Below are 111,205 nucleotides of genomic sequence, written 5' to 3'. Positions count from 1 at the left end.
CCGTTGACCTCGGCGATGACCCGTTCCCAGAAGACCACCGGCTTGGTGTGGGGGTTGTCGACCCGGAAGATCCGCACCCCGTGGTCCATCCAGTGGCGCAGCACGCGCACCGTCTCGGCGACCAGGCCGTCCATGTCGGCGTCGAAGGCGACGGGGTAGATGTCCTGGTACTTCTTCGGCGGGTTCTCGGCGTGGGCGATGGACCCGTCGGGCCGGTGGTGGAACCACTCCGGGTGCTTGTCCACCCAAGGATGGTCGGGGGAGCACTGGAGGGCGAAGTCCAGCGCGATCTCCAGGCCCAGCTCCCCGGCGCGGGCCACGAAGAAGTCGAAGTCCTCCAGGGTGCCCAGGGCGGGGTGGACGGCGTCGTGGCCGCCCTCGGGCGAGCCGATCGCCCACGGCACCCCGACGTCGTCGGGACCGGCGGTCAGGGTGTTGTTCGGGCCCTTGCGGAACGTCGTGCCGATCGGGTGGATGGGCGGCAGGTAGACCACGTCGAAACCCATGGCCGCGATCGCCTCCAGGCGCCGCGCCGCGGTACGGAACGTACCGTGCGGCTGCTCCGCGGTCCCCTCCGACCGGGGGAAGAACTCGTACCACGCGCCGTACAGCGCCCGTTCCCGCTCCACCAGCAGCGGCATCGCCTCCGAGGCCGTCACCAGCTCCCGCAGCGGAAACCGCTCCAACAGGGCCTCCACCTCCGGCGACAACGCCGGCTTCAGACGGTGGTGGACGGAGCGGGTGTCGTCGCCGAGGGCGCGCGCGGCCGCCAGCACCAGGTCCCGCTCGGGGCCCTTGGGGACGCCGCCCGCCGCCCGCTCGTACAGCTCGGCGCCCTGCTCCAGCACCAGGCCGGTGTCGATGCCGGCCGGCACCTTGACGGACGCGGTCCGCCGCCAGGTCGCCAGCGGATGGCTCCAGGCCTCCACGCGGAAGGTCCAGCGGCCGGTGGCGTCCGGCGTGATGTCCGCGCCCCAGCGGTCGCTGCCCGGCGACAGCTCCCGCATCGGTGTCCACGGGCCCCTGCGGCCGCTCGGATCGCGCAGGACCACGTTCGCGCCCACGGCGTCGTGCCCCTCGCGGAACACGGTGGCCGTCACCTGGAAGGTCTCCCCGGTCACCGCTTTCGCCGGGCGCCTGCCGCAGTCCACGGCCGGCCGGACGTCACGTACCGGTACACGGCCGATGGCCGGGGTCCTGCGCATGTATCTCACCTCCGCCGTGCGCGAAGCCGGGCACCCGGCCCGGCTTCGCGATCCGAAGTCGGGCCGGCCCGTGCCGGTCCCGAGAGGAACGCCTTGTACGGTGCCAGGTCAGGTGCTTGGCGCCGGGGAACGCCGCTCCGGTGGCGTCGCTCGTCTGGCCGTCCGGCGCGGCTGCGGCCGACCGCCCTGCTCGCGCAGGTAGGTGACCGGGTTGGTGCGCAGATAGCGTTCCGCTGCGTCCGCGGCCTCGCGGGCGCAGCGTTTGCCCATCAGCACGCACAGCGTGTAACCCGAGTCCTCGAAGGCGACCCGGACCGTGCGGTCGTACGGCGAGGCGAGCATCACGCGCTCCCACGCCCGGTACCGCCGCAACTGCCGGGCCACTTCGGCCTTGGCCGGTAGCAGCATGGCCCTGTTCACCTTCCACGCTCTCGACCGGGCGCGTTCCCGACGGTCGGGTGGTGTCCGCGCGGGGGGAGGCGCGGCACCGTTACGGCGATCGAGGCTTTCACTCATGGTGCACGCACCACGACGCAGCGTCTTGTTGGGTCTTCAACCATTACGGGTGCCGGGTGTTCGTGTTGCACGGATGGCGTAGCGGCCGCACCGTAGAGATGACTCAGAAGCGATGAACGCTCACGCTTTGTGTCCGGGATCCCTCCCGGACGGGGTAAGGGGAGCGAGAGCTTCGCCGGTGAGGAGCAAGCGACGATGAAGACCGCAGTGCCCTGCTACTACCACCTCGACGTGGAAGTCAGCCCGGAACGGGTGGGACAGGTCAGCCGCATCCTGGCCGCCCACCTCCGCCACTGGGACCTCGACAACCTCGTGGACCCCGTCTGCCGCGGCGCGGAACTGCTGCTGCGAGCGATCGACGCGCACGCCACGGACAAGCACACCTCCATCGAGATGTGGTGGAACCGTCAGCACCTCATCACGGCCTTCGGCGGCGACGACCCCGATCTGCGCCCCGACCAGGACCTGCGGGCCTGCCTGGCCGACATCGCCGCCATGAGCGACGGCTGGGGCTGCTGCGCCGCCGAGACCGGAGCCAAGATCATCTGGTTCTCGCAGCGGGCCCGCGCCGGCCAGCGCGTCCCGCTGGTGCCCACCGCCCCCGCACCCACCCTGCGCACCGGCCTGAAGGTGCCGCGCGCCCCGCGCGTGGCCGCGCTCGCCGCGTCCGCCGGGGACCCCGTTCTGGAGGGCAGCCGGTGACCGCCCGCAAGTCCCGCGAAGGGGTGCCCGTGTGGAGCGGGCACCCCTACCCGCTGGGCGCCTCGTTCGACGGACAGGGCACCAACTTCGCCCTCTTCAGCGAGGTCGCCGAGCACGTCGAGCTGGTCCTCGTCGACGACGGCGGCGGCACGACCACCGTCCCGATGCACGAGGTCGACGGCTTCGTCTGGCACGCCTACCTGCCCGGCGTCGCCCCCGGCCGGCGCTACGGCTACCGGGTGCGCGGCCCCTGGCAGCCGGCGCTCGGCAACCGGTGCAACCCGGCGAAGCTGCTGCTCGACCCGTACGCCCGCGCCGTCGACGGCCAGATCGACAACCACCCCTCCCTGTACGAGCGCGCCCCGGACGGCCCCGACCCGGCCGACAGCGCCGGCCACTCCATGCTGGGCGTGGTCACGGACCCGTTCTTCGACTGGGGCGACGACCGCCCGCCCAGGACGCCGTACGCGGACTCGGTGATCTACGAGGCCCACGTCCGCGGTCTCACCGCCACCCACCCGGACGTCCCCGAACGGCTGCGCGGCACCTACGCCGGGCTCGCGCACCCCGCGGTGACCGAGCACCTGACCGCGCTCGGCGTCACCGCGGTGGAACTGATGCCGGTGCACCAGTTCGTGCAGGACGGCGTCCTCCAGGACCGCGGCCTGGCCAACTACTGGGGCTACAACACGATCGGCTTCTTCGCCCCGCACAACGCCTACGCGGCGTTCGGCAGCCGCGGCCAGCAGGTCAACGAGTTCAAGACCATGGTCAAGGCGCTGCACGCGGCCGGCCTGGAGGTCATCCTCGACGTGGTCTACAACCACACCGCCGAGGGCAACGAGAGAGGCCCCACGCTGTCCTTCCGGGGCATCGACAACGCCTCCTACTACCGTCTGGTCGACGGTGACTGGGCGCACTACTACGACACCACCGGCACCGGCAACAGCCTGCTGATGCGGCATCCGCACGTGCTCCAACTGATCATGGACTCGCTGCGGTACTGGGTCACCGAGATGCACGTCGACGGCTTCCGCTTCGACCTCGCGGCCACCCTGGCCCGGCAGTTCCACGAGGTGGACCGGCTCTCGGCGTTCTTCGACCTGATCCAGCAGGACCCGGTGATCAGCCGCGTCAAGCTCATCGCCGAGCCCTGGGACGTCGGCGAGGGCGGCTACCAGGTGGGCAACTTCCCGCCGCTGTGGTCGGAGTGGAACGGCAAGTACCGTGACGCCGTACGGGACTTCTGGCGGGCCGAGCCCGGCGCGCTCGGCGAGTTCGCCTCCCGGCTCACCGGCTCCTCCGACCTCTACCAGCACAGCCGCCGCCGGCCCCGCGCCAGCGTCAACTTCGTCACCGCGCACGACGGGTTCACGCTGCGCGACCTCGTGTCGTACAACGACAAGCACAACGAGGACAACGGCGAGGACAACCGGGACGGCGAGAGCCACAACCGGTCCTGGAACTGCGGGGCGGAGGGCGACACCGACGACCCTGCCGTGCTGGAACTGCGCGCCCGTCAGCAGCGCAATCTGCTGGCCACGCTGCTGCTCTCGCAGGGCATCCCGATGCTCTGCCACGGCGACGAACTCGGCCGCACCCAGCGCGGCAACAACAACGCCTACTGCCAGGACAACGAGATCTCCTGGGTGGACTGGGACCTCACCGACGAGCAGCGCGCCCTCGCCGACTTCACCCGGCACCTGATCGCCCTGCGCGCCGGGCATCCGGTGCTGCGCCGCCGCCGCTTCTTCCGCGGCGAGACGGCGACCAACGCCGAGCAGCCGCTGCCCGACCTGATGTGGCTGCGGCCCGACGCCCGGGAGATGACGGACCGGGACTGGCAGCGCGACGACGCGCACTCGGTCGGTGTGTTCCTCAACGGGGACGCCATCGCCGAACGCGACGCCTACGGGCGCCGGATGACCGACGACTCCTTCCTGCTGCTCGTCAACGGCTACTGGGAGCCGGTCGACTTCCGGCTCCCCGACGACTCCTTCGGCGAGCGCTGGACCACCCTGGTCGACACCGCCGACCCCGAGGGCGTCCCCGACGAACGCGAGCGCAAGGCCGGCACGAGGCTCCGCGTGGAGTCCCGCAGCCTGGTCCTGCTGTCCCGCCCGTCGCGCGCCGACGGCTGACCGGCCGGCGACGCGACCGACCCCGGGGCCCCCGCGGGCCCCGGGGTCGGTCGCGAGGTGCGAGCGGCCGTCGCCGGCGCGGTCAGTGGCCCCGCCTGGAGGTCACCGTGAACTGCGCGCCGTCCGCGTCGCGCAGGATCGCCTCGTCCTCGTCCTCGCGCAGCACGCTGCCGCCGTGCTTCTCCGCCGCGCGGGCACAGCCGGCCACGTCGGTCACCGCGAAGTGGATCTGCCAGTGGGGCCGCACCGAGGGGTCCGGGGCGGCCCCCACCGCGCCCGAGTCGATGCGCGCCACCACGTCGCCGCGGCTGCGCAGCAGCACCTCGCCGCCCGCGTACTCGACCTCGCAGCAGCCCGGCAGCCCGGACGCCCAGTCCAGGATCTCCCCGTAGAAGATCGCGGCGTCGAAGGCGTCCCGGGTGTGCAGCCGCACGAAGGCCGGCGCGGCCTGCCGCCACGCCTCCCAGTTGGAGACCAGTTCCCCCTGCCAGATGCCGAAGGTGGCCCCGTCCCGGTCGGCGAGCAGCGCGGCCCGGCCGGGCGGGAAGGACAGCGGCCCGACCGCCGCCGTGCCGCCGCGCTCCCGGGCCCGGGAGACGGCCACGTCCGCGTCCGGCACGGCGAAGTACGGCGTCCAGGCGACGGCCATCTGCCACATGGAGGCCACGGCGGCGATCCCGGCCACCGGCACGCCGTTCGCCAGGGCGATGCGGAAGTGTTCGCCCAGATCGGCGCCGCGCCAGCGCCAGCCCAGCACCGCCGTGTAGAAGTCCTGGGTGGCCTGGACATCGCGGCTGGTCAGGCTCACCCAGCACGGGGCGCCGAAGACGGAGTGCGTGGAGACGACGTCGTCCCTGCGCGGCCCGCCGGCGGGGGTGTCGTGGTTCATGGCAGTCGCGTCCTGCTCTCGGGGCCGGGCGGCCACCGGTCTCGATCCAGTGTCCGGCCGGGAGGGGGTCGGGCGCACGCCGAGTACCCCGGGTGGCAGGGGTCCAGGCCTCTGCGCAGGATGGAGGCATGGAGGAGAGCGAGCCGGACCGTGTCGCCGCGCTTCAGGCGGAGGTCGACCAGCTGAAGGAGGCGATGGTCTCGCACGCCGTCGTCGACCAGGCGATCGGAATGGTGGTCGCCCTCGGCCGGATCACGCCGGACCAGGGCTGGCAGGTGCTGAAGGACGTCTCCCAGCACACCAACATCAAGCTGCGCAACATCGCGGAGATGATCCTCGTCTGGGGGCGCCGGGGCGACCTGCCCCCGTACGTCCGCGCCGAGCTGGAGGACGCCCTGGACCGGTACGGCCCCATCCGGGTGCCGGGCTCCGAGGAGGCGTAGGGCGTAACGTCAGCGCGCCCGGCTCTCGGCGAGGAGTTCCTCGCGCAGCCGGTCGAAGCAGCCGCTGAGCAGCCGCGAGACGTGCATCTGCGAGATGCCGAGCTGCTGGGCGATGCGGCTCTGGGTCATACCGCCGAAGAACCGCAGGTAGAGGATGGTGCGCTCGCGCTCGGGCAGGGCCGCCAGGCACGGCTTGACCGCGGCGCGGTCCACGACCAGGTCGAACCCCGGGTCGGGCGCGCCCAGGGAGTCACCGAGGGCGTACCCGTCGGTGCCGGCCACCTCCGCGTCCAGGGACAGTGCGGAGAAGCACTCCAGCGCCTCCATGCCCGTACGCACCTCGTCCTCGCTGAGCCGCGTGTGCGCGGCGATCTCCGCGACGGTCGGCGCCCGGCCGGACGTGGTCTGCGCCAGCTCCTTGATCGCCGAGCGGACCCGGTTGCGCAGGTCCTGCACCCGGCGGGGCACGTGCAGGGTCCACATGTGGTCGCGGAAGTGCCGCTTGATCTCCCCGGTGATGGTGGGGACGGCGTACGCCTCGAAGGCGCGGCCCCGCGATGGGTCGTAGTGGTCCACCGCCTTGACCAGTCCCAGCGCGGCCACCTGGTAGAGGTCCTCCAGGGCCTCCCCACGGCCGCGGAACCGGACGGCGATCCGCTCGGCCATGGGCAGCCACAGCCGGACCAGCTCGTCCCGGAGCACCTGGCGCTCGGGACCGTCGGGCAGCCCCGCCAGCCGTTCGAAGGACCTGCCCGTGTCCGGGGCGTCGTCATGGGGGTGGGGCTTCGTGCTGCCAGTGACACGCATGGCGCGCACCTCTTTCGGCAGGTGCTGGATGGACAGACACCGTGGGAGGTGCGCTCGGACCGGAAGACGCCGGGGCGTCCGGCGGCGCCGGCTCCCACGGACGTGCCTCCTGTCCGAAGCACTGTTGTCCGCTTTCCCGTTCTCTCGCATCTCAAAACAAATGCATACATATCGACTAATTCGCCACAATATCCTTGACCGGCGTCCGCGGCTCGCCGGGCTCGTCCCGCGGACGCCGCGCGGGCCCGCCGGTCACCTTCGCGGACGTGATGTGCGGCACGCACGTCCGCCGGGCCGCGGGCGCCGCGGACGGATTGTTCCTGGGCAGCGCTTGATCACCGATCAGCCGGGGTTAAGCCCCTGGCCACGGCGCATTCCGCTCATTTGACAGTGCGCTGAGCGCACAGATAGACAGCAGCTCTCGAGGGTCGAGAGGGGCACCGTGTACGAGCCGAACGTGGTCGGGGACTGGCAGGAGTACGAGGAGCATGCCGGTCTGCGGGTCCGCGTCCATCGCCTGGAGGCGGCGGAGCCGCCGCGCGGGCGGGACGACGCGGCCGCCGGGCTGACGTACTTCAGCGTCCGGGTCACCGTCGAGAACCGCGGCGCGCGCCACTACGGCATCCATCTGGAGGACGGGCAGATCGACGTCCGGGTCGGCCCGGACGGCGAGGGCGCCTTCATCGACTGGCGCAACTCCCAGTTCATCGAGGGCTTCGACGTCTATCCGCTGCGCCGGGCCACCGCCGTGGTCTTCGCCGCCGCGCCCGAGGCCGCCCTCACCCACGTGGACGTGCAGGTGCAGCTCCGGGTGGAGGAGGAGTGGAGCGAGCGCCGGCTGTGGGCCGGCGGGATCGGGGTCGTGGAGGGGGCCACGGCGGCCGCGCCCGCCGGTACCGGCCCGTGCGGCCTGGCCCACCAGGTGAGCGCCTTCCTCAAGGACCAGGCGGACCCGGGCACCGCCTGACGCGGGCGGCCGGCCCGTCCGGGCTCAGTGCGGGATGCCGTCGATGATCTCCCGCGCGCCCTGCCGGAGCAGCGCCACCGCGACCGAGGTGCCGAGCGTCGCCGGATCGAGCCGGCCGGCCCACTCGTGGGCGTTCAGCCGGGTCTTGCCGTCCGGGGTGAACACACAGGCCCGCAGGGAGAGTTCCCCGCCGTGGTCCACCCGCGCGTACCCGGCGATCGGGCTGTTGCAGTGGCCCTGGAGCACATGCAGGAACATCCGCTCGGCCGTCGCCTCCCGGTGGGTGGCCGGGTCGCCGAGCCCGCTGACCGCGTCGATCAGCTCCGTGTCGTCCTCCCGGCACTGGAGGGCGAGGATGCCCGCGCCGATCGGCGGCATCATCGTCTCCGGCGCCAGCACCTCACTGATCACGTCGGTCCGGCCGATGCGCTCCAGCCCGGACACCGCCAGCAGCAGCGCGTCCGCCTCGCCGGCGGCGAGCTTCTCCAGCCGGCGGTTGGCGTTGCCCCGGAACGGCACGCATTCCAGCCGGGGATGGGCCGCGGCGAGCTGGGCGACCCGGCGCACCGAGGAGGTGCCGATCCGGGTGCCGGCCGGCAGTTCGTCCAGGGTCAGCCCGCCGGGGTGCACCAGCGCGTCGCGGATGTCGTCCCGGGCCAGGAACGCGGCGAACACCGTTCCGGCGGGCAGCGGCCGGTCGGCGGGCACGTCCTTCACGCAGTGCACCGCGAGGTCCGCCTCCCCGGCCAGCAGGGCGGCGTCCACCTCCTTGGTGAACGCGCCCTTGCCCTCGACCTCGAAGAGATCACCCAGCCACTTGTCCCCGGTCGTGCGCACCGGGACCACGACGGTGCGCACACCCGGGTGCAGCACGGCCAGCTCGGCGCGGACCCGTTCCACCTGGGCCAGGGCCATGGGCGAGTCGCGGGACACGATACGGATGAGTTCCGGCACAGACATGGGGACACGATAGACCGCTGTGACGGCGGCCGGGGCGCCGGGCGGTTCAGGCGCCGGGGTCGAACGGGATGCCGGACGGCTTCGCCGACGCCAGGTGGGAGGCGAAGGCGCCGTCCTTCAGACCGAAGTGGGCACTGCCGAAGTCGTACGCGCTCAACTCCTCGCGCAGCCCCGCCGGATAGCCGTTCCAGCCGACCAGCGGCGGATACTGCCAGGTGTGCCGGTCGTTCTCCGGCGGCTCGTCGTTGGTGTTGGCGAGCCGGAAGCAGTGCGTGCCGATGCCGTCCTTGTGATAGACGACCTTCGGGTGCGTGCCCTCGAAACGGACCTCGGAGGCCGGGTGCACGGTGAACGAGCCGTGGTTGGACGTCGACACGTACTGCACCTGCCCGTCCCGCACCCACACCGCGACGTGCTCCCAGTCGTTGCGGTGCCCGCCGATGCCGCTGCCGGGGAGCGCCTGATCCTTCTCGAAGTACAGGCCGTAGAGATAGGCGCACCAGCCGTTGTTGCACGTGGAGCGGGAGTAGCTGTTGGTGTTCGCGAGGTCGGAGGCGTCGTGGCAGCTGCCGTTGAGGGCGCCGGTCGGCTTCAGCCCCGGGTTGACCGTGCCGTCGGCGCCTATCGCGGGCGTCGGGTAGCAGCCGTCCGTGTCGTAGTCGAAGGCGGGCTGGTACGCCAGTTCGGCCGGCTCGGCGTTCCGCGGCAGCGCCGGGGGCGGGGCGGCGAAGGCGACGGCGGGGGAGGCGACGACCAGGGCGGCGACGCCGGCCAGCACGGCGAACCACCTGCCGCGCCGGAGACGCGGGACGAGCGGGACCACAGCATCCTCCAACGACGTGTGTACGTGCGGGAGTTCAGCATCCCGGCCGCTCGCCCCGCTGCCAAGAGGGCACAGCTGTCACACACGTGACATCCCGTCGGGTCCCGTCACCGGGCGAAGCCCTCCGGCAGGTCCGCCGCGGACTGATCGGGGGTGAGGTCCGGGCGCAGCCGCAGCCAGGACGGCTGGCGCAGCATCCCGTTCCGGGTCCGCGTGCTGTAGCTGACCTCGCCCACCAGCCGGGGCAGCACCCAGCGGGCGTCGGCGACGCGGGGCACCGGGTCGAACGGGCACCGCTCGCTCGCCGCGTCCCGCAGCAGCTGAGCGAGGTCGGCCCGCTCCGCCTCGCTCCAGCCGGTGCCGACCCCGCCGACGTACCGCAGCCGGCCCCCCGCGCGCTGGCCGGCCAGCACGGCCCCGGGCAGCCCGGCCAGCCGCCCCCGGCCGGGCAGCCAGCCGCCGACGATCACGTCCTCGGCGCGCATGTTGCGGATCTTGATCCAGGCGCGGGAGCGGATCCCGGGTTCGTACACCGAGTCGAGCCGCTTGCACACCACGCCCTCCAGGCCGTGCTCCCGGGTGGCCCGCAGTGCCTCGGCGCCGTGCCCGGTCACGGCGCCCGGCGTCGACCAGTGCGGTCCCGCCAGCCCCAGCTCCTCCAGCCGTGCCCGCCGGCGGACGTACGGCAGCCGCACCAGCGGCTCGGTCAGGTACGGCACGTCGAACAGCACCAGGTGCACCGGCACCTGGGCGGCCCGGCGCGCCGCCCGCGCGGGCGCGTGGGCGAGGCCCATCCGGCTCTGGAGCAGCTGGAAGTCGGCCCGGCCCCGCGCGTCCAGCGCCAGCACCTCGCCGTCCAGCACGGCGGGCGTGGTGCCCAGGGCGGCGCCGAGCGGCCGGAGTTCGGGGTAGGCCCCGGTGATGTCCTCCCCGGAGCGGGCGCGCAGCAGTACGGTGCCGTCGCCGGGCAGGTAGACCATGACCCGCTGGCCGTCCTGCTTGGTCTCGTACGCCCACCGCTCGTCCTGGGCGGCGGAGGGCAGGCCGCCGGGGGTGGCGAGCATCGGCGGGATGAGCGGCAGCGTCACGGCGGTCACGGCAGAAGGTCTCGACCGGCCCCGGCGCCCTCACGCGCCTTTCACCCCCGGTTCCCCTGAACGGTCCGCCGCGGGCAGCCAGCCGGGCCGGGCGCCCGCGGCGGACCGGGAGCCACCCTGTCAGCCGGGATGCGGCGGCCTGACCCAGTCCAGGGAGCGCTCGACGGCCCGCCGCCAGTTCTCGTACTCCCACTCGCGGCGCCCGGGGTCCATGGCGGGCAGCCACTGGGCGGCGCGGTGCCAGTTGCGGCGCAGCACCTCCAGGTCGGACCAGTAGCCGGCGGCGAGCCCGGCCGCGTAGGCGGCGCCGAGGGAGACCGTCTCGGCGACCATCGGCCGCACCACCGGCACGTCCAGCACGTCCGCGACGAACTGCATGAGCAGGTTGTCCGCGGTCATGCCGCCGTCCACCTTCAGCTCCCGCAGCGGCAGGTCGGAGTCGGCGTTCATGGCGTCGACGACCTCCCGCGTCTGCCAGCCCGTCGCCTCCAGCACGGCGCGCGCCAGGTGCCCCTTGGTGATGTACGAGGTGAGCCCGACGACGACCCCGCGCGCGTCGCTGCGCCAGCGGGGCGCGAACAGACCCGAGAAGGCCGGCACGATGTAGCAGCCGCCGTTGTCCTCGACCGTCCGCGCCAGGGTCTCGATCTCCGGCGCACTGCTGATCAGGCCCAGCCGGTCACGGAACCACTGCACGAGCGCGCCGGTGACGGCTATCGACCCCTCCAGCGCGTATGCCGGCGGCTGCGACCCGACCCGGTAGGCGACCGTGGTGAGCAGGCCGTGCCGGGAGCGCACCGGGTCGGGGCCGGTGTTGAGCAGCAGGAAGCCGCCCGTGCCGTAGGTGCACTTCGCCTCGCCCGGGGAGAAGCAGGTCTGGCCGAACAGGGCGGCCTGCTGGTCGCCGAGGGCCGCGGTGATCCGCACACCCGGCAGCACCGCGCCGGCCTCGCCGTACGTCTCGGCCGACGACCTGATCTCGGGCAGCATCGGGCGGGGCACCCCGAAGCAGTCCAGCAGCTCCTCGTCCCAGTCGAGGGTGCGGATGTTCATCAGCATCGTGCGGCTGGCGTTGGTGGGGTCCGTGAGGTGCAGGCCGCCTCCGGCACCCCCGGTGAGGTTCCAGATCAGCCAGCTCTCCATCGTCCCGAACAGCACCTCGCCGTCCCTGGCGCGCCGCTCCACGTCCTTGACGTGGTCGAACAGCCACCTGATCCGCAGCGCCGAGAAGTACGTCGAGGGCGGCACGCCGCAGCGGTCCAGGAAGAAGGCCTCCCCGGGGTGTTTCCTCAGCTCCTCGACGAGCGGCCCCGTACGGGTGTCCTGCCAGACCAGGGCCCGGCCCACCGGGGCACCGGTCCGCCGGTCCCAGAGCACGGTCGTCTCCCGCTGGTTGGCCAGGCCCATGGCGGTGACCTGGTCCGGTTCGACACCGGCGCCGGACAGGGCCTCGGGCACGACGCGGCGCAGGTTCTGCCAGATCTCGACCGCGTCGTGCTCCACCCAGCCCGGCCGGGGGAAGTGCTGCTGGTGCTCCCGCTGCGCGACCGAGACCAGCCGACCCCGCTGGTCGAACAGGATGCACCGGGTCGAGTTCGTGCCCTGGTCGACCGACATCACATACCGTTCAGCCATGATCGGGTCTGCCTTCCGACGGATCGTGGGGCGGCGGTCGTGCGCTACCAGCGGGCGGCTCCCAGGTCCCGGGAGATCGCCCGCGCGGCCTCGCGGATCAGGGTGACCAGGGCCGGCCGGGGGTGCCCCTGGCCGTCGCAGAGCCGCTCGACCGGCCCGGAGATCCCGACGGCGCCGACGACCAGTCCGCCGTGTCCCCGGATCGGTGCGGCGAGCCCGGCCTCGCCCATGCTCATCTCCTGCACCTCGGCGGCCCACCCGGCCTCCCTGACGGCGGCCAGCGCCCGGCCCAGCCGCTCGGGGTCCACCAGGGTGTGCCGGGTGTAGGCCTCCAGGCCCGGTTCCCGACACGGCTCGACGGCCGCGGCCCCGTAGGCCAGCAGTACCTTGCCCAGCGAGGAGGCGTGCAGGGGCAGCAGCGAGCCCACGTCCAGCGTCTGGAAGGTGTCGTCCGGCCGGAACACGTGGTGGACGACGAGGACCCTGCCCTCCAGGGGCGTGCCCAGGCGCACCGCCTCACCGCTGCGGGCGGCCAGGGCGTCGGTCCAGTTCAGGGACCGCGAACGCAGCTCGTTGACGTCCAGGTAGCTGGTGCCCAGGTGCAGCAGGGCGGCCCCCAGCTGGTACTTCCCGGTCGCGGCGTCCTGCTCCACGAAGTCCACGTGCTGGAGGGTGCGCAGGATGCCGTGCGCGGTGCCCTTCGCCAGGCCGAGCGAGGCCGCCACCTCGCCGAGTCCGAGTCGGCGGGGCCCACCGGCGAGCAGGCGCAGTATCGCCGCCGCCCGTTCGATCGACTGGACTGGGCCGGCCATGAGCCGAGCCTATTACCGCCGCGCGCGCTTCGCCGCACGGGCGGCGGGACGCCGTGAACCCCCGGCTGTTCGGTAATGCCGACCGCCGTTCATTGACGCGCCCGATTCGTCTCCATAGCGTGCCTTGATGCACGGAACGCGCCGACGGGACGGCGCCGGGCCGGCAGCGACACCACCGGGAGAGAACATGGCGGCACAGCTCAACACGCTGCTTCGGGCAGCCTGCGAACACGTGTGTCCGCTGCCGCCCGTCGCCGGCGCCGTCTCGGCGGTACGCCGGCGGGTGGCGGCGGTCCTCGACGAATGGAGCGTCTGCCCGGACATCGTCGAGGACTCGCTGCTCGTCGTCTCCGAGCTCGCCACCAACGCGGTCGTCCACGCCCGGCCCCCGGCCCACCTGCGGCTGTCCTGGCTGTGGGGCGACGCCGGCCGCACCCTGCGGGTCGAGGTCACCGACGCCGGGCCCGCGCTGCCCCCCGGCTGCTCCCTCGCCGGTACCGACCCGGACGAGCACGGCCGCGGCGAGACGATCGTCCACGCCCTGGCGACCCGGCACGGCATACGGGTCCACCCGACCGGAGTGACGACCCGCTGGGCGGAGCTCGCCGTCGCCTGAGGGGGCCCTCGGTCTCCCGCCGGCCGCTCGCCGGACCCCCCTGACCGGAAGAGCCGGACAGCCGTCGCGCCGCCCCGGACCGGCCGACCCGGGTCCGCGGCCGTCGTGACACCGCTCGCGACCGGATCTCAGGCACCTTCCTCGGCCAGCGCCTTGATGCCGCTCAGGGTGGCTTCCATCCCGGCGCGCAGCTCCTTCAGCCGATAGGCGATGATCTCCTCCTCCCGGTCCGGCCAGCGTTCGAGAGCCAGCGTGACTCCGCTGCGGCCCGGCCCGATGAGCACCGACTGCCGCAGCCGGGTGCCCGTCCCCTCGGCCTCGAGTTCGTAGCGCCAGGACGCCATGGACCGCGCCGGATCCAGCGTCGGTTCTCCGTACCGGCCGTCGACGTCCGTGACGGCCCAGGCGAACACGTGCTGCTCGTCCAGCTCGACCACCCGGGAGACGGTCCGCCACTCGCCGAGCCGCTCGTGACGGTTGTGTCCCTCGAAGCACGCGCCCACGGCAGGCCGGTCCGCGCCGTCGAGCCACTCGACACGCCTCAGCTCCAGGCTGAGCCCGGCAGGCAGCCGGATGTCGGTCACCAATTCCCAGACCCGCGGTACGGCCGCCTCGACGTGAACCTCGCAGTGCACGCCCGGACCATCGGCGAATCGCATGTCGTTCCCCCCAAGAAGTCGGATTCCCCGATCATCCACGACCTTGATCCACGCCCGCAACGGCCCGGGATCCGGTGCTATGCCGGGACTGCGGGGACCGGCTCGTCCGTGGGGCGCTTGCGGAGCAGGAGCAGGGCGGCGTCGTCGTGCAGCCGTCCGCCCACGTGCGCGAGCAGCTCGTCGTGGAGCGCGGTGAGCGTGCGCGCCGGCTCCTCGGACACGTGCCGGGCCACGCCTTCGGCGAGCGGGTAGAAGGCCCGGCTGTGATCGCGGGCCTCGGTGACGCCGTCGGTGTAGAGCAGCAGCTGGTCCCCCGCCGACAGGGGGAGCCGCTGGAGTCCGGGAGTCTGGCCCGAGAGGGCCCGCAGCCCGAGGGGCGGAGCCGGTGGCGCCGGCTCCACCGCCCGGACCTCGCCGGAGGCGGATATCAGCAGCGGCGGCGCGTGGCCGCAGTTGACGATCTCCAGGTGCCCCGCACGGGGACAGCCGGCGACCACCGCGGTGACGAAGTCGTCCGGGCCGAGGTTGCGTGCCAGGCTCCGCTCGATCCGGCCGACGACGTCGAGCAGGTCGGGCTCGTCCTGGGCGGCCTCGCGGAACACCCCGAGCACCAGCGCGGCGGTCCCCACGGCGGGCAGGCCCTTGCCGCGCACGTCGCCGACGATCAGCCGGACGCCGTACGGGGTGGGCAGCAGGGCGTACAGGTCGCCGCCGATCCGCGCCTCCGCCGCCGCGGCGCTGTAGCGGACGGCCACCTGGAACGGGCCGACGGTCTCCGGGACGGGCTGGAGCAGCGCCTGCTGGGCGGCCTCGGCGACGGAGCGGACGGCCGCGAGGACCCGTTCGCGCCGGCCCCGTGACGCGCTGGCCAGGCCGCTCGCCGCGGTGACGGCCAGCAGGGCGCAGGGCACGGCCGCCAGCTCACGCGCGGGCGCCCCGTGTCCGGCGCCCAGCGCGGTGCCCGTCGCCGCGGCGAGGAGACCGGCGCAGAGCACGCCGCGCGGCCCGTTGGTGGTGGCCGCCAGCGCGGGTGCGGCCGCCAGCAGCGGCAGCCAGATCATGCCCGCCCCGCCCGCGAGGTCGACGAGCACGACGACGGCGACGACCAGCACGGGCAGGGCCGGCGTCCCCGCGGCCAGCTGTCCGCCGGCCCGCCGGCGGACGGCTCTCCACGTGTCGGCCGCACGGTGCGTGGGCATGCGTGCGGGCGCGTGACCGCCGCCGTGGTGTCGGGCCTGGCTCATGTCGCGTCCGCAGTCCTCGCCGGTAGGGGGTGCACACCCGGAGTGTCCGTTTCATCCAGGAAACGGGCCGTGCGGGGGGTGCCACAAGGAGCGGCTTTTCAGATAGTGAGCGACAGGCTCCGGGTCACCCGCAGCGCCAGCGGGACCAGACGGGCCCGGACCTCCTGGAGCTGGGGCCGCCGTTCCACCGGGAGGGAGACACCGACGGAGCCGAGCGTGTCCCCGCGGCGGACGGGCACGGCGACGCACACGGTGCCCAGCGCGTACTCCTCCAGGTCCGTGACGGCCGGCGCCAGGGGCGGCGACTCGATCCTGCGCAGCAGCTCCGGGAGGCTGGTGATCGTCCGTGGCGTGAGGTCGGCCAGGTGGTGGCGGGACAGGTACTCCCGGCGGCCCTCCTCGTCCAGCTCGCGGAGCACCGACTTGCCCAGCGCGGTGGCGTGTCCGGCGTCCTCGAACCCCACCCACAGGTCCACCCGGGGCGTACGGGGGCCGTCGACGATCTCGGCGACCCTGATCTCGCCCTCCTCGTAGAGGGTGAGGTAGACGGCGCCGGCCAGTTCGTCCCGCAGGGCGGTCAGCGCCGGGCGTACCCGGCTGAGCAGCGTCTGGGCGTTGCCGGCCGCGTGCAGGGTGCCCAGCCTGTCGCCCAGGACGAAGCCGCCGTCGCCCAGTTTCCGTACGTAGCCGTCGTGGACCAGGGTGCGCAGCAGGTGGTAGGCGGTGCCCAGGGGCAGTGCCGTCTCGCGTGCCAGCTGTTTGGCCGGCGCGCCGTTCTCGTGCGCGCTCACCGCCTCCAGCAGGCGGAGCGCGCGCTGCACGGACGTGATGAGGGTGGGGCCGTCCTGCTGAGCGCCCATGGCTCCAGGTTGCGCCGGGTGACCGGCGCGGGCAAGGCCGGGCCGTCCGCCGTCCGGTCGGGCGCGTCCGGTTCCGGCGCGTCCGCTTGCGCGCCACGGAGCCTACCGTCCAGTAATATCCGGCGGCAGGCCACCAGAGGAGGAACCGTGTCCCGGTCCGAACGCTCGCCCCTGCTGCTCGCCGGTCTCCTGGCCGCGGCCGGGGTCGCCCACTTCGCCGCTCCACGCCGGTTCGACGCGACGATCCCCCGGCTGCTGCCGGGCTCGCCCCGGGCCTGGACCTACGGCAGCGGCGCCGTGGAACTGGCCCTGGCGGCCGGTGTCGCGGCACCCCGCACGCGCGCCGTGGCGGCCGGGACGGCGGCGGCCTTCTTCGTCGGCGTGTTCCCGGCCAACGTCCGGATGGCCGTCGACTGGCGCGACCGGCCCGCACCCCAGCGGACCGCCGCCCTCGCCCGACTGCCGCTCCAGGCGCCCCTGGTGCTGTGGGCGCGCCGGGTGGCCCGTGGCGCGGCGGAGGCGACCGGCCGGCCAGGGAAGGGCCGGCGGTGACCCGGCGCGCCCCGGAGGCCGGGGACCGGGTCGAGGACTTCGCCCTGCCCGACGAGACCGGGACCGTCCGCCGGCTCGGCGACCTGCTGGCCGACGGACCGGTCGTCCTGTTCTTCTATCCCGCCGCCCTCACCCCCGGCTGCACCGCCGAGGCCTGCCATTTCCGTGACCTGGCCGCCGAGTTCGCCGCCGTCGGCGCGCGTCCCGTCGGGATCAGCGGGGACGGGGTGGACCGGCAGCGCGAGTTCACCGGGCGGCACGGCCTCGGCATGCCGCTGCTCTCCGACGCCGACGGGGCGGTGCGTGAGCTGTTCGGTGTCCGGCGCGGCTTCTCCCTGGCCCCGACCCGGCGCGTCACCTTCGTCATCGACGTGGACCGCACCGTCCTCGACGTCGTCCGCAGCGAACTGCGCATGAACACCCACGCCGACCGGGCCCTGGCCGCCCTGCGCGCCCGCAAGGGCTGAACGGGCTCCCGGACGGCGAGGGCGTCGGGCCCAACGGCCGCCTCCCGGCCCCGGAGGCCCCTTCCGGAAAGGGCGGGCATCCGGGGCCGGCGTGAACGTAAGCTCGGCGCCGGCCGGTCGGGGCCAGGAGGCCGCCGATCCGGCACCGGACCGCCGCCCCGCCCGAGGGAGACCATGAGCACCGCCGCCGACGCACCGACGCTCTCCCGCCCGCCATGGCGGACCGCGCCCTTCCGCCGGTTCGCGTCGGCGCAGCTCGTCTCCGCGACCGGTACCGCGATGGCTCCGCTGGCCCTGGCGTACTCCGTCATCGAGCAGGGAGGCGGGGCGGGCTCCCTCGGGGTGGTGCTCGCCACGAACACCGTCCCGACGATCGTCTTCCTCCTCGCGGGCGGCCTCTTCGCCGACCGCCTCTCCCGCAGCCGCATCCTGTTCCTCGGCAACCTGCTCGCGGCGGCCGCCCAAGGGGCGCTCGCCGTCACCGTGGCCACCGGACACGCGACGACGACCTCGATCGCCGCCTGCGGATTCCTCTCCGGTACCGCGGCGTCCTTCACCGTCCCCGCCGCCCAGGGCGCCGTCGCCCAGATCGTCGCCCCAGGACACCTCCAGCGGGCCAACGCGCTGCTCCGGCTGCCGGGCAACGCGGTCCGGGTGCTGGGCCCGGTCGCCGGCGGCCTCGTCGTGGCGGCCACGGGCGCGGCCTGGGCGCTGGCCTGGGACGCCCTCACGTACGCCGTCGCCGCGTTCCTCCTGCTCGGCCTGCGCCTGGGCGCTCCCGCGACCCCCCGCGGCGGTGTCCTGGCGGACCTGCGCGCGGGCTGGGCCGGTTTCCGCTCGCGCACCTGGCTGTGGACCTACACGGCCGCCGGCACCGTGCTCGTCGCGGCCTGGCTCGCCGGTTTCCAGCTCCTCGGCCCCCTCGTCGCCGCCCGGGACTACGGCGGGGCCCGCGACTGGGGGCTCGTCCAGGCGGCCTTCGCCGGCGGGCTGCTGGCGGGCACGCTGGTGTGCCTGCGCTGGACACCGGTCCGGCTGCTCACCGTGGCGGTCGCGGCGAGCGGCGCCCTCGCGCTCCCGCTGACCGCCATGGGCGCGGGGGCACCGCTGACCCTGGTCCTGGCGGCCGCGGCCCTCGCCGGGATCGGGCTCGACATCGCGATCGTCGCCTGGACGACCGCCTTCCAGCGGCATGTGCCGCCGGCCGAGCAGGGCCGCATGAGCGCCTTCAACGGGGTCGGCGAGCGCCTCGCCATCCCGCTCGGCTACCTCGTCACCGCGCTCGCCGCACGCGCCTGGGACAGCAGGGGGGTGCTCCTGGCCTGCGCCGGCCTGATCGCCGTGGCCGCGGCCGTCAACCTCTGCGTCCCCGATGTGCACCGCACGGACCGGCGGGCCGTGGCCGAGGAGCCCGCCGCCACCGGGTGACCGGGGCATCCGGGGGCGAGGTCCTCACCGCTCGCCGTCGGCCGCCGCGACCTGGGCCAGAGTCCGTCCCGTGCGCACCGAACGGGCCCGGCGGGGGTCCGGCGTGCCGTGCGCCCCGGGACGGGCCGGTCCCTTGCGCACGAGCAGCCAGGCCTCCTCCCCGTCCGCGCCGTCGCGGAAGCGGGTCAGGGCGTACGCGCCGTGCAGCTTGGCGCCGCGCAGCCGGAAGGTCGCGTGCCCGCGCTCCAGGGACTCCGCGAAGTCCACCGGGTGCCCGCCGCGGTCGTGGCTCAGCGGCTCGTACGTGCCCCGGTCCCACACGATCACGGTCCCGCCGCCGTACCGGCCCCTCGGGATGACGCCCTCGAACTCCTCGTACTCCAGCGGATGGTCCTCGGTGGGCACCGCCAGCCGTCTGTCCCCGGGGTCGTCGGAGGGGCCCTTGGGCACGGACCAGGACCTCAGGACGTCGCCGACCTGGAGCCGGAAGTCGAAGTGCATGCGGCGGGCGTCGTGGATCTGCACCACGAAGCGGGGCCCGTCACCGCCGGCCCCGGTGCCCGCCGCCCGGCCCGCCGGTTCGCGGGTCCGCCCGAAGTCACGCCTGGCGCGGTACGTCCGCAGCCGGTCCTCCGCCGCCACCCGGGGCTCCTTCCGTGCGTCGGGCTCCACGCCCTTCGGGTACCCCCGCCGACGCCGCTCCAGCCCGCGGAGCGGCCGCGGGGGTTAGCGGTGCGGCGACCGCGATGTCACGCTGAGCGGGACCGGTACCGGACGAGCATCGGAGCGTGTATGAGGACGCACAGGGCCAGAGCGGGGCAGCCGGAGCGGGACGCGGACGGGCGGGGCCGGACCTCCGCCGGCGAGGCGGTGGCGGGGCCCCGCACCGGAGAGGCGGCCCCCGGCGCGGGTGCCGCGGTCGCCGATGTGGAGGTCCGGCCCGTCGCCGGGCACATCGGTGCCGAGATCGCCGGGGTCGACCTCACCGCGCCGCTCGACGACGCCGTCGTGACCCTGGTCCGGCAGGCCCTGCTGCGCTGGAAGGTGGTGTTCTTCCGGGACCAGCACCTGGACCACGCCGGCCATGTCGCTCTCGCCCGCCGCTTCGGCGAACCCGTCGTCCTGCGCCGGCGCGGCGGCGCCTCACCGGCGGGCCACCCCGAGGTGGAGACCACCGCGGACCGGCTGGAACTGGGCGGACGGTTCGGCATGGAGCACGACGAGTGGCTGCGGCGCCGCCGGCACACCCTGCTGCGCGGCTGGCACTGCGACCACGGCGCCCGGATCGACCCGCCGGCCGCGACGATCCTGCGCGCCGAGACCGTCCCGCCCTACGGCGGCGACACCACCTGGGCCAGTCTGGCCGCCGCCTACGCCGGGCTGTCGGAGCCGGTCCGCGCCTTCGTGGACGGGCTGCGCGCCGAGCACCGGCTCGGCGTCGGCTACCAGCCCCGGCCCGGCGACGACGCCTACGTCCGCCACCTGCTGGACCACCAGACCGCCACCGTGCACCCGCTGGTCCGCGTGCACCCGGAGACGGGCGAGCGGGTGCTGTTCGTCAACGGCTACTACGTGGAGCAGATCGCCGGCGTCTCCCGCCCGGAGAGCGCCGCGCTGCTGGAGATGCTGCTGGAGCAGGCGGTCCGCCCCGAGTACACCGTCCGGTTCCGCTGGGAGCCCGGCAGCGTCGCCTTCTGGGACAACCGGGCCACGATCCACCTCGCCCCCGGCGACAACGCCCACCTCCAGGCGCCGCGGATCATGCACCGGGTGATGCTTGCCGGGGACGTGCCGGTGGGCGTGGACGGCAGGCCGTCGCAACCGCTCACCGGCCCCGCGGCCGGGCAGTGGTGAGTCAGCCGGCGGGCCGCCACCCGAGGGCCGGCCCCAGTCGCGTCGCCATGTCCGTCAGGATCTGTGCGTAGTCCTCGTGCTCGAAGGTGAAGGGCAGCGCGAACGCCACCTCGTCCACCTCGCGGAAGGCGGCGTGGGCGTGCAGCCGTTCGGCGAGCTCCGCCGAGGTGCCGACCAGGTCCGGCGCGAACAGCAGCCGTGCCGGGCCCTGCGGGGAGGCGGTACGGGGCAGGCGCCGGGCCGCGTACTCGGCGTACCGGGCGCGCTGCCCGGGGGTCGCGGAGTCGGTCGGGATCACCACCAGTCCCTGGGAGACCCGGGCCGCCTCCCCGTCGGGATGACGGGCCCGGAACTCCCGGATGTGGGACAGCTGTGTCGCGGCGAAGTCCACCGGCCCGTCCTCGTCGTCCCCGGCCTTGACGACGCTGCTGGTCAGCAGGTTCAGGCCGTGCTCGCCCGCCCAGCTGGCCGAACCGAGGCTGCCGGCGCCGTACCACAGCCGCCGGCCGAGACCGGGGGAGTGCGGCTGGACCACGGAGGAGAAGACCTCGAACCCCTCCTGCCCGCGGAAGCCGGAGACGGGCTCGCCGCGCACCAGGTCCACCAGCCGGCGCGCGCGCTCGTGACCGAAGTCCTCGGTGTCGGCGGTGTCCGGGTACAGGGCGCCCCTGACCTGCTCCAGGTGCTGGGGCGGCCCCACGCTGAACCCCGGGTTGAGCCGGCCGCCGGACAGCACGTCGACGGTCGCCAGGTCCTCGGCGAGCCGCAGCGGGTTCTCCCAGCCCAAGGGGGTCACCGCCGTACCCAGTTCGATGCGGCGGGTGCGCTGAGAGGCGGCGGCGAGGACGGCGACCGGGGAGGAGATGCCGTACTGGAGATGGCGGTGGCGGACCCAGGCGCTGTCGAAGCCGAGCCGCTCGCCCAGCTCGATGATCTCCAGCGTGGACTCGTGGCCGCGGGCGGGGTCCGCCGCGTCGAACAGGCCGATGGTGAGGAAGCCCAGCCTGCGCAGCGGACGGGGGGCGGACGGCACGGGCTCCTCCAGCGGTCGTACGTCGGTGCTGTCCCCGATTCTGGCAGGCGAGTGTGACAACCGTGTGATCAGTTGTGCGGGGAGGGGAGCGGGATCACCACCTCGTCCTCGACGGGCGGGTCGAGTTCCTGGGCGCGATTGCCGGTCGCCGCGAAACAGCGCAGCCGGACCGCCTCCGGGCCGACGTCCAGCCGCAGGAAGCACTTGAAGAACGGCGGGTCGTAGGAGGTGGAGGACGGCGAGAACAGCTGGGTGTAGATCTTCCGCACGGGCAGCCGGAACCGGGCGGCCCGCTCCGGCCGGCGTCCGGTGCCGAGCAGCGAGGCGACCAGGCGGGTGCGGCGGGTGATCCGGGCGCCGGGTTCCGGGGCCCGGCCCGGCTCGATGCCCAGCCGTTCCGCGATCACGGCCGTCGCCTCGGCCGCCGTCAGACGGAAGAAGCGGCGCAGGCGCAGCCGGTGGCCGTACAGGCGGCTGTAGAAGGCGAGCGAGTCGCCGCGCAGCGGGTAGCAGCGGAAGTCGCGCTCGGTCACACCGCCGACCGACACCCGCGGAATGGTGTGCGTGGCGTGCATGAAGGCCCCGCCGCCGCCCGCGACCACGTACTGGACGGTGCGGCCGCCCACGTCGACCGGGTACCGCTGGTAGTTGTGGATGTCGCCGCCGATCGCGGCCACGTAGTGGTGCTCGGGCGCCCGCACGACGTCGTCCACCGTGCCGCCGCCCTCGACGGGGCACGGGTGGTGCTCGCCGTCGACGTACAGGGGCGATCCGGTGACGAGGATCTTCGGCCGGGGACCCCGGGACACCTCCCGCAGCCAGGTGCCCTGTTCGGCGTCGAGGGTGCCCAGCAGCCCGGTGTCGATGCCTATGATCCGCACCGGTCCCGCGTCGATCGCCCAGTACGGCCCCGGCTGGACGGCCTGTTGCCCCGGCGCCGACCGCAACCGCCGTGCCTCGGCGAGCCGTTGCCCGTCGGTGGGGCGTGCCCGGTGCCACAGCAGCGAGCGCCACCAGGCGCGGGTGAGCGGGCGCGGCCGGGATTCCGGGGGGAGCGGCGCGGTCTCGGCGCAGAAGACGCGCATGAAGGCGTCGAGGTCCTCGTACCAGTCGTGGTTCCCCGGTATCGCGTAGACCGGCGCCGGATAGTCCCGGTAGGGCCGGAAGAAGTTGCGGCCGTAGTCGTCGGCGCAGCCCACCGGGTAGACGACGTCGCTGGCGATGACGGCGAACTCCGTGTCCCGTGCCACCTCCAGGAAGCCCGGCACCACCGCGTACTGGGAGTCGCCGCCCTCCCCGGGGTCCCCGAGCACCATGAAGGAGAACCGCTCCGGCACGTCCCGCCGGACCACCTTGTCGGCGGGCGCGCCGGCCGCCGCCCGCCGGGCCACCCAGCGGCCGCGGGTGCGGCCCGTGGGATCACCGAACCAGGACGCCAGCACGCCGTTGCGGGCGGCCCACAGGACGCGGGGGTCCAGCCAGGACAGTTTCCGGTCGCCGCCGGGCATCAGCCGCCGGTAGGTGCCGCGTTCGGCGGCGCCCCAGCCGGCGCCGCGGGCGGTATCGCGTGAGGATTCGGACACGCGGTGCACGGTAACAACGCCGCGTGCGGCGCGCCCGGACGGGCCCCCCGCCCACGGCCCCCGCCCCCGGCCCAGGTGGCGCACGTGCGCGGGCCGGGACCGCCCCGGGAGCCCATGGACACGGACCGGGGGTCAGGAACCTTCCACAGCACGTAAGTTGTGCCGTGAATGATCCACGCCTCGGCTGAAAGACGGACACGACCCATGACCGACCCTGTGACGACACCCGAAGAAGCGACGCGCCAGAAGATCGACACGTCGGTGCCGCACTCGGCCCGCATCTGGAACTACTGGCTCGGCGGCAAGGACAACTACCCCGTCGACGAGGAGGCCGGAGACGCGTACACCGCCGTCTTCCCCGGCATCGTCACGATCGCCCGCAGCAGCCGCGCCTTCCTGCGCCGCAACATCGCGTACCTGGTGTCCGAGGCGGGCATCCGGCAGTTCCTGGACATCGGCACCGGCCTGCCGACCGCCCAGAACACCCACGAGGTCGCGCAGCAACTCGCCCCCGAGGCGCGGATCGTGTACGTCGACAACGACCCGATGGTCCTCGCCCACGCCCGGGCGCTGCTGTACTCGTCCCGCCAGGGCGCGACGGCCTACATCGACGCGGACGTGACGGACCCCGACCGCATCCTCGCGGCCGCCGCCCGGACACTGGACCTCTCCCGGCCCACGGCGCTGATCCTGAGCAACATCCTGGGGCACGTCGCCGACCACGACCGGGCCCGCTCCATCGTGACCCGGCTGATGGACGCCCTGCCGTCGGGCAGTCATCTCTCCGTCAACGACGGCTCGCGCGGCATCGACCCGGTCTTCGAGCAGGCGCAGGACGCCTACAACGACAGCGGCGCGGTCCCGTACAACCTGCGCACGGTGGAGGAGATCACCGCGTACTTCGACGGCCTGGAACTGGTCGAGCCCGGTGTCGTCCCGGTCAACCGGTGGCGCCCGGAGCCCGGCGCGCCGGCGCCCGAGGTCATCGCCGAGCACGGCGGACTCGCCCGCAAGCCCTGATTCCCGCGCGCTCGCCGGCCCGCCCCTCCCGTGCGCGGGGGAGGGGGCGGGCCGGATAGGGAAAACCCTCGATTGACCGGCCGTTGGGTGACATGGCCCGGTCAGGGCTGTCATTCTCCCACCACACACTGATCCACCCCACCCGTACACGGATCACGGTGCCGCACAGCTCAGCTCGCCCGGGCGGCAGACCCGTCCGCCCGGTCTGTCACCGGCCGCCGACCCGCGGCCGCAGCAGGAGGAGTACGAGTGAGACCCCACAGAGCCCTTCCCCACAAGCGGGCCACGGTCGGAGCCGCCCTGGTCTCCACCGCGGCCTTCCTCGCCGTCGGTCTCCAGGCCGTACCGGCCACCGCCGCACCGGCCGCTCCCCACCCCAGCCCGCTGCGCGGCGGCGGCCTGGCGGCCGGACTCAGCCCGGCCCAGCACCAGGCGCTGATCAAGAGCGCCCGGCAGAACACCGGCGCCACCGCCCGCACCCTCGGCCTCGGTGCCCAGGAGAAGCTGGTCGTCCGGGACGTCGTCAAGGACAACGACGGCACCGTGCACACGCGCTACGAGCGCACCTACGCCGGACTCCCCGTCCTCGGCGGCGACCTCGTCGTGCACACCCCGCCCGCCTCGCGGGCCGCGGGGACCGTGAGCACCACCTTCAACAGCAAGCGCACGATACGGGTGCCGTCCACCACCGCCACCGTCACCAAGGGCGCGGCCGAGACCAAGGCGCTGAAGGCCGCGAAGGCCCTGGACGCCACCAAGCCCGCCACCGACAGCGCCCGCAAGGTGATCTGGGCGGGCACCGGCACCCCGAAGCTCGCCTGGGAGACGGTGGTCGGCGGCTTCCAGGACGACGGCACGCCCAGCAAGCTGCACGTCATCACCGACGCCACCACCGGCAAGGAGCTGTACCGCTACCAGGCGGTGGACACCGGTGTCGGCAAGACCCGGTACAGCGGCCAGGTGACGCTGACGACGACCCAGTCGGGCTCGACGTACACGCTGACCGACGGCGCGCGCGGCGGCCACAAGACGTACAACCTGAACCACGGCACCTCCGGCACCGGCACGCTGTTCTCGCAGACCAACGACACCTGGGGCGACGGGACCAACTCCAACGCCGCCACCGCCGGCGCCGACGCGCACTACGGCGCCCAGGAGACCTGGGACTTCTACAAGAACACCTTCGGCCGCAGCGGCATCCGCAACGACGGTGTCGGCGCCTACTCCCGCGTCCACTACGGCAACGCCTACGTGAACGCGTTCTGGGACGACAGCTGCTTCTGCATGACGTACGGCGACGGCACCGGGAACAACGACCCGCTGACCTCGCTGGACGTGGCCGGCCACGAGATGAGCCACGGCGTCACCTCGAACACCGCCGGCCTGGAGTACAGCGGCGAGTCGGGCGGCCTCAACGAGGCCACCTCCGACATCTTCGGCACCGGCGTGGAGTTCTACGCGAACAACGCCTCGGACCCCGGTGACTACCTCATCGGCGAGAAGATCGACATCAACGGCGACGGCTCCCCGCTGCGCTACATGGACAAGCCCAGCAAGGACGGCGGCTCGGCCGACAGCTGGTACTCCGGCGTCGGCAACCTGGACGTGCACTACTCCTCGGGCCCGGCGAACCACATGTTCTACCTGCTGTCCGAGGGCAGCGGCACCAAGGTCATCAACGGGGTGACCTACAACAGCCCGACCTCCGACGGTGTCGCCGTCACCGGCATCGGCCGTGACGCCGCCCTGAAGATCTGGTACAAGGCGCTGACGACGTACATGACGTCCAGCACCAACTACGCGGGCGCCCGCACCGCGGCTCTGAACGCCGCCGCCGCGCTGTACGGCACCAACTCCACGCAGTACGCGGGAGTGGGCAACGCCTTCGCCGGCATCGCCGTCGGCAGCCACATCAACCCGCCGAGCAGCGGGGTGACGGTCACCAACCCGGGCAGCCAGTCGACCACCGTCGGCACGGCCGTCAGCCTCCAGATCCAGGCGAGCAGCACCAACAGCGGCGCGCTGACCTACAGCGCCTCCGGCCTCCCGGCCGGCCTGTCGGTCAACAGCTCGACCGGCGTGATCTCCGGCACGCCCACCACGGCGGGGACGTACAGCACCACCGTCACGGTGACCGACTCCACCGGCGCGACCGGCACCGCGACGTTCAGCTGGACGGTCAGCCCCACCGGCGGCGGCTGCGGCTCGGCCCAGTTGCTGAGCAACCCCGGATTCGAGTCCGGCGGCACCGGCTGGACCTCGACCAGTGGTGTCATCACCACCGACAGCGGTGAGGCGGCCCACGGCGGTTCCTACAAGGCCTGGCTGGACGGCTACGGCTCCTCGCACACCGACTCGCTGTCCCAGTCGGTGACGATCCCCGCGGGCTGCAAGGCGACCCTGACCTTCTACCTGCACATCGACACCGCGGAGACCGGCAGCACCGCCTACGACAAGCTGACGGTGACCGCCGGTTCCAAGACCCTGGCGACGTACTCGAACGCCAACGCGGCCTCCGGCTACAGCCAGAAGTCCTTCGACCTGTCCTCGCTGGCGGGCTCGACCGTCACGCTGAAGTTCAACGGCGTGGAGGACGCCTCCCTCCAGACCAGCTTCGTCGTGGACGATACGGCCCTGACGACCGGCTGATCCTCGCGACCGACCGCGGTCCCGCACCCGCATCGCCGGGTGCGGGACCGTCGTCGTGTCAGCTCAGCGGGTCCAGCGTCAGGTACGCCTGCCGCGGGCCGCCGTCGTGCACCAGCGACTCCTGGTTGCCGACGTCGTCGAAGGCGAAGGCGTAGGCCTTGCCGTCGGCCATCTGCGCGTGGATCTTGCGCGCGTAGTGGTTGGTCACCGTGTCCTGGTAGAAGTTCGCCGTCGTCGTGTCCGGCTGGTTGGGGTTGACCAGCAGGGTCGACCGGTTGAAACCGGCGCACAGCGTCCGGGAGATGGGGCCGCGCACGTTGTCGTTGGGCGCGTCCAGCAGCTTGTGACAGCCGAAGATGCTGGAGGCGTCCGGCTTCTGGAAGCTGGTGACCACCGCGCCGGAGGAGTTGGTGAAGTTCATGACGTTGCCCGACACCCGGCCGTAGTACTTGGTGTTCGGCTCGTTCGCGAACGGCGTCACCGTCAGGGTGGACGTCGAGTACTTCTGCCAGACCCGGTTGACGTAGTCGTCCATCACGTTGGCCGGCAGGGCGCCGGTCTCCACCCCGTACAGCGGGGACAGCGCGCGCAGCACGGTGCCGTCGGAGCGGGTCTGGATCAGGTTGCCCCAGCCGCCCGGCTGTCCGCGCAGCGCGTTGAAGAAGCCGTTCCAGCCGCCGGACCTCAGGTGGCCGGTGGTGCTCACACCGCCGTCGGCGCGCTGTACCCCGACCGCGTACGGCGCCGAGAACATGTCCACCTGGGTGCTGTTGAGCCAGAGGCCGGAGTCGTTGAGCGTGTACTCCGACCAGTTGAAGAGGATGTTGCGGTTGGGGTCGGAGGGGTTCTGCACGGCCGGTTGCACCAACCCGCCGGTGGTGAGCCGGAAGTCGAGCTTCTGGCCGTAGGAGAAGTAGATCCGGCCGGAGAACTTCGGGATGCGGATCGTCGTCGACTGCCCGGCGGCCGGACCGGGTATGGCCGCGTCCGGCGCGGGCGTCGGCGGGTTGCCGCCCGCCGGCCAGGCGTGGAACGTGCCGTTCGCGTCGGCCCAGCCCTGCCGTCCGGAGGACAGCTGGGTGCCGAGGTCGTAGACGTAGACCTGGTCGGAACGGCCCGAATTGTTGGTGATCTTCAGGGGGATGGTGTCCGGGACGGCGGCGTCCGCGCGGCCCGGCGCGCCGAGCGCGAGGGTACCGCCGATGAGCGCGGCGGCCGCGGCCAGGGGCAGGGCGGGTCGGGCGAGCTTGTGAGGCACTCTCCACCTCCGTGTGGGGTCGGGGTCGTACGGAACTGGTCCGTACCTGGCTTGAGAGCGCTCTCAGATTCACGCCAAGGCGCGTGCATGTCAATGTTCCGGACGGGATCGGTCCACACGGCACCGCCGCGGCGCCCACCGGACGCGGGCGCCGGGGCGCCGGTGTCAGAAGGTGCGGTCGAGCAGGGCGAGCAGGGCCGCCCAGTGCCGTTCGTCGGCCTCCCGGTCGTAGGCGGGGGTGTCGGCCTGGGTGAAGCCGTGGTGCGCGCCGGGGTAGACCTCGCAGGTGTGCCGCACACCGGCGGCCGTCAGGGCCTCTTCGAAGCGGGCCACTTGCTCCGGCGGGAGCGACGGGTCCTCGTCCGCGTGTCCGAAGTACAGCTCCGCCGTGATGTCCGGGGCCTCCAGGTGCGGGCTGCCGGGATCGTCGGTGGCGAGGCGGCCGCCGTGGAAACCCGCCACCGCCGCCACCCGGCCGGGATGGGCGCCCGCGGTCCACAGGGCGAGCCGGGCGCCCATGCAGTAGCCGGTCAGTGCGACCGGGCCGTCGGCCACCGCCGGACTGTCCGCCAGCCACCGCAGATAGGCGCCCGCGTCGCGCTTGACCAGGTCGGGCGTCAGCCCGGCCAGCATCGGCCCGAGCCGCTCCCAGAGGGTGGGGTCGGCGGCCGGGTCGATGAACTCCGGCAGCTCCAGCACCGGCGCCCGGCCGAGCCGGTGGAACACGTTCGGCACCAGCACCGTGTAGCCCGCGCCGGCGAGCCGGCCGGCCATGGACCGCAGGTGCGGGCGCAGCCCGTAGGCGTCCTGGTAGAGGAGTACGGCCGGACGCGGGCGTCCGTCGGCCGGCTGGACGAGACAGGCGTCGGCGACACCGTCATCGGTGGTGATCTCGACGTCGGTCACCCGGACATCGGTCATGGTGAGAAGGCCTTCCCTCGGGAGCGGACGCGGGCGGACCGCCGCCCGGCGCCACGACTGGATCCATGCTGCCACGCAAGATCGGCGAGCCGTGTCAGGGGCGGGCGTCCGGCCGTCGCCGGGGTGCGGTCCACCGCCGGCCCGGGCGTGGACCGGCCGCCGGGCAGGCGTACGAGACCCCCCGGGGGGCCGCCGCCGGGCACCCTTATGGAGCCGACGACCTACGCGCCCGGTGTCCGCGCGCTCATTCGAAGCGGCTCACGTCTCCGGCACCCCGGCGCACGATCTCGGCCTCCCCGCCGGAGAAGTCGACCACCGTCGTCGGCTCGGTGCCGCACTCCCCGGAGTCGACCACCGCGTCCACCACGTGGTCGAGCCGGTCCTTGATCTCCCAGCCCTGGGTCAGCGGCTCCTCCTCGTCCGGCAGCAGCAGGGTGCTGGACAGCAGCGGCTCGTCCAGCTCCGCCAGCAGCGCCTGGGTGACCACGTGGTCGGGGATGCGCACACCCACGGTCTTCTTCTTCGGGTGCAGCAGCTTGCGCGGCACCTCGCGGGTGGCCGGCAGGATGAACGTGTAGCTGCCGGGCGTCGAGGCCTTCACCGCCCGGAACACGTCGTTGTCGACCCGGACGAACTGACCGAGCTGCGCGAAGTCCCGGCACATCAGCGTGAAGTGGTGCCGGTCGTCCAGCCGGCGGATGGAGCGGATCCGGTCCATGCCGTCCCGGCTGCCGAGCCGGCAGCCGAGCGCGTAACAGGAGTCGGTCGGATATGCGATCAGCGCCCCCGAGCGGATCGCGTCGGCGACCTGGCCGATGCTGCGCGCCTGCGGGTTGTCGGGGTGCACGTCGAAGTACTTCGCCATTGCACGAGCTTATTGCGTCGGTGGCCCCCCTGCGCGCGGCGGTACCCCGCCGACGGTGCCCGGGCACCGCGGGCCCGTTTGACATAGGTATGACGTCATACCTATTGTGGGGGTCATGCCCGGATCCAGCGCTCACCGGCGGGACCTCGACAGCGTCGCCCCGGCGCTCGCCGACGCCCTGCCCGCGCTGCACCGCGCCCTGGACCGGTTGGTCGCCCGCGACTACGCCCACCCCAAGCCGCCCGAGGGCCCACTGAACCTGCTGCGCCACCTCGAGGAGCATCGGGGCGCCACCGTGCGGGAGGCCGCCGAGGCCCTGCTGATGAAGCCCAACAACGTCAGCGCGCTGGTCTCCCAGCTCGCCGGCGAGGGCCTGCTGGAGCGCCGCCGGGACAGTGCCGACAAGCGCGTCGTCCGCCTGTACCTGACGCCGGTCGCCCGGCGCCGCCTCGGTGAGGTGCGCGCGCTCCAGGTGTCCCACCTCACGGACGCCCTCCTCGCCCTCACCGAGGGCGAGATGGACGCCCTCGGCTCGGCCCTCGGCGCCCTCGCCTCACTGACGCGCCGGCTGCACGCCGCCGCCCGCTGACACGCCGGCCCCCACGGCCCCGGCACGCCTCCGCGTACCGCCGGGCCCGGTCGCGCCGTCGCGGGCACACGCCCGGTCGCGCCGTCGCAGGCGCACTTCCGGTCGAGCCGTCGTGGGTGCACCCCCGGTCCCGGCCGCCCTGCGCCCGGTCCCGGCCGTGCCGCCAGGAGCGCCCAGCGCCCCGCCCCTTCCCGTTTCCCGATCTCCGTACCAGACGAGGCTTTCCCATGCCGTCCACCTCCGTGGATCCCTCCACCGCGCCCGCGTCCACCGCGCCGCCGGCCACCGCCGCCGCCCGACGGCGCGCCAACCCCTGGCTGACCCTCTGCGCGGTCGCCTTCGGCCTGTTCATGGTCCAGCTCGACGGCTCCGTCGTCGCCATCGCCAACCCGGCGATCGGCCGTGAACTCCACGCGTCGACCGCGCAGTTGCAATGGGTGACCAACGCCTATCTGCTCGCCCTCGCCGCCATCCTCATCCTCGGCGGCAAACTCGGCGACCGGTTCGGCCGGCGCACCTTCTACCTCGTGGGGGTCGCCGGTTTCGCGCTGTCCTCCGTCGCCATCGGCCTCTCCGGCTCCATCACGGGCGTCGTCGCCTTCCGCGCCCTCCAAGGCGTCTTCGGCGGACTGCTCATGCCCAACACCCTCGGCCTGCTGCGCGCGGTCTTCCCGCCCCGCAGGTTCGGCATGGCGGTGGGCATCTGGGCGATGGTCTCGGCCGTCTCCACGGCACTGGGCCCGATCGTCGGCGGCCTGCTGGTGGAACACGTCGCCTGGGAGTCCGTCTTCTACATCAACCTGCCCATCGGCGTACTCGCCTGCGCCTTCAGCGCGTTCGTGCTGCCGCAGTCGCGCAACACCACCGGTCACCACCGCTTCGACGTCACCGGCGTCGTCCTGCTGGCCCTGGGCCTCGTGAGCGTCGTCCTCGGCGTCGTCAAGGGCGAGACCTGGGGCTGGGCGTCGGCCGGCACCTGGGGCGCGATCATCGTCGGCCTGCTGCTCCTCGTCGTCTTCGGCCGCCACGAGACCCGCGTCGAGCACCCGTTGCTGCCGATGCGTCTCTTCCGCAGCCGCTCGCTGACGGTCGGCGCGGTCATCACCGCCCTCAACTTCTTCGTCATGCTGGGCGTGATCTTCTTCGTCATGCTCTACCTCCAGAACGTCCGCGGTCTGACGCCCGTCCAGGCGGGCGTGCGCACGCTGCCGATGAGCCTCGCCTCGCTCGTCGCCTCCCCGCTCGGTGCCGCCCTGACGGCCCGGTTCGGCGCCCGGTTCTGCATGCCGCTCGGCATGCTCCTCCAGGCCGCCGCCTGCTTCACCATGCTCACCTGGTCCGGCGACTCGTCGTACGCCACCATGTGGCCGCCGTTCGTCGCGCTCGGCCTCGGTGTCGGCATGGTGCTGTCCGCCTCCTCCGACGCGATCGTCGGCAACGCGCCCGTACGGGACGGCGGAGTGGCCGGCGGTCTCCAGGCCACCACCCTCCAGATCGGCGGCGCCCTCGGCACCTCCGTACTGGTCTCCGTGATCAGCGCCCGCGTCGGCGCCACCCTGGAGACCGAACTGACCGGTGCGGGCGTGCCCCGCGCCCTGGCCGGCAGGTTGGCGGAGGCCGAGGACGCGGTGGCGATGGGCATCGCCCCCGTCTCCCGCGGCATGTCCGGGAGCCTCGGCTCGGCCGTGACCGAGGGCAGCACCCGGGCGTTCATGCACGGGGTGCACGCCGCCGCGGTGGTCACGGGCCTGCTGTGCGTGCTCGGCGCGGTCCTCGCGGGGGTCGGCATGCGTGCGGGGGCCGCCGCCGACACCGAGTAAAGATCGGATGTTCGGCGGAACAGGACGAACGGGGCCGGGTGGGACCGCGGCCGGCCGTGACGGACGTACCGCGGCCGTACGGTCTCGCCGGTCTCCGTCGCCGGATCACGCCCTGTAGGAAAATCTTCGAGATCGCCGTGCGTACTTCCGGGGAAGCGGGGCAATCGATGGAGGAGCCGCCCGGGGACGTCCCCCCGCCCCGGGCGTGGCATCTCCGCCGGCGGCCGATCCCCCCCCAGGCCGCCGGCGGAGCCATGTCCGGTGGTCGCCGGCCCCGGCCCCCGGTTCGTGCGGCGGCGGTGACTCACCTGGCGGCCGGCTCCGCCGGCAGATCGAACACGTGCCGCGGGGAGATGATCCGCGTGATCGCCTGGCCGAACAGCGTGCTGGGTTCGTTGTTGCCGTGGTCGATGTCGGTGTTGAGCACCACCACCAGCGTCGTGCGCGTGGCGGGGAGGTAGATGGTCAGCGACTCGTAGCCGGGCAGCGAGCCGTTGTGGCCGATCCAGCCCTGCACGTCGAAGATGCCCAGCCCGTAGCCGGCGCCCGGGATCGGTGTCGCCGGGGTGGTGAGGCGCTGCTTCTGCGTGGCGGCGCTGACCATCCGCCGCCCGTCGGGCAGCCGGCCGGTGGCCACCGTGGGCGCCCAGGTCCGCAGATCGTCGAGGGTCGAGATCATCGCGCCGGCCGCCCAGCCCCAGGACGGGTCCCAGTCGGTGGCGTCGGCCGTCTTCCCGTTCGCCGTCTGGTTCGTGTAACCCTGCGGGTGCGGCGAGGGGAACTCGGCGCCGGCCGGGAACAGCGTGTGCCGCATGCCGGCCGGATCGAGGATGTGCCGCTGGATGTAGTCCCCGAGACGCAGGCCGCTCCTCCGCTCCACCACCAGGCCGAGCAGGATCAGGTTGGTGTTGCTGTAGTAGAACTTCTCGCCCGGCTGGAAGAGCACCGGGTGCTTGAAGGAGTAGGCCAGCAACTGCCGGGGCGTGAAGGGGCGTCGGGGGTCGGAGGTGAGCGCCTTGAAGAAGGCGTCGTCCTCCGAGTAGTTGAACAGTCCGCTGCGCATGCCCGCCAGTTGACGCAGGGTGATCCGGTCGCCGTTGGGCACGCCGCGGATGTACCTGCCGATGGGGTCGTCCAGGCCGACCTCGCCCCGGTCCACGAGCTGGAGCAGGGCGGTCACGGTGAACGTCTTCGTCTCGCTGCCGATACGGGTGTACATGTCCGGGGCCATCCGGCGGCCCGTGGACTTGTCGGCGACACCGAAGGAGCGGACGTAGTCCGGCTGTCCGGGCGTCCAGACCCCTACGCTGACGCCGGGTGTGCCGGTCTCGCGCATCACCCGCCGTACGGCGGCGTCGACCTGGCGTGCCACGCCGGGGGAGAGGGCGCGGACGTCCGGGCCCGAGGCGGACGGGGTGGGCGTGCCGGCGGCGGGCGCGGCCGGAGCGGTCCCCGCGGCGAGGGGCACGAGCAGCGCTCCGGCGAGCGCGGCGGCGATGACCCCCCTGCGCAGGCGTGCGGACGAAGGCGACATGGGCTGGCTCCAACCACGTGAGAGACGCGTGAGAGACGACCTGCGAGACGTCCGAGCCCGGATCCCCCAGCATAGGAGTGCTCCGACCGCCGCGCGCGCCGGCCGTACCGCGCCCCGTACGCGAGCGCCCCGCCTCGGCCGCCCTTCCGCCCGGTCCGACGGCCGCACCCGGCCCGCCGAGCGGCCGACGCGGGGCGTACCGGCGTCAGGGAGCGGCCCACGGGCCCTCCGCGCCGAGCCACGCGCCTTGCGACAGGCCCGTCACGATGCCGCCTCAGGGCCCGGCGCCGGCCCGGCCCCGCGTGCTCCGCTACCGCCCGCACAGCGGCGCCAGCACGGCCAGGGTGCCGTTGGCGAGCCGGAGCGCCTCCTCCAGGGCGCCGGGCGCGTGCAGGGTGCCGCTGCCGTCGGGCGGTACCAGCCACTCCAGGTAGCGGGCGGACCGGTACGGCGGCGGTACCGCCACCCAGGCGCCCTTGCTCGCGTACCGCAGTCCGGCGCCCACCCAGCCCCCGGACGGGTCCGGCGGCAGGAGGAAGCCGACCCGCCCGGCCACCGTGTCCACCAGCGTCGGCCCCGGCACGGGCAGCGCGGGCCGCCACAGCAGGTCCAGGGTGAGCAGGCCCAGCCGGTCGGGGACGCTCAGCACGTCCCAGAAGCGGCCCGCCTCCAGCAGGGCGATGCCCTCGCCGTGGTCCCACTCCCACTTGCAGCCGCGTGGATCGGCCGCCGCCGCGGCCAGCCACTCCACGCCCCGCGTCCACATCGTGTTCGTCATGCGCTGCTCCGGGTCTCCTCGCCCGCCTGCCTGAGCGCAGGGAGCAACCGTGCCCGGGCACCGCGCACGTCCGCGCAGCCACCCGGCATATGCATGGTTGTGGATAGTTCTACGGCGCGGAAGGGGTGGCGGACCGTGGCGTTTGAGCCGGGACGTTCGAACCCCGCGCGCCGGTTCGGCAGCCGGCCGGGGGGTGACGCGTCACGTCCACGGCGCCGGACCGCCACCGGAAGGCGCGTTTCACGCGGGGAAGCGAACGAATCGAGCGCGGGGCGTCGATCCGGGGGGCCCGGGGCCACGGCGGCGCGCGCGGGTCACGCCGTCGCCGGCGGATCGGGGGACAGCACCAGCATGGTGGCGTCGTCACGGACCGCGTAGCGCCGCTGGGCCAGGTCCGCCCACACCGCTCCCGGCAGCTCGGCGGACGGGGTGTCCGCGAGCGCGGCCAGCCGCTCGGGCACCGGATAGAAGGCGTCGGTGGCGTCCCGCGCCTCCCACACCCCGTCCGAGGCCAGGAACAGCCGGTCGCCCGGACCGAGCGCCACGGTGACCTCCTTCGGCGGGCCGACGCCCACCAGTCCGATCCCGAGCGGCGGACCGGGCGCGACGGCCACCTCCCGGGCCTGCCCCTCGCACAGCAGGACGGGCGCCGGATGACCGCACGCCACCAGCCGCACCGCCGCCGTCCCCCCGGCGAACTCCACCAGCAGCGCCGTCGCGAACAGCTCCGCGTGCCGTACGTCCGCCGAGTCCACCGCCAGCCGGCGGTCCATGCGGGCCGCCACCGACTCCAGGTCCGGCTGGTCCAGGGCCGCCTCCCGGAACGCCCCCAGCAGCGACACCACCGTCGCGACCGCCGCCAGCCCGTGCCCCCGCACGTCCCCCATCACCGCGCGCACCCCGTAGGGCCCCTCCCGCACGTCGAAGAAGTCCCCGCCCACCAGCGTCCCGTTCTCCGCGGCCCGGTAGAACGCCGCGCACCCGACCCGACCCACCCGATCCGGCAGCGGCGGCAGCACGGCCCGCTGCACCGCCTCGCCGATGGCCCGCTCCGTGTCCAGCTGCGCGTCCCGACGGCTGCGCACGTAGGACACGAACACGCTCAGCGCGGCCACGAACACGATGGTCAGCAGGTCGGTGCTGCCGGGCCGGTTCAGATGCGTGGCCGGCACGTTCAGCACCACGACCACGCCCACGCCCAGCAGGGCGGTCAGCACCGGGCCGTACGACAGGACCGCCAGCGGCGGGATGGCACCCAGCAGGAAGCCGACGTCACGCGCGTCGGGCGTCACCAGCGTGGCGACGGTGACCGTCACCAGCAGGAGCACGGGCAGCACCCGTACCCACCACGGTGGCGGCGCGCCCCGCAGCCAGCCGCGATGCTCCCGGTTCCCGTGCGACGACCAGCCGCGCACCGATCCCACGTTCCCAAGCTACGCCGCCACCGCCCGGGCGGCCCGCCACCGGGTACACCGGAGCGCGCGGGAAAACCGGTGGACGCCCGGCCCGCGGGTCGCCTACGGTGTGGCTCACCACGCCCGAAGCGGACGGAAGAAGGAGGCGAGCGCGATGCAGGTCACCACCATCCGGCGCTCCTCCCTCCCCGTGCCGCGGGCGTGTCACGTCTGATCCGACCGGGAGCGCCGCACACGCACGCATCCCGGAGGAACCCTTGACCGACCTGGTCATCCGCACGCTCGACGCGAGCAGTGCCGCCCTGTTCCACACCATGCCCGACCCGCTCGCCCTCGCCGAGAAGCACCGCCGCACCCACTACCGCCCCGACTGGCAGCGCGTCGCGCTGCGTGACGGCCGCACCGTGGCCCGCGCCGCCTGGTGGGGCCGGCCCGAGGACACCGAGCCCCTGGTGATCAACTGGTTCGACGTGGCCGACGGCGAGGAGGCGGCCGGCGCCGAACTGCTGGGGACGGCGCCCTGGCGGACCCCCGAACTCGAACTCGACCTGCCCGCCGGCTGGCGCGACGACCCGCGCCTACGGGCCGCGGCCGAGGCGCGCACAGCCGCCGCGCGTCGGGCCGGCTACACCCCCCTGGTGGAACGCTTCACCTACCGCTGGACCCGCGACCTGGGACTGCCCCGGCGGCCCGGCCGGCTGCACTTCACGCCCGAACCGGACGACGCGGTCTTCCACGCCCTGCTGCGCCGCATCCACTCCGTCACCCTCGACGCGCACGCCCTCCGGGCCATCGAGCAGGGCGGCGTCGACCAAGCGGCCCGGGAGGAGCTGGACGTACTGCGCTCACTCCCTTCCCCGCGCGACTGGTGGCGCATCGCCCGCACCCCCGGCGGCGACCCGGCCGGCATCCACGTCCCGGCACGCAACTCCGGCGGACCGTGCGTCGGCTTCATCGGCGTGGTCCCGGAGCACCGCGGCCACGGATACGCCTACGACCTGCTCGCCGAGTGCACCCACTTCCTGGTCTCCCAGGGCGCCGACTCCATCGCCGCCGCCACCGACCGGGGCAACCGGCCGATGGCCGCGCACTTCGCCACGGCCGGCTATCCCGTCCTGCGGGAACGCGTCAACTACTGGGCCGACAGCACCGGGTGACGCGGCCGGCAGCCCGGCGCGGCGTCCCCGCCCTCATCCGCCGGCGCGGGCCTGCCCGGTGCCCTCCGACAGGAGGGTCTCCGCCGCCGCGAGGATCTCGGTGACGCGGAGGCCGAAAGCGGCGTCACAGGGGTGCGGGCGGCCGGTGCCGGCCGCCCGCACCAGGGCTTCGGCGGCCCGGGCCAGCGCGGGCACCGCCCCCTCGGAACTCCCCGGCAGGGCGGTGACCCCCGCCTCACCCCGCAGCTCCACGTCCGCCCCGGCCGCCGCGGGCGGGGCCGACAGGCCCAGGGTGAGCGTGCTCGACGCGCCGGTGGCGTGCTCCAGGACCAGGTGGACGGTGTCCGCGGGACCGTGCGCCGCGGCCAGGACCTGCCGTACGTCGCCGAGGACCGGTAGCAGCACCGACAGGGCGTGCGGGCCGACGTCCCACAGCGCGCCCTTCTCCCGCCGCCACGGCGAGGCCGCGAACGGACTGTCGGTCGTGAACACCGCCCCGAGCCACTGCGCCCGCGCCGTGAACCAGCCCCCCACCGCGGCCTGTTCCCCGATCCAGTCGGCCGGCTCCCGCTGGAAGCGCGCGGTGAAGAACACCACCGACGCCACCCCGGCCCGCGCCACCGCCTCCGCCACGGACCGCGCGTCCGCCACCGACACCGCCAGCGGCTTGTCGAGCAGCAGGTGCCGGCCCGCCTCGGCCGCCCGCACCGCGAACCCGGCCTGCACGGAGGGCGGCAGGGCCACCGCCACCGCGTCGACGTCGGCCAGCAGGGCGTCCACGTCGGCGTACGCCGGCACGTCGTACTCCGCCGCCAGCGACGCCGCCGCCTCCGGCCGGCGCCCCCACACCCCGGCGAACTCCACGCCGGTGTGCCCGGCCAGGGCGGGGGCGTACGCCGCCCGCGCCCACGGGCCCGTCCCCAGCAGTCCGATGCGCATCCCACGTTCCTCTCTCCGCGCCGTCCCCCGCGGCCTCACGATGCCGTACTCCGTTCACCCCGCGCGCACCCGTGGCCCGGCCGTTCCTCCTCGGCGAGCCACGCGGCGATGGTGGCGGCGATCGGCTGCCCCGTGTCCATCTCCACGAACCCGAACTGGCCGGACTGGTTGCACTCCAGGAACCACCAGATACCGTCCGCGTCCTCCGCGAAGTCGAACGCTCCGTAGGCCAGTTCCGCGTCCCGCAGATAGCGCAGCACGCCCTCGGCGACACGCGGCGGCACCTCCACGGGCAGCCACGGCGAGATGGACGGGGCGAAGCGCACGTCCACGTCGTCGGGACCGGCGTCCGGGTCGGCGGGCTTGCGGGCGGCCAGCAGGGTGGTGCCCACGGCGGTGAGCCGGATGTCGGCCCGCTTGGCGATCCGCCGCTGTAGCAGGGTCGGCCCGAAGGCGACCGCCGCGAAGTCGGCGTCCGGCGCGACCCGGCTGGTCGGCACCGCCCGCGGCGGCTCCTGCGGGTGAGCGCCGGAGACCGGTTTGACCACCAGGTCGGGGAAGCGCTCCGCGAACGCCCGGGCCGCCTGCGGGAACGTCGTGATCAGCGTGGCCGGCACCGGCAGGCCGCTGCCCTGGGCGAGGCGCAGCTGCCAGGGCTTGTGGCGGGCCCGGCGGGCCGCGTCCGGATGGTTCATCCAGCGGGCGTCACCGGAGCGCAGCATGCCGTACAGGGCCTGCGACGACTCCTCCGTCAGCCAGGCCGACGGCTGGGCGGCGCGGGCGGCGGGACTCCCCGGTCTGCGCACCCAGACGGAACGCAGACCGCCGATGCCGACCAGCCGCCCCCCGACGGACAGGTGGCCGCGGCAGCTGCCGTGGACGAACTCGCCCGACAGCGAGACCCCGTTGGTCAGGTCGGCAGGGTCGAGCCGGACGACGGGCACCCCGGCCTCGCCCAGCCGGAGGACCACCATGTCCGCCGTCACGTCCTCTTCACTGGTCAGGATGAGCACGGTCATCTTCTCGGCGTCCGCGGTTCAGTCGTCGAAGTGCGTCTTGGAACCGGCGGTCGAGGTGGTGGTCCCGAGCGCTCTCAACGTCGCGTGATCGGTGGCGGCGGCCCGCCCGTCCGGGAGGACGTTCAATTGCAGCCCGGAGTCGTACGCGTACGGAGTGGTGACGTCCAACTGCACAGCGGGCCGCGCGTAGTTGAGCGTGAACGGTTGCATGGTCTCTCCCTGATTAGGCTTTCACGTCCTTATACGAGCCGAACGGGTGATTGGTTTCCTCACGCTCCGTGATCACGGGCCGGGAGGGGCGAGGACCGCGCCCGTGCGAGGAGACGGACACCGTGCAGTCCCGTCGACGCGCCGGAGACCCTCGGCCCGTACGGGTACCCGGTATTCGGGCGGGGGAGGCCGGCCCGCCGCGCTCCCGCGGGTGGCACCGGGTCAGCGCGCGAGCGCCTCCCGCGCCACCGCCAGGGCCCGGTCCGCGTACGACCTCCCGAACAGCACGACGTGCACCAGGAGCGGGAACAGCTGGTGCAGGCCCACCCGTTGCTCCCAGCCGTCCGCCGGCGGGGCCACCTCCCTGTAGCCGGCGAGGATCCGGTCCAGCTGGGGGCAGCCGAACAGCCCGAGCATCGCCAGATCGGTCTCCCGGTGTCCGCCGTGCGCGGCCGGGTCGATGAGCCGGACCTCGTCGTCCGCACCCCACAGCACGTTGCCGTTCCACAGGTCGCCGTGCAGCCGGGCCGGCGGCTCCGGGGGGCCGGCCAGCTCCGGCAGCCGCTCGCAGACCCGCTCGAACAGAACGGCCTCACCGGGGCGGAGCGTGCCCCGGTCGGTGGCGGCGCGCACGTACGGCAGCACGCGGTGCCCGGCGTACCAGCGGGGCCAGTCGGTGCCCGGCGCGTTCCGCAGCGGCGCGTTCCCGATGTAGGCGTCCTCGGGGCCGCCCGGCGGAGGCGCGCCCAGGTGGGGCGCGCCGGCCGCGTGCAGAGCGGCGAGGGCCCGCCCGAAGCGGACCGCCGCCTCCGGGCCGGGGGCGCCGGTCGCCACCCGCTCGGTCACCATCCAGTGCTCGTCGTGTCCCAGCACCGCGGGCACCCGGACCGCGTCCGCCTGGGCCAGCCAGCGCAGCCCCGCCACCTCGGCGCGTACGGCGCGCGGACCGCCGCCGCGTTTCACCATCACCGGTGTCCCGCCGTCCAGCAGCACCTCCGCGGGCGACCCCGGCACCGTACGCACCCGGCCGGCCGGACGCCCGGTCAGCCGGGTCGCGACCCGCGCCGGATCCTCGTCCCACTCGCCCACGTCCCCAGCGTACGGTCCCGACCCGGCCCCGGCGGACGGAACCCCACGCCTGACAGAGCCACCCAGCCAACGGCGGGAGTCCCGCCCACCGGAGACACGGCTCGGCACGGACTCCCGACGCGGGGGCACGCCCGGCACGGCTCACCCCCTGCCGGCTCGGCCGAGGCCGTACCCGGACGGTGCCCGCGTCGACCCGCCGGGCGTGAGCGGGGGACCGGCCGGCCTGCGCCTGGCAGGGGACTTTCGCGTTCCCAATCCCCCCGGCGGGACTTCGCGTCAGGCGCCGCGCGCCTTCGCCGGGCACGGGGCCGAGGCACCGCCCGGCCTCTCCCAGGCCTGGCGCGGGCGAGCCCCGGACCGCCGCCGCCCGCGTCGACCCGCCGGGCGGGCCGGGAGGCGGCTCGGCCCCGGGGGAGGCCGTGCCGGAACGGTCGCCGTCCGGGCACGGCCCATCGGGTGTAACCGGGAGACTGGCGGGAGGCGTGCCGCGCAGCGGGCTCGGTTCTCCGTACCCCCGGCGGGACTGGGCGTCAGGCGGCGCGACGCTTCGCCGGGCACGGGGTACCGCCCGGCCTCTCCCGGGCCTGGCGTCGGCCAGTCCCCGGACCGTCGTCGGCCCGGTCCGGTACCCGGTCGGGCGCCGGCCGTCGAAGTCAGCCGGCGACGGGGTACGACGACGGGGGGAGTCCCACCGGGTTGGCGGGTGGGAGCAGACCGGAGTCGAGGACGCCGCGGGCCAGCGGCTCCAGGAGGCCGGCCAGGCGTCCGGTGCGCTCGGCCCCCAGCGCGGTCCACGGACCCTCGGCCGCCGCGTCGGTGCGCGCCTCCGCCTCCGCGCGCAGGGCGGCCCCCGCCGGGGTGAGCGAGCCGTCCGCCGCGAGCCGTCCGGACTCGCGCAGCCGCGCCGCGGCCGCCTCCCAGTCCGCCTCCTCCCACTTGCGTGTCGTACGCAGGAACTGCCCGTCGGACTCGCCGGCCGCCGCCTTGAGGACCATCGCCTCGACCGGCCCGATCCCCAGGCTCACCAGCACCGCGACATGTGAGTCGCCCCGGTGCTCCCGCAGGGTCGTCAGGGCCTGCCAGAGCCGGGCGGCGGGCCGTTCGGGGCGTTCGAGCGCCTGGTTGGCGGCGCTCAGCACCCGGCCGGTGGTGTCCGCGGCCGCTGCCGCCTCCCACGCCAGCTCCGCGGCCTCGGCGAAGTCGGCCGAGCCGACGGCGTCCGCCCCGAACCGGCTGGTCATCGCCGCGTCCACCGCCTCCTCCCGGGCCGCCAGCACGTCGGCCGGGGTCGCGTACCCCCAGGCGTCCGGCAGCGCCCGGGCCACCCGGGCGGGATGGAAGACGTAGAAGCAGCTCGTCACCACGGACGGCGCCACCGCGCCCAGGGGCGCGGCGCGCAGGGCGAAGTACCCCATCCAGTAGCCGCGCAGGCCGAGCTCTTCCGCTGCCCGGTGCGCCTCCGGTGCGAAGTACACGAGGTCGTGCACGGGTTCGTACCGTTCCCACAGCGCCCGCGCCATCCCGTCCGCCACTGCTTCCTCCCACCGCCTCGGCCTGCCGTGCTGTCGGCACCCAGCCTGCGTTATGACGGCTGTCATAACAAGGGGTGGGACGTCACCGCAGGGGCAGTCCCGCCGACTGGACCGTACGGGGGGCCGTGGGGCTGCCGCGCTGGGGCAGACGGGTGGCGTGGTGACCCGGCTGGACGGCTCGGATGGTGGGAGCCCACGGCCTCACTGACGGTGGTTCATGTCAGGGCCGGGTCCACCCAGCTGATGAGGTGTCCGCTGACCGGCCATGGCGGAAGGACATCACTATGCGCTCTGCCCGCATGCTCCTGGCCACCGCGGCCGCCACCGCCGCGTTCTCCTTCGCCACTCCGGGAGCCGCGTTCGCCGTTCCCGCCGGCGACCACGACGACTCCTCGTACAGCAAGGAGCACGACAGCGGCTCCGACAGCGACCACGACAAGGGTGACGACAGCGGCCACGACAAGGGATCCGGAAGGGATCACGACAAGGATTACGGCGACGAGCACGGCGGCGGCCGGGAACACGACGAGCCGCGCGGCGGAATGCACACGGGTGGCGGAGCACTCGCCGTGCTGCGCGGCGACGACTGGAACTCGGACCGCGACGACAGCCGCTTCGACCCCGAGAGCTACCGCGACAAGGGCGACAAGGGCGACAAGGGTGACAAGGGCGACAAGGAGAGCGGTGACAAGGGCGGCGGCGGCCACGACAAGGGCGGCTGGGGCGACGACCACGAGAAGCCGCGCGGTGGCATGCACACCGGTGGCGGCGCGCTCGCCGCTCCCGGGACCACCGCGGGCGGCATCGCCGTCCTGGCCGTAGGCGCCGCCGGCGCGTACGCGCTGCGCCGCAGGAAGGCTGCCCAGCCGGCGTCCTGACGGGACGGCACGTCCCAGGGGTCGCGGACGCCGCCGGCGCACCTCCGTGCCGGCGGCCCGTGCCCCGGGCGCCGCGCCACGGCGTGCCTCCCTGCCCTGAGATTCCCGTGCTGCCGTGCCCGAGAGGTGGTGTCCGATGGCAGCAGATACGTCCTCCCCGTCCTCCCCGTCCCCCGCGCCGGACGAGCGGGGCTCCGGCGGCCGGCTGACACTGTGGGGCGTGGCGGTGGCCGTCCTCGCCGTCAGCATGTTCGGCGGTCACCAGCGGCCGGACGGCACGCCGGGGGCACTGCCCCACCCGTCCCGTCCGGCGGGCGTGACGGCCGCCGCGCCCGTCGACCCGCACCGGGTCGGTGAGGCGCTGCCCCGGTCCGAGCCGACCCGGCTGCTCATCCCGAAGATCTCCGTGGACGCCCCCTTCACCACTCTGGCCCTCAACGCCTCGGGCCAGCTCGAGCCGCCGCCCGCCGCGGACACCAACCTGGTCGGCTGGTACGCCAAGGGCGCCTCGCCCGGCGAGGAGGGCACCGCGGTCATCGCCGGGCACGTCGACACGGCGGTCTCCGCGGCGGTCTTCGCCGGCCTCGACCAGCTGACGCCCGGCGACCGGTTCTCCGTGGAGCGGGCCGACGGGCGTACTGCCGACTTCGTCGTGGACGACGCCGAGTCCTTCCCCAAGGACGATTTCCCCAGCTCCCGCGTGTACGCGGACGCCTCGCGCCCAGAGGTCCGGCTCATCACCTGCTCCGGCGCGTACGACCACTCGGTGCGGGACTACACCGAGAACCTGGTCGTCTTCGCCCACCTGGTCTGAGCCCGCGCGACGGGGGCGGGCCGCCGCGGCCCGCCGTACGGATCCCGTGACCGGCGCACCCTGGCGGACCTGCGGCTTGTGCCGCGAACGGCGCCATGGAACGCTTCGGTCCGCCGCCCGCGCGCACGGGGCGCGCGGGCCGGGGCGCCGCGACCGGCGGCGGGGACGAACGGGGAGTGGACCGATGGAGCTGGAGCTGCGGCACCTGCGGGTGCTGTGCGCGATAGCGGACGCGGGCAGCGTGGGCCGCGCCGCCGCACAGCTGGGGTACTCGCAGCCCGCCGTCAGCACCCAGCTGCGGCGCATCGAACGCCACCTGGGCGAGGAACTCTTCGAGCGCGGCCCGAGCGGGGTGCGGCCCACACGGTACGGAGCCGAGGTCGTCGACCAGGCCCGGGACGTGCTCACCCGGGCCGCGGCGATCGGACACCGCCCGGCCGCCGGCCGCCCCCCGCACCGGACCCTGCGGATGGCCGCGACCAACTCACCCATGCTGTCCGGCACGGTCTCCCGCGTCCGCGCCAGGCTGCCGGACCTGTCCCTCGCGGTCACCAGCGTCTACGCCTCCTCGCGGATCGTGGAGCTGCTGGAGGAGGGCGCGGTGGACGCCGCCATCGCCGCCGACTACCCCGGCATGGAACTGCGGCACTCGGCCGGCGTACGCCACCGGGGCATCGTCACCGAACCCACGTTCGTCGCCCTGCCCGCCCGGCACCGGCTCCGGCAGTGCGCGCAGGTGCACCTCGCCGACCTGGCCGACGACGCCTGGTTCGTCACCCCGGACGACGGCGCCGGCTGGCCCGGGGTGTTCTACGACGCCTGCACGGCGGCCGGCTTCACGCCGCTCACCGTCCACGAGTTCCTCGGCGACCAGACCCAGTTGCAGAGCATGATCGCCGACGGGCTCGGGGTCTCCCTCGTCCAGCCGACGCTGCGGCCCGTCCCGCACATCCTGGTGAAACCGCTGGCCGGCTCCCCGCTGTGGTGCCGTTACGTCCTCGTCTGGCGACCGGACACCGTCGATGACGCCGTGGCGGAGACCCTGCTGGAGTCCGCCCTGGCGGCGTACCGCGACCTCGTCGCCCAGGCCCCGCACCTGCGCACCTGGGCCTCTCGCACCTGGAGCGTCGGGGCGTGATGGCGGGATGAGGGCGCGGCCGGCCGGGGAGGGGCCTGAGATGGGTTACGCACTGGAAGCGGTGATCGCGGGGGAGGAGCCGGCGCGTGCCGTGGCGCGGGCCGTCCCCGGAGCCCGGGTGGTGCCGCTCGGCCGGGGACTGGCGCTGGTGCCGGTGACGGACGAGGTCCGCGCCGCCGTCACGGGCGGCACGGGCCCGGCGACGCTCGGGTTCCGGTGGCTGCCGGCGGAGTTCGACGCGCTGCTCGCCCAGGGGTCCGCCCTGGGACCGGTCGCCTACGTGGAGGCCGAGTACTTCGGAGGCGTCGGCGAGGAGCGGGCCGCCGTATGGTCCGCCGGCGCGCTGGCGCTGGGGCCGCTGGACGCACCGACGAGGAGGCTGTTCCGCCGGGCGGCCGGCCCGGTCTGCCGGGCCCTGCGGCGGCTGGGCGTGCGGCGGGGACCGGGGCGGGACGAGTTCGAGGCCGTGGGACTGGGCCGGCACCGGGACACCGAGGACTGGGTCTCCTCCGGCGCCACGCGCTGACGGTTCCCGTACCGATCGTCCTCCTCCCGGCCGCCCCCGCGCGACGTCGCGCCGGCGGGAAAACCGTTGTCCCCGGGCCGGAGCCCGGTGATACACATCCGGGGTGCGAGACATTCTGGACTTCCCCGAACTGCTGCGTCTGATCGACGAGCGGTCGGCCGCCTTCCGCGAAGCGGTCGCCGCCGCGCCCGACCTCGACGCGCGGGTGCCCACCTGTCCCGAGTGGACGCTGTTCGACCTGGTGCGGCACCTGGGCGAGGGCCGCCGCGCCTGGGCCGCCACCGTCGCCGCGGGACCCGACGCCACGGGCAAGGCCGTACCGCCGGGGGACCCGGCCGTGCCCCGGGAGCGCGAGGCCCTGCTGGCCTGGTCGGCAGCGTCGACGCGGCAGCTGCTGGACGCGCTGCGGGAGGCCGGACCGGAGCGCGGCTGCTGGACGTGGTGGGGCAGGTCGCAGTCGCCGCGGACCTGCCGCGCCGTCGCCCGCCGCCAGCTCCACGAGATCGCGGTGCACACCTACGACGCCCAGCTCGCCTCGGGCGCCCCGCGGCCGCTGCCGGACGAGGTGGCCCTCGACGGTGTCGAGGAGTTCCTGTCCACCATCTGCACGACGACGGTCGCCTGGCCGCACGCGCCGGCCGCCGTCGACTACCACACCACCGAGGGCCGTTCCTGGCGCAACTGGCTCTCCGACGACGGCTCGCGGGCCGCCCGCCTGCCCGCGCCCGGTACGGCACCCGTCGCCGGCGCGGAACCGGACGCGGCCGACGCCTCCGCCCGGGGTACGGCCGCCGAGCTGGTCCTCGGCTTCTACGGCCGTATCCCGTTCGACTCCCTGGAGATCCACGGCGACCGGCGTCTGTTCGACCGACTGGCGGCCTGGGACCCGGAGCGGTAGCACGTCCGGGGAGCGGCCGGCACGCGTCGCCCGGACGCCGGCCCCCATCGGCTCCCCGGACGGACGAAGGGCGGCCGGAACCGGGCGCGGCAGGAGGATGACACGTGCTCCGCGCGTGGTTCCGGCGGCCCGCAGCAGGTGGTAGACACGGCGAGGTCACAGTTCCTGTCCGCCAGCAGGAAGGTCACCGCCGTATGTCCGCAACACGCCGTCAGGTCCTGTCCCGGGCGAGCGCCCTGGGAGCGGGCATCGCCTTCACCGGGGCCCTGTCCGAGCTCTTCGCGGGCACCGCGGCCGCGCACGGCGCGGGCCGCACCGGGTACGGCCCCCTCGTCCCCGACCCACAGGGCCTCCTCGACCTGCCGAAAGGTTTCCGCTACACGGTGCTCTCCCGCGAGGGGGACCGGCTCCGGTCCGGGGAGGGGCCCGTCCCCTCCCACCACGACGGCATGGCCGCCTTCGCCGGGCGAGGGGGCCGCACGCACCTCGTCCGCAACCACGAGAACCGCGTCACCGCCGCCTTCCCGGTCCCCCTCGTCAGCGGCCTCACCTACGACCCCGCGGGCAAGGGCGGCTGTACCGCCCTCACGCTCGACGGGGACCGGCGCGTACTGTCCGAACGGGTCGCCGTCGCCGGCACCGCCGTCAACTGCGCGGGCGGCCACACCCCGTGGGGCACCTGGCTGACCTGCGAGGAGACCGAGGACAGGGCGGGCACCAACGGCTACACCAAGGACCACGGCTTCGTCTTCGAGGTCCATCCCACCGACCCGCGCCGCACCGGCGCGGTCCCGCTGACCGCGATGGGCCGCTTCCAGCACGAGGCGATCGCGGTCGACCCCCGCAACGGCGTCGTCTACGAGACGGAGGACGCCTTCGAGAAGCCGTTCGGCCTCTTCTACCGCTTCCTGCCGGACAAGCCGCTGGGCGGCGTCGGCTCACTGCGCGCGGGGGGCCGGCTCCAGGCGATGCGGGTGCCCGGGGTCCGGGACCTGTCCACGGTGCGGGAGACCGGCGCCCGTTTCGACGGCATCGAATGGGTCGACGTGCCCGACCCGGCGGCCGCCACCACCCCCACCCGGTTCCAGGACTACGGCACCGGGGGCATCACGCACGCCCAGAAGCTGGAGGGCTGCTACTGGGGCGCCGCGTGCGTGTACTTCGTGTCGTCCTTCGCCCGGAGCGCGGACGGTTCCGCGGCCGACCACTACGGCCAGATCTGGCGCTACGACCCGGCGCGACGCCGGCTCACCCTGGTCGTCGTCTTCGGCCCGGACACCGACGTGCGGCTGCCCGGCGAGTCCCCGGACAACATCTGCCTCGCCCCCGGCGGCGGCCTGATGGTCTGCGAGGACGGCAACGGCGCACAGTACGTGTTCGGTCTGACCCGCACCGGCGAGGTGTACCCGATGGCCCGTGGCCGGCAGAACATCGGGACGGAACAGGCGCCCGAGTGGGGCGAGTTCGCCGGCGTCACCTTCGCCCCGGACGGGCGGACGATGTTCGTCAACTGCTACACCCCCGGGACCACGTTCGCGGTGACGGGTCCGTGGCGCGGTTAGGGTCCTTCGTTCGGATCGGGCCCGCGAGCCCGGTCTGATCCGAACGAAGGACCCTGGAGCGCGGCCGGCGGTGAGCGCGCCGGGGCGGGCACGCACGGTGCTCGCCCCGGCGGACGGGGCGGATCCGGGCCGGGACCGGGTGCCGGCGGCCGGAGCGCGGCCGGGGTGCCGGTGGTCGGCGAACGGTCCGGTGTTATGAGTCCTCGGTGTCATGTGCTATGTCACACACCATTGTTGGGCGTGGAGGCGCGCTGGGACAGTGCGTCACACGCCCCGACACCCCACCGGGGCGCATCCCTTCGTGGAGGAATCCCGATGCGCTATCGCTTCACGCTGCCCGGGGCCGGACGCGGACCCGGCCGTCCGGCGACGCGGCTGGCCGGTGCCGCCGCCGTCTGCGCCACCTTGGCCGGCCTGCTGTCCACCCCGGCGCTCGCGGCGCCCCCGGCCCACCCCACAACGGCCGGCGCGGCCCGCGCCCACCTCCCCGTGCCGTCACCCGCCGCCGCGACCACCGTCTCCACCGAACACCCTGCCGTGCAGGCCCGGCGTCCCAGCCCGGCCCGGCTGCGCCCCCGGCAGCCCTCGTTCGGCCACCCCGCCACCGAGCCGGTGAAGGCGGGCTCCTGCACACCGGCCGACTTCGGCGGCCGCACCGGCGCCGCACTCGTGGCCTACGTGAAGGCCGCCACCGCCGACTGCGTCAACACCCTCTTCCCGGTCACCGGCAAGGACGCGCACGACGTCTTCCGTCAGTCCCAGATGCTGACCGTCGCGCGGGCGTTCACCCGTACGGCCGGACAGTACCGCGGCGACAACTCCGGCAGCCTCCTCCAACTGGTGCTCTTCCTGCGGGCCGGCTACTACGCGCAGTTCAACCACCCGGCGGACGTGGGCGCCTACACCCCGTCCCTCACCGACGCCGTCACCGCCGGCATGGACACCTTCTTCGCCCGCCACCACTCCCGCGACGTCTCCGCGGCCAACGGAGACATCCTCGGCGAAACCGTCATCCTGACCGACAGCGCCGACCAGCAGGGCCGTTACCTCCCCGTCTACCGGCGGCTGCTGACCGCCTACGACAGCACCTACGACCCGGTCGACAGCATGATCAGAGCCGTCAACGACGTCTACACGCCCCTGTGGCGCGGCAACTGGAACCCCGCGTACGTGCGGGCGGTCGCGGCCGACCCGCGGATCACCGCCACCCTGCACGACTTCGCGCTGGCCCACACCGGCCTGCTCGGCACGGACCTGGCCTTCCTGGACTCCAACGCCGGCATGAACCTGGCCCGTTACACCGAGCACCCAGAACTCCGCGACGTCGTACGGCCGTCGGTGAAGGACCTGCTGGACCGAACTGCGATCACCGGTCCGACGGCCGGACTGTGGGTGGCGGTCGCCGCCCAGGCCGCCGCCTACGACAGCGCCGACTGCGGCTACTTCGACGTGTGCGGCCTGCCCGACAAGCTCACCCGGGCCGTCCTGCCCGTGACCCGTCACTGCGACGCGAACATCACCGTCCGCGCCCAGGGGCTCACCGAGGCCGACCTCGACGCCGCCTGCGCCTCGGTGCTGCGCCAGGACGCCTGGTTCCGGGGGGTGGTGCGGGCCGGCGGTGCGATACCCGGCCAGTACGTCTCCACCCTCACGCTGGTGGTCTTCGCGAGCCGCGCCGACTACCAGATGTACGCCGGTCCGCTGTACGGCATCGACACCGACAACGGCGGCATGACGCTGACCGGCGACCCGTCGGACCCGGCCAACCAGCCGATGTCGATCATGTACCAGAAGGACCGGGACGACGGTTTCGCGGCCCGGATCTGGAACCTCAACCACGAGTACACGCACTTCCTGGACGCCCGCGACGACATGCCCGGCGACTTCGGCCGGCAGATCTCGGTGCCGGACGTGTGGTGGATCGAGGGCCTCGCCGAGTACGTCTCCTACGGCTACCGGGGGATCGCCTACGACCAGGCGGTGCAGGAGGCCGGGCGACACACGTACCGGCTGAGCACGCTGTTCGACAGCACCTACGACAACAGCGATGTCACCCGCACCTACCCGTGGGGCTACCTCGCCGTGCGCTACATGCTGGAGCGGCACCCCGACGACGTCCAGCGGATGCTCGCCCGCTTCCGCGCCGGTGACTACGCCGGCGGACACGCCGTCTACCACGACGGCATCGGCACCCGCTACGACGCCGACTTCGACCAGTGGCTCACCGCGTGCGCCGCGGGGGCGTGCGCCGCGCCGCCCGCGGCCTGACCCCGCGCGGAGCACGAAGGGCCGCCGGCCGGGAATCCCGGCCGGCGGCCCCGAGGCGGTGCTGCGCCCGGCGGATCAGACCGCCGTGGCCGGGTACGTCGGGTACTCCACGCCCGACACGTGCTGGACGACACGGACGACCTGGCAGGAGTAGCCGAACTCGTTGTCGTACCACAGGTAGAGGATGGCGTTGTCGCCGTCGACCTTGAGCGCGCCGGCGTCCACGATCGAGGCGTGGCGCGAGCCGATGAAGTCGCTGGAGACCGCGTCGGGCGCCGTGATGAAGTCGATCTGGCGCTTGAGCGGCGAGGTCAGCGACACCTCGCGCAGGTAGTCGTGCACCTCTTCGCGGCTGGCCTCGCGGGCCAGCTGGAGGTTGAGGATCGCGATGGACACGTCCGGCACGGGCACGCGGATCGAGCTGCCGCTGATCTTCGCCTTCAGGTCGGGCAGCGCCTTGGCGACGGCGGAGGCGGCGCCCGTCTCGGTGATCACCATGTTGAGCGGCGCGGAGCGGCCGCGGCGCTCGGACTTGTGGTAATTGTCCAGCAGGTTCTGGTCGTTGGTGAACGAGTGGACGGTCTCCACGTGTCCGCGCAGCACGCCGTACTCGTCGTCCATCGCCTTCAACGGCGGCACGATCGCGTTGGTGGTGCAGGAGGCGCAGGACAGGATCTGCTCGTCGGGCTTGATCGTGTCGTGGTTGACGCCGTGCACGATGTTCGGGACGTCGCCCTTGCCCGGCGCGGTCAGCACGACCTTCTCGATGCCGGGGCGCAGGTGCTGGGAGAGGCCCTCGCGGTCGCGCCAGTTGCCGGTGTTGTCGATGAGGATGGCGTTGCGGATGCCGTACTCGGTGTAGTCCACCTGCGACGGGGCGTCGGCGTAGATCACCTTGATCTCGTTGCCGTTGGCGACGATCGTGCTGTTGTCCTCGTCCACCGTGATGGTGCCCTGGAACTGGCCGTGGATGGAGTCGCGGCGCAGCAGCGAGGCGCGCTTGACGAGGTCCCCGGCGGCCCGGCCGCCGCCCCCGCGCACGACGATGGCGCGCAGTCGCAGGCCGTTGCCCGAACCCGACTTCTCGATGAGCAGCCGGGCGACGAGCCGGCCGATGCGGCCGAAGCCGTACAGGACGACGTCGCGCGGCTCGCGGCGCTCGACCCGGTCGGCGCCGGTGGCCCCGGCGACGGCCTCGGCGGTGAACTCCGCCACGCTCAGGCCGCGTTCGTCGGCCTGGTACAGCGTGGCCAGCATGCCGAGGTCGATCTGCGACGGCCCGAGGTCGAGCGCGGTCAGCGCCTCGAGGAACGGCATGGTCTCGGTGACCGACAGCTCCGCACCGGCGATCTGGCGGGCGAAGCGGTGCGTCTTGAGGATGCTGACCACCGACTTGTTCACCAGGGAGCGGCTGTGCAGCAGGACGGTCACGTCCCGCTCGCGGTGCAGCTTCCCGATGAGCGGGATCATCGACTCCGCGATCTCCTCGCGGATCTTCCAGTTGGTGAACGAGTCGTCGTTGACAGTCACAGATCCATCTTTCGAGCTAGGCGGCGCTCATATGATAACCACACCCGTTTCGGGCTCCTCGCGGGGGTGGATCCGACCCGGCGAGCGATGGCATGATCCGACCGGGTCCGACGAGGTCCGACGGGGGAGGGGCCGGCGATGAGGCTGCACACGCACGAGTGGGGGACCGGCGACCGGATCGCCGTGCTGGTGCACGGCCTGATGTCCGACCACCGCACCTGGCACCGGGTCGCACCCGTCCTGGCCGGCAAGGGATACCGCGTCGTCGCGGTGGACCTGCGGGGGCACGGCGCCAGCGGCCGGGGCCCGTACAGCCCCGAGCACTGGGCGGACGACCTCGTGGACACCCTCCCCGTGGAGGCGGAACTGGTGATGGGCCACTCGCTCGGGGCCATGGCGCTGGCCGGAGCCGTCGAACGGCTGGCGCCCACCCGCGCCGTCTACTGCGACCCGGCCTGGGACGTCCGCGAGAAACTGGTCGCGGCCTCCGCCTACTTCGGGGCCTTCCGGACCGCGAGCCGTTCCATGATCAAGAACCTCAATCCGCGCTGGGACGAGGAGGACGTGGACATCGAGCTGGCCACGCTGGCCGCCTGGGACCCCGCCACGGCCGCCGTCCTGCCCGGCGTCTACGCGGTCGGCCGGACGCCGGTCCGCCCGGTGGTGCCCTCCCTGGTGGTGCTGGCGGGTGCCGGCGACCTCCACCGCGACGGCTTCGACGCCGGGCTGCGGCGGCGGGGCTTCGAGGTGCGCACCGTCGAGGGGGCCGGCCACACGCTCTACCGGGACGACCTCGACGGCTTCATGGGCGCACTCGACGGCTGGATCTGACAGCGCCCGGGCGACCGCCGCGGCGACCTCCCGGGCGGCGCGGTCAGCGCGGGTCGAAGACGATGCTGGCGAAGCGCGCGCGGGCGGGCGCCGACCGGCCGGGGGCGACCCGCAGCGCCGCCCCCTTGCACTTCTTGCGCGCGAAGACGACGAGCGGCTTCCGCGTCCCGTTGTGCGCGCCCCGCGCCTCCTGCGCCATGTCGAAGCACCGGTGGCTCGGCGGGTCGGTGATGACGTAGGCCTTGCCGTGCGGACCCAGCCAGGTGAAGGTGCCGCCGGCGGCGAGCGCCGGAGCGGTGGCGGTGGCGGCGAGCACGAGACCGCCGAGCACGGCGGCGAGCGGACGACACAGGCGCATGACGATGTCCTTCTACGGGGAGCGGGGAGCGGGGAGCGTGTGGAGTGGGAGGCGGGGGACGGGAGGTGGGGGACGGGGGAGCGGACCGGAGCCGCATCCGTAATCTCCCACTCCGTCCCCGCCCGGCCCGGCGGCCGACACGGGGTGCCTCCACCGTCCGGGTGACGCTCCGCGGGAAGTCGTGCGAGCGCGGGCGGTGCGGGAAGGCGGATGGTGGCGGGCGAGGCGCCCCCGAGGGTGCGAAGGCCGCGAATCGGGGTAGGCGAGACGCCCGAGGAAGGAAAGGACCGTCCCATGACGACCTACGTGATCAGCGTGCCCGGCACCTTCACCAGCGGGATCGGGGCCGACGCCCGGACCCGGCTGGCCCGGGCGCTGCGGCCCGCCGACCCGCACGGCACCCGGATGGGCAGCGCGGAGGACCTCGACGTGCTCAGCCTCAACGAGGACAACACCTTCACCCTCCGCCTGACCGTCGAGGCGGACACCGGCCCGCACGCCGAGGAGGAGGCGCGCCGGCTCGCGGACTCCGCGCTGCGCGACGCGGGACTGGACGAGGGGAACGCGCCGCTCGGGCCGGCGATCATCACCGGCATCGACTCCGAGGTCCGCTGACCGGCGCCCGGCGGAGACCGGGGCGGTGCCGGTGCCGGGCCGCGGGTCTCCGTCGGGGCGCTTTGCGCCCGTACGGGTAAAATCTAGGGGTTCGTCGAACATCCAGGCGGCCGTCCGCGTGCCACCGCCCCCGGCGGAAGTGATCGATGCCCCGCAAACGCTCCAGGGACGAAGGTGACGAGCTGCTGGCCAGGCTCGGTTCGCTCACCGCCCAGGCACGTCGGCGCGCGGAGTTCCAGCGCACCCAGGTCGAACTCGCCCTCGCCCTCCAGCGGGGCATGCTGCCCCGTGATCTGCCCACCGCCCCCGGCCTCCACCTGGCGGTGCGCTACGCGCCGGCCAACATAGGCCTCAATGTGGGCGGCGACTGGTACGACGCCTTCACCCTGCCCGACGGCCGGATCGGCCTGTCGATCGGCGACGTCCAGGGACACAACATCGAGGCCGCCGCCTTCATGGGCCAGGTCAGGGCCGGACTGCGGGCACTGGCCTCCGTCACCGGCGAACCGGGCGAACTCCTGGCCCGCACCAACGGCCTGCTGCTCTCCCTGGGCGGCGAGCTGTTCGCCACCTGCGCCTTCATGCGGCTCGACCCGGCCAGCGGGGTACTGGAGAGCGCCCGGGCCGGGCACATCCCGTTCGTCTGGGCCACGGCGGACGGCAAGGCCGGCGTCGTCGACGACGAAGGCGGCCCGCCGCTCGGCGTCGTGCGGGGCGCGGCCTATCCGGTGACCCGGCACCGGCTCACCACCGGCGGGGTGTTCGTCCTGGTCACCGACGGAGTCGTGGAAGGGCCGTCGCTGGACATGCAGGACGGCCTGGACCGGGTGGTCCGGCTCGCGGGCATCGCCGCCGTGGCCGGCCTGGAGGCCCACGCGCTCGCCGCCGCCGTGATCAAGGGCGCCGAGAGCGTCGGTCACGAGGACGACGCCGCCGTCCTCGTCGTGGGCCTGGACGGCCCCGAAGCCACCCGGGGGGACGACCGGCCGGCCGCGTTTCAGCCATAGGGCCGGACCGGACCCCTCCCGCCTCGCCGACCGGGGGCCGCCGGTGTCAGATGGCTGGTGTGGTGGGTACCGAGCAGTCGCGCCGGGCGGGCGGCCGGGCCGTCCAGATCCTGGCCGTCGCCGCCTGCTACTACGCGGCGGCCCGACTGGGCCTCCTGCGCGAGCTCACCGTCGGGGGCGCCGTCGTCACCCCGATCTGGCCGCCGACCGGGGTCGCCGTCGCGAGCCTGCTGATCCTGGGTCTCGGCTGCTGGCCCGGCGTCACGCTCGGCGCCTTCTTCGCCGTCCTCTCCCTCACGACCCCCGGCCCCGAGGTCCTCGGCCTGCTCCTCGGCAACACCGCCGCGCCCGTGTGCGCGGCTCTCCTGCTGCGCCGGGCCGGCTTCCGCACCGACCTCAGCCGGCTGCGCGACGGGCTGGCCCTCGTGTTCCTCGGCGCGCTGACCGCCATGCTGATCAGCGCGACGATCGGCGTCGGCCTCCTCGTGCTGTCGGGCAGCCTGCCCGGCCGGCACTTCGGGATCGTCTGGCTCGCGTGGTGGGTGGGCGACGCGATGGGGGTCCTGATCGTCACCCCGCTCCTGCTGCTGTTGCTGCACGGTGTGCGCGGGTCGCTGCCGCTGGGCCGGTGGAAGGAGGCCGCCGCACTGGTCCTGGCCGGCTGCGCGGTCGTACCGCTGGCCGCCTACAGCTCGATCAGCCTGCTCTTCCTGGTCTACCCGCTCATCATCTGGGCCGCCCTGCGGTTCCAGCTGACGGGCAGCGTGCTGTGCGTGCTGCTGACCTCCGTGGTGGCCACCGTCGCCGCGACCGACGAGGTGGGGGCGTTCGCGGGGCTCGGCCGGGTCGAGGTCATGGTCAAGCTCCAGGCGTTCAACGGGGCCATGGCGCTCACCGCGCTGCTGCTGTCCGCCGTGATCATCGAGCAGCGCAACACCCGGCGCTCGGTCGAGCGGGCCTGCCAGGAGCTGGTCGAGGTACTGGAACACCTCAGTGCCGGTGACGCCCCGCCTCCCCGGCCGCGGAACGGCACCGACGGCGACCGGGGACAGCCGTCCGGTCCGCCCTGAGCACCCCTGGGCGGGGACCGGCGCCTCCCCGGCCGTCCTCAGTCCTCGGAGCGGTTCACCGGCCCTTCGTCGTCACTGACCGGCTCGGCGGCAGGGGTCGCCGCGTCGGGGTCCTGGCGGGAGCGGGACGGCGGGTGGGCGGCGCCGGTGGTGCCGGGCCGGCCGCCGCCGGTCGTGCCGTACCCGCCGGGGATGCCCGGCGGTGTGTCCGCGGCCGCTGCCGCCTCGCTGATGTGGCGCCGGGCCCTGACCCCCGCCCGGCGCTCCGGGTACGGGTAGTCGAACGGCTCGGCCGAGGCGCGCTCGCGGTCCGCTTCGAGCTGCCGGCGCGCGGCCCGCTCGGCCGCCGTCGCCTTGTCGTCCTGTCGGTTGTGGTCGTCGTCCTTCATACGGCGCCGGGTACCCGCGTGGCGTCCACCGCCAACGTCCGGCGACGGCGTGTCGGCCCGCCGGCCCGGGGCACTGGGGGACGATGGAGGAGAGCCCGCACGGGCACGGAGCCGGACCGGGAGGGACAGGCGCGGCATGGAGCGACGGCCGGTGACAGCGAGGCCGGACGAGGCCGGCACGGGAACCCCGTCCACCGGCCGGCCGGCGCCCCCGGTCGCCGCCACACCGGGCGCCCCGCGCACCGCGGGGCGCCCCGTCGCCGCGGAAGAGCGGCGCCGCATCCCCCGTACCGACGCACTGCTGCGGGAGCCGCGGCTGGCGGCGGCCGTGGAGCGGCTCGGTGCCGGGCTGGTGAAGGCCGCCGTCCGGCAGGCGCAGCAGCGGGCCCGTGGGGGGAGCGTGCCGGTGGAGCTGGTGCCGGAGGCGGCCCTCGGCCTGCTGCCGGGCAACGCGGGCGGCCTGCGCCCGGTGATCAACGCCACCGGGGTGCTGCTGCACACCAACCTCGGGCGGGCCCCGCTGTCGGCCGCTGCCCGGCAGGCCGTCGCGGAGGCCGCCGGACCCACGGACGTGGAACTCGACCTGGCCACCGGGGTGCGGGCCCGGCGGGGGCGCTCCGCGCTCGCCGCGCTGCGGGCGGGCGTGCCGGCCGCCGGCGCCGCGCACGTCGTCAACAACGGCGCCGCCGCGCTCGTACTGGCCGCCACCGCCCTCGCGGGCGGCAAGGAGATCATCGTCAGCCGGGGCGAGATGGTGGAGATCGGCGACGGTTTCCGCCTGCCCGACCTGCTCGTCTCGACCGGGGCCCGGCTGCGCGAGGTGGGGACGACCAACCGCACCGTTCCCGCCGACTACGCCGCCGCCGTCGGCCCCGACACGGGTTTCGTGCTCAAGGTGCACCCCTCCAACTTCCGCATCACCGGATTCACCCGGTCCGCCGAGGTCGCCGACCTGACGGGACTCGGCGTCCCGGTCGTCGTCGACATCGGCTCCGGTCTGCTCGCCCCGCACCCCGCGCTGCCCGGGGAACCCGACGCCGACACCCAGCTGCGCGCGGGCGCCGCCCTGGTCACCGCCAGCGGTGACAAACTGCTCGGTGGCCCCCAGTGCGGGCTGCTGCTGGGCCGGGAGGATCTCGTCGGCGCCCTCGCCCGGCATCCGCTGGCCCGGGCGCTCCGTGTCGACAAACTGACCCTGGCCGCCCTGGAGGCGACCCTCACCGGCCCGCCCACCCCGACCGCCCTCGCCCTCACCGCCGACCCGGCCGTCCTCGCGGCGCGCGCCGCCCGCCTCGCCGACGGCCTCGCCGCCGACGGACTCGACGCGGAGGCCGTCAACAGCGCCGCCACGGTCGGCGGCGGCGGCGCGCCCGGCGTCACCCTCCCGAGCGCGGCGCTGTCGCTGCCCGAGCCGTACGCCGCCGCGCTGCGCACCGGCCGCCCGCCGGTCGTCGGACGCCTGGAGGCGGGGCGCTGCCTGCTGGACCTGCGCCCGGTGCCGCCGGAGGACGACGAACGGCTGGCGGAGGCCGTCCGGGCGGCCCGGGCAGCGGTGGACGGGCGGCCGTGATGCGGGTCCTCGCCACCGCCGGCCACGTCGACCACGGCAAGTCCGCGCTGGTCCGGGCGCTCACCGGGATGGAGCCCGACCGGTACGCGGAGGAACGCCGCCGCGGCCTCACCCTGGACCTGGGCTTCGTGTGGACCCGGGTGGGCGGGGAGGACCTCGCCTTCGTCGACGTACCCGGGCACGAACGCTTCGTTGCGACCATGCTGGCCGGTTCCGGGCCGGTGCCCGCCGTGCTGTTCGTGGTCGCCGCCGACCAGGGCTGGCAGCCGCAGTCCGCCGAGCACCTGGCCGTCCTGGACGCGCTCGGCGTCCGGCACGCCGTCCTCGCGGTGACCCGCAGCGACCTCGCCGACCCGGAACCGGTGCGCGCCGACGCGGTCGAGCGCCTGGCCGCGACCTCCCTCGGCAAAGCCCCGGCGGTCGCCGTCAGCGCGGTCACCGGGGCGGGCCTGGACGACCTGCGGGCCGAACTCGTGGCCATGGCCGGCCGGCTGCCCCTACCCGACACCGGCGCCGACGTCCGCCTGTGGCTCGACCGGGCGTTCACCGTCCGCGGCCACGGCACCGTGGTGACCGGGACGCTCGGGGCCGGCACCCTGCGGGTCGGCGACCGGCTGGCCACCGGGGACGGGTCGGCCGTGCTGAGGGTCCGCGGCCTCCAGAGCCTGCACGAGGAGCGGACGGCCGTCGGCGCGGTGGCCCGCGTCGCCGTCAACGTGCACGGTCCGGGCGACGACACGCTGGGCCGCGGCCAGGTCCTGCTCACCCCGGACCGCTGGCTGTGCGCCGGGACGATCGACGTCCGCGTCACCGGCGAGCCGGTCGCCGACCTGCCCCGGGGCGTCACCCTGCACATCGGGACGGCGGCCGTCCCGGTGACCGTCCGCCCCCTCGGCCCGGACACCGCCCGGCTCACGCTCGGCCGGGGACTGCCGCTGCGGGCCGGGGACCGCGCCGTGCTGCGGGAACCGGGCGGCGGCCGGCCTCCTTGCGCGGTCACCGTCCTCGACGTACGCCCGCCCCGACTGGCCCGGCGCGGCGCCGGCCGGGTCCGCGCCGCCGAGCTGGCCACCATGACCGGCCGTCCCGACGGCGCCGCCGAGCTGCGCCGCCGCGGCCTGCTCCGGCGCGCCGACCTGCGGGCGATGGGCATCCCGGCGCCCGCCGACCCCGTCGCCGGGGACTGGCTGGCCGACCCGGCGCACTGGCGGGCCCTCGCGGACCGGCTGGCCGAGGAGACCGCCCGGCACGCCCGCGCGCACCCGCTGGAGCCGGGACTGCCCACCGAGGCGGCCCGCCGGCTGCTCGGCCTGCCCGACCGGATCCTGGTCGACGCGCTGGCCGCGGCGCAGCCCAGGGTCCGGGCACGCCAGGGCCGGCTGCACCCCGCGGACCGCCCCCGCCCCGCCCTGCCCGGACCCGTCCGCGCGGCCGTGGACGCCGTACGCCGGGATCTGGCCCGTACGCCGTTCCGCGCGCCCGAGGCCGGGCGGCTGGCCGAGCTGGGGCTGGACCGGCGGGCCCTGGCCGCGGCGGCGGGCGCCGGGGAGCTGCTGCGCGTCGCCGAGGGGATCGTGCTGCTGCCCGGCGCGGACGCCGGGGCCGCCGCCGTCCTGGCCGGCCTGCCGCAGCCCTTCACGCTCAGCGAGGCCCGCCGCGCCCTGGACACCACCCGCCGGGTCGCGGTACCGCTGCTGGAGCTGCTGGACGCCGGGGGCTGGACCGAACGCGTCGACGACCGGCATCGGCGCTGCCGGGCCCAGGCGGGGGACGGAGGCGGACGGGAATCGAACCCGCCTGCCCGAGATCCTCGGACACCTCGGTTTTGAAGACCGGGAGGGCCACCAGGCACCCACACGCCTCCACCGCTCGACAGGCTACTGCCCCGGGAGACCACCGGTATGACACCGACACCCACCAGCCAGGCGCCCGTACGGCTCACCCAGTTCGCCCACGGCGGCGGCTGCGCCTGCAAGATCCCGCCCGGCGAACTGGAGGACGTGGTCGCGGGGCTGACCGCGCCACCGCGGGCCGGCGGCGACACCCCGCTGCTCGTGGGGCTGGCCACCGGCGACGACGCCGCCGTGGTCGGCCACCGGGGCGCCGCCCTCGTGTGCACGGCCGATTTCTTCACCCCGGTCGTGGACGACGCCTACGACTGGGGCCGCATCGCCGCCGCCAACGCCCTGTCCGACGTGTACGCGATGGGCGGCCGGCCCGTCCTCGCCGTCAACCTGCTGGCCTGGCCGCGCGACCGGCTCCCCTTCGACCTCGCCCGCGAGGTGCTGCGCGGCGGCCTCGACATCGCCACCGAGGCCGGCTGCCACGTCGGCGGCGGACACAGCGTGGACGATCCCGAGCCGAAGTACGGCATGGCCGTCACCGGCATCGCCGACCCCGAGCGACTGCTGCGCAACGACGCCGGCCGCCCGGGGGTCCCGCTGTCGCTGACCAAGCCGCTCGGCCTCGGCGTGCTGAACAACCGGCACAAGGCCACCGGCGAGCGGTTCGAGCAGGCCGTCGCCACGATGACGGCGCTCAACCGGGAGGCCTCCGAGGCCGCGCTGGCCGCCGGGGCCGTCTGCGCCACCGACGTCACCGGGTTCGGCTTCCTCGGCCACCTGTACAAGCTCGCCCGGGCCTCCGGGGTCACCGCCGTGGTCGACACCGCCGCCGTGCCGTACCTGGACGGTGCCCGGGAGGCCGTACGGGACGGCTACGTCAGCGGCGGGACCCGGCGCAACCTGGAGTGGGTCGCCCCGCACACCGACTTCGGCGACGCCGACGAGGACACCCGGCTGCTGCTCGCCGACGCGCAGACCTCCGGCGGGCTGCTCGTCGCCGGGGAGGTGCCCGGGGCGCCGGTGGTGGGGGAGCTGGTGCCGCGGGAGAGCCGGTCGGTCGTCCTGAGGTGACGTGGTGCCCAGGGGGCGCCACGGCGGGGTGACACTGCTCACTGCGGCGGTTCCGCGCCGCCCGGAGCGGCCGCGGGCGGGCCGCGCCACCCGGCCGCCGGACCCCACCGCCCAGCGGGGAGCGGGAAGTGACCCGCACACCTCGACTGAGGTGAAAATTTTTCGACTACCCCGTTTCGCTTCCTTCACACCTGCCGTGGGTGGCTCGCTCCGCCGCGCGGGCAGGGTTGGCCGACTACTTTGTCCCCGCCCTCGGAAGTGGGTTAGCCTGCGGCGTATTTTTCTCATCATGCAAATCCGTGAACTGCGGAAATGCACACACCAACGGTCGGGTCGCAGCACGCCCCCGGCCGCGGTTCCGAGTCCTCGGCGCGGGGGCTCTAGGGGAGCGGATCGAGGGTGCGCATGGCCGGCAAGGCGACCGGGACGACCGAAGCGGTCCCGGGTGACCACGAACTGAGAAGACTGCTCGCGGGGCTGACCGCCGTGCGGGACGGAGACTTCGGCACACGGTTGCCCGACGACTCCACCGGGCTCATGGGCGACATCGCCACCGTCTTCAACGGCATGGTCGACCAGCTGTCGGTGTTCACCTCCGAGGTGACCCGGGTCGCCCGCGAGGTGGGCACCGAGGGCACCCTCGGCGGCCAGGCGCAGGTCCCGGGCGTCTCCGGTACGTGGGCGGATCTCACCGACTCCGTCAACGCGATGGCGGGCAACCTCACCACGCAGGTCCGGGACATCGCCCAGGTCGCCACCGCCGTGGCCAAGGGCGACCTGTCGCAGAAGATCGACGTGGACGCGCGCGGCGAGATCCTCCAGCTGAAGGAGACCGTCAACACGATGGTCGACCAGCTCTCCGCGTTCGCCGACGAGGTGACCCGGGTGGCCCGCGAGGTGGGCACCGAGGGCCGGCTCGGCGGCCAGGCCCAGGTCCCCGGCGTCGCCGGTGTGTGGCGGGACCTCACCGACTCGGTGAACTTCATGGCCGGCAACCTGACGGCCCAGGTCCGCAACGTCGCCCAGGTGACGACCGCGGTGGCGCAGGGCGACCTGTCGCAGAAGATCACCGTGGACGCCCGCGGCGAGATCCTGGAGCTGAAGAGCACCATCAACACGATGGTCGACCAGCTCTCCGCGTTCGCCGACGAGGTGACCCGGGTGGCCCGCGAGGTGGGCACCGAGGGCCGGCTCGGCGGCCAGGCCGACGTCAAGGGCGTCAAGGGCACCTGGCGTGACCTCACCGACTCGGTGAACTTCATGGGCGGCAACCTGACCGCCCAGGTCCGCAACGTCGCCCAGGTGGCCACCGCGGTGGCGCAGGGCGACCTGTCGCAGAAGATCACCGTGGACGCCCGCGGCGAGATCCTGGAGCTGAAGAACACCATCAACACGATGGTCGACCAGCTCTCCGCCTTCGCCGACGAGGTGACCCGGGTGGCCCGCGAGGTGGGCACCGAGGGCCGCCTCGGCGGCCAGGCCCAGGTGCGTGGCGTCGCCGGCACCTGGAAGGACCTCACCGACAACGTCAACGTGATGGCCTCCAACCTGACCGGCCAGGTCCGCTCCATCGCCCAGGTGGCCACGGCCGTGGCCCGGGGCGACCTGTCGCAGAAGATCACCGTCGAGGCCAAGGGCGAGGTCGCCGCTCTCGCCGACGTCATCAACACGATGGTCGACACGCTGTCGGCGTTCGCCGACGAGGTGACCCGGGTGGCCCGCGAGGTGGGCACCGAGGGCCGGCTCGGCGGCCAGGCGCACGTGCCCAACGTGGCCGGCACCTGGAAGGACCTCACCGACAACGTCAACTCCATGGCGAACAACCTCACCGGCCAGGTCCGCAACATCGCGCTGGTGACCACCGCCGTGGCCAAGGGCGACCTGTCGAAGAAGATCGACGTCGACGCCCGCGGCGAGATCCTCGAACTGAAGACCACCATCAACACGATGGTCGACCAGCTCTCCGCCTTCGCCGACGAGGTGACCCGGGTGGCCCGCGAGGTGGGCACCGAGGGCCGGCTCGGCGGCCAGGCCGAGGTCGAGGGCGTCTCCGGCACCTGGAAGCGCCTCACCGAGAACGTCAACGAACTCGCCGGCAACCTCACCCGGCAGGTCCGCGCCATCGCCGACGTGGCCAGCGCGGTCGCCGAGGGCGACCTGACCCGGTCCATCACCGTCGACGCGTCCGGCGAGGTGGCCGACCTCAAGGACAACATCAACTCGATGGTGGAGTCCCTGCGCGAGACCACCCGGGCCAACCAGGAACAGGACTGGCTCAAGACCAACCTCGCCCGCATCTCCGGCCTCATGCAGGGCCACCGCGACCTGCCGGTCGTCGCCGAGCTGATCATGGACGAGCTGGTGCCGCAGGTGTCCGCCCAGTACGGCGCCTTCTACCTCGCCGAGGACGGCCCGGCCGGCCCCGAACTGCGCCTCGTCGGCGCCTACGGACGGCCCGAGGAGGACTCCCGGCCCGTCCGCATCCCGTTCGGCCGTTCCCTGGTCGGCCAGGCCGCGCGCAGCCGCCGCACCATCGCCGTGGACCAGCTGCCGCCCGGGTACATCACCATCTCCTCCGGTCTCGGCCGGGTGGAGCCCACCGCCCTGCTGCTGCTCCCCATCGTCTTCGAGGAGCAGGTCCTCGGCGTCATCGAACTCGCCGCGGTCGCCCGGTTCACCACCGTCCAGCGGGACTTCCTCCAGCAGCTGGTCGACACCATCGGCGTCAACGTCAACACCATCGTCGCCAACGCCCGCACCGATGAACTGCTGGAGGAGTCGCAGCGCCTGACCAGCGAACTCCAGTCGCGTTCGGCGGAGTTGCAGGCCCGCCAGGAGGAGCTCCAGCAGTCCAACGCGGAACTGGAGGAGAAGGCCTCCCTGCTGGCCGACCAGAACCGGGACATCGAGGCGAAGAACCTCCAGATCGAGCAGGCCCGGCAGGAACTCGAAGCGCGCGCCCAGCAGTTGTCGCTCGCCTCGAAGTACAAGTCCGAGTTCCTGGCGAACATGAGCCACGAACTGCGCACCCCGCTGAACAGCCTGCTCATCCTCGCCCAGCTGCTCGCCCAGAACCCCTCCCGCAACCTCACCCCCAAGCAGGTCGAGTACGCTGGCATCATCCACTCCGCCGGCTCCGACCTGCTCCAGCTGATCAACGACATCCTGGACCTGTCCAAGGTCGAGGCCGGCAAGATGGACGTGACGCCCGAGCGCGTCCCGCTGCGCCAGCTCATCGAGTACGTCGAGGCCACCTTCCAGCCGATGACGTCCCAGAAGAGCCTGGACTTCACCATCACCACGGCGCCCGGCGCCCCCGCCGACCTGCTCACCGACGACTCCCGGCTCCGGCAGATCCTGCGCAACCTGCTGTCCAACGCGGTGAAGTTCACCGAACAGGGCGGCGTCGAACTGCGCGTCGAACCCGCCGCGGACGACGAGGTGCCCCCGGGCGTGATGCGCGGCGGGGCGATCGTCGCCTTCCGGGTGAAGGACACCGGCATCGGCATCCCGGAGCAGCAGCTGGAGACCATCTTCGGCGCCTTCCAGCAGGCCGACGGCACCACCAGCCGCAAGTACGGCGGCACCGGCCTCGGCCTGTCGATCACCCGGGAGATCGCCCACCTGCTCGGCGGAGCCGTCACCGTCGACAGCACCCCCGGCAGGGGCAGCACCTTCGCCCTGTTCCTGCCCGTCGCCCGGCCGGACTTCGAGGAGCACCTGCGCGGCGGCCGCCCCGCCCCGCACACCGCCGAACCGGAGCAGGCCGAGGACACACCCGGGCCCGGCACGCCCCTCGGGCTGCCGCCGGCCGTCGCCAAGCGGGAGCGCCCCCGCCGCCTGCTCGTCGTGGAGGAGCGCCCCCGCGGCCTGCTCACGCTGGTCGCCGAGAGCGTGATCGGGGACCTGGCGCACAACGGCGCCGGCACGTCCGTCGACATCATCACCGCGGTCGGCGCCCAGGAGGCGGCCGGTGCCCTCGCGGACGAGCCCTGCCACTGTGTCGTCGTGGAACTCGGCACGCCCGACGGGGAGTCGGCCCGCTTCCTGGAGGCACTGCGCGGCGACTCGGCCCTGACCAGCGTCCCGGTGCTGGTGCACGTCTCGCACCGCACCGAGCCGATCAGCGAGGAGCCGGCGGGCGGTTCGCTGGAGTACCTGTTCAGCCTGGACGAGCTGCGCGAGCGGATCGCGCTGCACCTGTCGGCCGAGGAGCCCGGCGAGGTGCTCACCCTCGTCCGCGGGGACGAGCTCCAGCACACCGCGCCGTACCTGGGCGACGACCACACCCGCGGCCGTACCGTCCTCGTCGTGGACGACGACGCCCGCAACCTGTTCGCGCTCAGCGGCATCCTGGAGCTGCACGGCTTCCGCGTGCTGCACGCGGAGAACGGACGCAAGGGCATCGACACCCTGGTGAACAACCCGGACGTCGAGCTCGTGCTGATGGACGTGATGATGCCGGAGATGGATGGGTACACGGCGACGGCGGAGATCCGCAGGATGCCGCAGTACGCTGATCTGCCGGTCATCGCTGTGACCGCCAAGGCCATGCAGGGCGACCGGGAGAAGAGTCTGGCTTCCGGCGCCAGCGACTACGTCACGAAACCGGTGGACACCCATGACCTCATCGCCTGTGTCCGGCGCTGGCTCCCCGCATGAGGACCGCACAGCGAGCCCGTCCGTCCACAGGCCCAGGAGCGAGGATCCGGTGAACGAGCCCGAACCACCCACCGGGCCGGACCTGCCGGCCGGCGTGCCCTCCCGGCAGCCGGCCGCCGGGGACCCGGCGGCCGACGCGGTGCCGCCCGGCGTCCCGCTCGGGGAGCTCCCGGCCGTGGACGTGGTCCTGCCGGACCTCCCGGCGGCGGACCTCCCCGGGGTCGAGGTCGTGCTGCCGGAGATCCCGGCCGCCGACGTGCCCGCCACCTCGCCGGTCGGCCGGCTCGCCGCCACCGTGGAGCGGCTGCGCCGGGAGGTGCGGGCGGCGCAGGCCGAGGCCGAGGGCCGGGCGCTGGTCGAACTCGCCAAGGGCATCCTCGTCGAACGCCTCGGCTGCGGCCCGGCGCAGGCCGCGCGCCAGCTCAGCGAGCTCGCCGAGCAGGCGCAGATGACCCCGCTGGAGTTCGCGGTGGAGGTCATCAACCAGGCCGCCCGGGACCGCGTCTCGGAGGTCACCGAGGCGTTCCTGTCGGCCGCCGCCGCGGCCGACCCGGCCGATACCGCGGAGGGGTCCGCCGCCGTACGGCTGCGCGCCGCCGAGAGCGGTGTCCTCGCCGCCGACGACACCCAGGCGATGGCCGACTCGCTGCTCGACCACGCCCTGCGCCCGCTGGGCGCGGTCGCCGTGGCCATCTGGGCGGCCGGCTCGGACGGTTCCCTCTCCCTCGCGGGCAGCGCGGGCTTCCCGCCCGCGGAGGCGGCGCGCTGGCGCTACGTCCCGCCGGACGTGGCCACCGTGGCCCGGCGCGGCCTGAACCAGCCCGACGGGCAGTGGCTGCCCTCCCTCGCCGGGTCCGGGCTGCCCACGATCGGCCGGCGGGAGTACGCCGACGGCGCGCGGATCGCCCTGCCCGCCGGCGCGGGCGGCCGGATCTACGGCGTCCTGGAGATCGCCTGGCCCAAGCCCGAGGACCCGCTGCCGCGCCCGGTGATCCGGCAGGTGGAGGCGCTCGCCGAGCTGTGCGCGCACTCCCTGGAGACCACCGCGCCGCCGCTCGGCACGGACCAGGAGCCCCGGCTGCTGCCCGACGTGGTGGAACTGACGGACCTGGCGGACGGGCTGCACGACCCCGCCCTGGTCCTGGTGCCCCACCTGGACGACGCAGGTCAGCTGGTCGACTTCCGCATCCAGCACGTCAACAGCCGGTTCCTCGATCCCGCGGGCCGCCCCCGGGCCGTCGTGAACGGCGCCCTGCTGCTGGAGGCGTACCCGATGGCCGCCGGCGCCAGCGAGCTGTTCCAGCGGGTGGAGCGGGTCTACGCCACCGGCGAACCGTTCCGCGCCCACCGGATGCGGCTGACCGCGCTGGTCGACGAGGTGCCGCTGTCGGCGGTCGCCGGCATCAGCATCAGCCGGCACGGTTCCAGCGTGCTCCTGATCTGGCGGATCGAGGACGAGGCGGCCCGCCTGGCCAGCCTGCTCCAGCACGCCCAGCGGCTCGGCCGGATCGGCGGCTTCGAGGAGAACCTGCTCACCGGCGAGATCACCTGGAACGGCCAGCTGTTCAGCCTGTACGGCCGCCCGCACACCAGCCCCCCGGTCGCCCTCCAGGCCCTGCCCGCCCACGCCCACCCCGACGACGCGGTCGGTCTCGGCCGTTTCCTGCGCACCGTGCTGCACCGGCGCAGGCCCGCCTCGGCCGCGTTCCGGCTGCTGCGCCCGGACGGCGTCACCCGGCACATGCGCGTGGTCGCCGAGCCCGTCCTGGACACCGACGGCCAGCTCTTCGTCGTCCGGGGCGCCTACCAGGACATCTCCGCCCAGCACTGGACGGAGGTCGCGCTCGCCGCCACCCGCGACCAGCTCGCCCACACCGAGCAGCAGGCCGTGGAGCGCAACCGGCTGACCCTCCAGCTCCAGCACGCCATCATGCCGCCGGCGCAGGCCCCGCTCCGGGTGCCCGGTCTCCAGGTGGCGGTGCGCTACCGGCCCGCCGAGACGGAGAACCTGGTCGGCGGCGACTGGTACGACGCGGTGGCGCTGCCGTCCGGGCTGATCCTGCTGTGCGTCGGCGACGTCGCCGGACACGGTATCGAGGCGGCGACCAGCATGGTCGTCCTGCGCAACGCCCTGCGCGGCCTCGCGGTGACCGGCGCCGGACCGGCGCAGCTGCTGTCGTGGCTGAACATCGTCGCCCACCATCTGACCGGAGCGGTCACCGCGACCGCCGTCTGCGGTCTGTACGACGGTGAGCGGCGCACCCTGCGCTGGGCCCGGGCGGGCCATCTGCCGCCGGTCCTGGTGCGGGAGACGGACACCCCCGGGGGGCCGGAGGCGACCGCGCTGCCCCCGGTCAAGGGGCTGCTGCTGGGCGCCGTGCCGGAGGCGCGGTACGACGAGGAGGAGCTTCAGCTGGCCGTGGGGGACACCCTGCTGATGTACACCGACGGCCTGATCGAGCGCCGGGACCGCTCGGTGGAGGAGTCGCTGGCCCATCTGCTGGACACGGCGGGCGCCGTCTCCACCACCCTCGACCAGCAGCTGGACCGGTTGCTCACCTACAGCAGGTCGGACACCGACGACGACACCTGCATCATCGGCATAAGGGTGGCCTGAGCCGCGACCGGACCGGTCAGCCGGCTTCCGCGGTGAGGAGCGGCACGGTGGTGCTGACCCGCTTGCCCTGCGGCAGCCAGGTCACCTCCAGGCCCCGGGAGAGCATCGACACCAGGTTCAGCCCGTGGCCGCCGATCCGCCGGGGGTCGGGCGGGCGCCGCCGCGGCGGCTGCCGGGAGGTGTCGGTGACCGAGACGCGCAGCGCGCCGGCGAGCAGCTCCAGCCGCAGGGCGCAGGGGCCGGGCGCGTGCTTGGCCGCGTTGGTGACCAGTTCGCTGACGACGAGCTGGGCGTCCTGCACCGGGCGCCGCCCGAGCGCGGGCCGCACCTTCGCCAGCAGGGCGGCCACGGCGTCCCTCGCCTCGGCGATGCCGGATGCTCCGGCGTCCCAGGTGCGGTTGTAGCGCAGGGGCACCGAGCGGGCCTGGGTCGTCATGTACGTCCTGAGCGGGATGTCCATACCTCGTTGCCCTTTTCGTCCGGGGTGAGGGTCCCTTCCTGCACACAGGGGGCCGTCCGTCCCTGCCCGGCTACCCACTGGGCCGCCGGTCAAAGGGACGTTCCCGGGAAATCCTCCGGATGCGCTCGAATCGCTCCCGGATCGGGGCGGCGGCCGGGGGAGCGGCCGGGCCGGTGGGCGCGCACGACGGAACGGGTCCGGACCCCGCTCACGCGGGATGTCCGGACCCGTTCCACCGAGAGGTCGGCGCGCGCCTCAGTGCTTGAAGACGTCCTTCGCCTTCTCCTTGGCCTGCCGGGCGTCCCCGGTGGCGCCTTCCATGCGGCCCTCGGCCTCCAGGCGCTCGTTGCCGACGGTGCGCCCGGCGGCCTCCTTGAGCTTGCCCTTGGCCTGCTCCGCCTTGCCCTTGGCCTTCTGGTCGTCGGCCATCGCGTGTCACATCCCAACATCGACGCGGTCTGTGGTCGCTATTCGGATTACCGCTGTGCCACCGCGCAAACCAGGGGCCCGGCCGCGCACCCGGCGACCGGGCCGGTTCAGGGCTCGTGCCGCCGGCGCAGGACGTGCCGTACGACGAACACCGCGACGACGGCCGCGGCGGCCACGAGGACGTACGGCTGGTAGCGCCTGATCTGGTCGTACACCGCGGCGATGTGGCTGCCGGCGAGGTAGGCGAGCGTCGTCCACACGCCGACCCACAGGGCGGCGCCGAGGGCGTTGAAGGCGAGGAAGCGCCGCCAGGGCATGCCGGTGGTGCCGGCGATGATGCCATTGGCCTGACGCAGGCCCTCGACGAACCGGGCGACGGTGACGATCCGGCCGCCGTGCCGGCGGAAGAACTGCTCGGCGGCCTCGAACCGCTTCGGGGTCAGCAGGACGTAGCGGCCCCACCGGTGCACGAAGGAGCGCCCGCCGGTCCGGCCGATCAGGTAGCCGAGGTTGTCGCCGGCGACGGCCGCGACGAACGCGACGGCCGCCACGGCCGCGATGTCCAGCCGGCCGGCGCCGGCGTAGACCCCCGCCGCCAGGAGGATGGTCTCACCGGGTGCGGGGACCCCGAAGTCCTCGACGAGGACCACGGCGCCCACGGCCCAGTAGCCGTAGTGGCCGAGCAGCGGTTCCAGATGGGCCAGCGGTCCCGGCAGGGGTGGGGACATGCCTTCACCGTACGTCGGCGCGGCCCGGCGGTCGCCGGTGGGGCGGTCAGGGACCGACCGGGGCCGGTTCCTCGCCGTCACCGTGGTGGCGTTGGCAGGCGTGGCACAGTTCGTGGTCCCCGTCGCGGGTGACGACGGTCCCCCAGCCGAGGCACTGCTCGCAGTCGCGGGCGCGGCTCAGATCGGGGTGGGGAGGCAGGAGGGGGCTGCGGTGGGCTCCGTATGCCATACGGGGAGCGGCTCCTTGAAGTCGCGGGGAAGCGCCGGGTGAGGGGGTCGGCGGACGGGGTGACCACGTGTGGCACGCGGATCCACGCCTGACAACGCTGTCCGAACTGCCTCCATTATGTCCTACTTATGTGGGATGTCCAGGGTTTTGCGGCACTCGGTGCCGCTTCGCGGACATGCCCGCCGGACGCGCACCGCCGCAGGTCCGCGGGGAATGGGACGGGAGCCTTCCGTTTCTCGGCCGGTCGCAGGGGCAGGCGGTGATCACACGTGCGACACGAAGGAGACGCCGGTGAACGGTGCGACGTCCGGTGGGGAACGGCAGACGCGGGGCGGAACGAGGGCGCCGAGAGCCGTGGCGCGGCTGCCGCGCCAGGTCCGCGAGGAGCTGACCCGCAGGCTCCGGCGCAACCGGCGGGCCTTCGACACGGACGACGTCCAGGTCGTCGAGTCCCCGCTGCTCCGGCGCGCCGTGGGCGCCTCCGCGCTCGGCAACTGCATGGAGTGGTTCGACTTCGGTGTCTACAGCTACCTCGCCGCCACCATCGGCAAGGTCTTCTTCCCCGGCGCCTCCCCGACCGCCCAGCTCATCTCCTCGTTCGCGACCTTCGCCGCGGCCTTCGTGGTGCGCCCCCTGGGCGGACTGGTCTTCGGGCCCCTCGGCGACCGGGTCGGCCGGCAGAAGGTGCTCGCCACCACCATGATCATGATGGCGGCGGGCACCTTCGTCATCGGCGTCATCCCCGGCTACGCCACGATCGGCATCGCGGCACCCGTGCTGCTCCTGCTGGCCCGCATGGTCCAGGGCTTCTCCACCGGCGGCGAGTACGGCGGCGCCACCACGTTCGTCGCCGAGTACTCCCCGGACCGCCGGCGCGGCTTCCTCTCCAGCTGGCTCGACTTCGGCACCTTCGTCGGCTACGCCCTCGGCTCCGCCCTGGTCACCGCGCTGAACCTGGCGCTGACCGACGCGCAGATGCTCTCCTGGGGCTGGCGCGTGCCCTTCCTGATCGCCGGGCCGCTCGGCGTGATCGGCCTCTACATGCGCCTCAAGCTGGAGGAGTCCCCGGCCTTCCAGCAGCAGTTGGACGAGCAGGAGAAGGCCCTGGCGCAGGAGTCGGCGCGCAGCGAGTTCAAGGACATCGTGCGCAAGCACTGGCGGCCCCTGCTGGTCTGCATGGGCCTGGTCCTCCTCTACAACGTCACCAACTACATGGTCACCGGCTACCTGCCGACCTACCAGACCGAGACCCTGCACCGCTCCAGCGGCTCCGCGGACGTCCTGGTGCTGGTGGGTATGGTCTGGATCGTCGTACTGATCACGTTCATCGGTCGGCTCAGCGACCACGTCGGCCGGCGGCCGGTCTACGCCGTGGCCGCGGCCGCGATGATGGTGCTCGCCGTCCCGGCGTTCCTGCTGATCAAGGCGGACGGCACCTGGCTGCCCGTCCTCGGCGTGCTGATCCTGTCGACGCTGCTGGCCTGCTTCGCCGCGCCCAGCGCGGCCACCCTGCCCGCCCTCTTCCCGACCGCCGTCCGCTACGCGGCCATGGGCATCGGCTTCAACATCGCCGTGGCGGCCTTCGGCGGCACCACCCCGCTGGTCACCGCCGCCCTCGTCGACCTCACCGGCGACGACCTGATGCCCGCCTACTACCTGGTGCTGGCGGGTGCCATCGGCCTGCTCACCGTGCGGTTCCTGCCCGAGAGCGCCCAGGTCCCGCTCAAGGGCTCGCAGCCGATGGTCGGCAGCCGCGAGGAGATGCGCGACCTCATCAGCACCTCGAAGGAGCTGTACGCCCTGGCCGAGGAGGACGGGGCGCGGCACGGCTGAGTCCGGCGCCACCGGGGAGCCCGGGACGGGCGACGGGGCTTGTCCGATCCTACGAACTTGCCCCGCGTCGGCTTACCGGGCCGCACCACCTCTGATAGGAAACTTTCCTACCAGTGGGTGGTACGGACCGAACCGCCCACGCCCACCCCCCACTTGGAGCCCCTGTGGTGCACGCACACCGTGAACCGGCAGTCCCCGCCCGCCTCTCCCGCCGCAGCGTCGTCGCCGCGCTCGGCGCCGTCGCCGCGGGCACCGTGCTCGGCGTCTCCCGCGCGGGCACGGCCTCGGCCGCCGCGCCGGGCCTGGACGACCCGGCGAAGAAGGAGATCGCCATGAAGCTGGTGTCGAGCGCGGAGAACTCCTCGCTCGACTGGAAGGCGCAGTACAAGTACATCGAGGACATCGGCGACGGCCGCGGGTACACCGCCGGCATCATCGGCTTCTGCTCCGGCACCGGCGACATGCTGGACCTCGTCCAGCTGTACACCGACCGCAAGCCCGGCAACGTCCTGGCCAAGTACTTGCCAGCCCTGCGCCGGGTCGACGGCACCGACTCGCACGACGGCCTCGACCCGAACTTCCCCGGCGACTGGCGCAAGGCCGCCCAGGACAGCGCCTTCCAGCAGGCCCAGAACGACGAACGCGACCGCGTCTACTTCAACCCGGCCGTCACCCAGGGCAAGACCGACGGCCTGCGGGCGCTGGGCCAGTTCACCTACTACGACGCCCTCGTCATGCACGGTGACGGGGACGACCCGACCAGCTTCCGCAACATCCGCAAGCGCGCCCTGCGCACCGCCAAGCCGCCGGCCCAGGGCGGCAACGAGACCACCTACCTGAACGCCTTCCTGGACGCCCGCGTATGGGCCATGAAGCAGGAGGAGGCACACAGTGACACCAGCCGCGTCGACACCGAGCAGCGCGTCTTCCTGCGCAACGGCAACCTCGACCTGAACACCCCGCTCGACTGGAAGGTGTACGGGGACGCCTACCACATCGGCTGATCCCTGCCGCGTGCCGCCGGCCGGGCCCGGTGCGGTCCGGCCGGCGGGGTGAACATGCATGCCACGCCCCTGACGAGGAAAGATGGGCGGAGAGCGTACGACACCCCACCGATGCGGAGGAGCGGATTCATGCCGCACGAGCGAGCCGGCCGGCCGGCCGGTCCCGAGGACCTCGTCGACGTGGCCAGGCTGGTCACGTCGTACTACACGCTGCACCCCGACCCGGCCGACCCGGCGCAGCGGGTGGCGTTCGGCACCTCCGGGCACCGTGGTTCGTCCCTGGCGGGTGCCTTCAACGAGGACCACATCGCCGCCACCAGCCAGGCCATCTGCGAGTACCGGGCCGCCCAGGGCACCGACGGGCCCCTCTTCCTCGGTGCCGACACCCACGCCCTGTCCGAGCCCGCCCGGGCCACCGCGCTGGAGGTGTTCGCCGCCAACGACGTGACCGTGCTGATCGACAGCGCCGACGGCTACACGCCCACCCCGGCCGTCTCGCACGCGATCCTCACCCACAACCGGGGCCGCACCACCGGCCTCGCCGACGGCGTGGTCGTCACCCCGTCGCACAACCCGCCCGCCGACGGCGGCTTCAAGTACAACCCGCCGAGCGGCGGCCCCGCCGCCTCCGACGCCACCTCCTGGATCCAGGACCGCGCCAACCAGATCATCACGGGCGGCCTGAAGGACGTACGCCGGCTGCCGTACGAGCGGGCGCTCGCCGCGGACACCACCCGGCGCCACGACTTCCTCGGCGCCTACGTCGCCGACCTGCCCAGCGTGCTGGACCTGGACGCGGTCCGCGCGGCCGGAGTGCGCATCGGCGCCGACCCGCTCGGCGGCGCCTCGGTCGCCTACTGGGGCCGGATCGCGGAGGAGCACCGCCTCGACCTGACGGTGGTCAACCCGCACACCGACCCCGCCTGGCGCTTCATGACACTGGACTGGGACGGCCAGATCCGCATGGACTGCTCCTCGCCGTACGCGATGGCGTCCCTCATCGAGCAGCGCGACCGCTACGACATCGCCACCGGCAACGACGCCGACGCCGACCGGCACGGCATCGTCACCCCGGACGCGGGCCTCATGAACCCCAACCACTACCTCGCGGTCGCCATCTCCTACCTCTACCGGCACCGCGAGCAGTGGCCGGCCGGTGCGGGCATCGGCAAGACCCTCGTCTCCTCCACCATGATCGACCGGGTCGCCGCCGACCTCGGCCGTCCGCTGGTCGAGGTGCCGGTCGGGTTCAAGTGGTTCGTGGACGGGCTGGTCAGCGGTTCGCTCGGGTTCGGCGGCGAGGAGTCGGCCGGCGCGTCCTTCCTGCGCCGCGACGGCTCGGTGTGGACCACCGACAAGGACGGCATCATCCTGGCGCTGCTCGCCTCCGAGATCACGGCCGTCACCCAGCGGACGCCCTCGGAGCACTACGCCGGACTGACCGCCCGCTTCGGCGAACCCGCCTACGCCCGCATCGACGCGCCAGCGACCCGCGAACAGAAGGCGCTGCTGGGCAAGTTGTCCCCGGCGCAGGTCACCGCGGACACCCTGGCCGGCGAGGCGGTCACCGGCGTCCTCACCGAGGCGCCCGGCAACGGCGCGGCCATCGGCGGCATCAAGGTCACCACCGACAACGCCTGGTTCGCCGCCCGACCCTCGGGCACGGAGGACGTGTACAAGGTGTACGCCGAGTCCTTCCTCGGCGCCGCCCACCTCGCCCGGGTGCAGGAGGAGGCCCAGGCGGTCGTCGTGGGCGCGCTCGGCGGCTGACACGGCGGTGGGGCGGCCCCCGCGTCACGGAGGCCGCCCCACCGCGGTCCGCGGTCGCGGGTACGGGGTCGCGGGCGGGCCGCCGCGGCTCAGCCGCGTCCGCGGCCCGGGTGCAGCCGGTCCAGCACCGCCTGCGCCATGGCCGCCTCGCCCTTGGCGTTGGGGTGGGCGGGGGCAGCGGGGGAGGTCGGCTGGAGCGGCTCGATCCAGCGGTCGGCGGGCGCCTTGCACATGTCGTGGCCGACCGTCGGGGCGTAGGTGTCCACGTACGCGGCCCGGTTCAGGCCGGCGACCAGGCGCAGCATCAGGTTCAGCCGCTTCTCGGTGTCCCGCAGGTAGGCGAAGTCGCCGCGAGCGAAGGGAACTTGCGGGAAGCATCCACTGCCGTCGTCCGGCAGCAGGTCCGGGTAGCCGACGACGACCACGCGGGCGTGCGGTGCGCGGGCGCGCACGGCCCGCAGGACCCGGTCGACCTTCGGCGCGGTGCGCACGACCGCGAGGGCCAGTTCGTCGGCTCCGGACGCGTGGTAGGCCCGCTCGCAGGGGTCACCGGCCGGGTCCTGGGCGCCGAGCCGGGCACAGGTGGCTATGACGGGGCCGAACCCGACGTCGTTGCCGCCGATCTGGACAGTCACCAGGTCCGTGTGCCGGTCCAGGGCGTCGAGCTGGGGCCCGTTGCCGCCCTGGGCCCGCCACATCTCGGCGGTCGTGGCGCCGCCGCAGCTCACGTCCGTGAACGCGGCCGCCTCCGTCCGCTCCGCCACGATCGAGGGGTAGTTGTGGTCGGAGCGCGCGCACTCCGCGTCCACCTGCCGGGGTATGCCCGGACCGGAGGTGTAGGAGTCGCCGAGCGCGACGTAGTCGAGGGCGCGGCCCGCTCCGCCGGGGTGTGCCTCGGCCGGCGCCGTACCCGCCGCCACCAGGGCGCATCCGGCCAGCGCGGCCCCCAGTACGGCGGCCCGCCGCCGCTCGGCCCCTCCGGCCGCCGGGCCCTTGTCGTACGTCATGCGTTCTCCCCCCGCGCCGCTGCGTCGCGCGGACGGCGGCACCTCGGGAGCGGCCCTCGCGCGTTGACTGGGCCTGTATACCGTCCGGTAGGTCCCGCCGACCAGAAGCGGGAGCCGACGAGTTCGGGCGGGGTGCCCGGGTGACGGACCCGGAGGCCCGGTCCGTCACCCGGGGCCGGCACACCGGTGGCTTCGCCGTCGGCCGGTGTGCCGGCACGCGTCAGACCGCGGCCGCCGGTTCCGCCGGGCCCGCCACCTCCAGCAGCGAGTCGTCCTCCGGGCGGGCCCCGGAGAGCCGGTGCCGGGCCGCGATGACGGCCATGTCGACGTCCCGGGTGCCGGTGGCCACGCACAGCGTGTACGACACGTCCGCGAGCCGCTGCCGGGCCTCCGGGGTGCTCTCCTCGGCCCCGAGCAGCGTGAGGGCCTCGTACTGGGCGATGAGGTCCTGAAGTACCGCGGGGTGTGCCATCAGCATGTGTCCGCCTCCTGGTCGGCCGATGTGCGAAGTCGCAGCGCGATTACCCCCGTTCCGGCACGGCATGCCACCGGGCGGACCTCGGCGGACCTCGGCGGACCTCGGGGGAGGGGAGCGGGACTAGGCCCGGGGCGTCCGGACCGGCGTCCCGCCCCGGGGCCGCGACGGGTGTGGGGGCCTGGCGTCGGCCGCGAGTGCCCCGGAGTCGGGCCCGACGCCCGCTCCCACCGACACCGCTGAGTGGTGGACCTGGCGTCCGGGACCGGCGGCGCGCGTGTCGACGGCCCCGGGGGAGTTCCCCACCCGGCCGTCGACGGGGGCCGGTTGGGCGCCGGACATCGCCACCAGCATGCCGTCTGCTTCTCCGGCCGGAACGGCTACGGCGGATGCCGCAACGTGGGGTACGACCGCGTGAGCGGCGTCCGCCGCATCCGCTGGGCCGCCACGCCCGGTTGCCCGGCGAGGCGGTTCCCGTCCCCGCTGCCGGCGCCACCGCCGGGGGTGCGGCTTCCTGCTCACGGTCGTCCCCAACCCGAGAAGGACGCCTCCCGGCTGCTCGCCCCGGCGCCGACGACCTCGATCGGGTGGAGGCCGTGGCCCCCAGCCGGGTGGCGGCCGGGACCCACGGCTCCTCCATCCCGGGCGGGACGCGTCCGGCGCCGATGGCGTGGGGGCGTGAGCGGCGACCGCGGCGGGGCGGCGGCCCCGGGGAAACATGTCCCCCCAGCCGGTTGGCGTCCTCGGTCCCATCGAGGGGCGGCCGGGATCCGAGGTTCGTCCATCCCGGGCGGGACGCGTCCAGCGGCGACGGCGTGGGGGCGTGAGTGGCGGTGATGGCCACCACGGGGTGGTGGCCGTCGCTCCGGCCGGGTGACGGTCGATCCATGCTTCGTCGGTCCCGGGCGGGACGCGTCCAGCGCCGACGGCCCGGGGGCGTGAGTGGCGGTGACGACCTCGATCGGGTGGCGGCCGTCGCCCCAGCCGGGTGGCGTCCGTGACCCCCAGTGGGGTGACGGTCGGGATCCACGGTTCCTCTGTCCCGGGCGGGACGCGTCCGGCGGTGACGGCGCGGGGCGTGAGCGGCGGCCGTGGCGGGTCGGTGGTCCTGGGAGAGCGACGTCACCCCGGAGCCATCCCTTGCCGGAGGCCGCGCGCCCGGGCGGTGCCGCCGGACCCGGGCGCCGGGGCCCCTCCGCACGGACCCGGCGTCACCCGGGGGAGGCGGCCGGACGAGGTGGTCTCCGAGGCCCCCGCGGCCGCCCGGGGCGGGTCCCGGGCCCGGTCCCGTCCGGCGCCGCGCTCGGTGCGGCCGGAAAACGCCTTATGGCCGGGAAGCGGGGCCCGTCACAACCGGTGGGACACGTTCCATCGGTGCGGAGCCGTCATGTCCGCGCCAATGGGGACTCGCGCCCCCCTCTGGGCGCGGACTCCGCGCGTCCCTCCCGTCGCCATGCCCCGGCGTGCGCGTATGTGGTGCGTGACGCTCCGTCACGGCAGTCGCGCTCCCCCTCCACGCCAGGGCCACTTTCGGCCGAACGGTGTCGGTGCCCGGTACAGCGGGGCAGACGGGGGCACGTACGCGTCCCTAGCCTCCCGGGCCATGCGATCACCTCTGCCGAGACGCCTCGGGCTCACCGCCGTCCTCGCCCTCCTCCTCGCCGTCTTCGGCCTCGCCCCCAGCGCGAGCGCCGACCCCGCGCCGGCGTCCCTGACCTTCGCCACCGACAGCGCCACCGCCACGCCCGGGGGCACGGTGAAGCTGTCGATGACGATCACGAACAACCGGACCTACGACATCTGGTTCGTGTACCAGACGATCGACCCCACCTGGCTGACCACCCAGCGCCCCGACCTGAAGTACAGCTTCACCGGGTGCAGCCTGGCGACCGCGAGCGGCAGCACCGCCTGTTCCGGCACCGGTCCCAGCAACCTCGGCGGCAACTACGGCGCGACCGTCCCGCCCGGCCAGAGCCGCACCGTCACGTTGACCCTCCAGGTCGCCGCCGACTCCGGCTGCAACGGCAACATCGGCTTCTACTCGTACTACTACGCCGAGTTCAGCGACAGCACCAACACCAACGGCGGGCCTGTCTACACGCCCGAGACGCGCGTCGTCTGCGCCTGACGAACCCTTCGGCCCCTTGATCCGGGTGGCTGGAAGTCGCCCCACGGTCAGCGGCCTCGCGCGGTACGGACCCGACATGTCGCCCGGCGGACCACCATGGTCCGCCGGTACGCCGTACCCCGGCCGGACCAGCGGGCCGGGTCCCCTCGCCGCCCTGACCCCCCACACGGCGACGACGCGAAAACGGTCCTTCGGGTTGCTTCGGGACACTGTCGGACACCTGCACTTTTCCGTCAGGTTCCGTAACTCGACCACAAAAGCTACACAGAGACATCACCATGTGACGCGACAGATACTCGACGACCGGCTTCTGAGGGGGACGCCGGCGTCGGGTGAGGGGGAGTCCGCTCCATGGGAGCCGTGCTCACCCCTGCCCGGGGAGGGGACTTCACCGCATGAAGCGGACCATACGCACCACCGCGCTGACGGTGGGCGCGCTCATCGCCGCGCTCGGCCTGGGCGCCGGCCCGGCCGAGGCCGACGCCACCGCGCCGCGCATCGACCTCAGAGTCCTGGTGGTGAGCGACGGCGGCCCGGCCACCGACGCGATCGCCGCCGAACTCGACACCGCCGGCACGCCGTACACGAAGGTCGACCTGACCCGGTCCGACCGGCCCACCATCGACGCGGGCTTCCTGGCCGACACCGTCGACGGGCGCCCGCGGGCCAGGTTCCAGGCCGTCGTGCTGCCCAACGACAACCCGTTCCCGGCCGGCAGCGCCGAGATGACCGCGCTCGCCGCCTACGAGCAGACGTACGCCGTCCCGCAGGTCGACGCCTACACCTACGCCCGCCCCCAGGCCGGCCTCCAGGTGCCGACCTCCGGCGGCTACTCGGGCAGCATCGACGGCGTCCAGGCGCAGGTCACCACCGCCGGCCGGAGCGGCGCCTTCGGCTACCTCGACGGCCCGGTGCCGTTCGAGGACAACTCGCCCACCGTCGGCGAGAGTTACGCCTACCTGTCGACGCCCGCACCCGGCGCCGACTTCACCCCGTACGTCCAGGCCCCCATCCCGGGCACCTCCCGGCAGGGCTCCCTGGTCGGCGAGTACCGGCACGACGGGCGGCGCGAACTGGTCGTCACCTTCGTCTACAACCAGTACCAGGAACAGTTCCGGCTGCTGGCCCGCGGCATCGTGGAGTGGATGACCGGCGGCGTGCGCCTCGGCGCCTCCCGCAACTACTTCGCCGTGCACGTGGACGACGTGTTCGCCGCCGACGACCGCTGGGACACCCAGTTGAACTGCACGCCCGGCGACGTCGACTGCACCGGCGGCGCCGGCACGCCCAGCCCCATCCGGATGACCGCGGCGGACGTCGACCAGGCCACCGCCTGGCAGGACAGCCACCACTTCACCTTCGACCTGGTCTACAACGGCGCCGGCAGCGTCGACCAGCGCGAGGACAACGGCGGCGTGGACCAGCTCGCCGACAAGCTGATCGCCGACCGCGACCAGTTCCGCTGGGTCAACCACACCTACACCCACGCCTTCCTCGGCTGCGAGCAGAACGTCACCGTCGTCCCGTGGACCTGCACCACCAACGCCGACGGCAGCACCAGGTGGGTCAGCCGCACCACGATCGACAACGAGATCGCCACCAACCGCGTCTGGGGCCAGGTGGCCGGTCTCCCGCTCGACAACACCGAACTGGTCACCGGCGAGCACTCCGGCCTGAGGATCCTGCCGCAGCAGCCCGCCGACAACCCCAACCTGGCCCTCGCCCTCGCGGACAACAACGTCACGCATCTCGCCTCGGACAACTCCCGCGACCCGCAGCAGCGCCAGGTCGGCCCGGCCACCACGGTCGCCCGCTACCCGATGAACGTCTTCTACAACGCGGGCCATGCCGCCGAGCAGGTCGACGAGTACAACTGGCTCTACACCGCCCGCGCCCAGGGTGGCAGCGGCATCTGCGAGGACAACCCGGCGACCACCACGTGCCTGTCCGCCCCGCTGGACACCGCCACCGGCTACAACGGCTACATCGTGCCGCTGGAGACCCGGATCGCCCTCGGACACGTCCTGTCCAACGACCCCAAGCCGCACTTCATCCACCAGTCGAACCTGGCCGAGGACCGCATCGCCTACCCCGTCCTCGACGGTGTCCTCGACGGCTACGACGCCCTGTTCGCGGACAACACCCCCGTGGTGAACCTGCGGATGAAGGACATCGGCGTCGAACTCCAGCGCCGCGCCGCCTGGAAGACCGCCGTACAGGCCGGCCAGGTGACCGCCTACCGCATCGGTGACACCGTCACCGTGCAGGGGCCGAACGGCACCGCCGTCCCCGCGACGCTGCCCACCGGCACCACCCGGGGCACCACCGCCTTCGGCACCGCCTACGCGGGCGCCGTCTCCGGCTGGACCGCCTCCTCCGGCACCGCGCTCACCTACACCCTGCCGTCCTCCTCCGCCGCCCCGGCCGTGACCGCGGGCGCCACCGCCGCGGTCACCGCGCCGGCCCCGCGCACCAAGGTCCCGGCGGGCGTGGACGAGCAGGTGCCGTACACCCCGGACAGCTGACCGGCGCACCGGACCCGGGGCCGGTCCGGCCCGCTCCCGCACGCCTCGCGGCGGGAGCCGGCCGGACGGGCCCGGATCCCGGGCGCCCACCGGCGCCCCGGACCCGCACGACCACCCCACACCTCGGCCGTGGAGCCCCATCGATGCACGTTCAGCACGGCGCGCGCCGTAACGGCGCGGCGCACGTCACCCTGCTCACCGAAGGCACCTATCCGCACAGCCATGGCGGCGTCAGCGTCTGGTGCGACCAGCTCGTCCAGGGCATGCCCGACCTCGACTTCGACGTCGTCGCCGTCACCGGCACCGGACGCGAACCCGTCGTCTGGGACCTGCCCGCCCACGTCCACAGCGTGCTCCCCGTACCCATGTGGGGCGCGCCGCCGCCGGGCCGCCCGCCCCGGGGCCGCGCCCGCAACCAGCTCACGGCCGCCTACGAACGCTTCCTCACCGCGCTCCTCGACCCGCACGCCGAGGACCGGTTCGCGCCCGCGCTGTACACGATGGCCCGGGCCGCCGAGGACGGCACACTGAGCGCCTTCCTGCGCGGCGACCGGGCCGTCGCCCTCCTCGCCGCGGTGTGGAACCGCCCGGGGCTCGCCGTCCGGGAGGCCCGCCCCACCCTGCACGACGCGGTCACCGCCACCGCCCTGCTGGAACACGCCCTGCGCCCGCTCGCCGCGCCGCCGCCCCGGCAGGGTGTCGCCCACGCGGTCAGCGGCGGGGTGGCCGTGCTCCCGGGGCTCGCCGGGCTGGAGCGGTACAACGTGCCGCTGCTGCTCACCGAACACGGCGTCTACCTGCGGGAACGCTACCTCGGCTACCGCACCGCCCCCTATCGCTGGCCGGTGAAGGCCCTCGTCCTCGGCTTCTTCCGGCTGCTGGCCGAGGAGAGCTACCGCCGGGCCGCCCTGATCACCCCCGGCAACCGCTACAACCGCCTCTGGGAGGAACAGGGCGGCGCCGACCCCCAGGCCATCCGCACCGTCTACAACGGTGTGGACCCGGCCGCCTTCCCGCCCGCCGGACCCGAGCCCGGCGTGCCCACGCTCAGCTGGGCCGGCCGCGTCGACCCCATCAAGGACCTGGAGACCCTCATCCGCGCGTTCGCCCTGGTCCGCAAGGAGGTCCCGGAGGCCCGGCTGCGGCTCTTCGGCGGCACCCCGCGCGGCGGGGAGGCGTACCGGGAACGCTGCGAGGCCCTTGCCGCCGAACTGGGACACGCCGACGCCGTCACCTTCGAGGGCCGCGTCGACGACATCAAGGACGCCTACGCCGCCGGGAACGTCGTGATGCTCTCCAGCATCAGCGAGGGCTTCCCGTTCACCCTCATCGAGGCCATGTCCTGCGGCCGGGCCACCGTCTCCACCGACGTCGGCGGCGTCCGGGAGGCCGTGGGCGGCACCGGGCTCGTCGTCCCGCCGCGCGACCCCGCCCGCATGGCGGCGGCCGCGCTGGAACTGCTCGGCGACGCCGGGCGGCGCAGGGCGATGGGGGAGGCGGCCCGGCTGCGGGTGATCGAACAGTTCACCCTGCGCCAGACCATCGACACCTTCCGCTCGATCTACCTCGAACTCCCCGCCCATGTCCGGCCGTCCAGCGCGCCCGCCGTACGGGACGAGGCGCTCCCCGTCGCCGCGAGGAGCCTTTCCGGATGAGCGGGCCCATGGCGCTCGAACCGGGCGGCGCCGAACAGGACACCCTCGCGCTGCGGCTCGCCGTGCCGCCCGCGCGCCGCGAGGACCACACGCTGGCCCTGCGGCTGCCCAGACGCGGCATCGACGCGGAGGCGGTCAGCCGGCTGGCCGCCGACCTCGCCGACCGCGTCGGCCCGGCCGTCCACCCCTACGAGGTGGCCGCCCTGCTGGAGGCCGAGGGACTCACGGCCGACGAGATCAGACAGCGCTACGGCCACACCGGGCTGTTCTCCCTGGCCGCCGCCCTGTACGAGCAGGTGCCCCGGACCTTCCCGGAACCGGCGCCGGCGGCCGACCCCTGGCGCCCGGACACGGTCCGCAGCCTGCTGCGCGGCGTGCTGTTCGCGCTGCCGGGACTCGCCTACCTGCTCACCGCGCCCCTGTGGCACCCGGGCCGGCACACCGCGGCGCTGATCACCGCCGGCCTGGTCTCCTGGGCGTGGGGGCAGGCCCTCGGCCACCGCGCCCACCTGCGGCTCGCCGCCGGCCGCCGGGAGGCCGCCCGCACCCTGCTCACGGGCGCGCCGCTGGGTGCGGCCCTGGCCACCGCGTCCGCCGTCCCGGCGGCCGGTGCCGCCGGTCCGGTGCTCGCGGTGGCCGCCGCGCAGTCGCTGTACCTGGCGGCGGCGGGCGTCCTGCTGGTCCTCGCCCGGGAACGGCTGCTGCTGGCCGCGCTCACCCCGCTGGTCGCGGGCGCCGCCGTACTGCCCTGGTGGGATCCCGGCACGGCGGTGCGCACCGGGCTGCCCCTGCTCGCCCTGGCCGCCACCCTCGCGGGCACCGGCCATGCCCTGCGCGGCGCGCTCGCCGTTCCGGCCGCGGCCGCCGGCACCCGGCCCCGGCTGCGGTGGTCGCTGCCGTACGGGCTGTTCGGACTGGCCGCGGGCGTACTGGTCCTGCTGGAGGGGCGGCGCGAACCGTACGCGGTGATCGTGCTGACGGTCAGCATGGGCCCCGCCGAGTGGCTGCTGTTCCGCTACCGGGGCCTGTCCGTCGCCGCGCTGCGCGCCACCGCCACCCCCGCCGGGTTCCTGCTGCGCTCCGCCGCCGTCCTCGGCGGCTGCCTGCTCGCCTATGTGCTGCCGCTGCTGCCGGCCGCCTACCTCACCGGGGCGGCACCCGCCCCGCTGCTGCTGCTCGCGGCGACCCTGTGGACCGCGCTGCTCCTCCAGGCCTTCGGCACCGCCTGGCCCCCGGCCGCGCTCTGTCTGGCCGCCGCCGCGACGGCCGGCGCGGTGTCCGCGCTGCACCTGCCGCCGGGCCGCGCCGCCCTGCCGCTGTGCTGCGGCGCGGCCCTGCTGGGCCTGGTGGCCTGTGCCCTGCGGCTGCTCGGCCGGCCGGCTCGGCACGCCTGACCCACACACCGCTCACCCCCGCGTCACCGACCGGAAGGACCCCTGACGTGACCCCCGCACCGCTCGCCGCCGTCACCGGAGCCGAGGGCTTCATCGGCTCCCACCTCACCGAGGCCCTGGTCGCCTCGGGGCACCGGGTCAGAGCCATGGCCCAGTACAACTCCTTCTCCTCCTACGGTTGGCTGGAGACCCTCGCCCCGGACGTCCTGGACCAGGTGGAGATCGTCCTCGGCGACGTCCGCGACCCCGGCTCGGTCCGCGGCCTGCTCGACGGCGCCGACGTCGCCTACCACCTGGCCGCCCTGATCGCGATCCCGTACTCCTACCAGGCCCCGCACAGCTACGTGGACACCAACGTCACCGGCACCCTCAACGTGCTGGAGGCGGTCCGCGCGCTCGGCACGCCCCGGCTGGTGCACACCTCCACCAGTGAGACGTACGGCACCGCGCAGACCGTGCCCATCACCGAGGACCACCCCATCAACACCCAGTCCCCGTACGCCGCTTCGAAGGCCGGCGGCGACCGGCTGGCCGACAGCTACCACGCCAGCTTCGGCACCCCGGTCGTCACGCTCCGCCCGTTCAACACCTTCGGCCCGCGCCAGTCGATGCGCGCGGTCATCCCCACCGTCATCGGCCAGGTCGCGGCGGGGGAGCGCACCATCACCCTCGGCGACCTGCGCCCCACCCGTGACTTCACCTTCGTCAGGGACACCGCGCAGGCGTTCCTCGCCGTCGGCACCGCACCCGCCGAGCGGGTCGTCGGCCGCACCTTCAACGCCGGTACCGGCGGCGAGATCTCCGTCGGCGACCTCGTCGCGCTGATCGGCAAGGTGATGGACACCGCCCTCGACGTCCGCGAGGACCCCGCGCGCATCCGGCCGGCCAACTCCGAGGTCATGCGGCTGGTCGCCGACGCCACCCGGCTCGCCGGGGCCACCGGCTGGCAGCCCGCCCACAGCCTGGAGCAGGGCCTCGCCCACACCGTGGAGTTCTTTCGCGACCCGGCCAACCTGGCCCGCTACAAGACCGGCATCTACAACATCTGACCCGACCGGCACCTTTCCCCGTTCCACACATCCACGAAGGAGGAGCCCATGCACGCAGTGATCCTGGCGGGGGGCAAGGGCGTCCGGCTGCGGCCCTACACCACCGCGCTGCCGAAGCCGCTCGTCCCGATCGGTGACCAGCACGCCATCCTGGAGATCGTGCTGCGTCAGCTGTCGGCGGCGGGCTTCACCCGTTGCACCATCGCGATAGGCCACCTCGGCGAGATCATCCGCGCGTACGTCGGCGACGGCTCCCAGTGGGGCATGAGCGTCGACTACGCCACCGAGGAGAGTCCGCTCGGCACCATGGGACCGCTGCTCAATCTCAAGGACCGGCTGCCCGAGACGTTCCTCGTGATGAACGGCGACATCCTCACCGACCTCGACTACGCCGACGTACTCCGTCGCCACCAGGGGTCGGGTGCCCCGCTGACCATCGCCACGTACGCCCGCAAGGTCCAGATCGACTTCGGGGTGCTCATCACCGACGCGAGCCGGGTCGTCGCCTTCACCGAGAAACCCAGCATGGACTACCGCGTCTCCATGGGCGTCTACGGCCTCAGCCGCGCGACCCTGGACGGCTACACCCCGGGCCTGCCGCTCGGTTTCGACGAACTGGTCCTGGACCTGCTGAAGGAGCAGGACCCGCCGCACGCCTACGAGTTCGACGGCTACTGGCTCGACATCGGCCGTCCCGACGACTACGACCGGGCCAACGCCGAGTTCACCAGCCGCAAGTCCCTGCTGCTCAAGGGAGCCTGAGTACCACATGCGCATTCTCGTCCTCGGCGGCACCGGATATCTGGGCCGCCACGTGGCCGAGCGGCTGCGCGCCCTGCCGGGCGCGCAGGTCGCCACCGCCGGCCGCACCCCCGCCGCGGAGTTCGGCCTCGACCTCGCCGCCGACCCGCCCGGGCTGCTCATGAAGACCCTGACGGCGGCCGCCCCCGACGCCGTGGTCAACTGCGCCGGCGCCACCGGCGGTGACCCGGTGACCCTGGCGGAGGTCAACGCCCGCGGCCCCGCCGCCCTCTGCGCGGCACTGCGCGAGGCGGCCCCCACCGCCCGCCTGGTGCACCTGGGTTCGGCCGCCGAGTACGGGCCGGGCACCACCGGGGTGCGGGTCGCCGAGTCGGCGCCCGCCTGTCCGGTCACGCCGTACGGCGCGACCAAGCTGGCGGGCACGGTGGCGGTGACCTCCGCCGCCCTGGACGCGGTGGTGCTGCGGATCGGCAACCCCGTCGGCCCCGGCGCCCCCCTCGCCAGCCTGCCCGGCCGGCTGGTCGCGCTGCTCCGCTCGGCCGGTGCGGACCCGGAGGCGGTGCTGCGCCTGGGTGATCTCTCCGCGCACCGCGACTTCGTCGACGTACGGGACGTGGCCCGGGCGGCGGAACGCGCCGTCACCACCTCCGGGCCGCTGCCCACCGTGCTCAACATCGGCAGCGGAACCGCCGTTCCCGTCCGGGAGCTGGTGCACGGACTGGCCCGGCGGGCGGGCTTCCGGGGGCGGGTGGAGGAGAGCACGGCCGGCTCGGCGCGCTCCGCGCAGGTGTCCTGGCAGTGTTCGGACGTCTCCGCCGCGGCCCGGGCCCTCGGCTGGCGGCCCGCCCACAGCCTCGACGACGCCCTCACCGCGCTGTGGACGGCCGAGGCGGAGCCCGTGCCGTGAGCCTGCTGGTACCGCTGTACGTCCACCCGGCCGAGGACCCCGGCGCCTGGCACCGGCTGATCGCGGCGGCGGACCGCACCTACGCGGTCGTCCTCAACCCGGCGAGCGGGCCCGGCACCGCCCCCGACCCCGCGTTCACCGCCGCCGCCCGGGCCCTGCGCGCGGCCGGCGCCCGCCTCCTCGGCTACGTCGACACCGACTACGGCGTCCGGGACCGGGACCGGATCACCGAGGAGATGCGCCGCCACCAGGACTGGTACGGGGCCGACGGCTGCTTCCTGGACCGGGTCACCGCCGGCCCGGACGGGCTGGCCGCCTGCCGGCGCCTGGTCCGCGGGCTGCGGCGGCTCGGGGCCACCACCGTCGTCCTCAACCCGGGCGTCCACCCGGCGCCCGGCTACACCCACCTGGGGGACCTGACCGTCACCTTCGAGGGGCACTGGTCGACGTACGTCTCCGCGTTCACCCGCCCGGCCTGGATCGCCCGGCAACCGCCGGACCGGCTGTGCCACCTGGTCTACGGGGTTCCCGAGGCCCTGGTACCGCTCGCCGTGCGTACGGCACACGGGCGGGGTGCCGGGGTGTGCGGCCCGGTGACCGGCGAACCGCCCAACCCGTGGGCCGGGTTGAGTCCCGCCCTGGCCGGCGGGGACGGTGCGGGGGGCTGAGGCGCCCGCTTTATCCATCTGGCATGGACCGGTCAAATCTGTCACTCTTTCGGCAGCCGTCCGGCAGTCGGCGCCCCGACCCCATGGGGGCGCGACGGGCTCCTCGGCACCAGCGATCGCGCAAGCCCCGTACGCGGCCGCCCCGGTGAACCCCGTCCGGGCGGCCTTCGAGCAGGCCGGAACCCCGGCCGCCACGAAGGAGTAGCGTGTGAGAACGACCCCCCACAAGGCCCTCGGCGTCGGTGCGCTCACCGTCGCCGCGGTGGCCGCCCTGGTACTCCCCGGCACCCCCGCCGCCGCCGGAGCGGTCCCCGCCCCCGCCGCCTGCGCCCCCCAACAGGTCGTCGGCAACGGAGGCTTCGAGAGCGGCACCTCACCGTGGACCCAGTCCCCGTCCACCGTGATCACCGGCCGCTCCGGGCAGAGCGCCCACGGCGGCGGCTCCTACGCCTGGCTGGACGGCGCGGGCAGCACCCGCACCGACACCCTCGGCCAGAGCGTGACGATCCCCTCCGGGTGCGCCACCGCCACCCTCGGCTTCTGGCTGCACACCGACACCGCCGAGACCACCACGTCCGTCGCCTACGACAAGCTGACGGCCAAGATCGGCGGCACCACGCTGGCCACCTACTCGAACCTCGACGCGAACACCGGCTACGTCCACAAGACGCTCGACGTGTCGTCGTTCGCCGGCCAGACGGTCAACCTCTCCTTCACCGGCACCGAGGACGCCAGCCTCCAGACGAGCTTCGTCCTGGACGACGTCACCCTCGACACCTCCGGCGGCACCACGCCGCCACCGGCCGACTCCACCCGCACCCCCGCGGCACCCGCGTACACCGTGAACCTCAGCAGCGACACGAGCGGCTCCGTCTGGACCGGGCACGAGAACGTCACCTTCACCAACGCCTCCGCCACCGCCCTGGGCCAGGTCTACCTGCGGCTGTGGGACAACTACCACGGCAGCTGCGACGCGATGCCGATCAAGGTCAGCAACGTCACCGGCGGCACCGCCGGCGCCCTCTCCGTGGCCTGCACCGCCCTCGAGGTCGACCTGCCGTCGCCGCTCGCCCAGGGCCAGTCGGCCACCATCGGCTTCGACCTCGGCATCACCGTGCCCAGCGGCGCCGACCGGTTCGGCCACGACGGCGCGTTCAACTTCGTCGGCAACGCCCTGCCCGTCCTCGCGGTCCGCGACAGCGCCGGCTGGCACCTCGACCCGTACACCAACAACGGCGAGTCGTTCTACTCCCTGGCCGCCGACTTCAAGGTCACCCTGGACCACCCGACCGGCCTGCTGGTCCCGGCCACCGGCACCTCCACCGACACCCCCGGCGCCAGCGGCCGCACGGTCACCACGGCCACCGCGTCCAAGGTGCGTGACTTCGCCTGGGCCGCCGGACCGTTCAGCAAGATCTCCGGCACCTCGGCCGCCGGCGTCCCGGTGAACGTGTACTCCGTCTCGGGCATCAGCTCCTCCAGCGCCCAGTCGATGCTCAGCACCGCCAAGTCCGCGGTCGACGCACACGCCGCCCGGTACGGCGCCTACCCCTACGGCGAGCTGGACGCCGTCATCGACAACAACTACTGGTTCGGCGGCATGGAGTACCCCGGGTTCGTCCTGGACCTGGTCAGCACCACCGCCCTCACCCACGAGATCGCCCACCAGTGGTGGTACGGCATCGTCGGCGACGACGAGTACACCAGCCCCTGGCTGGACGAGGCGTTCACCGACTACTCCACCGACCTCGCCCAGGGCAAGACCGGGAGCAATTGCTGGAGCAGCGTCTCCTGGGCCTCCGGCACCGAGAAGATCACCAACTCGATGGCCTACTGGGACGCGCACTCCTCCCGGTACTCCACCGTCGTCTACGGCTACGGCAAGTGCGCCCTGCACGACCTGCGGCGCGTCCTCGGCGACACCGCCATGGCCAAGCTGCTGAAGGACTACGCCACCGCGCACTGGTACGGCGTGTCCACCACGGCCGAGTTCAAGGCGGCGGCCCAGGCCGCCACGAGCACGGACCTGACCTCCTTCTGGACGCAGCACCGCATCGACGGCTGACGGCCACCCGTACGGCGCAAAGACCGGCCGCGGACGGCATCGTTGGGCGGTACCCGGGGTGCGGGACGACCCGACCCCGGGTCAGATGGAGTGCGTGCGAAACCTCATAGCCCCTCTCCGCGGCCGGTCCCCCCTGTGCCTCACCGGCACCCTGACCGGTCTCCTGCTGTTCCTGTCGAGCGCCCCGGCCCTGCCCCTGCCGGCCGGGGACGTTCCCGTACGCGGCACCGCCTACATGGGCATCGGCGTACTCGCCCACGACGGCTCCGACGGCACCCCGCCCCCCGTCCCCCGCGCCTCCCAAGCCGAGGGCGTCGACGTCTCCAGCTATCAGGGAGCCGTCAACTGGAAGACCCTGGTGGGCGACGGCACCACGTGGGCCTACACGAAGGCCACCGAGGGCACCTCCTACACCAACCCGTACTTCGCCCAGCAGTACGACGGCGCGTACGACGTGGGCATGGTCCGCGGCGCCTACCACTTCGCCACCCCGGACACCTCCGGCGGCGCCGCCCAGGCCGACTACTTCCTGGCCCACGGCGGCGGCTGGTCCAAGGACGGCAAGACCCTGCCCGGCGCCCTCGACATCGAGTGGAACCCCTACGGCGCCGACTGCTTCGGCAAGTCCAAGAGCGGCATGGTCAGCTGGATCCGGGACTTCCTGGACCGGTACAAGTCCCGCACCGGCCGTGCCGCGGTCATCTACACGGCCACCAGCTGGTGGACCCAGTGCACCGGCGACTACGCCGGCTTCGGCGCGACCAACCCGCTGTGGATCGCCCGCTACGCCTCCACGGTCGGCGCGCTGCCTTCGGGCTGGACGACACACACGATGTGGCAGTACACCTCCACCGGCCCGACGGTCGGCGACCACGACCGTTTCAACGGCTCCCCGGACGCGCTGCGGGAGTTCGCCACCGGCTGAGCGCCCCCACCGCAGCCCGTCCCGTCTCGCCCGCTGGTCAGGCTCGGGGTGTGCCGCACGTCGAGATAGTCCAGCTGCTGGTCTCCCCGGTGCACCGGCTCGCGGGCCGGCCCGGCGACGGCCCGCCCGAACTGCCGCCCGGGGAACTGGTGCCGACGGCCGAGGTCCGCGCGGGCCTCGGCATCGTCGGTGACCGCTACTTCAACCGTCCCGCGCACCGCGACGCCTCGGTCACCCTCATGGCGGCCGAGCGGCTGCCGCCACCGGGACCCCACCCGGCCGGTCTGCTCGGCACCCGGCGCAACGTCCTGCTGCGCGGCGTCGACATCGACGCCTGCGTCGGGGCGACGGTCCGCCTCGACTGCGGTCGCGGACCCGTCGAACTGGAGGTGCGCCGGGCCGCGCGGCCGTGCGCCTGGATGGACACCACCCTCGGCCCCGGCGCCCAGCGCGCCCTGCGCGGCGGCGGGGGAGTGCGCTGCCGGCCGCTGACCGACGGTGTCCTCAGCGTGGGGCCGGCCCTGTTCCAGGTGGTGCGGGGCCCCGGGGAGACGGCATGAACACGACGGCCCCGCTCACGTGCCGGAGGTGACCAGCTGGCCGGCCAGCCGGTGGGCCTGGGCGAGCAGCGCGCCGTACGTGGCGACCTCGTCGGGATCGTCGGTGACCGAGCGGGCCAGGTCCCGGCGCAGCTCGGTGAGCGTGTCGCGCAGCCGCGCCACCGACTCGCGCAACTCCTCCTCGCAGGCGTCGCCGAACCGGCTGTGGCTGTACAGCCGCAGCGCGTGGGCGGTCTGGCGCAGGAACTCGGCGTAGCGGCGGGCCGGACCGGGCCGCGGGCGGGGCGGTGGACGGTCCTCGGCGGCCGCCTCCATGACCGTGCGGGTCACCCCCGCGGTGTGCACGGCCGCGTAGTCCAGGACGACGAGCGCGTCGTCGTACTCCTTGCCGGGCGGGGGCACGGCGCCGGCGCGCCGGCCGCGCAGGTTGCCCCGCAGGCTCTCCCGGCTCCACTCGACCGCGGCGCGGGCCTCCTCCACCAGCCGGTGCAGCCGCAGGGCCCGCTCGTGCCAGGCCCCGGCCTCCTCGGCGTCCCAGCGGTCCCCGGCCAGCCCGTCCGCCACCTCCCGCAGGATGTCGTGGGCCTCCTGGGTCGCGTCCCGGAGCACGGTGCGGGTGTCCCGCAGGTACAGCGGCGGCCGGACCAGCGCGTTGACGGTGATGCCGACGACCGCCCCGAACAGGGCCTCGGTGAGCCGGGCCGTGGAGGTGGCGACGCTGACCGGTCCGCCGGTGAGGACGAACAGGGCGCCGGTGGCCGCGTTGATGCCCTGGCTGCCCAGCCGCCGCCACCGGCCGAGCAGCATCGCCAGGGGGAGGACGACCGCCATCGCGGCCACCGTGCTGTGCAGCAGCAGTCCGGCCCCGGTGGCCGCGACCGTGCCGGCCGCGATCGCCGCAAGCTGCTGGAGTCCGTGGGCGACCGACCGGTACACGGTCGACTCGACCAGGACGATCGCCACCCACGGCGCGACGAAGGCCACCGGCGCGTGCAGCCACCACCCCGCCACCACCCAGGCCAGCCACGCGGCCAGCGCCGCCTTGACCGCCTGGAGCGCCATGTCCCGCTCGCGGCCCGGCCCGGCGCAGGCCCGCCGCACCGTCCTCGCCGCCTCCGACAGATCCCGCCGTACACCCTGCAAAGCCACTCCTGTCCCACGCACGGTGACCCGGGTGCCACCGGTCGGGGCCGCCCATGCGCCCCGCCCGCGCTCCGGCGCTGTGACGGCCCGCACCATCGGCGGGCGCGGCGGGCGGACCGTCAGGGGGGTACCGGCCGCAGGGCGCGCAGCACCGCCCAGACCACCGAGACCAGTGGGACCGCCACGACGGCGCCGATCACCCCCGCGAGGATGCTGCCCGCGATGACGGACAGGGCGACGACCAGCGGGTGCAGCCGCACCGCCCAGCTCATCACCAGCGGGTGCAGCACATGCCCCTCCAGTTGGCCGATCACGACGATCAGGACCAGCACGCACGCCGCCGTGAGGGGGCCGCGCCCGGCGAGCGCGACGACCGTGGCGACCGCGAGGGCGACCGGTGAGCCCACCAGGGGCACGAACGCGGCGAAGAACTCCAGCAGGGCCAGCGGCAGCGCGAGCGGCACCCGCAGCGCGAGCAGGGCCACGCCGACCAGGACGGCGTTGGTGGCGGCCACGATGATGATGCCCCGCGTGTACCCGGCGAAGCTGTGCCACGCCGCCCGCCCCGCCCGGTCCCAGGCGTCCCGGGCGCCGGCGGGCAGCAGCTGGTCGCGTGCCCAGCCCCACAGGTTCTCCCCGGAGTGGATGAAGAAGACCGAGGCGAACAGGGCGAGCGCCGCGCCCGTGATCACCTCCACCACCCGCCCGAACTCGTTGACCGCGCTGCTCAGCAGGGCCGACCGGTGCGCGGAGACGTAGTTGGTCAGCTGGTCCTGGAGAGCGGAGAGCCGGCCCGGCCTGAGCCGGAAGGGCGGCCGCTGGAGCCATTGCTGGATGCGGAGGGTGCCGCCCCGGAAGTCCCCCAGCAGCCGGCCCGACTCGTCCGCCACCGCGCTGCCCACCAGGGCGAACAGGGCCATCAGGCACAGCAGACTGCCGATGAGCGACACGGCGACGGCGACCGGCCGCGGCACGAACCGGGCCAGCAGGTCGGTGAGCGGGCGCAGGACGGACGTCACCACCAGCGCGAGGAACAGGGCGACGGCGATCAGCTGGAAGCTGCCGAGGACGCTGAAGACGCCGTAGACGACGGCGCCGACGAGGATCAGCCGCCAGGAGAAGGCCGCGGCGACCCGTAGCCACGGCACCGTCCACTCCGCCGGCGGTGCCGGCGGCTCCGGCCGGGGCGGCGCCGGCAGCCGCACGGAGTACGCGGCCCGGCTGCCCAGCACGCGGCGCGCGGACCGCCGCCCGCCGTCGCGGCGCCCGGGCGTCCGCCGGCGCTCCTCGCCCACCACCGCTCGCGCCTCCTCGCCACCACCCAGGACGGCCGGTCACCTCCACAGCACCGTAAGCACAGGGCGGTGAAGCGGCGCGCCGGGCGGGCGTGCGGTGGGCCGTCGGGGCGGCGGCCGGCCCCGCGACGGCCCCGCGACCGGTTCCGTCCGGTCACAGGACCTTCACAGCCCGCGAGGGTGGGCGGCCGGTGCAGGGGCACCCGCGTCGGTGTCCCCGGCAGGAGGGGAGCCTCCCAGTGATCATCGTCGCGGTTCTGCTGTTCCCGGTCCTCAGCGTCCTGCTGTACGGGCTGGACCAGGTCGAGGACCGGTGGGTGCTGCGGCCACCGGCGTCCCGTCGTGCCCGGCACCGCCGGGGGAGCCCGACCGGCCGCCGTTGACCGGAGGTGTGCCGCACCGGCGGTGACGGGCGATCGCCTTCCCGAGTTCGACCCGCTCGGACTCGGGGAGCGCGCCGCCCTGGACGTACTCCAGGACGTGCTCGGCGACGATCCGCAGTTTGGTGTTGGTGTGCTGGGAGACGTCCCGCAGCGCCCGCCACGCCTCCTCGGGCGCCATCCGCCCGAGGACGACGACGGCGCCGATCGCCTGGTCGATCACGGCGTGCGAGGTGACCGCGCGCCGCAGCTGCTGGATCTCCTCGTGCATCCGGTCGTGCTCGGTCACCAGGTCGGTGATCGAGAGCAGGCGGAGCGGCTTGTTCCGGGAGACGGCGAAGAAGGCCATTGGTGCACCTTTTCCGAGTGGGGGGCCTCACTGCCTCGCCTGCCCCCAGTGGGCGTACGCATACGGATTCAACCAGTGACGCCCGTCCCGGTCACGCCGTACCGGTCCGCGTCGGTACGGCACACCTCGTCGTGGCCGGTGCCCGGGGCGCTCCGTCGCCCTATTCGGCCCGGCCGGTCGGCAGCAGCTCGCGGATGTCGGCGGGCAGCGCCCCGGCCATCCGTTCGGTCAGCTCCGGGGCGAGGGCGGCGTCCAGCACCTCCAGGACGGCGGCGGCCTCCCGCAGTGCCGTGTCCTCGTCGGTGCCGGCCCGCACGGCGATGCGCCCGGCGAAGGTGGTCAGGCCGAACCGCTCGCCCGACGCGCCGGAGTCCGGTCCCGCCGCCGCGTCGGCCGCCTCCCGCATGGCCGCCGCCATGTCGTGCGGCAACTGCGCCGCCACATGCCGGGCCAGCCCGGACGGCAGCCGTTCCGACAACGTGGTCACCACGGCGGCCGCGGCCCGCTCGGCCGTTCCCAGGTCCGGCAAGTGGGCCAGCGCCTGCACCTTCCCGATCATCTCGTCGTGCCGCATGAGGCCGGTCCCTTCGCGCGAGGTCCTGACGGTGGCGCCCGTCCCGCGGGTGTGGCGGCCCCGGACGGGTACCCCCGCTCCCGAACCGCGTCACGGCGCCGGCCGCGGCCGCCGCCGTGACGCGGGACGGACGCAGGCGGCGTAGGATCGGCTGATCATCGTGCGAGGTGCGCATGACAGGAGCGGGACTGGCCGCACCGCTGTGGGACATCCACAGCGGGCAGGGGCCGCGGCAACTGGCCGAACTCGGGCTGGCACTGGTGCTGTCCAGCCTGATCGGCTGGGAGCGCGCGGCCCAGCAGAAGAGCGCGGGCCTGCGCACCCACACCCTCGTCGGCATCGCCAGCGCGCTGATGATGGAGGTCTCCCAGCACGGGTTCAGCGCGGTGCTGGGACTGGAGAACGTCTCCTTCGACCCCTCCCGTGTCGCGGCGCAGATCGTCTCCGGGATCGGCTTCATCGGCGGCGGCCTGATCTTCGTACGACGCGACGCCGTACGGGGGCTGACGACGGCCGCCACCGTCTGGCTGACCTGCGCCGTCGGCATGGCCTGCGGCGGCGGGCTGCCCGTCCTCGCCCTGGTGGTGACGGCGCTGCACTTCCTCGTGGTGCGGGGCTACCCGCGGCTCTCGCGCCGTCTGGTCCCCGGCACGGCCGCCGCGACCTTCGAGGCGCGCCTGACCTACCGGACCGGCACGGCGCTGCTGCCGCGTCTCATGGAGGTCTGCACCCGGCGCGGCTTCCGGATCGACCAGGTCAAGGTCGAACGGCTGCCCGACCGCGCCGACGCCGCCGCCCGGGTCCTGCTCCGGCTGGAGGGCACCGCCGACCCCTCACGGCTGGCGTCGGAACTGTTCCACGACGACGGCGTGCTCGACGTCGAAGTGACCCTCACGGCGGACGACGAATAGGCGGCGGCACGCGCCGCCGCCCCCGTGGACGACGCGTCGTCCACGGGGGCGGCCGGTGCCGCGGCGGGCTCAGTCCTCGGTGGTGTGCTGGGTCCACGTCCAGGCGTAGTGCAGCCAGTCCGACATGGTCAGTGCGGTCAGGCCCCCGCACACCACCCGGGCGAGCCGGGGCGACGCCACGTAGGAGCAGACCAGGGCCCCGGCGGCCCAGGCGCCCGAGCAGAACGGGCAGGCCACGAGGTCGCCCACGGCCCGCCGGGGCCCGCTGCCCCGGGGTTCGTCCATGACCTCACTGGCCTCGCCCTCGCCCGTGCGGTGGGTGAAAGGCGCCCGCAGGAAACTGGTGATCTTGTCCCGGGTCAGCAACCTGGACGCCTTGTACGTCGCCGCGCCGAGCAGCGCGACGTCCCACGGCGGCATCTCCTCCGGCAGCCGGACCCCCCGTCGCCGGGCCACGGCCGCGAACGTGCCGACGCCCGCCGCGAAGACGGAGGCGAGTGCCGCGTATCGCGTCAGGGGAACCTCCCCCTGCTCGTCGTAGCCTGCGGCGTCCGTCGTCATGAGACCTCCCCGACACGTGTCCGTTCGCCCCTGTTCGGGCGCGCACCGGGTTCCCTGGCCCGGGCGGGCGACACGTGGTCCTTCGGCGCCTCACCCGGCGGACCGGCGCACGACGTGGGCCAGGACACATATGACCTGTTTCGCACCCCCTCCCCGAGATGCCCGGCGCCGGGCTACCTTGACGTGGATCCCTTTCCCCGCGCACCTCGGACGGCCCGGCTGTGCTCACCGACCTGTCTCCCGTGATAGCCGCGACGGCACGCTGGCTGACCGTCGCCTACCCGCCGTGCGGCGGCGCGCTGGCCGCCGCGCTGTGCGAGGCGCAGGCCCGGCAGGCCGTGACCGTGGCCGCCTGGCTGCGCTACCCCACCGAGATGGACGCGGCCCTGCTCACCCTGGCCGGACCCGGCGGCGCGGCCCGCCTCGACCGGCTGAGCGGCGCCGAACCCGCCGACGGCCACCCGGCCGGGGAGCTGGCGTGGCGCAGCTGGGTGGACGAGATCGTGGCCAGCTGGGCCGCCGCGCTGCTCACCGACGCCGAGCTGGCGGGGGCCGCCGTCGCCGCACTCGCCGGGGGCGAGCACACCGCGTCCGCACCGGTGGAGTTCCGCCGGCTGCTCGACCCCGACGCCGGTGACCGCCGGGCCGCCGCCCTGCTCCGCCACCCCGACCTGCTCGCCCCGGTGGCCGAGCTCCACCGCTCCCAGCTCCTCGCCCGCCTCACCCCCGACCACCCCCTCGCGGCCTGACCCACGCAACCCCGGCGCCCCCGGTGCGGGACGGCCGTGCGATCCGGATGGCGGAAGAGTCCCGGCCGGGGCCGGCGAAACGCCGTGGCGGTGCTTCGCGGCACCCCGGTCGGCGACGACCATGCCGTGCCATGGACATCCTGCTGGTCGCCAGCGCGTTCAACAGCCTCTCCCAGCGCGTCTACGCCGAACTGTCTGACCTCGGGCACCGCGTGGACGTGGTGCTCGCCACGCACGGCCCCGACCCGGTCCGCGCCGCCGTGCGCGAGCTGCGGCCGGAGCTGGTCGTCGCGCCGATGCTCAGGACGGCCCTGCCCGAGGACGTCTGGCGCGAGCACACCTGCCTGATCGTGCACCCCGGCCCGCCGGGCGACCGCGGCCCGTCCGCGCTGGACTGGGCCATCGCCGACGGGGCGCGGCGGTGGGGCGTGACCGTGCTCCAGGCCGAGGCGGTGATGGACGCGGGCGCGATCTGGGCGGCCGAGCCGTTCCCCGTACCGCCCGTCGGCAAGAGCGACCTCTACCGCAACGAGGCCTCCGACGCCGCCGTCACCGCCGTCCTGACCGCCGTACGACGCTATGCGGAGGGCGGCTCCCACAAGCCTCTCCCGCAGACCGACGCGTCGGTCCGGGTCGTCCGGCGCGACCCCTTCCGACAGGAGCGGCGGCGCATCGACTGGGAGCGCGACGACACCGGGACGGTCCTGCGCGCACTGCGCGGCGCCGACTCCCAGCCGGGTGTCCTGGACGAACTGCTCGGCCTGGAGGTGTTCCTGCACGGCGGGCACCCCGAGGACCGGCTGCGCGGCCGTCCCGGCGCCCTGCTCGCCCAGCGCGCCGGGGCCGTCTGCCGGGCCACCCGGGACGGCGCGGTCTGGATCCCCGAGCTGCGCCCCCGCCGGGCTTCGGGCGACCCGGCGCCCTTCCGCCGGCCGGCCGTCAGCGTGCTCGCCTCCCACCGGCCCGGTCTCCGGCTCACGGAGGACCCCGTTCCACCGGAACTGCCGCCCGGCCGGCGCACCTGGACCGACATCCGCTACCGCCAGGACGGTGACGTCGGCTTCCTCGGCTTCTCCTTCCCGGGCGGCGCGATGAGCACCGATCAGTGCCGCCGGCTGCTCGACGCGTACACCGAGGCCCTCGCCCGCCCCACCCGCGTCCTCGTCCTCGGCGGCACCCGCGACTTCTTCTCCAACGGCATCCACCTCAACGTCATCGAGGCCGCCCCCGATCCGGCCGAGGAGTCCTGGACCAACCTCAACGCCATGGACGACCTCGTGGAGGCCGTCCTGCGCACCACCGACCGGCTGGTGGTGGCCGCCCTGGCCGGCAACGCCGCGGCCGGCGGGGCCGTGCTGGCCCTCGCCGCCGACCAGGTGTGGTGCCGCTCGGGCGTCGTCCTCAACCCGCACTACCGGCGGATGGGCCTGTACGGCTCGGAGTTCTGGACCTACACCCTGCCGCGCCGCGTAGGTCCGGAGCAGGCCCGCCGGCTGACCACCGAGGCGCTGCCGGTCAGCGCCGCCTCCGCCGAACGGCTCGGCCTCGTGGACCGCCTGGTGCCGACCGCACCGGGGGACTTCGCGGCCGAGGTGCGGAGGCTGGCGACCGCGCTGGCCGGCGCCCCCGACCTGGACGGGCGGATCGCGGCCAAGGCGGCGGCCCGCGAGGCGGACGAACGGGTACGGCCCCTCGCCGACCACCGGCGGACGGAACTGGACCGCATGCACGCCATCTTCTTCGACCCCCGGGCCCCCTACCACGCCCTGCGCTCGGCCTTCGTCCGCAAGAGCCCGCCCGGCTCGCCCCGGCCGCTCGCCCCGGCCGCCGGAGGCGTCCGGTGACGCCCCGCGTCCTGGTGGCCGGCGTGGGGAACATCTTCCTCGCCGACGACGCCTTCGGCCCCGAGGTGATCCGCGCGCTCGCACAACGCCCGCTGCCGCCCGGGGCGCGGGTGCGGGACTACGGCATCCGCGGCCTGGACCTCGCCTACGACCTGCTGGCCGGCTGTACCACCGCGGTCCTGGTCGACGCGGCCCCCCGCGGGCACCGCCCCGGCACCCTGTCGCTGATCGAGGCCGAACCCCCCGACGGGACGGTCGTGCCCGAGGCCCACGGCATGGACCCGGCGAAGGTGCTGGCCCTGGCCCGGCACCTGGGCGACGAACCCCTGCCCAGGGTCCTCGTGCTGGCCTGCGAACCCGGCGTCCTGCCGGCCGGCGACGACCTCCTCGGGGGACTGAGCGCCCCGGTCCGGGAGGCGGTCGACCGGGCCGTGGACGCGCTGCACACGCTCGTCCCCGTCCTGCTCGCCGATCCCGCCGGACCCCTGCCCCCGTTGGGCCGCCCGGTGGAATCCGGTACCCCGCCCCCGGCTGCGCTGCGCGCGACGGCGCCCGGCGGCCCCCAGAATCGGTGAGACGCCGGGCCGCACACGTTGCGGCCCCGCGCCCCGTCACCCCATCCGAGGAGCAGCGCCCATGTGCCGGTCCGACGTCAGACAGGCCGTCCTGGCCAAGAACGACGACCTGGCCGCGAGCCTGCGCGGCGACCTCGCCGGGCAGGGCGTGACCGTGGTCAACCTGCTGTCCAGTCCCGGCAGCGGCAAGACCGAACTCCTCGGCCGGGTCCTGGCCCGGGCGGTGGACCGGGGCGTCCCGGTGGCCGCGCTCACCGCGGACCTGGCCACCGAGAACGACGCCGTCCGGCTGGCCCGGTCCGGCGCCCCGGTCCAGCAACTGCTCACCGACGGACTGTGCCACCTGGAGGCCCGCCAGGTCCGGGCCCGGCTGGCGGGCTGGCTGCCGCCGGAGACCTCGGTGCTGTTCGTGGAGAACGTCGGCAACCTGGTCTGCCCGGCCGCCTACGACCTCGGCGAGACCCTGCGCGTCGTGCTGATGGCCGTCACCGAGGGCGAGGACAAACCGCTGAAGTACCCGACGTCGTTCGGCTCCGCCCATCTCGTGGTCATCACCAAGACCGACCTGGCGGGCCCGGCCGGCTTCGACGAGAGCCTCTTCCACGAGAACGTGCACCAGGTCAACCCGGGCGTGGAGATCCTCCGGTCCTGCGCCCGCACCGGTTCCGGCGTCGGCACCCTCCTCGACCGTGCCCTCGCCGCCCGTGACGGGGTGCCAGCGCACCGCCCGCCGCTGGCCCCCCACCCGCACGTCCACCACCCCGATTCCGCTCCCGTCGCGTGACGGCGCCCGTCGCCGGTCCGGTCCGCCGCCGGATCACCGTGCGCGGCACGGTGCAGGGGGTCGGCTTCCGGCCGTACGTGCACCGGCTGGCCGCCGCCCTCGCGCTGCCCGGGTTCGTCAGCAACACCGCCGACGGCGTGCTCATCGAGGTCGAGGGCCCGCCGGACGAGGTGGACCTCTTCGTCCGGCGGCTGGCCGAGCGGCCGCCCCCGCTGGCGACCGTGACCGGCGTCGGCTGCGAGGACGTCCCCGCCACCGGCGCCACCGGCCCCTTCGGCATCCGCGCCACCGAGCGGTCCCCGGGCCGCACGCAGCTCCCGCCCGACACCGCGACCTGCGCCGACTGCCTGCGCGAACTCGCCGACCCCGGTGACCGCCGCCACCGCCACCCCTTCCTGACCTGCACGCACTGCGGCCCCCGCTTCACCGTCGCCACCGGCATGCCCTACGACCGCCCCGCCACCACCCTGGCCGGCTTCCCGATGTGCCCCGCCTGCGCCCGGGAGTACGGCGACCCGGCCGACCGCCGCTTCCACGCCCAGCCCGTCTCCTGCCCCGACTGCGGCCCGCGGCTCACCCTGGTCCCGGCCGACGGGACCGGGATCCGCCCGGCCCGGGACGCCGCCGCCCTCGCCGCCGCCCGCGCGCTGCTGGCCGCCGGCCGGATCGTCGCCGTCAAGGGCGTCGGCGGCTACCACCTGGCCTGCGACGCCACCGACGCCCGGGCCGTGACCGAACTGCGCGACCGCAAGGAGCGCGGCGGCAAGGCCTTCGCGGTGATGTGCGCCGACCTGGCCACGGCCGAACGGATCGCGGTCGTCTCCGACGCGGAGCGCGCCGCCCTCACCGGAGCGCACCGCCCCGTCGTCCTGCTGCGCCGCCGCACACCCCCCGACGGCCTCCACCTCGCCGGCCAGGTCTGCCCCGGCAGCCCGTACGTCGGCGTGATGCTGCCCTACGCCCCCGTCCACACCCTGCTGTTCGGGCTGCCCGGTGATTCCCCCGGCCCCCGCGTCCTGGTCATGACCAGCGGCAACCGCTCCGGTGAGCCCATCGTCACCGACGACGCCGAGGCACCGGCCCGGCTGGCCGGCCTCGCCGACGCCCGGCTGGCCCACGACCGGCCCATCGCCTCCCCGTGCGACGACTCCCTGCTGCGCGTCCGCCCCGACGGCACCGCCCAGGTGCTGCGGCGCTCCCGCGGCTACGTCCCCCGCCCGGTGCGCCTGCCGGTCCCGGTGAGGCCCACGCTCGCCGTCGGTGGCGACCTCAAGAACGTCCTGTGCCTCGGCGAGGGCGACCAGGCCTGGCTCGGACCGCACATCGGCGACCTGGGTCAACTGGCCGCCCTGGACGCCGCCGAACGGGCCGAGCGGCACCTGGCCCGCCTCACCGGGGTCGTCCCCCGGCGGGTGGCCGCCGACCGGCACCCGGGCTACCACTCGGCCCGCCGGGCGCGCGCCCGGGCCGCCCGCCTCGGCCTGCCCGGCCCGGTGCTCGTACAGCACCACCACGCCCACGTCGCCGCCGCGATGGCCGAACACGGGCTGGACGGCACCACACCCGTCATCGGTGTCGCCTTCGACGGCACCGGCTACGGCGACGACGGCACGATGTGGGGCGGCGAGGTGCTCCTCGCCGGCTACACCGGCTACCGGCGGTTCGCCCACCTGGCCGCCGCCCCGCTGCCCGGCGGGGACGCCGGCGTCGCCAACCCCTGCCGGCTGGCCCTCGCCCGGCTGTGGGCGTCGGGGCTGCCCTGGACGCCGGACCTGCCGAGCGTCACCGCCTGCTCGGACACCGAACGCGCGGTGCTGCGGCGCCAGCTGGAACGGCAGGTGGCCTGTGTGCCGTCCTCCGGCATGGGACGGCTGTTCGACGCCGTCTCCTCCCTCGTCGGCCTGTGCCACCGGGCGGACTACGAGGCGCGGGCCGCCCTGGAGCTGGAGGCGGCGGCGCTGGAGGCCGCAGGCGAGGACACCGTGGCCTACCCCTTCGGGCTGAGCGGTACGGACCGCCTCACCTGCGACCCCACGCCGATGCTGCGGGCCCTGCTGCGCGACCGGGCCCGCGGCACGCCCGCCCCCGTACTGGCCGCCCGCTTCCACCGCGGGGTGGCGGGGGCCGTCGCCGAGATCTGCCGTCGCGCCCGCGCGGCCACCGGCCTGGCCACCGTCGCCCTCACCGGCGGCGTCTTCGCCAACGCCCTGCTGGAGGAGGAGTGCGCCGCCCTGCTCGACCGGGACGGGTTCACGCTCCTGCGGCACGGCGAAGTCCCCCCGAACGACGGCGGTCTCGCGCTCGGCCAGCTGATGGTCGCGGGAACGGCCGTCCACCACGAGACGGAGTGACCCATGTGTCTGGCAGTGCCCGGCAAGGTCGTGTCCATCGACCACCGCGCCGACCCGCTCACCGGGCTGATCGACTTCGGCGGTGTGCAGAAACAGGCGTGCCTGGAGTACCTGCCCGACGTGCGCGTCGGGGAGTACGTCATCGTCCACGTCGGCTTCGCGCTCCAGCGCCTGGACGAGGAGTCGGCCCGGGCGTCGCTGGAGCTGTTCGAGCAACTCGGACTGCTGGAAGAGGAGTTCGGTGACGCCTGGGAGCAGGCGGCCCGACAGGAGAGCGGAAGCGAGACCCGGTGAAGTACCTCGACGAGTTCAACGACCCAGCTCTGGCACACCGGTTGCTGGACGAGATCCGTGCCACCGCCACCCGCCCCTGGGCACTCATGGAGGTCTGCGGCGGCCAGACCCACTCCATCATCCGCCACGGCATCGACCAGCTCCTGCCCGAACAGGTGGAGTTGATCCACGGCCCCGGCTGCCCGGTGTGCGTCACCCCCCTCGACGTCATCGACAAGGCGCTGGAGATCGCCGCCCGCCCCGACGTCATCTTCTGTTCCTTCGGGGACATGCTCCGCGTGCCGGGCACCGACCGGGACCTGTTCCGCGTCAAGGGCGAGGGCGGTGACGTACGCGTGGTGTACTCCCCGCTCGACGCCCTCGACCTGGCCCGCCGCAACCCGGACCGCCAGGTCGTGTTCTTCGCCATCGGCTTCGAGACGACGGCCCCCGCCAACGCCATGGCCGTGCACCAGGCCCGCCGGCTCGGCCTCGACAACTTCAGCCTGCTGGTGTCCCACGTCCGGGTACCCCCGGCGATCGACGCCATCATGTCGGCGCCCGCCTGCCGGGTGCAGGGCTTCCTCGCCGCCGGTCACGTGTGCAGCGTCATGGGCACCGCCGAGTACCCGGACCTGGCCGCGAAGCACCGTGTGCCGATCGTCGTGACCGGGTTCGAGCCCCTAGACATCCTGGAGGGCATCCGCCGCGCCGTGCGCCAGCTGGAGCGCGGGCAGTACGGGGTGGACAACGCCTACGCCCGCGCCGTGCGCGACCGGGGCAACCCGGCGGCCATGCGCATGATCGAGGAGGTCTTCGAGGTCACCGACCGCAACTGGCGGGGCATCGGACCGATCCCGGCCAGCGGCTGGCGGCTGACCGACGCCTTCCGCGCGTACGACGCCGAACACCGCTTCGACGTCACCGGCATCCGCACCGAGGAACCCGCCGTGTGCCGGGCCGGCGAGGTCCTCCAGGGGCTGATCAAGCCGACCGAGTGCGAGGCGTTCGGCACGGCCTGCACCCCGCGCACCCCGCTCGGCGCCACCATGGTCTCCAGCGAGGGTGCCTGCGCCGCCTACTACCTGTACCGCCGGATGAACGCCCCGGCACCACAGGGACCCCGTGTCCCGCGGGAGGAGATGAACTCCGTTGGCTGACCTCGCCACCGAAGCGACCGAAGAGACCGCAGCCGCAGCCGCAGCCGCAGCCGCGGGCGTCACGGCCGTCGACCCCGCGGCCTGGACCTGCCCGGCGCCCCTGCGCGACCAGCCGGTCGTCGTCATGGGCCACGGCGGAGGCGGCGCCCTCTCCGCCGAACTGGTCGAGCACGTCTTCGCCCCCGCCTACGGCAACCCGACCCTGGCCGCCCTCGCCGACTCGGCCGTCCTCGACCTGGGCGGCGCCCGGCTGGCCTTCTCCACCGACTCCTACGTCGTACGCCCGCTGTTCTTCCCCGGCGGCAGCCTCGGCGACCTCGCCGTCAACGGCACCGTCAACGACCTGGCGATGAGCGGCGCCCGGCCCGCCTACCTGTCCACCGCGTTCATCCTCGAGGAGGGCGTGGAACTGGCCGTGGTGGAGCGCGTCGCCCGTGCCGTCGGCGTCGCCGCCCGGGCGGCGGGGGTCACCGTCGCCACCGGTGACACCAAAGTCGTGGAGTCGGGGCACGGCGACGGCGTCTACGTCACCACCGCCGGCGTCGGCCTGGTGCCCGACGGCGTCGACATCCGCCCGCAGCGCGCCCGGCCGGGCGACGCCGTCATCGTCAGCGGACCGATCGGCCTGCACGGCGTGGCCGTCATGAGCGTGCGGGAGGGGCTGGAGTTCGGCGTCGAGATCGCCTCCGACACCGCGCCCCTGGCGGACCTGGTGGCGGCCATGCTGGCGGTCACCCCCGACCTCCACGTCCTGCGCGACCCCACCCGGGGCGGTCTCGGCGCCTCCCTGAACGAGATCGCGCGCGCCTCCGGCACCGGTGTCCGGCTGCGTGAGCGGGCGGTCCCCGTCCCGGAGGAGGTCGCCAACGCCTGCGGATTCCTCGGCCTGGACCCGCTGTACGTGGCGAACGAGGGCCGGCTCGTCGCCTTCGTCCCCCCGGAGCACGCAGAGGCCGTGCTGGCGGCCATGCGCGCCCACCCGCGGGGGACCGGCGCGGCCCTCGTCGGCGAGTGCGTGGCCGACCACCCGGGCATGGTGGTCGTCGCCACCGGACTCGGTGGCACCCGGGTGCTGGACCTGCCGCTGGGGGAGCAGCTGCCCCGCATCTGCTGACCGCCGGGCGGTGCCGGCCCCACCCGTCAGGGCGGGACCGGCACCCCCTCGACGCACGTGATCTCCAGCTCCCGCCCGCTGCGCAGGTCCCGCGACGGCCGGTCGCAGCGCGGGCACCAGAAGAACGGCGGCATGCCGAGGGAGAACTCCTCGGCGCACTCCCCGCACCAGGCCCTCGCGGGCACCCGCTCGACGACGAGCCGGGCACCCGCGAGGGCCGTGCCGTCCCGGGCCACCTCGAAGGCGAAGTCCAGCGCGTCCGGCACCACACCGGCCAGCTCGCCCACCCGGACGGTCACCGACGAGACACCGCCGGTGCCGTCCGCGCGGGCGATCTCCCCGGCCTGCTCCACGATCGCGGTCGCGATCGACAGCTCGTGCACGCCGGCCTCAGGGATACCGGCGGCGGGCGCGCAGGCCCCCGGTCATCCGGTAGATCCGCACCTCGCGCACGAGGCCCGGAAACTCCTTGACGAACAGCGCCGCGACCAGGGCGCCGGCCAGCGCGGCCTGGATCAGCAGCAGCCGGCGTCCCGACATCTCCGCGCGCGCGGTCCCGCTTCGCCTGCGGACGTCCATGACGATCACTTCCCTCTTCTGTCGTCCCCGCTTCGTCATCCCGGCGAGATGTTCGGCATTTCCTTCACCAGGGCGTCGTGCCGCTTCCAGTGGATACCGGTGGAGCGGCGCGCGTCGGAGGTGCCGTCCTCGTGGTGTCCGGTCTGACGGTGGTACGGGCCCCAGTTGCCCTGGTGCAGCCCGCGCACGTGGGTGGGTGTGTCGGGCTTCGCCTGGGGGCGGCCCACTCGGATGCTGCCCATGTCCGCTCTCCTTCTCGGTGCCTACGACCGCTCGGTCAGCTCTTCGAAGAACCGTTCTACGGCCGGCCACACCCGGCCGCCACCGGACAGGCCCCGCCACTCGCGGCGGATCACGGCCGTCATCCGGAAGCAGTCGTCGACCGGCACGATCCAGTGCTCGTCCAGGCCGCGCACGCTGTTCACCAGCAGCGCCTCGACGTCGGGTGTCATGGAGGCGAGCTGTGGCACCTCGGCCGACAGTCGCCGCCAGGCCGCCGCGTCGACCTCCCACCGCATGGCCCCGGCCGGGCTCGGTCCCTGCGCGGTGACCGTGCCGTCGGCGCGGGGCACGAAGAACACCAGCCCCACCGGTACGCCCAGTACCGCCGTGTCGACCGTCGGCAGCCGCAGTCGGCGGCGGGGCACGAGCCGGTAGCGGCCCTCACCGGCCCCGTCGGCGGCGAACAGCACCGAGCAGGGACGGCACGCGCACCGCACCTCGGCGGTACCGGTCTCGTACAGGTGGGCGTGTTCGGGGCCCACCGGGGCGGCGCACAGTTCGCAGGTCTCGGCCCCGGCCCGCTCCACGCGGTCGGCTGCGGAGCGGATCATCCTGGCGAGCGCTCCGTCCACGCTCACGGCGTCTCCTGGGCCACGGGCCGGCGTCGGATGCCGGTCAGCGGCACGAAGGCGGGGGCCGGGCGCTCGGGGGCCGCCTCCACCGTCTCCACCGAGGTCAGCTCGGGAGCCACGGCCAGCACCGCCGCCCGGACGGCCTCCGAGATGTCGGAGGAGCCGGAGCCGCTGCCGCTGCCGCAGCCGGAGCCGCAGCCGCCGCCACCGGACTTCAGCCGCACCCGCGCCACCTGCCCTTCCAGGCCGGCCCACTCCAGCTCGCCGCCGCGCTCGCGCACCGCCGGGCGCAGCTTCTCCACCGCGCGGGCGGCCCGCCGCTCGGGCGGTTCGGGGTGGACGTCGTGCAGGACCAGCAGGTGCCCGAGCAGTTCGTCCTCGGCGAGCCGCTCGCGCAGCGGTTCCCCGGCGAGGTCCACGACCCGGGCGAGGGCCTCGCCGTAGATTTCGGTCAGCAGCGCCACCGCCTCCAGCGCCGGGCCGGGCGCGGCCTCCAGCCCGGCCAGCACCTCGTCCAGGCGGGCGAGCCGCGCCTCCACCGCCGGGTCCGCGAACCGTGCGGCATCAGCCATGGTCGGCTCCGTACGTCGGCGAGTGCACGGTGGTCAGGGTCTTGCCCTTGCCCATGTACATGTGGACGCCGCACGGCAGACAGGGGTCGAAGCTGCGCACGGTGCGCATGATGTCGACGCCCTTGAAGTCGTCCGGTCCGTTCTCCTCGAAGATCGGCTGGCCCTGGACGGCGTCCTCGTACGGGCCGGGGGTGCCGTAGATGTCGCGGGGGCTGGCGTTCCACGGGGTCGGCGGGTAGGGGTGGTAGTTGGCGATCTTCTTGTCGCGGATCACCAGGTGGTGGGAGAGGACCCCGCGCACCGCCTCGTGGAAGCCGCAGCCGATGGCCTCGTCCGGCACCTCGAAGTTCTCGTACACCTTGGTGTCGCCGCTGCGGAGCATCTGCATCGCCTCCTCCAGGAACTGGAGCGCCATGGCGGCGGCGTAGGCGATGAAGTAGGGCCGGGCGCGGTCCCGTTCGAGGGTGTTGCTCCACTTGGGGATGCGCCACTCCAGGGTCGTCTCCGGCAGCTTCTCGCCCTTGGGCAGGGTGATCCGGACGGAGCCGCCGGTCGCCTTGACGTACGGGGTGTCGACCAGGCCGCTCAGCGCGGTGGACCAGAGCCGGGCGAGGGGGCCGCCGCCGGTGTCCAGGGCGAGGTGCTCACCGCTCTGCTGGTGGTACCAGCGCGGGCTCATCACCCAGCTGTAGTTGCCGTCGAACTCCCGCTTCTGCGGCACCGGGACCGTGGTCTGGTTCCACGGGTGGCGCATGTCGACGGGGTTGCCCAGCGGGTCGTGGGTGACGAACGGCTCCTCGTTGACCCAGTCCTCGTAGAAGGAGCTGCCCAGCATGATGCGCAGCCCGAGGTTGATGTCGACGAGGTTGTTGGTGACGAGCTTGCCGTCGACGATGATGCCCGGGGTGACGTACATCGCCTTGCCCCACTCGTTCATCGTCGCGTAGCGGTAGTCGACGACGTCCGGGTTCTGGAAGGCACCCCAGCAGCCGAGCATCACGCGGCGCCTGCCGACCTCCTCGTAGCCGGGCAGCGCCTCGTAGAAGAAGTCGAAGACGTCGTCGTTCATCGCCACCGCCTTCTTGATGAAGTCGATGACGCGCATCAGCCGGCTGAGGTAGTCGGTGAAGGTGCTCGGCTGCGGCATCGTGCCGACCCCGCCCGGGTACAGCGTGGAGGGGTGCACGTGCCGGCCCTCCATCAGGCAGAACATCTCCCGGGTGATCCGGCTGACCTTCAGCGCCTCCTTGTAGACCTCGCCCTCGAAGGGGTTGAAGGCCTTCATGATGTCGGCGATGGTCCGGTAGCCGTGGACGTCCCCGCGGGGCGCGTCCGTGCGTTCGGCGCGGGCCAGGACACTGGGATTGGTGGCCTTGACCATCGCCTCGCAGAAGTCCACGAAGACCAGGTTGTCCTGGAAGATCGTGTGGTCGAAGATGTACTCCGCGGCCTCGCCGAGGTTGGTGATGTGCTCGGCCAGCTTGGGCGGTTTGACGCCGTAGGCCATCTGCTGGGCGTAGTTGGAGCAGGTGGTGTGGTTGTCGCCGCAGATCCCGCAGATCCGCGAGGTGATGAACCCGGCGTCGCGCGGGTCCTTGCCCTTCATGAACACCGAGTAGCCGCGGAAGAGCGACGAGGTGCTGTGGCACTCCACGACTTCCCGGTTGGCGAAGTCGATCTTCGTGTAGATCCCCAGGTTGCCGATGATCCGGGTGATCGGATCCCAGGACATGTCCACGATCTGGGCGGGTTTGCGTCCTGTGGGCCGGGACTCGGTGGTGGTCATGTGCGGTGCTGCCCCTCGCTCTTCGGGTTCTGCGGGTGGGTGGCGGGCTGTGGGCCGGGTGCGGCGGCCGGCCGGGTCACGGCCGCCAGCGCGGGTCGTAACCGCTGGTCAGCTCACGCTTGTTGTGGCGCCACCGGGGCTCGTGGTTCACCATGTCGTTGGTCAGGCCGCGCAGTCGGCGGATGACCGCCCCGTACGGCCTGATCACCATCGACGACAGGGTGCCGCCCGGCGGCTCGTCCATGAACGGCATGAAGGCGTCCGGGAAGCCCGGCATGGTGCAGCCGATGCAGATGCCGCCGACGTTCGGGCAGCCGCCGAGGCCGCCCATCCAGCCGCGCTTGGGCACGTTGCAGTTGACGACCGGACCCCAGCAGCCGATCTTCACCTGGCACTTGGGGGAGTTGTAGTCCTTGGAGAAGTCGGCCTGCTCGTAGTACGCGGCCCGGTCGCAGCCCTCGTGCACGGTCTTGCCGAACAGCCACTGCGGCCGCAGCATGTGGTCCAGCGGCGGCGGGGGAGCGGCACCGGCCGCGTGCTGGAGCGTCCAGACCAGGGTCTCCATGAAGTTCTCCGGCTGGATCGGACAGCCCGGCACGTTGACGATGGGGAGCCCCGACCGTGCCTTGAAGTCCCAGCCCAGGTAGTCCGCGAGGCCCATGCAGCCGGTCGGGTTGCCGGCCATGGCGTGGATGCCGCCGAACGTCGCGCAGGTACCGGCGGCCACCACCGCCCAGGCCCTGGGCGCCAGTTGGTCGATCCACCAGTTCAGCGTCTGCGGCTGCCCGGTCTCCGGGTCGTTGCCGAACGACGTCCAGTAGCCGTCGCCCTCGATGATGTTCTGGTTGGGGATCGACCCCTCGATGACGAGGATGAACGGCTCCAGCTCGCCGCGGGCCGCCGCCCGGTACGGGGCGAGGAAGTCCTCCCCGCCCAGGCTGGGCGAGAGGACCTTGTTGACCAGGTTCACCTTCGGCAGGCCCGGGATCAGTCCGAGCACCACGTCCTCGATGGACGGCTGCCCCGCCGCGGTCAGCGACACGGTGTCGCCGTCGCAGCTCATGCCCTCCGAGATCCACAGGATGGTGATCTCGTCGAACCCCTCCCGTGCCCCGGCCCTGCTGGGCTCGTCACTCACTTCGGTGGTACCGCTCTGCGTGGTCATGTCTGCGGCCTCCGTTGCAGCCGGTTGCGGAATCGGTTCCGGGCCGCGGCCGAGGGGGCCGCGAGGATCGGTGCGGGGTGTCGGCCGGGAGCGGTGCTCCCGGGGCCGCCCGCCGGGGTGTCAGGGGCGCGCATCGGACCGTCCCCGCTCCGGCCGGTCGGCGGGGCGCGCGGGCCGTGGGGCCTGCGGCCGGGGCGGTCCCGGCGGGCCCGGCGCGCCGGCGGGGCCGAGCGGCTCCAGCTCGTCGGGCCGGAAGTAGTGGAACCGGCCGTACCAGCCGTGCAGTTCGGCGGCGGGATCGTCGTCCACGGTGACGGCCAGGTGGACGCTGCCGTCCACGTCGTGGAAGACCGCGGCGACGTGCGCGGTCCGCCCGTCCAGGAACATGTCCTGGGCGTCGGCGCCCCGCCCGCGCGGACGCAGCCGCACCCGGCTGCCGCCGCCCACAAGAACCCCGCCCACCGGCACGGTGTCCGTCGCCGGGGCCAGCCCGTCGTCACCGTGCTCCTGCCACCAGACGGGCCGGCCGGGGGCCGGGCCGGGTACGGGCGCCATGGAGCGGATGGTGCCGTGCAGGCGGGCGAAGGCCTCCTCGGGGAGGGTCTCCACCCGGTCCAGGATGCGCGCGGCCCGTGGATCGGTGGCCCGGGCCTCGGCCTTCTCCTCGTCGGTCAGCAGCATCGTGCGCAGGGTGAGGATCTCGTCGATCTCGGCCGCGTCGTGCAGGTCACCCGGGCTCTCGGGCGCCACCTGCGGGTGGTCCGGGAGGATGATCGGCGCGGAGAGCAGGAAGGGGGCCGTCGCCCCGTCACCGTCCGCCGGCACCGGCGGCGCCCCGCCGAGCACGGGGAACGTGAAGGCGTTCCGGCAGTCGCGCACGTGCCGTGCGAGCGCGGCGGGCGGGTCGATCAGCGACACGAACTCCACCGCCTCCCCGGCGAGGAGCGTGTGGGTGGCGAGCAGCGCCTGCCCCAGCACCGCACCGCGCCCGGCCCGCGGGTCGGTGGCCTCGCCGGTGTTCTCGGTGCGCACCCGCAGCCGGCACAGCCCCGGTGCGAGCGGTTCGGCGAGGACCGTCGTCTCGGCCCGTACCTCCCGGCGCCGCCGCACCGTCCGTCCGGCTCCCGACGGCAGCGGCTCGTACTCCGCCCCGGCCGGCGCTCCCACGGGGACGGTCCGCCCGCCCCGCAGCAGCTCCGCCAGCGGCAGCACCAGCTCCGTCTCGCGGGGCACCGCCTCCTCGAACGACAGGTGGGTGACCCCGTCGGGCGTGCGCAGCGACTCGACCGGGCGGTGCCGCCCGTCGCCGTCGAGGGCCTCCAGCTGCTTGTGCTGCATCTGGAGGTAGCGCACCCGCACCCGTACGACCGCGTCGTCGCCGTCGGCCCGCAGCAGGCACTCGGTCCGCTGGTACCAGGAGTCGGCGGAACCGGAGATCCCCGGCGTGACCGGCCCGTCCCGCTCCACCCAGTCCCGGGGGAGCAGCACCCCGAACTGCCAGCGGACCCGGTTCTTCGCCGAGGACCGGCGGTAGGGATACAGCAGGTACCCCTCGTAGAGCACGGCGTCCGCCACGGCACCCAGCTGCTCACAGCCCTCGCCGACCCTGTTGGCCATGCCTTCTCCTCACCGGAGCGTCCGCGGTTCTCCCCCCACGGTCACATCCGGGACGCCCGCCCGCCCGTCGGACGCACCGCGGTTGCGCCGGACAGGGGAGGACACGCGCCGTGACCGTCGGCCGTGCGGCGGAGCACGGAACGGACGGCGGGCGGCGGACGGCGCTTCAGCGGAGCAGCAGGTAGTGGGTGACGAGGGACCGTGCCCGGTCCGCGCCGATGCCCAGCGCCCGGCCGAGCGCCTCCCACCGGCGGTCGAAG

Annotated in this window: 101 protein-coding genes, 1 tRNA gene and 1 pseudogene (1 of these 103 only partly in view); 53 read left to right on the top strand and 50 right to left on the bottom strand. The window is 74.1% G+C overall.

Going from position 1 to position 111,205, the window contains the following annotated elements; genetic code table 11:
• A partial coding sequence (locus ACIQVT_RS14020; protein WP_403751771.1) for a maltotransferase domain-containing protein occupies nt 1-1,205 on the bottom strand: 1,205 nt, incomplete at its 3' end.
• A gap of 108 nt (nt 1,206-1,313) precedes the next feature.
• Nucleotides 1,314-1,613 carry a DUF5133 domain-containing protein gene (locus ACIQVT_RS14015; RefSeq protein ID WP_403751769.1) on the bottom strand — a complete coding sequence of 100 codons (300 nt, stop codon included), beginning with the start codon at nt 1,611-1,613 and terminating at the stop codon, nt 1,314-1,316.
• 303 nt (nt 1,614-1,916) lie between these two features.
• Between ACIQVT_RS14015 and ACIQVT_RS14010 the strand changes: the two genes are divergently transcribed.
• Nucleotides 1,917-2,423, top strand: a complete 507-nt coding sequence (locus ACIQVT_RS14010) for a pep a2 (protein WP_403751767.1) — start codon at nt 1,917-1,919, stop codon at nt 2,421-2,423.
• The gene (gene glgX, locus ACIQVT_RS14005) at nt 2,420-4,564 is read left to right on the top strand and encodes a glycogen debranching protein GlgX (protein ID WP_403751765.1); all 2,145 of its coding nucleotides are present in this window, start codon (nt 2,420-2,422) and stop codon (nt 4,562-4,564) included. The genes ACIQVT_RS14010 and glgX overlap by 4 nt, the downstream gene beginning before the upstream one ends.
• An 82-nt stretch (nt 4,565-4,646) precedes the next feature.
• Here the strand turns inward: glgX and ACIQVT_RS14000 are convergent, their stop codons facing one another.
• Nucleotides 4,647-5,453, bottom strand: coding sequence for a VOC family protein (locus ACIQVT_RS14000; RefSeq protein ID WP_403751763.1), 807 nt, complete (start codon nt 5,451-5,453; stop codon nt 4,647-4,649).
• Between the two features lie 128 nt (nt 5,454-5,581).
• On the opposite strand from ACIQVT_RS14000, the gene ACIQVT_RS13995 reads away from it, so the two are divergent.
• Nucleotides 5,582-5,896 carry an ANTAR domain-containing protein gene (locus ACIQVT_RS13995; RefSeq protein WP_403751761.1) on the top strand — a complete coding sequence of 105 codons (315 nt, stop codon included), beginning with the start codon at nt 5,582-5,584 and terminating at the stop codon, nt 5,894-5,896.
• Nucleotides 5,897-5,905: 9 nt separating this feature from the next.
• On the opposite strand, the gene ACIQVT_RS13990 is transcribed toward ACIQVT_RS13995, so the two are convergent.
• The gene (locus ACIQVT_RS13990) at nt 5,906-6,703 is read right to left on the bottom strand and encodes an RNA polymerase sigma factor SigF (protein WP_403751759.1); all 798 of its coding nucleotides are present in this window, start codon (nt 6,701-6,703) and stop codon (nt 5,906-5,908) included.
• 442 nt (nt 6,704-7,145) lie between these two features.
• Between ACIQVT_RS13990 and ACIQVT_RS13985 the strand changes: the two genes are divergently transcribed.
• The gene (locus ACIQVT_RS13985; RefSeq protein ID WP_403751757.1) at nt 7,146-7,670 is read left to right on the top strand and encodes a hypothetical protein; all 525 of its coding nucleotides are present in this window, start codon (nt 7,146-7,148) and stop codon (nt 7,668-7,670) included.
• A gap of 24 nt (nt 7,671-7,694) precedes the next feature.
• Here the strand turns inward: ACIQVT_RS13985 and hemC are convergent, their stop codons facing one another.
• From hemC to ACIQVT_RS13960, 5 genes are all read right to left on the bottom strand, one after another.
• Nucleotides 7,695-8,630 carry a hydroxymethylbilane synthase gene (gene hemC / locus ACIQVT_RS13980; RefSeq protein WP_403751756.1) on the bottom strand — a complete coding sequence of 312 codons (936 nt, stop codon included), beginning with the start codon at nt 8,628-8,630 and terminating at the stop codon, nt 7,695-7,697.
• A 46-nt stretch (nt 8,631-8,676) separates the two neighbouring features.
• Nucleotides 8,677-9,453 (bottom strand): NPP1 family protein, encoded by a 777-nt coding sequence (locus ACIQVT_RS13975; RefSeq protein ID WP_403751754.1) that lies wholly within the window; start codon nt 9,451-9,453, stop codon nt 8,677-8,679.
• 107 nt (nt 9,454-9,560) lie between these two features.
• Nucleotides 9,561-10,541 carry an ATP-dependent DNA ligase gene (locus tag ACIQVT_RS13970; protein ID WP_403751813.1) on the bottom strand — a complete coding sequence of 327 codons (981 nt, stop codon included), beginning with the start codon at nt 10,539-10,541 and terminating at the stop codon, nt 9,561-9,563.
• 129 nt (nt 10,542-10,670) lie between these two features.
• Nucleotides 10,671-12,185 (bottom strand): glycerol kinase GlpK, encoded by a 1,515-nt coding sequence (gene glpK, locus ACIQVT_RS13965; protein WP_403751752.1) that lies wholly within the window; start codon nt 12,183-12,185, stop codon nt 10,671-10,673.
• 44 nt (nt 12,186-12,229) lie between these two features.
• Nucleotides 12,230-12,997, bottom strand: coding sequence for an IclR family transcriptional regulator (locus ACIQVT_RS13960; protein ID WP_403751750.1), 768 nt, complete (start codon nt 12,995-12,997; stop codon nt 12,230-12,232).
• A 187-nt stretch (nt 12,998-13,184) separates the two neighbouring features.
• Between ACIQVT_RS13960 and ACIQVT_RS13955 the strand changes: the two genes are divergently transcribed.
• Nucleotides 13,185-13,613, top strand: a complete 429-nt coding sequence (locus ACIQVT_RS13955; RefSeq protein WP_403751748.1) for an ATP-binding protein — start codon at nt 13,185-13,187, stop codon at nt 13,611-13,613.
• A 128-nt stretch (nt 13,614-13,741) separates the two neighbouring features.
• On the opposite strand, the gene ACIQVT_RS13950 is transcribed toward ACIQVT_RS13955, so the two are convergent.
• The 3 genes from ACIQVT_RS13950 to ACIQVT_RS13940 all read right to left on the bottom strand — a co-directional run bounded on the left by ACIQVT_RS13950 (nt 13,742) and on the right by ACIQVT_RS13940 (nt 16,376).
• Nucleotides 13,742-14,272: an SRPBCC family protein gene (locus tag ACIQVT_RS13950; protein WP_403751746.1), complete on the bottom strand. Its 531-nt coding sequence runs from the start codon at nt 14,270-14,272 to the stop codon at nt 13,742-13,744.
• 77 nt (nt 14,273-14,349) lie between these two features.
• On the bottom strand, nt 14,350-15,516 hold the full coding sequence (locus ACIQVT_RS13945; RefSeq protein WP_403751744.1) for a PP2C family protein-serine/threonine phosphatase: 1,167 nt from the start codon (nt 15,514-15,516) through the stop codon (nt 14,350-14,352).
• 98 nt (nt 15,517-15,614) lie between these two features.
• Complete coding sequence (locus tag ACIQVT_RS13940) at nt 15,615-16,376, bottom strand: IclR family transcriptional regulator (protein ID WP_403751742.1); 762 nt, start codon at nt 16,374-16,376, stop codon at nt 15,615-15,617.
• Between the two features lie 147 nt (nt 16,377-16,523).
• On the opposite strand from ACIQVT_RS13940, the gene ACIQVT_RS13935 reads away from it, so the two are divergent.
• The 3 genes from ACIQVT_RS13935 (at nt 16,524) to ACIQVT_RS13925 (ending at nt 18,823) form a co-directional block, all read left to right on the top strand.
• A complete protein-coding gene (locus ACIQVT_RS13935) occupies nt 16,524-16,928 on the top strand; it encodes a hypothetical protein (protein WP_403751740.1) in 405 nt (134 codons plus the stop codon).
• The gene (locus ACIQVT_RS13930; protein WP_403751738.1) at nt 16,925-17,395 is read left to right on the top strand and encodes a peroxiredoxin; all 471 of its coding nucleotides are present in this window, start codon (nt 16,925-16,927) and stop codon (nt 17,393-17,395) included. The genes ACIQVT_RS13935 and ACIQVT_RS13930 overlap by 4 nt, the downstream gene beginning before the upstream one ends.
• 174 nt (nt 17,396-17,569) lie before the next feature.
• A complete protein-coding gene (locus tag ACIQVT_RS13925) occupies nt 17,570-18,823 on the top strand; it encodes an MFS transporter (protein WP_403751736.1) in 1,254 nt (417 codons plus the stop codon).
• Nucleotides 18,824-18,847: 24 nt separating this feature from the next.
• Here the strand turns inward: ACIQVT_RS13925 and ACIQVT_RS13920 are convergent, their stop codons facing one another.
• Nucleotides 18,848-19,465: a DNA polymerase ligase N-terminal domain-containing protein gene (locus ACIQVT_RS13920; protein WP_403751734.1), complete on the bottom strand. Its 618-nt coding sequence runs from the start codon at nt 19,463-19,465 to the stop codon at nt 18,848-18,850.
• A gap of 150 nt (nt 19,466-19,615) precedes the next feature.
• Here ACIQVT_RS13920 and ACIQVT_RS13915 point away from each other — a divergent pair, with 150 nt between their 5' ends.
• Nucleotides 19,616-20,677: a TauD/TfdA dioxygenase family protein gene (locus tag ACIQVT_RS13915; RefSeq protein ID WP_403751732.1), complete on the top strand. Its 1,062-nt coding sequence runs from the start codon at nt 19,616-19,618 to the stop codon at nt 20,675-20,677.
• Nucleotide 20,678: 1 nt separating this feature from the next.
• Here the strand turns inward: ACIQVT_RS13915 and ACIQVT_RS13910 are convergent, their stop codons facing one another.
• Nucleotides 20,679-21,710, bottom strand: coding sequence for an LLM class flavin-dependent oxidoreductase (locus tag ACIQVT_RS13910; RefSeq protein ID WP_403751730.1), 1,032 nt, complete (start codon nt 21,708-21,710; stop codon nt 20,679-20,681).
• Between the two features lie 68 nt (nt 21,711-21,778).
• On the bottom strand, nt 21,779-23,293 hold the full coding sequence (locus ACIQVT_RS13905; protein WP_403751728.1) for a metallophosphoesterase family protein: 1,515 nt from the start codon (nt 23,291-23,293) through the stop codon (nt 21,779-21,781).
• 204 nt (nt 23,294-23,497) lie between these two features.
• Here ACIQVT_RS13905 and ACIQVT_RS13900 point away from each other — a divergent pair, with 204 nt between their 5' ends.
• Nucleotides 23,498-24,313, top strand: coding sequence for an SAM-dependent methyltransferase (locus tag ACIQVT_RS13900; RefSeq protein WP_403751726.1), 816 nt, complete (start codon nt 23,498-23,500; stop codon nt 24,311-24,313).
• A 249-nt stretch (nt 24,314-24,562) separates the two neighbouring features.
• Nucleotides 24,563-26,962, top strand: coding sequence for a M4 family metallopeptidase (locus ACIQVT_RS13895; RefSeq protein ID WP_403751724.1), 2,400 nt, complete (start codon nt 24,563-24,565; stop codon nt 26,960-26,962).
• A gap of 58 nt (nt 26,963-27,020) precedes the next feature.
• Here ACIQVT_RS13895 and ACIQVT_RS13890 read toward each other — a convergent pair whose 3' ends face one another.
• The 3 genes from ACIQVT_RS13890 to ACIQVT_RS13880 form a co-directional block, all read right to left on the bottom strand.
• Nucleotides 27,021-28,220, bottom strand: coding sequence for a glycoside hydrolase family 64 protein (locus ACIQVT_RS13890; RefSeq protein ID WP_403751722.1), 1,200 nt, complete (start codon nt 28,218-28,220; stop codon nt 27,021-27,023).
• A 165-nt stretch (nt 28,221-28,385) separates the two neighbouring features.
• On the bottom strand, nt 28,386-29,141 hold the full coding sequence (locus tag ACIQVT_RS13885) for a dienelactone hydrolase family protein (protein ID WP_403751720.1): 756 nt from the start codon (nt 29,139-29,141) through the stop codon (nt 28,386-28,388).
• Nucleotides 29,142-29,385: 244 nt separating this feature from the next.
• Entirely contained in the window at nt 29,386-30,006 is a 621-nt protein-coding gene (locus tag ACIQVT_RS13880) for an L-threonylcarbamoyladenylate synthase (protein ID WP_403751718.1), read from the bottom strand.
• A 115-nt stretch (nt 30,007-30,121) separates the two neighbouring features.
• Between ACIQVT_RS13880 and ACIQVT_RS13875 the strand changes: the two genes are divergently transcribed.
• Together ACIQVT_RS13875 and ACIQVT_RS13870 are read left to right on the top strand one after the other, a co-directional pair.
• On the top strand, nt 30,122-30,595 hold the full coding sequence (locus ACIQVT_RS13875) for a MarR family winged helix-turn-helix transcriptional regulator (protein ID WP_403751717.1): 474 nt from the start codon (nt 30,122-30,124) through the stop codon (nt 30,593-30,595).
• A gap of 227 nt (nt 30,596-30,822) precedes the next feature.
• A complete protein-coding gene (locus ACIQVT_RS13870) occupies nt 30,823-32,415 on the top strand; it encodes an MFS transporter (RefSeq protein WP_403751716.1) in 1,593 nt (530 codons plus the stop codon).
• A gap of 304 nt (nt 32,416-32,719) precedes the next feature.
• On the opposite strand, the gene ACIQVT_RS13865 is transcribed toward ACIQVT_RS13870, so the two are convergent.
• From ACIQVT_RS13865 to ACIQVT_RS13855, 3 genes are all read right to left on the bottom strand, one after another.
• Nucleotides 32,720-33,949 carry a serine hydrolase domain-containing protein gene (locus tag ACIQVT_RS13865; protein ID WP_403751714.1) on the bottom strand — a complete coding sequence of 410 codons (1,230 nt, stop codon included), beginning with the start codon at nt 33,947-33,949 and terminating at the stop codon, nt 32,720-32,722.
• A gap of 310 nt (nt 33,950-34,259) precedes the next feature.
• A complete protein-coding gene (locus ACIQVT_RS13860) occupies nt 34,260-34,727 on the bottom strand; it encodes a hypothetical protein (protein WP_403751712.1) in 468 nt (155 codons plus the stop codon).
• 314 nt (nt 34,728-35,041) lie between these two features.
• The gene (locus ACIQVT_RS13855; RefSeq protein ID WP_403751710.1) at nt 35,042-36,151 is read right to left on the bottom strand and encodes a PP2C family protein-serine/threonine phosphatase; all 1,110 of its coding nucleotides are present in this window, start codon (nt 36,149-36,151) and stop codon (nt 35,042-35,044) included.
• 248 nt (nt 36,152-36,399) lie between these two features.
• Between ACIQVT_RS13855 and ACIQVT_RS13850 the strand changes: the two genes are divergently transcribed.
• The gene (locus tag ACIQVT_RS13850) at nt 36,400-37,299 is read left to right on the top strand and encodes a GNAT family N-acetyltransferase (protein WP_403751708.1); all 900 of its coding nucleotides are present in this window, start codon (nt 36,400-36,402) and stop codon (nt 37,297-37,299) included.
• A 33-nt stretch (nt 37,300-37,332) separates the two neighbouring features.
• Here ACIQVT_RS13850 and ACIQVT_RS13845 read toward each other — a convergent pair whose 3' ends face one another.
• The 5 genes from ACIQVT_RS13845 to ACIQVT_RS13825 form a co-directional block, all read right to left on the bottom strand.
• A complete protein-coding gene (locus ACIQVT_RS13845; protein WP_403751706.1) occupies nt 37,333-38,238 on the bottom strand; it encodes a Gfo/Idh/MocA family protein in 906 nt (301 codons plus the stop codon).
• Nucleotides 38,239-38,273: 35 nt separating this feature from the next.
• Entirely contained in the window at nt 38,274-39,257 is a 984-nt protein-coding gene (tgmB, locus tag ACIQVT_RS13840) for an ATP-grasp ribosomal peptide maturase (RefSeq protein ID WP_403751704.1), read from the bottom strand.
• Nucleotides 39,258-39,275: 18 nt separating this feature from the next.
• Nucleotides 39,276-39,467: a putative ATP-grasp-modified RiPP gene (tgmA, locus tag ACIQVT_RS13835; RefSeq protein WP_071376133.1), complete on the bottom strand. Its 192-nt coding sequence runs from the start codon at nt 39,465-39,467 to the stop codon at nt 39,276-39,278.
• A gap of 222 nt (nt 39,468-39,689) precedes the next feature.
• Nucleotides 39,690-40,556 carry a fructosamine kinase family protein gene (locus ACIQVT_RS13830; RefSeq protein WP_403751701.1) on the bottom strand — a complete coding sequence of 289 codons (867 nt, stop codon included), beginning with the start codon at nt 40,554-40,556 and terminating at the stop codon, nt 39,690-39,692.
• Nucleotides 40,557-41,209: 653 nt separating this feature from the next.
• Nucleotides 41,210-42,088, bottom strand: a complete 879-nt coding sequence (locus ACIQVT_RS13825) for a hypothetical protein (protein ID WP_403751699.1) — start codon at nt 42,086-42,088, stop codon at nt 41,210-41,212.
• A 284-nt stretch (nt 42,089-42,372) separates the two neighbouring features.
• Here ACIQVT_RS13825 and ACIQVT_RS13820 point away from each other — a divergent pair, with 284 nt between their 5' ends.
• From ACIQVT_RS13820 to ACIQVT_RS13790, 7 genes are all read left to right on the top strand, one after another.
• Nucleotides 42,373-42,966: a hypothetical protein gene (locus tag ACIQVT_RS13820; RefSeq protein WP_403751697.1), complete on the top strand. Its 594-nt coding sequence runs from the start codon at nt 42,373-42,375 to the stop codon at nt 42,964-42,966.
• A gap of 136 nt (nt 42,967-43,102) precedes the next feature.
• Entirely contained in the window at nt 43,103-43,780 is a 678-nt protein-coding gene (locus ACIQVT_RS13815; RefSeq protein WP_403751695.1) for a class F sortase, read from the top strand.
• A gap of 184 nt (nt 43,781-43,964) precedes the next feature.
• Nucleotides 43,965-44,918 (top strand): LysR family transcriptional regulator, encoded by a 954-nt coding sequence (locus ACIQVT_RS13810; RefSeq protein ID WP_403751693.1) that lies wholly within the window; start codon nt 43,965-43,967, stop codon nt 44,916-44,918.
• Between the two features lie 40 nt (nt 44,919-44,958).
• Nucleotides 44,959-45,444 (top strand): hypothetical protein, encoded by a 486-nt coding sequence (locus tag ACIQVT_RS13805; protein WP_403751691.1) that lies wholly within the window; start codon nt 44,959-44,961, stop codon nt 45,442-45,444.
• Between the two features lie 103 nt (nt 45,445-45,547).
• Nucleotides 45,548-46,342: a maleylpyruvate isomerase family mycothiol-dependent enzyme gene (locus tag ACIQVT_RS13800; RefSeq protein ID WP_403751689.1), complete on the top strand. Its 795-nt coding sequence runs from the start codon at nt 45,548-45,550 to the stop codon at nt 46,340-46,342.
• A gap of 194 nt (nt 46,343-46,536) precedes the next feature.
• Nucleotides 46,537-47,904 (top strand): alkaline phosphatase PhoX, encoded by a 1,368-nt coding sequence (locus ACIQVT_RS13795; protein WP_403751687.1) that lies wholly within the window; start codon nt 46,537-46,539, stop codon nt 47,902-47,904.
• A 315-nt stretch (nt 47,905-48,219) separates the two neighbouring features.
• Nucleotides 48,220-50,172, top strand: coding sequence for a collagenase (locus ACIQVT_RS13790; RefSeq protein WP_403751685.1), 1,953 nt, complete (start codon nt 48,220-48,222; stop codon nt 50,170-50,172).
• Nucleotides 50,173-50,247: 75 nt separating this feature from the next.
• Here the strand turns inward: ACIQVT_RS13790 and ACIQVT_RS13785 are convergent, their stop codons facing one another.
• On the bottom strand, nt 50,248-51,702 hold the full coding sequence (locus ACIQVT_RS13785; protein ID WP_403751683.1) for a glyceraldehyde-3-phosphate dehydrogenase: 1,455 nt from the start codon (nt 51,700-51,702) through the stop codon (nt 50,248-50,250).
• A gap of 138 nt (nt 51,703-51,840) precedes the next feature.
• Here ACIQVT_RS13785 and ACIQVT_RS13780 point away from each other — a divergent pair, with 138 nt between their 5' ends.
• Nucleotides 51,841-52,533, top strand: a complete 693-nt coding sequence (locus ACIQVT_RS13780; RefSeq protein WP_403751681.1) for an alpha/beta fold hydrolase — start codon at nt 51,841-51,843, stop codon at nt 52,531-52,533.
• A 43-nt stretch (nt 52,534-52,576) separates the two neighbouring features.
• Here the strand turns inward: ACIQVT_RS13780 and ACIQVT_RS13775 are convergent, their stop codons facing one another.
• Complete coding sequence (locus ACIQVT_RS13775) at nt 52,577-52,891, bottom strand: hypothetical protein (RefSeq protein ID WP_403751679.1); 315 nt, start codon at nt 52,889-52,891, stop codon at nt 52,577-52,579.
• 294 nt (nt 52,892-53,185) lie between these two features.
• On the opposite strand from ACIQVT_RS13775, the gene ACIQVT_RS13770 reads away from it, so the two are divergent.
• From ACIQVT_RS13770 to ACIQVT_RS13760, 3 genes are all read left to right on the top strand, one after another.
• Nucleotides 53,186-53,506 carry a hypothetical protein gene (locus ACIQVT_RS13770; RefSeq protein WP_403751677.1) on the top strand — a complete coding sequence of 107 codons (321 nt, stop codon included), beginning with the start codon at nt 53,186-53,188 and terminating at the stop codon, nt 53,504-53,506.
• Nucleotides 53,507-53,652: 146 nt separating this feature from the next.
• Nucleotides 53,653-54,513 (top strand): PP2C family protein-serine/threonine phosphatase, encoded by an 861-nt coding sequence (locus ACIQVT_RS13765; protein WP_403751675.1) that lies wholly within the window; start codon nt 53,653-53,655, stop codon nt 54,511-54,513.
• 50 nt (nt 54,514-54,563) lie between these two features.
• Entirely contained in the window at nt 54,564-55,583 is a 1,020-nt protein-coding gene (locus tag ACIQVT_RS13760; protein WP_403751673.1) for an MASE1 domain-containing protein, read from the top strand.
• A 38-nt stretch (nt 55,584-55,621) separates the two neighbouring features.
• On the opposite strand, the gene ACIQVT_RS13755 is transcribed toward ACIQVT_RS13760, so the two are convergent.
• Entirely contained in the window at nt 55,622-55,972 is a 351-nt protein-coding gene (locus ACIQVT_RS13755) for a hypothetical protein (protein ID WP_403751671.1), read from the bottom strand.
• A gap of 136 nt (nt 55,973-56,108) precedes the next feature.
• On the opposite strand from ACIQVT_RS13755, the gene selA reads away from it, so the two are divergent.
• Nucleotides 56,109-57,542: an L-seryl-tRNA(Sec) selenium transferase gene (gene selA, locus ACIQVT_RS13750; RefSeq protein ID WP_403751670.1), complete on the top strand. Its 1,434-nt coding sequence runs from the start codon at nt 56,109-56,111 to the stop codon at nt 57,540-57,542.
• Nucleotides 57,542-59,230: pseudogene (locus ACIQVT_RS13745) on the top strand (GTP-binding protein); the annotation flags it as partial. The gene selA and the pseudogene ACIQVT_RS13745, both read left to right, overlap by 1 nt.
• Nucleotides 59,231-59,313: 83 nt before the next feature.
• Here ACIQVT_RS13745 and ACIQVT_RS13740 read toward each other — a convergent pair.
• Nucleotides 59,314-59,406, bottom strand: a tRNA-Sec gene (locus ACIQVT_RS13740).
• 37 nt (nt 59,407-59,443) lie between these two features.
• On the opposite strand from ACIQVT_RS13740, the gene selD reads away from it, so the two are divergent.
• The 3 genes from selD to ACIQVT_RS13725 all read left to right on the top strand — a co-directional run bounded on the left by selD (nt 59,444) and on the right by ACIQVT_RS13725 (nt 67,736).
• Nucleotides 59,444-60,457 carry a selenide, water dikinase SelD gene (gene selD, locus ACIQVT_RS13735; RefSeq protein ID WP_403751668.1) on the top strand — a complete coding sequence of 338 codons (1,014 nt, stop codon included), beginning with the start codon at nt 59,444-59,446 and terminating at the stop codon, nt 60,455-60,457.
• 405 nt (nt 60,458-60,862) lie between these two features.
• Nucleotides 60,863-65,119 (top strand): HAMP domain-containing protein, encoded by a 4,257-nt coding sequence (locus ACIQVT_RS13730; protein WP_403751666.1) that lies wholly within the window; start codon nt 60,863-60,865, stop codon nt 65,117-65,119.
• Between the two features lie 229 nt (nt 65,120-65,348).
• A complete protein-coding gene (locus ACIQVT_RS13725; protein WP_403751811.1) occupies nt 65,349-67,736 on the top strand; it encodes a SpoIIE family protein phosphatase in 2,388 nt (795 codons plus the stop codon).
• A gap of 16 nt (nt 67,737-67,752) precedes the next feature.
• Here the strand turns inward: ACIQVT_RS13725 and ACIQVT_RS13720 are convergent, their stop codons facing one another.
• The 4 genes from ACIQVT_RS13720 to ACIQVT_RS13705 form a co-directional block, all read right to left on the bottom strand.
• Nucleotides 67,753-68,196, bottom strand: a complete 444-nt coding sequence (locus tag ACIQVT_RS13720) for an ATP-binding protein (RefSeq protein ID WP_403751664.1) — start codon at nt 68,194-68,196, stop codon at nt 67,753-67,755.
• A 255-nt stretch (nt 68,197-68,451) separates the two neighbouring features.
• Nucleotides 68,452-68,625 (bottom strand): CsbD family protein, encoded by a 174-nt coding sequence (locus ACIQVT_RS13715; RefSeq protein WP_403751662.1) that lies wholly within the window; start codon nt 68,623-68,625, stop codon nt 68,452-68,454.
• Between the two features lie 107 nt (nt 68,626-68,732).
• A complete protein-coding gene (locus ACIQVT_RS13710) occupies nt 68,733-69,353 on the bottom strand; it encodes a DedA family protein (RefSeq protein ID WP_403751660.1) in 621 nt (206 codons plus the stop codon).
• A 46-nt stretch (nt 69,354-69,399) separates the two neighbouring features.
• Entirely contained in the window at nt 69,400-69,582 is a 183-nt protein-coding gene (locus ACIQVT_RS13705; protein ID WP_403751658.1) for a hypothetical protein, read from the bottom strand.
• A gap of 354 nt (nt 69,583-69,936) precedes the next feature.
• Between ACIQVT_RS13705 and ACIQVT_RS13700 the strand changes: the two genes are divergently transcribed.
• The 3 genes from ACIQVT_RS13700 (at nt 69,937) to pgm (ending at nt 74,189) form a co-directional block, all read left to right on the top strand.
• Nucleotides 69,937-71,415, top strand: coding sequence for an MFS transporter (locus ACIQVT_RS13700; protein WP_403751809.1), 1,479 nt, complete (start codon nt 69,937-69,939; stop codon nt 71,413-71,415).
• Nucleotides 71,416-71,579: 164 nt separating this feature from the next.
• Entirely contained in the window at nt 71,580-72,419 is an 840-nt protein-coding gene (locus ACIQVT_RS13695; RefSeq protein WP_403751656.1) for a chitosanase, read from the top strand.
• Between the two features lie 129 nt (nt 72,420-72,548).
• Nucleotides 72,549-74,189, top strand: a complete 1,641-nt coding sequence (pgm, locus tag ACIQVT_RS13690; RefSeq protein WP_403751654.1) for a phosphoglucomutase (alpha-D-glucose-1,6-bisphosphate-dependent) — start codon at nt 72,549-72,551, stop codon at nt 74,187-74,189.
• An 89-nt stretch (nt 74,190-74,278) separates the two neighbouring features.
• Here pgm and ACIQVT_RS13685 read toward each other — a convergent pair whose 3' ends face one another.
• Both ACIQVT_RS13685 and ACIQVT_RS13680 read right to left on the bottom strand, forming a co-directional pair.
• On the bottom strand, nt 74,279-75,196 hold the full coding sequence (locus tag ACIQVT_RS13685; RefSeq protein ID WP_403751652.1) for an SGNH/GDSL hydrolase family protein: 918 nt from the start codon (nt 75,194-75,196) through the stop codon (nt 74,279-74,281).
• Nucleotides 75,197-75,416: 220 nt separating this feature from the next.
• Nucleotides 75,417-75,674 carry a DUF5133 domain-containing protein gene (locus ACIQVT_RS13680; protein ID WP_403751650.1) on the bottom strand — a complete coding sequence of 86 codons (258 nt, stop codon included), beginning with the start codon at nt 75,672-75,674 and terminating at the stop codon, nt 75,417-75,419.
• Between the two features lie 1,600 nt (nt 75,675-77,274).
• On the opposite strand from ACIQVT_RS13680, the gene ACIQVT_RS13675 reads away from it, so the two are divergent.
• The 11 genes from ACIQVT_RS13675 to ACIQVT_RS13625 all read left to right on the top strand — a co-directional run bounded on the left by ACIQVT_RS13675 (nt 77,275) and on the right by ACIQVT_RS13625 (nt 90,309).
• A complete protein-coding gene (locus tag ACIQVT_RS13675) occupies nt 77,275-77,799 on the top strand; it encodes a hypothetical protein (RefSeq protein ID WP_403751648.1) in 525 nt (174 codons plus the stop codon).
• 395 nt (nt 77,800-78,194) lie between these two features.
• Nucleotides 78,195-80,324, top strand: coding sequence for a hypothetical protein (locus tag ACIQVT_RS13670; RefSeq protein ID WP_403751646.1), 2,130 nt, complete (start codon nt 78,195-78,197; stop codon nt 80,322-80,324).
• A 143-nt stretch (nt 80,325-80,467) separates the two neighbouring features.
• On the top strand, nt 80,468-81,979 hold the full coding sequence (gene pelF, locus ACIQVT_RS13665) for a GT4 family glycosyltransferase PelF (protein ID WP_403751644.1): 1,512 nt from the start codon (nt 80,468-80,470) through the stop codon (nt 81,977-81,979).
• Entirely contained in the window at nt 81,976-83,373 is a 1,398-nt protein-coding gene (locus ACIQVT_RS13660; RefSeq protein WP_403751642.1) for a hypothetical protein, read from the top strand. Before pelF ends, ACIQVT_RS13660 begins: the two co-directional genes overlap by 4 nt.
• 47 nt (nt 83,374-83,420) lie before the next feature.
• Nucleotides 83,421-84,422 (top strand): GDP-mannose 4,6-dehydratase, encoded by a 1,002-nt coding sequence (locus tag ACIQVT_RS13655; RefSeq protein WP_403751640.1) that lies wholly within the window; start codon nt 83,421-83,423, stop codon nt 84,420-84,422.
• A 48-nt stretch (nt 84,423-84,470) separates the two neighbouring features.
• On the top strand, nt 84,471-85,184 hold the full coding sequence (locus ACIQVT_RS13650; RefSeq protein WP_403751638.1) for an NDP-sugar synthase: 714 nt from the start codon (nt 84,471-84,473) through the stop codon (nt 85,182-85,184).
• A 7-nt stretch (nt 85,185-85,191) separates the two neighbouring features.
• Nucleotides 85,192-86,091, top strand: a complete 900-nt coding sequence (locus ACIQVT_RS13645; RefSeq protein WP_403751636.1) for an NAD-dependent epimerase/dehydratase family protein — start codon at nt 85,192-85,194, stop codon at nt 86,089-86,091.
• Nucleotides 86,088-86,759 carry a spherulation-specific family 4 protein gene (locus tag ACIQVT_RS13640; protein ID WP_403751634.1) on the top strand — a complete coding sequence of 224 codons (672 nt, stop codon included), beginning with the start codon at nt 86,088-86,090 and terminating at the stop codon, nt 86,757-86,759. Before ACIQVT_RS13645 ends, ACIQVT_RS13640 begins: the two co-directional genes overlap by 4 nt.
• Before the next feature lie 208 nt (nt 86,760-86,967).
• On the top strand, nt 86,968-88,824 hold the full coding sequence (locus ACIQVT_RS13635) for a M1 family aminopeptidase (protein ID WP_403751632.1): 1,857 nt from the start codon (nt 86,968-86,970) through the stop codon (nt 88,822-88,824).
• Between the two features lie 85 nt (nt 88,825-88,909).
• Nucleotides 88,910-89,749 carry a lysozyme gene (locus tag ACIQVT_RS13630; RefSeq protein ID WP_403751630.1) on the top strand — a complete coding sequence of 280 codons (840 nt, stop codon included), beginning with the start codon at nt 88,910-88,912 and terminating at the stop codon, nt 89,747-89,749.
• Between the two features lie 50 nt (nt 89,750-89,799).
• Nucleotides 89,800-90,309, top strand: coding sequence for a molybdenum cofactor biosysynthesis protein (locus ACIQVT_RS13625; protein WP_403751628.1), 510 nt, complete (start codon nt 89,800-89,802; stop codon nt 90,307-90,309).
• 15 nt (nt 90,310-90,324) lie between these two features.
• Here ACIQVT_RS13625 and ACIQVT_RS13620 read toward each other — a convergent pair whose 3' ends face one another.
• The 4 genes from ACIQVT_RS13620 to ACIQVT_RS13605 all read right to left on the bottom strand — a co-directional run bounded on the left by ACIQVT_RS13620 (nt 90,325) and on the right by ACIQVT_RS13605 (nt 94,050).
• Entirely contained in the window at nt 90,325-91,371 is a 1,047-nt protein-coding gene (locus ACIQVT_RS13620; protein ID WP_403751807.1) for an aromatic acid exporter family protein, read from the bottom strand.
• A 200-nt stretch (nt 91,372-91,571) separates the two neighbouring features.
• Nucleotides 91,572-92,750 (bottom strand): AI-2E family transporter, encoded by a 1,179-nt coding sequence (locus ACIQVT_RS13615; RefSeq protein ID WP_403751627.1) that lies wholly within the window; start codon nt 92,748-92,750, stop codon nt 91,572-91,574.
• A gap of 270 nt (nt 92,751-93,020) precedes the next feature.
• Entirely contained in the window at nt 93,021-93,476 is a 456-nt protein-coding gene (locus tag ACIQVT_RS13610) for an ANTAR domain-containing protein (RefSeq protein WP_403751625.1), read from the bottom strand.
• A 160-nt stretch (nt 93,477-93,636) separates the two neighbouring features.
• Nucleotides 93,637-94,050, bottom strand: coding sequence for a DUF2267 domain-containing protein (locus tag ACIQVT_RS13605; protein ID WP_403751623.1), 414 nt, complete (start codon nt 94,048-94,050; stop codon nt 93,637-93,639).
• A 173-nt stretch (nt 94,051-94,223) separates the two neighbouring features.
• On the opposite strand from ACIQVT_RS13605, the gene ACIQVT_RS13600 reads away from it, so the two are divergent.
• Complete coding sequence (locus ACIQVT_RS13600; protein WP_403751621.1) at nt 94,224-94,961, top strand: MgtC/SapB family protein; 738 nt, start codon at nt 94,224-94,226, stop codon at nt 94,959-94,961.
• A 69-nt stretch (nt 94,962-95,030) separates the two neighbouring features.
• Here ACIQVT_RS13600 and ACIQVT_RS13595 read toward each other — a convergent pair whose 3' ends face one another.
• Nucleotides 95,031-95,522 (bottom strand): DUF1360 domain-containing protein, encoded by a 492-nt coding sequence (locus tag ACIQVT_RS13595; RefSeq protein ID WP_403751619.1) that lies wholly within the window; start codon nt 95,520-95,522, stop codon nt 95,031-95,033.
• Between the two features lie 221 nt (nt 95,523-95,743).
• Between ACIQVT_RS13595 and ACIQVT_RS13590 the strand changes: the two genes are divergently transcribed.
• From ACIQVT_RS13590 to hypE, 8 genes are all read left to right on the top strand, one after another.
• The gene (locus ACIQVT_RS13590; RefSeq protein ID WP_403751617.1) at nt 95,744-96,271 is read left to right on the top strand and encodes a hypothetical protein; all 528 of its coding nucleotides are present in this window, start codon (nt 95,744-95,746) and stop codon (nt 96,269-96,271) included.
• A gap of 131 nt (nt 96,272-96,402) precedes the next feature.
• Complete coding sequence (locus ACIQVT_RS13585) at nt 96,403-98,115, top strand: hydrogenase maturation protein (RefSeq protein ID WP_403751615.1); 1,713 nt, start codon at nt 96,403-96,405, stop codon at nt 98,113-98,115.
• Nucleotides 98,112-98,690 (top strand): hydrogenase maturation protease, encoded by a 579-nt coding sequence (locus ACIQVT_RS13580; RefSeq protein ID WP_403751613.1) that lies wholly within the window; start codon nt 98,112-98,114, stop codon nt 98,688-98,690. Before ACIQVT_RS13585 ends, ACIQVT_RS13580 begins: the two co-directional genes overlap by 4 nt.
• Before the next feature lie 61 nt (nt 98,691-98,751).
• Nucleotides 98,752-99,474, top strand: a complete 723-nt coding sequence (hypB, locus tag ACIQVT_RS13575) for a hydrogenase nickel incorporation protein HypB (protein ID WP_403751611.1) — start codon at nt 98,752-98,754, stop codon at nt 99,472-99,474.
• A complete protein-coding gene (gene hypF, locus ACIQVT_RS13570; RefSeq protein WP_403751609.1) occupies nt 99,471-101,825 on the top strand; it encodes a carbamoyltransferase HypF in 2,355 nt (784 codons plus the stop codon). Before hypB ends, hypF begins: the two co-directional genes overlap by 4 nt.
• A 3-nt stretch (nt 101,826-101,828) precedes the next feature.
• Nucleotides 101,829-102,119, top strand: coding sequence for a HypC/HybG/HupF family hydrogenase formation chaperone (locus ACIQVT_RS13565; RefSeq protein ID WP_356824801.1), 291 nt, complete (start codon nt 101,829-101,831; stop codon nt 102,117-102,119).
• The gene (hypD, locus tag ACIQVT_RS13560) at nt 102,116-103,258 is read left to right on the top strand and encodes a hydrogenase formation protein HypD (RefSeq protein WP_403751607.1); all 1,143 of its coding nucleotides are present in this window, start codon (nt 102,116-102,118) and stop codon (nt 103,256-103,258) included. Before ACIQVT_RS13565 ends, hypD begins: the two co-directional genes overlap by 4 nt.
• Nucleotides 103,259-103,382: 124 nt before the next feature.
• A complete protein-coding gene (gene hypE / locus ACIQVT_RS13555) occupies nt 103,383-104,372 on the top strand; it encodes a hydrogenase expression/formation protein HypE (RefSeq protein WP_403751805.1) in 990 nt (329 codons plus the stop codon).
• A 26-nt stretch (nt 104,373-104,398) separates the two neighbouring features.
• Here hypE and hypA read toward each other — a convergent pair whose 3' ends face one another.
• From hypA to ACIQVT_RS13510, 9 genes are all read right to left on the bottom strand, one after another.
• The gene (hypA, locus tag ACIQVT_RS13550; protein ID WP_403751605.1) at nt 104,399-104,755 is read right to left on the bottom strand and encodes a hydrogenase maturation nickel metallochaperone HypA; all 357 of its coding nucleotides are present in this window, start codon (nt 104,753-104,755) and stop codon (nt 104,399-104,401) included.
• Nucleotides 104,756-104,762: 7 nt separating this feature from the next.
• Entirely contained in the window at nt 104,763-104,951 is a 189-nt protein-coding gene (locus ACIQVT_RS13545; protein ID WP_403751603.1) for a hypothetical protein, read from the bottom strand.
• Nucleotides 104,952-104,986: 35 nt separating this feature from the next.
• Nucleotides 104,987-105,193, bottom strand: a complete 207-nt coding sequence (locus ACIQVT_RS13540) for a hypothetical protein (RefSeq protein ID WP_373906761.1) — start codon at nt 105,191-105,193, stop codon at nt 104,987-104,989.
• Between the two features lie 21 nt (nt 105,194-105,214).
• Nucleotides 105,215-105,811, bottom strand: coding sequence for a DUF5947 family protein (locus ACIQVT_RS13535; protein WP_403751601.1), 597 nt, complete (start codon nt 105,809-105,811; stop codon nt 105,215-105,217).
• Entirely contained in the window at nt 105,808-106,377 is a 570-nt protein-coding gene (locus ACIQVT_RS13530) for a NifU family protein (RefSeq protein WP_403751599.1), read from the bottom strand. Before ACIQVT_RS13530 ends, ACIQVT_RS13535 begins: the two co-directional genes overlap by 4 nt.
• Nucleotides 106,370-108,163: a nickel-dependent hydrogenase large subunit gene (locus ACIQVT_RS13525; protein WP_403751597.1), complete on the bottom strand. Its 1,794-nt coding sequence runs from the start codon at nt 108,161-108,163 to the stop codon at nt 106,370-106,372. The genes ACIQVT_RS13530 and ACIQVT_RS13525 overlap by 8 nt, the downstream gene beginning before the upstream one ends.
• 76 nt (nt 108,164-108,239) lie before the next feature.
• The gene (locus tag ACIQVT_RS13520) at nt 108,240-109,328 is read right to left on the bottom strand and encodes a hydrogenase expression protein HypE (protein ID WP_403751595.1); all 1,089 of its coding nucleotides are present in this window, start codon (nt 109,326-109,328) and stop codon (nt 108,240-108,242) included.
• Nucleotides 109,329-109,448: 120 nt separating this feature from the next.
• On the bottom strand, nt 109,449-110,945 hold the full coding sequence (locus ACIQVT_RS13515; RefSeq protein ID WP_403751593.1) for a hypothetical protein: 1,497 nt from the start codon (nt 110,943-110,945) through the stop codon (nt 109,449-109,451).
• Nucleotides 110,946-111,111: 166 nt separating this feature from the next.
• Nucleotides 111,112-111,205 carry the end of a hypothetical protein gene (locus ACIQVT_RS13510; RefSeq protein WP_403751591.1) on the bottom strand. 485 nt of this gene lie beyond the right edge of the window, so the window shows 94 of its 579 coding nt (coding positions 486-579); its start codon lies beyond the right edge, outside the window — the gene reads right to left on this strand; the stop codon is at nt 111,112-111,114.

Source organism: Streptomyces sp. NPDC100445, assembly GCF_044759735.1.
Lineage (GTDB): Bacteria > Actinomycetota > Actinomycetes > Streptomycetales > Streptomycetaceae > Streptomyces.
Note: the sequence above shows the minus strand (reverse complement) of the source record. Positions and strands in the feature narration are given on the sequence as shown.

Bases quoted from the DNA above. Each gene is read 5' to 3' on its own strand.
- ACIQVT_RS14015 (WP_403751769.1), bottom strand. From the start codon at position 1,613: ATGCTGCTACCGGCCAAGGCCGAAGTGGCCCGGCAGTTGCGGCGGTAC.
- ACIQVT_RS14010 (WP_403751767.1), top strand. From the start codon at position 1,917: ATGAAGACCGCAGTGCCCTGCTACTACCACCTCGACGTGGAAGTCAGC.
- ACIQVT_RS14000 (WP_403751763.1), bottom strand. From the start codon at position 5,453: ATGAACCACGACACCCCCGCCGGCGGGCCGCGCAGGGACGACGTCGTC.
- ACIQVT_RS13995 (WP_403751761.1), top strand. From the start codon at position 5,582: ATGGAGGAGAGCGAGCCGGACCGTGTCGCCGCGCTTCAGGCGGAGGTC.
- ACIQVT_RS13990 (WP_403751759.1), bottom strand. From the start codon at position 6,703: ATGCGTGTCACTGGCAGCACGAAGCCCCACCCCCATGACGACGCCCCG.
- hemC (WP_403751756.1), bottom strand. From the start codon at position 8,630: ATGTCTGTGCCGGAACTCATCCGTATCGTGTCCCGCGACTCGCCCATG.
- glpK (WP_403751752.1), bottom strand. From the start codon at position 12,185: ATGGCTGAACGGTATGTGATGTCGGTCGACCAGGGCACGAACTCGACC.
- ACIQVT_RS13960 (WP_403751750.1), bottom strand. From the start codon at position 12,997: ATGGCCGGCCCAGTCCAGTCGATCGAACGGGCGGCGGCGATACTGCGC.
- ACIQVT_RS13955 (WP_403751748.1), top strand. From the start codon at position 13,185: ATGGCGGCACAGCTCAACACGCTGCTTCGGGCAGCCTGCGAACACGTG.
- ACIQVT_RS13950 (WP_403751746.1), bottom strand. From the start codon at position 14,272: ATGCGATTCGCCGATGGTCCGGGCGTGCACTGCGAGGTTCACGTCGAG.
- ACIQVT_RS13945 (WP_403751744.1), bottom strand. From the start codon at position 15,516: ATGAGCCAGGCCCGACACCACGGCGGCGGTCACGCGCCCGCACGCATG.
- ACIQVT_RS13940 (WP_403751742.1), bottom strand. From the start codon at position 16,376: ATGGGCGCTCAGCAGGACGGCCCCACCCTCATCACGTCCGTGCAGCGC.
- ACIQVT_RS13925 (WP_403751736.1), top strand. From the start codon at position 17,570: ATGAGCACCGCCGCCGACGCACCGACGCTCTCCCGCCCGCCATGGCGG.
- ACIQVT_RS13915 (WP_403751732.1), top strand. From the start codon at position 19,616: ATGAGGACGCACAGGGCCAGAGCGGGGCAGCCGGAGCGGGACGCGGAC.
- ACIQVT_RS13900 (WP_403751726.1), top strand. From the start codon at position 23,498: ATGACCGACCCTGTGACGACACCCGAAGAAGCGACGCGCCAGAAGATC.
- ACIQVT_RS13885 (WP_403751720.1), bottom strand. From the start codon at position 29,141: ATGACCGATGTCCGGGTGACCGACGTCGAGATCACCACCGATGACGGT.
- ACIQVT_RS13880 (WP_403751718.1), bottom strand. From the start codon at position 30,006: ATGGCGAAGTACTTCGACGTGCACCCCGACAACCCGCAGGCGCGCAGC.
- ACIQVT_RS13875 (WP_403751717.1), top strand. From the start codon at position 30,122: ATGCCCGGATCCAGCGCTCACCGGCGGGACCTCGACAGCGTCGCCCCG.
- ACIQVT_RS13870 (WP_403751716.1), top strand. From the start codon at position 30,823: ATGCCGTCCACCTCCGTGGATCCCTCCACCGCGCCCGCGTCCACCGCG.
- ACIQVT_RS13865 (WP_403751714.1), bottom strand. From the start codon at position 33,949: ATGTCGCCTTCGTCCGCACGCCTGCGCAGGGGGGTCATCGCCGCCGCG.
- ACIQVT_RS13860 (WP_403751712.1), bottom strand. From the start codon at position 34,727: ATGACGAACACGATGTGGACGCGGGGCGTGGAGTGGCTGGCCGCGGCG.
- ACIQVT_RS13845 (WP_403751706.1), bottom strand. From the start codon at position 38,238: ATGCGCATCGGACTGCTGGGGACGGGCCCGTGGGCGCGGGCGGCGTAC.
- tgmB (WP_403751704.1), bottom strand. From the start codon at position 39,257: ATGACCGTGCTCATCCTGACCAGTGAAGAGGACGTGACGGCGGACATG.
- tgmA (WP_071376133.1), bottom strand. From the start codon at position 39,467: ATGCAACCGTTCACGCTCAACTACGCGCGGCCCGCTGTGCAGTTGGAC.
- ACIQVT_RS13820 (WP_403751697.1), top strand. From the start codon at position 42,373: ATGCGCTCTGCCCGCATGCTCCTGGCCACCGCGGCCGCCACCGCCGCG.
- ACIQVT_RS13815 (WP_403751695.1), top strand. From the start codon at position 43,103: ATGGCAGCAGATACGTCCTCCCCGTCCTCCCCGTCCCCCGCGCCGGAC.
- ACIQVT_RS13810 (WP_403751693.1), top strand. From the start codon at position 43,965: ATGGAGCTGGAGCTGCGGCACCTGCGGGTGCTGTGCGCGATAGCGGAC.
- ACIQVT_RS13805 (WP_403751691.1), top strand. From the start codon at position 44,959: ATGGGTTACGCACTGGAAGCGGTGATCGCGGGGGAGGAGCCGGCGCGT.
- ACIQVT_RS13795 (WP_403751687.1), top strand. From the start codon at position 46,537: ATGTCCGCAACACGCCGTCAGGTCCTGTCCCGGGCGAGCGCCCTGGGA.
- ACIQVT_RS13790 (WP_403751685.1), top strand. From the start codon at position 48,220: ATGCGCTATCGCTTCACGCTGCCCGGGGCCGGACGCGGACCCGGCCGT.
- ACIQVT_RS13780 (WP_403751681.1), top strand. From the start codon at position 51,841: ATGAGGCTGCACACGCACGAGTGGGGGACCGGCGACCGGATCGCCGTG.
- ACIQVT_RS13775 (WP_403751679.1), bottom strand. From the start codon at position 52,891: ATGCGCCTGTGTCGTCCGCTCGCCGCCGTGCTCGGCGGTCTCGTGCTC.
- ACIQVT_RS13770 (WP_403751677.1), top strand. From the start codon at position 53,186: ATGACGACCTACGTGATCAGCGTGCCCGGCACCTTCACCAGCGGGATC.
- ACIQVT_RS13765 (WP_403751675.1), top strand. From the start codon at position 53,653: ATGCCCCGCAAACGCTCCAGGGACGAAGGTGACGAGCTGCTGGCCAGG.
- ACIQVT_RS13760 (WP_403751673.1), top strand. From the start codon at position 54,564: ATGGCTGGTGTGGTGGGTACCGAGCAGTCGCGCCGGGCGGGCGGCCGG.
- ACIQVT_RS13755 (WP_403751671.1), bottom strand. From the start codon at position 55,972: ATGAAGGACGACGACCACAACCGACAGGACGACAAGGCGACGGCGGCC.
- selA (WP_403751670.1), top strand. From the start codon at position 56,109: ATGGAGCGACGGCCGGTGACAGCGAGGCCGGACGAGGCCGGCACGGGA.
- selD (WP_403751668.1), top strand. From the start codon at position 59,444: ATGACACCGACACCCACCAGCCAGGCGCCCGTACGGCTCACCCAGTTC.
- ACIQVT_RS13730 (WP_403751666.1), top strand. From the start codon at position 60,863: ATGGCCGGCAAGGCGACCGGGACGACCGAAGCGGTCCCGGGTGACCAC.
- ACIQVT_RS13720 (WP_403751664.1), bottom strand. From the start codon at position 68,196: ATGGACATCCCGCTCAGGACGTACATGACGACCCAGGCCCGCTCGGTG.
- ACIQVT_RS13715 (WP_403751662.1), bottom strand. From the start codon at position 68,625: ATGGCCGACGACCAGAAGGCCAAGGGCAAGGCGGAGCAGGCCAAGGGC.
- ACIQVT_RS13710 (WP_403751660.1), bottom strand. From the start codon at position 69,353: ATGTCCCCACCCCTGCCGGGACCGCTGGCCCATCTGGAACCGCTGCTC.
- ACIQVT_RS13705 (WP_403751658.1), bottom strand. From the start codon at position 69,582: ATGGCATACGGAGCCCACCGCAGCCCCCTCCTGCCTCCCCACCCCGAT.
- pgm (WP_403751654.1), top strand. From the start codon at position 72,549: ATGCCGCACGAGCGAGCCGGCCGGCCGGCCGGTCCCGAGGACCTCGTC.
- ACIQVT_RS13685 (WP_403751652.1), bottom strand. From the start codon at position 75,196: ATGACGTACGACAAGGGCCCGGCGGCCGGAGGGGCCGAGCGGCGGCGG.
- ACIQVT_RS13680 (WP_403751650.1), bottom strand. From the start codon at position 75,674: ATGCTGATGGCACACCCCGCGGTACTTCAGGACCTCATCGCCCAGTAC.
- ACIQVT_RS13675 (WP_403751648.1), top strand. From the start codon at position 77,275: ATGCGATCACCTCTGCCGAGACGCCTCGGGCTCACCGCCGTCCTCGCC.
- ACIQVT_RS13670 (WP_403751646.1), top strand. From the start codon at position 78,195: ATGAAGCGGACCATACGCACCACCGCGCTGACGGTGGGCGCGCTCATC.
- pelF (WP_403751644.1), top strand. From the start codon at position 80,468: ATGCACGTTCAGCACGGCGCGCGCCGTAACGGCGCGGCGCACGTCACC.
- ACIQVT_RS13660 (WP_403751642.1), top strand. From the start codon at position 81,976: ATGAGCGGGCCCATGGCGCTCGAACCGGGCGGCGCCGAACAGGACACC.
- ACIQVT_RS13650 (WP_403751638.1), top strand. From the start codon at position 84,471: ATGCACGCAGTGATCCTGGCGGGGGGCAAGGGCGTCCGGCTGCGGCCC.
- ACIQVT_RS13645 (WP_403751636.1), top strand. From the start codon at position 85,192: ATGCGCATTCTCGTCCTCGGCGGCACCGGATATCTGGGCCGCCACGTG.
- ACIQVT_RS13630 (WP_403751630.1), top strand. From the start codon at position 88,910: ATGGAGTGCGTGCGAAACCTCATAGCCCCTCTCCGCGGCCGGTCCCCC.
- ACIQVT_RS13620 (WP_403751807.1), bottom strand. From the start codon at position 91,371: ATGGCGCTCCAGGCGGTCAAGGCGGCGCTGGCCGCGTGGCTGGCCTGG.
- ACIQVT_RS13610 (WP_403751625.1), bottom strand. From the start codon at position 93,476: ATGGCCTTCTTCGCCGTCTCCCGGAACAAGCCGCTCCGCCTGCTCTCG.
- ACIQVT_RS13605 (WP_403751623.1), bottom strand. From the start codon at position 94,050: ATGCGGCACGACGAGATGATCGGGAAGGTGCAGGCGCTGGCCCACTTG.
- ACIQVT_RS13600 (WP_403751621.1), top strand. From the start codon at position 94,224: ATGACAGGAGCGGGACTGGCCGCACCGCTGTGGGACATCCACAGCGGG.
- ACIQVT_RS13595 (WP_403751619.1), bottom strand. From the start codon at position 95,522: ATGACGACGGACGCCGCAGGCTACGACGAGCAGGGGGAGGTTCCCCTG.
- ACIQVT_RS13585 (WP_403751615.1), top strand. From the start codon at position 96,403: ATGGACATCCTGCTGGTCGCCAGCGCGTTCAACAGCCTCTCCCAGCGC.
- hypB (WP_403751611.1), top strand. From the start codon at position 98,752: ATGTGCCGGTCCGACGTCAGACAGGCCGTCCTGGCCAAGAACGACGAC.
- ACIQVT_RS13565 (WP_356824801.1), top strand. From the start codon at position 101,829: ATGTGTCTGGCAGTGCCCGGCAAGGTCGTGTCCATCGACCACCGCGCC.
- hypE (WP_403751805.1), top strand. From the start codon at position 103,383: ATGGGCCACGGCGGAGGCGGCGCCCTCTCCGCCGAACTGGTCGAGCAC.
- ACIQVT_RS13545 (WP_403751603.1), bottom strand. From the start codon at position 104,951: ATGGACGTCCGCAGGCGAAGCGGGACCGCGCGCGCGGAGATGTCGGGA.
- ACIQVT_RS13540 (WP_373906761.1), bottom strand. From the start codon at position 105,193: ATGGGCAGCATCCGAGTGGGCCGCCCCCAGGCGAAGCCCGACACACCC.
- ACIQVT_RS13530 (WP_403751599.1), bottom strand. From the start codon at position 106,377: ATGGCTGATGCCGCACGGTTCGCGGACCCGGCGGTGGAGGCGCGGCTC.
- ACIQVT_RS13525 (WP_403751597.1), bottom strand. From the start codon at position 108,163: ATGACCACCACCGAGTCCCGGCCCACAGGACGCAAACCCGCCCAGATC.
- ACIQVT_RS13520 (WP_403751595.1), bottom strand. From the start codon at position 109,328: ATGACCACGCAGAGCGGTACCACCGAAGTGAGTGACGAGCCCAGCAGG.
- ACIQVT_RS13515 (WP_403751593.1), bottom strand. From the start codon at position 110,945: ATGGCCAACAGGGTCGGCGAGGGCTGTGAGCAGCTGGGTGCCGTGGCG.